The sequence below is a fragment of the Salmonella sp. 741265055_HSA genome (genome assembly GCF_046569525.1).
Taxonomy (GTDB): domain Bacteria; phylum Pseudomonadota; class Gammaproteobacteria; order Enterobacterales; family Enterobacteriaceae; genus Salmonella; species Salmonella enterica.
In genome coordinates this window covers 1-99,899 of the sequence record NZ_JBKFSQ010000016.1, presented here as the reverse complement: position 1 = coordinate 99,899, position 99,899 = coordinate 1, and the positions used below count along the sequence as shown (strand labels likewise).

Below are 99,899 nucleotides of genomic sequence, written 5' to 3'. Positions count from 1 at the left end.
TTGCCGTATACACACTTTCCAGGCGTGCTCCTTCAGCCACTCGGACACCTCACCATATTGTATTGCTGCCTGACCACTTGGGGGGCAACGGGGCGCTACTATAGGGAGTTGCGCTAAAACGGTCAAGCAGAATTTACATATTCACTGTCGTTTGCTCATGCAATAGACATAATCCCCGCCCAAACTGGCGCGGGGAGGCAAATTAGCGCTGTGAATCCAACATTTCGTTGTTTTTCACCACATCCTGCGCTTTGCTGTAGCTTTCGATCAGCAGTTGATAGGCCGGGAATACCTGAGTATAAACGTCGGCCCACGCGGCGGCGTCTTCACGGTTCCAGGTGCCTTGCAGCTCAGAGGCGACTGCGGCAGTATCCATCGGTACGACGCCAGCCTGTACGATACGCGCCAGGGTGATCTCCTGCGCCATCTTACTGTAGGTACCGGATGCGTCGATCACGGCAAATACCTTATAACCTTCCGCTACCGCGCTAATGGCCGGGAATGCCATGCACACGCTGGTAATCGTCCCGGCAATGATCAGCGTCTTACGACCCGTCGCTTTTACCGCCTTAACGAAATCTTCGTTATCCCAGGCGTTAATTTCACCTTTGCGCGCAATGTACTGCGCATGTGGCGCATTAGCGTGGATCTCCGGGATCAGCGGGCCGTTCGGACCTTGCGGTACGGATGCCGTGGTAATGACCGGCATTTTCGCTAACGTCGCCATCTTCGCCAACGCCGCGGCGCGAGCGCGTAATTCCGGCATTGGCATATCGCCTACGGTCTGGAAAAGACCGCTTTGATGATCGATTAAAAGCATCACGGAATCGTTAACATCAATTACCGGGCGCAAACCATTAAAATTAGCAGGACTTGACATCGTGTTCTCCTTCATGTTTTCAGATTTGGCCAAAACGGCCGGAGTTGAAATCGCGGACTGCTTCTGCGATCTCTTGTTTCGTGTTCATAACAAATGGGCCGTAACCCACAATCGGTTCATTCAGCGGCTCGCCTGATAACAGCAATACGCTGGCGTCGCTGCTGGCCTCAAGGTGCAGCGTTTTCCCTTGCTGGCTCAACACCGCCAGTTGCGCTTCGTTGACCGGCGTCGTGCCGTTCAACGTGATGTTGCCTTTCAGTACCACCAGCGCGGTGCTCCATCCTTCCGGCTGTGCCAATGTAAGCTGGCGATTGCGTTGCAGGCGCATATCCCAGACATTGAGCGGCGAGAAAGTGTGCGCCGGGCCTTTTGTCTCTTCATAACGCCCTGCGATGACCCGCACGATTCCGGCGTCATTCGGCAGCGTAACGGTCGGGATAACATCGTGGGTAATGCTTTGATAACCCGGGGTGGTCATTTTGTCCTTCATTGGAAGGTTAACCCACAACTGCACCATTTCCAGTTCGCCGCCCCGACGGGTAAACGCGTCGGAATGGAACTCTTCATGCAAAATGCCTGCGCCTGCGGTCATCCACTGAACGTCGCCCGGGCCGATAACGCCGCCGCGACCGGTAGAGTCCCGATGCTCGACTTCGCCACTATAAACAATCGTCACGGTCTCGAAACCGCGGTGTGGATGCTCCCCAACACCGCGTTTTTCATTACCCGGCGTAAATGTGTGCGGCCCGGCATAATCCAGCAGCAGGAAGGGACTCAACTGCTGCGCATGTGACTGATAAGAAAAGAGTGAACGAACCGGAAATCCATCGCCAACCCAGTGCGGGCGAGGTGCGGTATAGACGCCTGTAATCTGTTTCATGGTGTTCTCCTCAGTGGCGTTGTCTTGATGTGAATAAGCTTATATTCATGACAAAAGGTTCGGTAGTGGCTAAAATGGCTCATACCGTTCCATTAATAGGACAATGTAATGATAAAAACGGATCTCAATGATTTTGCGTGGTTTGTGCATGTGGTCGAAGAGGGTGGGTTTGCCGCGGCGGGGCGTGCGCTTGATGAACCAAAATCAAAACTGAGCCGGCGTATTGCGCAACTGGAGGAACGGCTGGGCGTGCGATTGATTCAGCGAACTACCCGGCAGTTTAATGTTACCGAAGTGGGACAAACATTCTATGAGCACTGTAAAGCGATGCTGGTGGAAGCTCAGGCGGCGCAGGATGCCATTGCCGCATTGCAGGTAGAGCCTCGCGGTATCGTAAAGCTGACCTGCCCGGTGACGCTGCTGCATGTACACATCGGCCCAATGCTGGCGAAATTTATGGCGCGTTATCCTGATGTTTCGCTACAGCTTGAAGCGACCAATCGTCGGGTGGACGTCGTAGGGGAGGGGGTGGATGTGGCGATTCGCGTCAGGCCGCGCCCGTTTGAAGATAGCGACCTGGTGATGCGCGTCCTGGCTGACAGAGGGCATCGCCTGTTTGCCAGCCCGGATCTTATCGCACGGATGGGAATCCCTTCCGCGCCGGCGGAGTTGAGCCATTGGCCAGGGCTAAGTCTTGCATCCGGCAAGCATATCCACCGCTGGGAACTTTACGGCCCGCAGGGCGCGCGTGCGGAAGTCCATTTTACCCCGCGTATGATTACCACCGACATGTTGGCGCTACGCGAGGCGGCGATGGCGGGCGTGGGGCTTGTGCAGCTACCTGTCTTAATGGTGAAAGAACAACTGGCCGCCGGTGAACTGGTCGCGGTGCTGGAAGAGTGGGAGCCCCGGCGGGAGGTTATTCATGCTGTGTTCCCATCCCGGCGAGGATTATTACCTTCCGTACGTGCGTTGGTCGATTTTTTGACGGAAGAGTATGCGCGAATGGTGGAAGAGTAACCTGCTCGTCATTCATCAACTTAATGGACGCAAAAAAGGCCGGTTAAACCGACCTTTTATCCAGCCGCCCTTCAGGGCGTGAGGAGACAATTAGCGACTACGGAAGACAATGCGGCCTTTGCTCAGGTCGTACGGGGTCAGCTCAACGGTCACTTTGTCGCCCGTCAGGATGCGGATGTAGTTCTTACGCATTTTACCGGAGATGTGTGCAGTAACCACGTGACCGTTTTCTAACTCTACGCGGAACATGGTATTAGGTAACGTTTCGAGAACGGTACCTTGCATTTCAATATTGTCTTCTTTGGCCATCTAATCCTCTGGGGTATCACTACCATAATTTGAACCGGCAAGATAATGCCGAACTTCTTTTGATAAGTAAAGATTTGTGCGTTTAAAACACAGCAAACCAGGTTTAGCACATGATTCCGCGACACACGACAACGCCGCGTTATACACCTTTTCCCTGATACTACCGCCTGATGTATCGGCATAAGCGCAACATATAAGGGAACGGTGAAATAAACGATGGGCGTTACCTGACAACGGGCTGCGGGATAATGAGCTAAACCAATTCTGCGGCAGCAATTATAACACCCCAATAAAAAATGTGCCGAAAACATTCACTTCCGGGGCAAAAATAATGTCCGCGGCACCCAAAAACGGGAGGCCAGCGGCTGTTGGCGTAAGGCCGCGAGGTGATCGAGGTAGTCACGACGTGGAATTTCAATGGCGCCGAGCGAGGCGGTATGACTATTAAGTACCTGACAATCAATAAGTTTACCGCCGTGACGGATAAATTCAGCGCAAAAAACCAGCAGTGCGGTTTTAGAAGCATTCTCCTGGCGGCTAAACATCGATTCGCCGCAAAACAGCGCCCCCTGCGAGACGCCATACATCCCGCCGACCAGTTCCCGATCGCGCCACACTTCAATGGAGTGCGCGTGGCCCAATTCATGTAATCGGCGATAGGCTTCCTCAATACCACGCGTTATCCAGGTGCCTTCGTCACGGTGATTGGCGCATCCATCAATGACCCGATCGAAAGCGTAATTGAGCGTCACGCGGTAAGGGGATGCGTTGTGAAAGCGCTTCATGCTGCGACTGAGGTGAAACTTTTCAGGCCACAGCACGGCGCGCGGATCGGGCGACCACCACAGAATCGGGTCGCCCGGCGAAAACCACGGGAAAATCCCGTGCTGGTAGGCCATTAACAACCGGGCAGGGCTGAGATCGCCGCCCAGCGCCAGTAAACCGTTAGGCTCGCGTAAAGCGCCTTCCGGCGAAGGGAAGGCGATAGAATGTCGGGAAAGCTGAACCAGACGCATGACGGCGAAACTCCAGTACGCAAGTCGGATCGTTCAATAATAGCTTACAGACGTTGTTTAAACTGATAATAGCGCCCTTGTCCGGCTAACAATTCTGCATGAGTGCCTCGCTCAATGATGCGCCCGTCGTCCATTACGATGATTTGATCAAAACGGGCCAGGCCGCGCAAACGGTGAGTCACCATCAGGACGGTTTTCTCGCGCATCACATCGGCAAGTAATTCCAGCATTTCGCTCTCGGTGGTCGCATCCAGCCCCTCAGTGGGCTCATCCAACAGCATTAACGGAGCATCATGCAACAGCGCGCGGGCGATGGCCAGGCGACGAAGTTCGCCGCCGGATAGCAGACGACCGCCTTCGCCGAGCCAGCTATTAAGCCCACTATCTTCGAGCAGATTTTCGAGGCCGACGCGACGCAGCATGTCGGAAAGGGCTTCGTCGCAGGCATTGGGCGCCGCCAGTAATAAATTATCACGCAGCGTGGCGCTGAACAGGTGGACACGCTGCGGCACCACGCTGATAGTCCGGCGTAAGGCGGATTCGCTCAGCGAGGATAGCGGAAGATCGTTGAGCAGAATTTCGCCTTGTTGCGGGTCCCAGGCGCGGGTGAGTAGCTGCAACAGCGTTGATTTTCCGCAGCCGGTACGCCCCAGAATAGCGACATGCTCGCCAGGATTAGCCTGTAATGAGAGGGCATTGAGCGCATTAATCGGCTGGTCGGGATAACGAAACGAAACGTCCCGCAGGGTGAGTGTGACCTTTTCCGGCGCGGGAGTTTCTGCCTGCGGAAAGGTCACCTCCGGTTTTTGCTCCGTTAATTCAGTGATACGAAGCGCAGAGGCGATAACCTGCCCCAGATGCTGGAATGCGCCGGTAACGGGCGCAAGCGCCTCGAAAGCCGCCAGCGCGCAGAAGACAAACAGCGCGATGAGCGCGCCGGGCTGCGTATTGCCGCCAACGCCGCCGGAGGCCATCCACAACATTAACATCACCGCCAGCGCGCCAATCAGCAGCATTAACGCCTGCGATAAGGCGGTCAGTTCAGACTGTCGACGTTGGGCCTCATGCCATTGTAATTCAGTGGCTTCCATTTGCGCCCGATAGCGTTTGCTGGCGCCAAAAATGGTGAGTTCCGCCTGGCCCTGTAACCATGACGTGAGTTGCTGGCGATACTGACCTCGTAGATGCGTCAGATTTTGGCCGGTATTTTTGCCGGCGCGATAAAACACCGGCGGCATAATAAACAGCGTCAACAGCATAATGCCGCCCAGCGTGATCGCCAGCGTCACGTCGAGAACGCTAAGCCCCAGGGTGACAATCATAATCACTACAAAAGCGCCGACCAGCGGGGAGATGACGCGCAAATAGAGATGGTCCAGCGTGTCGACGTCGGCAACGATGCGGTTCAGCAGTTCACCTTGCTGATAACGCGCCAGACCCGCGGGGGAGAGCGGTAGAAGTTTGCTAAAGGTATAAATACGCAGATGTTGCAGTACGCGGAACGTGGCGTCATGACTTACCAGACGTTCAAAATAACGACCAGCGGTACGGGTAATGGCCGCGCCGCGCACGCCGGCTGCCGGGAGCATATAGTTAAAACTGTAAATTCCCGCGAAGCCTGCGATAGCGGACGCGGACAGGAACCAGCCGGAAAGCGTCAGCAGCCCGATACTGGCAAGCAGGGTCAGGATTGCCAGCGCAATTCCCAGCGTTAGCATCCATTTGTGGCGTTTATAAAGCGTCAGATAAGGGAGTAGCGCGCGCATTTAAATATCCTCCTGACGGTGAGCCAATAACGTCGCAAAAGCGCCGTTGGCGGCGCTGAGTTCAGCATAACTGCCTTGTTCGACAATCGCGCCATCTTGCATAACCCAGATAGCGTCCCAGTCGGCGAGATCTTCCAACTGATGCGTCACCATTAATGTGGTCTGGCGTTTTGACGCCGCTTTTAACGCCTGCATGACGCGTTGCTCGCTGTGAGCGTCCAGGCTTGCCGCCGGTTCATCCAGCAGTAGCAGTTGGCAGGGATTAAGTAGCGCGCGGGCGACCGCTACACGCTGTGCCTGGCCGACGGAAAGTCTGCTGGCATGATTGCCGAGCGGGGTGTCTACTCCCTGCGGCAGCAGCGGTAAAAACTCGCTTACCCATGCGGCGTCAAGCGCGGCATAAAGTTCCTGCTCGCTGGCGTCCGGGCGCGCCAGTAATACATTTTCGCGTAGCGTCGCTGCAGGTAATTGCGGGTTTTGCCCAACCCAGGAGAGATGCTGGCGCCAGGATTCCGGCGAGAGATCGCGAAGTTCAACACCGTTAATACGCAAAGAGCCCTGATAGGAGAGAAAACCGGATAATACATTCAACAGAGAGCTTTTACCGGAACCGCTGCGTCCTACCAGGACGGCGCGTTCTCCTGCCGCTAATGAGAAATTCAGCGGCCCGGCAAGCGTTTTGCCTCCTGGCGAGGTGATAATAAGATTGACTGCGTCAATGGTTACAGGTTCGTTTTCCGCCAGCTCAACTTCGCCGCGCGCCGGGTGGGCGAGGGGCGTTTCCAGAAACGTCTTCAGACTATCCGCCGCGCCAACCGCCTGCGCCTTAGCATGATAAAACGTGCCGAGGTCGCGTAACGGCTGGAAAAACTCCGGCGCGAGGATCAAGGCGAGGAACCCGGCGGCGAGCGTCACACCGGTACCGTAATGGCCAAAGTTCAGCTCGCCCAGGTAAGAGAAGCCAAAATAAACGGCGACCAGCGCAATAGAAAGCGAGGTGAAAAATTCCAGCACGCCGGAAGATAAAAAGGCGAGGCGCAGTACTTCCATCGTGCGCTGACGAAAATCCTGCGATGCTGCGCGAATGCTCTCGGTTTCCGCTTCTCCACGACCGAAAATTCGCAGCGTTTCCATCCCGCGCAGACGGTCAAGAAAATGGCCGCTTAGCCGGGCAAGCGCCAGAAAATTGCGGCGGTTGGCGTCAGCCGCGCCCATTCCTACCATCGCCATAAATAGGGGAATGAGCGGGGCGGTGCCCAGCAGAATCAGCGCCGCCGCCCAATTTGACGGGAAAATCGCCGCCACGATTAAGAGCGGTACGCAAACGGCAAGCGCCATTTGCGGCAGATAGCGCGCATAATAGTCATGCATATCGTCAATCTGTTCCAACACCAGCGTCGCCCAGCTACCGGCGGGCTTGCCCTGAATCCAGGCTGGGCCGGCTTGCTGCAGACGATCCAACACCTGACGGCGGATCTCAAAGCGAATATGCTGTCCGGCATGAAAACCGACGCGCTCGCGCAACCACACCACCCAGGCGCGGAGGACAAAGACCAGTATCAGCAGGATAAAAGGGAGCAACAGCGCTTCCCGTGGAATGTTCTCCATGATCATATGTTGCAGGATACGCGCCATGATCCAGGCCTGAGCGACAATTAATACGCCACTCATGAACCCCAACAGGCGGGAAATATTCAACCACCGTTGGGAGATTACGCTTTGCTGTTTTAACCAGCGGGTCAGCTCTTTTTGACGGGTTTTATTCATTGCACGCTTAGCAGGTGAGTTATTGGAATTTCAGGCAGGGCAATGTTACAACGACGCAAAAATAAAGGCGACTTATAGTCGCCTTTTTTACTTTTGTTACTGATTTGTAAAAACTATTTGCTCGCGTCGGCCAGACCATCGAGATAGCGTTCAGCATCCAGCGCCGCCATACAGCCCGTACCTGCAGAGGTGATCGCCTGACGGTAAATATGATCCATGACGTCACCCGCCGCGAATACGCCAGGGATGCTGGTTTGTGTGGCGTTGCCATGGGTGCCGGACTGAACTTTGATATAACCATTTTCCAGCTCAAGCTGGCCTTCGAAGAGCGCCGTGTTTGGGCTATGACCGATGGCTACGAAAAGTCCGGCGATGTCCAGCGTCTCAATATTGTCGCTTTGCTGCGTGTCGCGAAGACGCAGACCAGTAACGCCCATCTGATCGCCGGTCACTTCTTCCAGCGTCCGGTTGGTGTGCAGGATGATATTGCCATTTTCGACTTTATCCATCAGGCGCTTAATGAGGATTTTTTCAGCGCGGAAACCGTCACGGCGATGGATAAGGTGCACTTCCGAAGCGATGTTGGACAGATAAAGCGCTTCTTCAACCGCGGTGTTGCCGCCGCCGATCACCGCCACTTTCTGATTGCGGTAGAAGAAACCGTCGCAGGTTGCGCAGGCGGAAACGCCGCGCCCTTTAAAGGCTTCTTCCGATGGCAGCCCCAGATAGCGCGCGGAAGCGCCGGTCGCAATGATCAACGCATCACAAGTGTACTCTGCGCTGTCACCTGTCAGACGGAACGGACGATTTTGCAGATCCACTTTGTTGATGTGATCAAAGATTATCTCGGTTTCAAATTTTGCCGCATGTTCATGCATGCGTTCCATCAGTAGCGGGCCGGTCAAATCGTTTGGATCGCCGGGCCAGTTTTCCACTTCCGTCGTGGTCGTCAGTTGACCGCCTTTTTCCATACCGGTAATAAGTACCGGCTGTAAATTTGCGCGCGCGGCATACACCGCCGCGGTATATCCCGCCGGTCCTGAGCCCAGAATAAGCAGCTTACTGTGTTTGGTCGTGCCCATGAGATCCCCATAGTTGTTGGCAGACAATGAGCAGAATTGTAGGGAATTTACAGACGTAAAAAAAGAGCATAACGATTTTGTTAACAATATGTGTAATAGCATGAACCGATGAACGACCGCGACAGCGACGTTATCATCACAAATTTTACTTAAAATTGGTAACTTATAAGATGACGAAATGACAGTTTACCGCCCTCTCTAATGAATAACTGGCATGTTGTACTAAAAATCGATGTTTTGCTTTGACAATCACCTGCTGTTTTGCGAAAACATTCGAGGAAGAAAAAAACTGTGTTATGTATGTGCTGCATAATCATGCATGTAAATACCATGTTTACCGGGCTAGTGAAATCTACGCATGGCGTGGACAGACGCCATTCGTGATGTCGATAGCTGCCGCGAGGCAACGGTCTTCTCACCATAGACCAGGCATTGCGCGCCGTTAATCCCTCTGGGTTTCGGTCTATTGTGATGGGCAGCGACTCTGAACAGTGATGTGAGTAGAGTCAGGCAGGAGTAGGGAAGGAATACAGAGAGACAATAATAATGGTAGATAGCAAGAAGCGCCCTGGGAAAGATCTCGACCGTATCGATCGTAACATTCTTAATGAACTGCAAAAGGATGGGCGTATTTCCAACGTCGAGCTTTCTAAACGAGTAGGACTTTCGCCGACACCTTGCCTTGAGCGTGTGCGTCGGCTGGAGCGACAGGGGTTTATCCAGGGCTATACGGCGCTGTTGAACCCGCATTATCTGGATGCATCACTTCTGGTATTCGTTGAGATTACCTTAAATCGCGGCGCGCCGGATGTGTTTGAACAGTTTAATGCTGCCGTGCAAAAGCTTGAAGAGATTCAGGAGTGTCATTTGGTTTCCGGCGATTTCGACTACCTGTTGAAAACCCGTGTACCGGATATGTCAGCGTATCGAAAACTATTGGGAGAGACGTTGCTGCGCTTGCCAGGTGTGAACGACACCCGAACTTACGTAGTGATGGAAGAGGTAAAACAGAGTAATCGTCTGGTTATTAAGACACGCTAACACGGAACAGGTGCAAAATCGCCGTAGTTTGATTACACTCCTGTTAATCCATACAGCAACAGTGCCGGGGCAACCCGGTGCTGTTGTCCGTTTTAGCATCGGGCGGGAAAAGCCTGGAACCTGGAGAGCCTTTTTTGAGCCAGGAATATACTGAAGACAAAGACGTCACATTGACGAAGTTAAGCAGCGGGCGCCGACTTCTGGAAGCGTTGTTGATACTTATTGCCCTTTTTGCCGTCTGGTTGATGGCGGCCTTGTTGAGCTTTAACCCTTCGGACCCCAGTTGGTCGCAAACCGCCTGGCATGAACCCATCCATAATTTAGGCGGCGCGCCGGGCGCGTGGCTGGCCGATACACTGTTCTTTATTTTTGGCGTAATGGCCTACACCATCCCTGTCATTATTGTCGGCGGGTGCTGGTTTGCGTGGCGTCATCAGTCTACGGATGATTACATCGACTATTTTGCTGTGTCGCTACGCCTTATCGGCGTGCTGGCGCTGATTCTCACTTCCTGCGGTCTGGCAGCCATTAATGCCGACGATATCTGGTATTTCGCCTCTGGCGGCGTCATTGGCAGCCTGTTAAGCACCACGCTGCAGCCGTTGTTGCATAGTAGCGGCGGAACGATAATGCTTCTCTGTATTTGGGCTGCCGGGCTGACGCTCTTTACCGGTTGGTCCTGGGTTAGTATCGCCGAAAAATTAGGCGGCTGGCTGCTTAATATACTGACCTTCGCCAGCAACCGTACCCGGCGTGATGATACGTGGGTTGACGACGAAGAGTATGATGACGAATACGATGAAGAAACCGACGGCGTGCAGCGTGAATCTCGCCGGGCGCGTATTTTGCGCGGCGCGTTGGCGCGTCGTAAGCGACTGGCTGAAAAATTCAGCAATCCACGGGGCCGTCAGACCGATGCCGCGCTCTTTTCCGGCAAACGGATGGATGATGACGAGGACATTCAGTATAGCGCGCGCGGCGTCGCTGCCGATCCCGACGACGTTCTGTTTTCGGGCAACCGTGCGACGCAGCCGGAATATGATGAATATGATCCGCTGTTAAACGGCCATTCTGTCACCGAACCGGTCGCCGCCGCTGCGGCTGCAACTGCCGTCACCCAGACGTGGGCAGCGTCCGCCGATCCCATAATGCACACGCCGCCTATGCCGGGGGCTGAGCCGGTTGTCGCGCAACCGACCGTGGAGTGGCAGCCCGTACCGGGACCGCAAACCGGCGAACCGGTTATCGCACCTGCGCCGGAGGGGTATCAGCCGCATCCGCAATATGCTCAACCGCAGGAGGCGCAAAGTGCGCCGTGGCAGCAACCTGTGCCTGTCGCTTCCGCGCCGCAATACGCCGCGACGCCAGAGACCACCGCAGAATATGAATCTCTTGCGCCGCAGGAAACACAGTCGCAATGGCAGACGCCGGATGCGGAACAACACTGGCAGTCGGAGCCGCCCCATCAGCCGGAGCCGATAGCGGCTGAACCTTCCCACATGCCGCCGCCGGTTATCGAACAGCCGGTTGCCACCGAGCCTGAACCTGGCATAGAAGAAATCAGACCCGCCCGTCCTCCGCTTTACTATTTTGAAGAGGTGGAAGAGAAACGCGCCCGTGAGCGCGAACAACTGGCGGCATGGTATCAACCGATTCCGGAGCCGGTAAAAGAGAACGTGCCGGTCAAACCTACGGTATCTGTCGCGCCGTCCATACCGCCAGTGGAAGCGGTAGCCGCCGCCGCGTCGCTTGACGCAGGTATTAAGAGTGGCGCCCTGGCAGCAGGCGCCGCGGCCGCTGCGCCTGCATTTGGTCTGGCTACCGGCGGCGCGCCGCGTCCGCAGGTGAAAGAGGGAATTGGTCCGCAGCTGCCGCGTCCGAACCGCGTTCGCGTGCCGACCCGACGGGAACTGGCGTCGTACGGTATTAAGCTGCCGTCGCAGAGGATTGCAGAAGAAAAAGCCCGCGAGGCGGGGCGCAATCAGTACGAGACGGGCGCGCAGCTAACAGATGAAGAAATAGATGCAATGCATCAGGACGAGTTAGCCCGTCAGTTTGCGCAGTCGCAGCAGCATCGTTATGGTGAGACGTATCAGCACGATACTCAACAGGCAGAAGATGACGATACCGCTGCGGAAGCTGAATTAGCCCGCCAGTTTGCCGCTTCGCAACAGCAGCGCTATTCCGGCGAGCAACCCGCTGGCGCGCAGCCGTTCTCACTGGACGATCTTGATTTCTCGCCAATGAAAGTATTGGTTGATGAAGGTCCGCACGAACCGCTGTTCACGCCGGGTGTCATGCCCGAATCAACGCCTGTTCAGCAACCGGTCGCGCCGCAGCCGCAGCCGCAGTATCAGCAGCCGGTAGCGCCTCAGTCTCAGTATCAGCAGCCGCAACAGCCGGTAGCGCCTCAGCCACAGTACCAGCAGCCGCAACAGCCGGTAGCGCCGCAGCCGCAGTATCAGCAGCCGCAACAGCCGGTAGCGCCTCAGTCGCAGTATCAGCAGCCGCAACAGCCGGTAGCGCCTCAGTCGCAGTATCAGCAGCCGCAACAGCCGGTAGCGCCTCAGTCGCAGTATCAGCAGCCGCAACAGCCGGTAGCGCCTCAGTCGCAGTATCAGCAGCCGCAACAGCCGACAGCGCCGCAAGACAGCCTGATCCACCCGCTGTTGATGCGTAACGGCGACAGTCGTCCATTGCAGCGTCCGACGACGCCGCTGCCTTCGTTAGATCTTCTGACGCCGCCGCCGAGCGAAGTTGAACCGGTAGATACCTTTGCGCTGGAGCAAATGGCGCGTCTGGTTGAAGCGCGTCTGGCGGATTTCCGCATTAAAGCTGATGTGGTGAACTATTCGCCAGGCCCGGTCATTACTCGCTTTGAACTGAATCTGGCCCCGGGCGTTAAAGCGGCGCGTATCTCCAACCTTTCCCGGGATCTGGCGCGTTCATTGTCAACGGTAGCCGTACGCGTTGTGGAAGTCATTCCAGGCAAACCTTACGTAGGGTTGGAATTGCCGAACAAGAAACGGCAAACCGTTTATCTGCGCGAAGTGTTGGATAACGCCAAATTCCGCGAGAATCCGTCGCCGCTTACCGTGGTGTTAGGTAAGGATATCGCGGGCGATCCGGTAGTGGCGGATCTGGCGAAAATGCCTCACCTGCTGGTGGCCGGTACGACCGGTTCCGGTAAGTCGGTCGGGGTTAACGCCATGATCCTCAGTATGCTGTATAAAGCGCAGCCGGAAGACGTTCGCTTTATCATGATCGACCCGAAAATGTTAGAACTCTCGGTCTATGAAGGTATACCGCATCTGCTGACAGAAGTTGTTACCGACATGAAAGACGCGGCTAACGCGTTACGCTGGAGCGTCAATGAGATGGAGCGTCGCTATAAGCTGATGTCCGCGCTCGGCGTGCGTAATCTGGCTGGGTATAACGAGAAAATCGCCGAAGCGGCCCGCATGGGACGTCCGATTCCGGACCCGTACTGGAAGCCGGGCGACAGTATGGATGTTCAGCATCCGGTTCTGGAAAAACTGCCGTATATCGTGGTACTGGTTGATGAATTTGCCGACCTGATGATGACCGTCGGTAAAAAAGTTGAGGAGCTGATCGCGCGTCTGGCGCAGAAAGCGCGCGCCGCGGGGATTCACCTGGTACTGGCGACGCAGCGTCCGTCGGTCGATGTGATTACTGGTTTAATTAAAGCCAACATTCCAACCCGTATCGCTTTTACCGTATCCAGCAAGATCGACTCCCGCACCATTCTTGATCAGGGTGGCGCTGAGTCGCTATTGGGAATGGGGGACATGCTCTATTCCGGACCAAACTCCACCATGCCGGTACGTGTCCATGGGGCGTTTGTGCGTGACCAGGAAGTCCATGCAGTGGTGCAGGACTGGAAAGCGCGCGGTCGTCCGCAATATGTGGATGGCATTACCTCCGACAGCGAAAGCGAAGGTGGCGGTGGCGGTTTTGACGGCGGCGAAGAATTAGATGCGCTATTCGATCAGGCCGTTAATTTCGTCACCCAGAAGCGTAAAGCGTCCATTTCCGGCGTTCAGCGTCAGTTCCGCATCGGCTATAACCGTGCGGCGCGTATTATCGAACAGATGGAAGCGCAGGGTATTGTCAGCGCTCAGGGGCATAACGGTAATCGTGAAGTGCTGGCTCCGCCGCCTTTTGAGTAAACCTGTAAGCCGGATGGCGCTGTGCAGGCTGCCATCCGGCAACAAAATTCAGTATTTTCTTCTTTCCTCATGCTGATTTTTGGCCTGGAATAGAAAGCAAAAGGAGCTCCTGGTCGGGAGTGTCGAAACCTGAGGAATAATGATGAAAAAAATGGCAATCGCCTGTGCATTACTTTCAAGCGTTGTAGCCAGCAGCGTATGGGCTGACGCCGCCAGCTCTCTGAAAAGCCGCCTGGATAAAGTGAGCAGCTTTCATGCCAGCTTTACTCAAAAAGTCACCGATGGCAGCGGTGCTGCGGTGCAGGAGGGACAGGGTGATTTATGGGTTAAGCGGCCAAATTTATTCAACTGGCATATGACGCAACCTGACGAGAGTATTCTGGTTTCTGACGGCAAAACGTTATGGTTCTATAACCCGTTTGTAGAACAGGCTACCGCCACGTGGTTGAAAGATGCCACCGGAAATACACCGTTTATGCTGATTGCCCGCAACCAGGCCAGCGACTGGCAGCAGTATAATATTAAGCAGGATGGCGATAATTTTGTGCTGACGCCGAAAGCCAGCAACGGCAATCTGAAACAGTTCACCATCAATGTGGGACGCGACGGGACTATCCACCAGTTTAGCGCCGTAGAACAAGACGATCAGCGTAGCGCCTATCAGCTAAAATCCCAGCAAAACGGCGCTGTTGATCCGTCAAAATTTACGTTTACTCCGCCGCAAGGGGTAACGATAGACGACCAACGTAAGTAGAGGCGATGAGTGAGCAATCTGTCGCTCGATTTTTCTGATAATACGTTTCAACCGCTGGCCGCGCGAATGCGGCCGGAAAATTTAGCGCAGTATATCGGCCAGCAGCATTTGCTGGCCGCAGGTAAGCCGTTGCCTCGCGCTATTGAGGCCGGTCATCTGCACTCCATGATTTTATGGGGGCCGCCAGGGACGGGGAAAACCACGCTCGCTGAAGTGATCGCCCGCTACGCCAGCGCCGATGTCGAGCGTATTTCCGCCGTCACTTCTGGGGTAAAAGAGATTCGCGAAGCTATCGAGCGCGCCCGCCAGAATCGTAATGCCGGTCGCCGTACCATCCTGTTTGTCGATGAAGTGCATCGCTTTAACAAAAGCCAGCAGGACGCCTTTTTACCGCATATCGAAGATGGCACTATCACCTTTATCGGCGCGACCACGGAAAATCCCTCTTTTGAGCTGAACTCGGCGCTATTGTCGCGAGCGCGGGTCTATCTACTGAAATCGTTGTCCACTGACGATATTGAGCAAGTACTGGACCAGGCGATGCAGGACAAAACGCGTGGTTACGGCGATCAGGATATCGTGTTACCGGATGAAACACGGCGAGCGATTGCTGAGCTGGTCAATGGCGACGCGCGGCGCGCCTTAAATACGCTGGAAATGATGGCCGATATGGCGGAGGCGGATGATAGCGGCAAACGCGTTTTATTGCCCGCCTTGTTGACCGAGATCGCCGGCGAACGCAGCGCGCGTTTTGATAACAAAGGCGATCGCTTCTACGATCTTATTTCCGCCTTACATAAATCAGTGCGCGGCAGCGCGCCGGATGCCGCCCTCTATTGGTATGCCCGTATCATTACCGCGGGAGGCGATCCGCTGTACGTGGCGCGTCGCTGCCTGGCGATTGCCTCGGAAGATGTGGGTAATGCCGATCCGCGCGCGATGCAGGTCGCTATTGCCGCGTGGGATTGTTTCACCCGCGTCGGTCCGGCTGAAGGCGAAAGGGCGATCGCGCAGGCTATCGTTTATCTCGCCTGCGCGCCGAAGAGCAACGCCGTCTATACCGCCTTTAAGGCTGCGCTGGCCGACGCGCGCGAACGCCCTGATTATGACGTTCCTGTCCATCTGCGTAATGCGCCAACCAAACTGATGAAAGAGATGGGCTATGGCCAGGAGTACCGCTATGCCCACGATGAGCCCAATGCCTATGCTGCGGGTGAAGTGTACTTCCCGCCGGAAATCGCGCAAACGCGCTATTATCATCCGACAAATCGTGGTCTGGAAGGCAAGATTGGCGAAAAGCTCGCCTGGCTGGCTGAACAGGATCAAAATAGCCCCACAAAACGCTACCGCTAGTGTAAACGTTGCGGTAAGGTTATCTCTAAATATGATGCTCCAGGTATCATGGCGTTGATGATGAATCTCGTTATGCCTGATAGCACGTTGCTTATGAGGTCCGCGGGTATAGCGCAATGGATGCGTTGTTGCTGTCGTCGGTCAGGTAAGGCGAAAACGTCGCTATTACGTAAACGCGGTTTACGTTCATCAATACAATCAGAGGCGATCATCAATTGATCGCGTTTCCTTTTATTATTCGATAAGCACAGGATAAGCATGCTCGATCCCAATCTGCTGCGTAATGAGCCAGACGCAGTCGCTGAAAAACTGGCACGCCGGGGCTTTAAGCTGGATGTAGATAAGCTGCGCGCTCTTGAAGAGCGTCGTAAAGTTTTGCAGGTCAACACGGAAAACCTGCAGGCGGAGCGTAATTCTCGATCGAAATCCATCGGCCAGGCGAAAGCGCGCGGGGAAGATATCGAGCCTTTACGCCTGGAAGTGAATAAACTGGGCGAAGAGCTGGATGCGGCGAAAGCCGAGCTGGATACCTTGCTGGCGGAGATCCGCGATATCGCGCTGACCATCCCAAACCTGCCTGCGGATGAAGTGCCGGTAGGTAAAGATGAAAACGACAACGTTGAAGTCAGCCGCTGGGGTACCCCGCGTGAGTTTGATTTTGAAATCCGCGATCACGTCACCTTAGGGGAAATGCACTCCGGCCTCGACTTTGCCGCTGCGGTTAAGCTGACCGGCTCCCGTTTTGTGGTGATGAAAGGACAGATTGCGCGTATGCATCGCGCATTGTCGCAGTTCATGTTGGATCTGCATACGGAACAGCACGGCTATAGCGAAAACTACGTGCCGTATCTGGTTAACCACGACACGCTGTATGGCACCGGTCAACTGCCGAAATTCGCAGGCGACTTGTTCCATACCCGTCCGCTGGAAGAAGAAGCAGACAGCAGCAACTATGCTTTGATCCCGACGGCGGAGGTTCCGCTGACCAATCTGGTACGCGATGAAATCATCGACGAAGATCAGCTGCCGATTAAAATGACGGCGCATACGCCTTGTTTCCGTTCTGAAGCAGGTTCTTATGGTCGTGATACCCGTGGCCTGATTCGTATGCATCAGTTTGACAAAGTGGAGATGGTGCAGATCGTTCGCCCGGAAGATTCTATGGCGGCGTTGGAAGAGATGACCGGCCATGCGGAAAAAGTGCTCCAGCTACTGGGACTGCCGTACCGTAAAATCATTCTGTGTACTGGCGATATGGGCTTCGGCGCCTGCAAAACCTATGACCTCGAAGTCTGGGTTCCGGCGCAGAATACCTACCGCGAGATCTCTTCCTGCTCTAACGTTTGGGACTTCCAGGCGCGTCGTATGCAGGCACGCTGTCGTAGCAAGTCCGACAAAAAGACCCGTCTGGTCCATACCCTGAATGGTTCTGGTCTGGCGGTAGGCCGTACCCTGGTGGCCGTGATGGAAAACTATCAGCAGGCTGATGGTCGCATTGAAGTGCCGGAAGTCTTACGTCCGTACATGAACGGACTGGAATATATCGGCTAATCCTCGCCTTCTCCTCTTCTAAAAAGCGCCTTCGGGCGCTTTTTTTTATGCCAGTTTGATACCGGACAATAATCCCTACCCTATTAGGGGTAATACTGATTTCGAATGAAGGTCAGTTTTTAACACTATTTTTCTACTTTTTCGATATATATCAGACTTTATAGCGAGGTTATCGCTATATAAAACTCTATACATCGTTTTATTGTTTTTTTATTGTGAGCAGCAGAGTGAGCCCTTATGAAAACTAAGATCCCTGATGCCGTGCTGGCAGCCGAGGTGAGCCGTCGTGGTTTAGTCAAAACCACCGCGATAGGCGGCCTGGCGATGGCCAGTAGCGCATTTACCCTGCCATTTACCCGCATCGCTAACGCCGCAGAGGCGATAAGCCCGGCGAAAACCGGCGAGAAAGTCGTCTGGAGCGCCTGTACGGTAAACTGTGGCAGCCGTTGTCCGCTACGTATGCATGTTGTGGATGGCGAAATCAAATATGTAGAAACGGATAATACCGGAAACGATGATTACGATGGCCTGCACCAGGTTCGCGCCTGCCTGCGCGGTCGTTCTATGCGTCGTCGCGTCTATAACCCTGATCGGCTCAAGTATCCGATGAAGCGCGTCGGCGCGCGCGGCGAAGGTAAATTTGAGCGTATTAGCTGGGACGAAGCCTACGATATCATTGCCACCAATATGCAGCGTCTTATCAAAGAGTATGGCAACGAGTCCATTTATCTGAACTATGGCACGGGAACGCTGGGCGGTACTTTGACACGTTCATGGCCGCCGGGAAAAACGCTGGTCGCTCGTCTGATGAACTGCTGCGGCGGTTATCTTAACCACTACGGTGATTACTCTTCCGCGCAAATCGCAGCGGGTCTGAACTACACCTATGGCGGCTGGGCGGATGGCAATAGTCCATCCGACATTGAAAACAGTAAGCTGGTGGTGTTGTTTGGCAATAACCCTGGCGAAACCCGCATGAGCGGGGGCGGTGTAACGTATTATCTTGAACAGGCGCGGCAGAAATCAAACGCGCGGATGATCATTATCGATCCTCGTTACACCGACACCGGCGCCGGTCGCGAAGATGAGTGGATTCCGATTCGTCCAGGTACCGATGCGGCGCTGGTCAATGGTCTGGCATATGTCTTAATCACCGAGAACATGGTCGATCAGCCGTTCCTGGATAAATATTGCGTCGGTTATGACGAAAAAACCTTGCCTGCCAGCGCGCCGAAAAACGGTCACTACAAAGCCTATATTCTGGGCCAGGGTAAAGACGGTATCGCGAAGACGCCGGAGTGGGCGGCGAAAATTACCGGTATTCCGGCAGATCGCATTATTAAACTGGCGCGAGAAATCGGCAGCGCTAAACCCGCCTATATTTGCCAGGGGTGGGGGCCACAGCGTCATGCTAATGGAGAAATCGCCACGCGCGCCATCTCGATGCTGGCGATCCTGACGGGTAATGTTGGGATTAACGGCGGTAACAGCGGCGCGCGCGAAGGGTCTTATGCTCTGCCATTTGAACGTATGCCCACGTTGGAAAACCCGGTTGAAACCAGCATCTCCATGTTTATGTGGACCGATGCCATTGAACGCGGCCCGGAAATGACGGCGCTGCGTGATGGCGTGCGGGGGAAAGATAAGCTGGACGTGCCGATCAAAATGATCTGGAACTATGCTGGCAACTGTTTGATTAACCAGCACTCTGAGATTAACCGCACCCACGAAATCCTGCAGGATGACAAGAAATGCGAAATGATCGTCGTTATCGACTGTCATATGACTTCGTCGGCAAAATACGCCGATATTCTGTTACCGGATTGCACTGCTTCTGAGCAGATGGACTTTGCGCTGGATGCCTCCTGCGGGAACATGTCTTACGTTATCTTCACTGACCAGGCGATTAAACCGCGCTTCGAGTGTAAGACGATTTATGAGATGACCAGCGAACTGGCGAAACGTCTTGGCGTGGAACAACAGTTTACCGAAGGACGGACGCAAGAAGAGTGGATGCGTCATCTGTACGAACAGTCGCGTAAATCCATTCCGAATCTGCCCACCTTTGAGGAGTTCCGTAAGCAAGGCATCTTCAAACAGCGTGACCCCGAAGGCCACCATGTCGCCTATAAAGACTTCCGCGAAGATCCGCAAGCGAATCCACTTACAACGCCATCGGGCAAGATTGAAATCTATTCACAGGCGTTGGCGGATATCGCCGCCACCTGGGAGCTGCCGGAAGGCGACGTGATCGATCCATTACCGATCTACACGCCAGGTTTTGAAAACTATAACGATCCGCTAACGGATAAATTCCCGCTGCAGTTGACGGGTTTCCACTATAAAGCGCGTGTACATTCCACTTATGGCAACGTAGACGTACTGAAAGCCGCCTGTCGCCAGGAAATGTGGATTAACCCCATGGATGCGCAGAAACGCGGTATCAACAATGGCGATAAAGTCCGCATCTTCAACGATCGCGGCGAAGTACATATCGAGGCTAAAGTGACGCCGCGCATGATGCCGGGCGTGGTCGCCCTGGGAGAAGGCGCATGGTATGACCCGGATGCAAAACGCGTGGATCAGGGCGGATGTATTAACGTACTGACGACCCAACGTCCTTCTCCGCTGGCGAAGGGGAACCCGTCACATACGAACCTCGTTCAGGTTGAAAAGGCGTAAGGAGTAACCGATGACAACCCAGTATGGATTTTTTATTGATTCCAGCCGTTGCACCGGTTGCAAAACCTGCGAACTGGCCTGCAAGGACTACAAAGATTTGACCCCGGATGTCAGCTTCCGCCGCATTTATGAGTATGCGGGCGGCGACTGGCAGGAAGATAACGGCGTCTGGCACCAGAACGTCTTTGCCTATTATCTCTCCATTTCATGCAACCACTGCGAAGACCCGGCCTGTACCAAAGTCTGCCCGAGCGGCGCGATGCACAAGCGCGATGACGGTTTTGTGGTGGTGAACGAAGAGGTCTGTATCGGCTGCCGCTACTGCCACATGGCCTGCCCGTACGGCGCGCCGCAGTACAACGCGGCCAAAGGTCATATGACCAAGTGCGACGGCTGTTATGACCGGGTGGCGGAAGGCAAGAAACCGATTTGCGTGGAATCCTGCCCGCTGCGGGCGCTGGATTTTGGCCCGATAGACGAACTGCGTAAAAAACACGGTGAGCTGGCTGCCGTCGCGCCGTTGCCGCGCGCGCATTTCACGAAGCCGAATATTGTGATTAAACCCAACGCCAACAGCCGCCCGACCGGGGACACCACCGGTTATCTGGCCAATCCGAAGGAGGTATAAGATGGGAAGTGGATGGCATGAATGGCCGTTGATGATCTTCACGGTCTTTGGTCAGTGCGTGGCCGGTGGTTTTATTGTTCTGGCTCTGGCGCTGATGAAGGGCGACCTGCGCGCGGAAACGCAGCAGCGGGTGATCGCCTGTATGTTTGGTCTGTGGGTGCTGATGGGGATTGGCTTTATCGCCTCGATGCTGCATCTGGGCTCGCCGATGCGCGCGTTTAACTCGCTTAACCGCGTGGGTGCTTCCGCACTGAGCAATGAAATTGCCAGCGGCTCGGTGTTTTTTGCGGTCGGCGGGATTGGCTGGCTGTTGGCGGTACTGAAAAAGCTGCCGCCGGCACTGCGCACACTCTGGTTGATTATCACGATGGTACTGGGCGTCGTCTTCGTCTGGATGATGGTACGCGTCTATAACAGCATCGATACAGTACCGACCTGGTATAGCTTCTGGACGCCGCTGGGCTTCTTCCTGACGCTCTTTATGGGTGGCCCGTTACTGGGTTATCTGCTGCTGCGCATCGCGGGCGTGAACGGTTGGGCGATGCGTCTGTTGCCTGCGGTTTCGGTGCTGGCGCTGGTGGTTATTGCCATTATGGTGGCCATGCAGGGCGCGGAACTGGCGACGATTCACAGTTCCATTCAGCAGGCGTCTGCTCTGGTGCCGGATTATGGCTCGCTGATGGCCTGGCGTATGGTGCTGCTTGCGGCGGCGTTGTGCTGCTGGATTGTGCCACAGTTAAAAGGGTATCAACCTGCGGTACCGTTGCTCTCTGTCGCCTTCATTCTGATGCTGGCGGGGGAATTGATTGGCCGCGGCGTATTCTATGGGCTGCATATGACCGTGGGCATGGCGGTAGCCAGCTAACATACTGCTGCTTATCCGGCAGTGGAGTAAAACCGGGGCTTTCGCCCCGGTGTTCTATTTCTGTTTCGTCAACGTATCATAGCTGGTCATCAAATTGCGATAATCCGGAATGTGATTGGAAAACAGCGTAGCCAGACCTGCGATATCGTTTCGCCAGTCCCGGTGTAATTCACACGCGATGCCAAACCACGTCATCAACTGAGCACCAGCCTGGGACATGCGATCCCACGCGGAATGGCGGGTAATTTCATTAAATGTGCCCGACGCATCGGTCACAACAAAGACCTCAAAACCTTCCTCAATGGCCGACAGCGCGGGAAATGCCACGCATACCTCGGTGACGACGCCCGCAATAATTAATTGCTTTTTACCAGTTGCTTTGACTGCATTAACGAAATCTTCATTATCCCAGGCATTGATATTCCCAGGACGTGCAATATAAGGGGCATCCGGAAACTGTGCTTTTAACTCCGGAACCAGCGGCCCGTTAGGCCCGGTTTCAAAACTGGTGGTCAGAATGGTTGGCAGGTTGAAGTATTTTGCTAAATCTCCGAGGGCGAGCACATTATTCTTAAACTTATCCGGTTCGATATCCCGAACCAGCGAAAGCAAACCGGCCTGATGATCAACCAGCAGCACGGCGGCATCATTTTTATCGAGACGAACATAAGGTCTGGCCATTATCTTCTCCATTGGAAGGGGAGTGAGGTAGCAAAAGTCTTGTGATGTAGCCTTTACCTGAAAGCATAGACCGGAAAAACGCGTCTGCAGGAACCATGAAATTTTTCGACTGAACAAAACGCCGATTTTGTGGGTTAGATCAATAAAAACAAGGGGATGAATTTTTAGCCTTTCAATATATTCACGTACAGAATCAGTAAATCAAATCGATAGTCTCAAAACTTGCGAATCGCCCATGCGGAGCCGATTGACAATGTTTCTGGCGATGGCATGATGCGCATGAAATTTGAACTTCCTCACGGTTTTTATTCATGTCCACCTATACCCGTCCCGTCATGCTTTTGCTGTGCGGGCTACTTTTGTTGACCCTGGCCATTGCGGTACTGAATACGCTTGTGCCGTTGTGGCTTGCTCAGGCAAACCTTCCTACCTGGCAGGTGGGGATGGTCAGTTCGTCTTATTTTACCGGCAATCTGGTCGGGACGTTATTTACCGGGTATTTAATTAAACGCATTGGGTTTAACCGTAGCTATTATCTTGCCTCGCTGATCTTCGCCGCGGGCTGTGTCGGGTTGGGCGTGATGGTGGGGTTCTGGAGCTGGATGAGCTGGCGTTTTATTGCCGGCATCGGCTGCGCCATGATTTGGGTTGTTGTCGAAAGCGCGTTGATGTGCAGCGGAACCTCGCATAATCGCGGGCGCCTGCTTGCTGCCTATATGATGGTCTATTACATGGGGACCTTCCTTGGACAATTATTGGTCAGTAAAGTGTCTGGTGAATTGCTGTACGTCCTTCCCTGGGTTACCGGAATGATTCTGGCGGGAATTCTGCCACTACTCTTTACCCGGATTGTAAATCAGCAAACGCAGACACGTCATTCCTCTTCTATTAGCGCCATGCTGAAGCTACGCCAGGCGCGTCTTGGCGTGAATGGTTGTATTATTTCCGGCATTGTTCTTGGTTCATTATATGGTCTGATGCCGTTATATCTGAAGCATCAGGGGATGGCTAACGCCAGCATTGGTTTCTGGATGGCGGTGCTGGTGAGCGCCGGTATTTTGGGGCAATGGCCAATGGGACGTCTGGCGGACAAATTTGGTCGCTTGCTGGTGTTACGCGTACAGGTATTCGTTGTCATACTCGGCAGTATTGCTATGTTAACCCAGGCGGCGATGGCGCCAGCTCTGTTTATTCTGGGGGCGGCGGGTTTTACGCTTTATCCCGTTGCAATGGCCTGGGCCTGTGAAAAAGTCGAACATCACCAGCTTGTGGCAATGAACCAGGCGCTGCTGTTAAGTTATACGGTAGGGAGCCTGTTGGGGCCGTCTTTTGCTGCGATGTTAATGCAGAATTATTCAGATAATCTGCTGTTTATTATGATCGCCAGCGTATCGTTTATTTATCTGCTGATGCTGTTACGTAACGCCGGCCAGACGCCCAATCCTGTCGCCCATACCTAACTGTTCTCTGAATCGTATGCAGGACGTGAGTCTTGCATACTCTTTGTTTATGTTTTACGTAAAATAATTGACCTGCATAATTTTCTTGCTTTGCTGAAAAATAAAATGTGTCGAAGGTTATAATTTTGCGTTCCTCTATTTTCTCTCTTCGTCTTTACCGCGCATAATTCCCCGCTTCATTTATAGTAATAGCATTGTGTTCACGAAGGATCGCGTTATGCCGAATGTGCAGGAAAAACAGTTGCGATGGTACAACATCGCCTTGATGTCGTTTATTACCGTTTGGGGATTCGGCAATGTTGTCAATAACTATGCTAACCAGGGGTTAGTGGTTGTCTTCTCCTGGGTGTTTATTTTTGCGCTCTATTTTATTCCTTATGCCTTAATCGTGGGGCAACTGGGCTCAACCTTCAAAGAGGGAAAAGGGGGCGTCAGTACATGGATTAAGCATACGATGGGGCCGGGGTTGGCTTACCTTGCGGCATGGACTTATTGGGTCGTGCATATTCCTTACCTGGCGCAAAAGCCGCAGGCGATACTCATTGCATTGGGATGGGCTTTAAAAGGCGATGGCTCGTTGATAAAAGAATATACCGTCGTTGCCTTGCAGGGGCTGACGCTGGCATTGTTTGTTTTCTTTATGTGGGTTGCTTCCAGGGGGATGAAATCGCTAAAGGTTGTTGGGTCTGTGGCCGGAATTGCCATGTTTATCATGTCAATTTTATATGTTGTGATGGCAGTGACCGCGCCAGCAATTACAAACGTTGAAATTGCGACCGCAAACATCACCTGGCAGTCATTTATTCCTCATATCGATTTTACCTATATCACCACCATCTCTATGTTGGTCTTTGCGGTTGGTGGGGCGGAGAAGATCTCGCCTTACGTCAACCAGACGCGGAATCCAGGAAAAGAATTCCCGAAGGGGATGCTCTTTTTAGCCGTCATGGTTGCGGTCTGTGCTATCCTCGGTTCGTTGGCGATGGGAATGATGTTTGATTCCCGGCATATACCTGACGATTTAATGACCAATGGGCAATATTACGCATTTCAGAAATTGGGTGAGTATTACCATATGGGTAATGCATTAATGGTGATTTATGCCATTGCCAATACTCTGGGGCAAATCGCCGCGCTGGTGTTTTCTATTGATGCGCCACTAAAAGTATTGCTGGGTGATGCAGACAGTAAATATATCCCGCAGCGCTTATGTCGTACTAACGCTTCAGGTACGCCAGTTAACGGTTATTTGCTGACATTGGTGTTGGTCGCTATCTTGATTATGTTGCCAACGCTTGGCATCGGCGATATGAACAACCTGTACAAATGGCTGCTTAATCTCAACTCAGTTGTTATGCCGCTGCGCTATCTGTGGGTATTTGTCGCCTTTATTGCTGTCATTCGACTGGCACAAAAGTACAAACCCGAATATGTGTTTATTCGCAACCGGGCGTTGGCGTTAACTGTGGGAATATGGTGTTTTGCCTTCACCGCGTTTGCCTGCCTTACCGGTATTTTCCCCAAAATGGAGGCGTTCACGCCGGAGTGGACATTCCAGCTGACGTTGAACATCGTGACGCCTTTTGTCCTGGTCGGGTTGGGATTAATTTTCCCACTGCTGGCGCGTAGAAACACATAACGACGCTCTTTTCCACGGCGCTCCTGCCAGGCGAGCGCCTTTTAAGGTTGCAGGTGCCTGGGTTCCAGGCGGAGACAACGGTATTAACAGGCGCCGGGGCAGCAATAGTTGTCAGACCTTCAACTCAGCAGCAGATAAGTTTAATTCCTGGTAAGCGCAATATTGTTAACCAGGCCTGTCTGACGGCAGGGTCGGGTATTTTAGCGGTAAGAGCGTTATCCAGACAGCATAACGGCTACCGTCATGGGTAGCCGTTTAAAAGCGGGTAAGATAGCAGGCGATTAATACATCACTTTATGACCATACTGCTCAAGAATACCCTTTACACGCTCCATGGTCTCTTTTTTAGGCGGCTTTACGCCGTCCAGTTTATATTCTTCGCCCATTGCCACCCATTTATGTTTGCCCAGCTCATGATAGGGCAGCAGTTCGATTTTTTCGACATTCCCCATATCGCGGGTAAACTCACCCAGGCGATGCGCGGAATCATCGTCGTCAGACCAGCCGGGAACGACAACGTAACGGATCCAGACCTTCACATTTTTCTTTGATAAATACTGCGCGAATTCCAGCGTCCGGTGATTAGAGACACCGACCAGATTCTGGTGGATCTCATCATTCATCTGCTTGAGATCGAGCATCACCAGATCGGTAACGTCCAGCAGTTCATCAATCACCGGGTCATAACGGCGCACAAAGCCATTGGTGTCGAGACAGGTGTGGATACCTTCTTTTTTACAGGCGCGAAACCAGTCGCGTACAAATTCTGCCTGCAAAATGGCCTCGCCGCCGGATGCCGTCACGCCGCCGCCAGAAGCATTCATAAAATGCCGATAGGTCACCACCTCTTTCATTAAGTCTTCAACGGTGATTTCTTTACCGCCATGCGTATCCCATGTGTCGCGATTATGGCAATACAGGCAGCGCATCAGGCAGCCCTGGAAAAAGGTAATAAAGCGGATGCCTGGGCCATCAACGGTGCCACAGGATTCAAAGGAGTGAATGCGACCAATAACCGGCTTTTTATCAGCAGTTACTGCAACACTTTCATTTGTAATACAATCGGTTAAGTTACTCATATCGCTTCGGCTAGCTCTAAATAACATGGGGTTTATGGACACATTCCGGGCATGTTGAGCACCCTGTTAAGGGGGTTGCATCCTGTAAAAAAGCGGTACTGCGAGCGTAAATTTTGGACTACAGAATGTGTGGCTGTTCCAGAATGTGCTGCAATGGAGCTATTTTACCTCTATTCAGTATAAAATATACGGCAAATCTATGCTGCATAACTTGCACCGCCAGAAATTCTGGCTCATTAATCAGCCCAGTACCTCTGTTTAACGCCCGAACCGCAATACATACTGCAAGTGTATCATCCATAGCGCCCTGGTTTTGCTGTTTATGATCCACCTCTTTTTTCGAATGGTTGGCGCCGTTTTGTTGTGGTCAGAACGAAAATAATTCTCAACATAATTCAGATGTGTCCAAAGAACGTTATGCCTGTCCAGTGCCTGGCGTTGCATTCAACGTGTTATCAGGTGTAAATCTGATGCCATTTCTAAACCCGGACTGATTCAATCTCTTAAATAGAGTGAATGAGAGCAACGGATTGGATTTTGCTTTCGCGGTAAATAATCAAGGGAGTTATTATGCCAGTTACGTTAAGTTTTGGTAATCATCATCACTATGAAATTAATCATTCACGGCTAGTCCGTTTGATGAATTCTGATAAAGAACAAGCGCTATACATGGGGGTATGGGATAGATTTAAGGACAACTTCAGAACACAAAAAAAACAAGAGGTGCTGAAGGTATTATATACACTCATCCATGGATGTGAACGTGAAAATCAAGCTGAACTTAATGTTGATATAGTCGGCATGGAGAAGATACATGCCTTTGTACAATTAAAACAATACGCTGATCCATCCCAACAAGAGCGCTTTGTTATGCGTTTTGATATGAATCAGACACAAGTTTTATTTGAGATTGATGGCAATGTTATTGATAAAATTAATTTGCATCGTCTCCTCAACGTTTCAGAACACTGTATTTTTAAAGTGATGGAAGAAGATGAAGAAGAGTTGTTTTTTAAAATATGTACTAAGTATGGAGAAAAAATTTCTCGCTATCCTGAATTATTAGAAGGCTTTGCTAATAAACTTAGAGGGGCAGTTAATGAGGATGATGAAATTAGGGATGAAGTTTATAAGCTTATGCGATCTGGAGAAAATCGAAAAATGGCATGTGTTGAATGGAATGGTACGCTTACTGAGGATGAGATGGATAAACTACGCTGTCTTCAAATGGGGTCTTTTGAGATTTCTACCCAATTTTGTAAAATAGGTTACTGGGAATTAGAGGAGGAGGAAGTCCTGTTTGATATGTTTCATCCAACACTTATCTATCTGCTACATGGATATATACCGTCATTGTTATGTGATTTTACAAAAGCTAACACCATGCTGTTTTCTGATGTATTAAATAAGGATTATGATGAGTATCAAAATAATAAAAGAGAAATTGATGCTATTCTGAGAAGAATATATAGATTACATAATAACACTTTATTTATAAGTAAAAATTCTGGTTGTCGAAATATGCTTTTATAAAAATTAAAAAGGCCCCACAGACATGGAGCCTTTTTTGTACGCTTTTTATAGCGTAATTTCAGTCAAACCCATTACATGGTCTGCGTGAAGGTGCGAGTAATAACGTCCTGCTGCTGTTCTTTCGTCAGGGAGTTAAAACGTACTGCGTAACCAGATACACGGATGGTCAGCTGCGGATATTTTTCCGGATGTTCCATCGCGTCCAGCAGCATTTCACGGTTCATGACGTTGACGTTCAGGTGCTGACCGCCTTCGATGGACGCTTCGTGGTGGAAGTAACCATCCATCAGACCTGCCAGGTTAGTCTTACGAACTTCGTCGTCTTTACCCAGTGCGTTCGGAACGATAGAGAAGGTATAAGAAATACCATCTTTCGCGTAAGCAAACGGCAGTTTAGCAACGGAGGTCAGAGAAGCGACAGCGCCTTTCTGGTCACGACCATGCATCGGGTTAGCACCAGGTCCGAACGGCGCGCCAGCGCGACGACCATCCGGGGTGTTACCGGTTTTCTTACCATACACAACGTTAGAGGTGATGGTCAGAACAGACTGCGTCGGGATAGCGCCACGGTAGGTGGTCAGTTTCTGAATTTTCTTCATGAAACGTTCTACCAGGTCAACTGCCATGTCATCTACACGAGCGTCGTTGTTACCAAACTGCGGATATTCGCCTTCGATTTCGAAGTCGATAGCCAGACCATCTTCGTCACGAATCGGTTTAACTTTCGCATATTTGATGGCAGACAGGGAGTCAGCCGCAACGGACAGACCTGCGATACCACACGCCATGGTGCGGATAACGTCACGGTCGTGCAACGCCATCAGAGAGGCTTCGTAGCTGTACTTGTCGTGCATGTAATGGATAACGTTCAGCGCGGTGACATACTGTTTAGCCAGCCAGTCCATGAAGTGATCCATGCGATCCATCACTTCGTCGAAGTTCAGAACATCGCCTTTGATCGGTTCGGATTTCGGACCAACCTGCATTTTCAGTTTTTCATCAACGCCGCCGTTGATTGCGTACAGCATGGTTTTCGCCAGGTTTGCACGCGCGCCGAAGAACTGCATTTGTTTACCAACGATCATCGGGCTTACGCAGCACGCGATAGCATAGTCATCGTTGTTGAAGTCCGGACGCATCAGGTCATCGTTCTCGTACTGCAGAGAAGAAGTGTCGATGGACACTTTTGCGGCGAATTTTTTGAAGTTCAGCGGCAGTTTTTCAGACCACAGAACGGTGATGTTCGGCTCCGGGGACGGCCCCATGGTGTACAGGGTGTTCAGGAAGCGGAAGCTGTTTTTGGTGACCAAAGTACGGCCATCAACGCCCATACCACCGATAGATTCGGTTGCCCAAATCGGGTCGCCGGAGAACAGTTCATCATATTCAGGAGTACGCAGGAAGCGAACCATACGCAGTTTCATGACCAGGTGGTCAATCATTTCCTGTGCGTCTTGCTCGGTGATTTTGCCTGCTTTCAGGTCACGTTCGATGTACGCATCCAGGAAGGTGGATACACGACCGAAGGACATTGCTGCGCCGTTCTGAGATTTAACCGCAGCCAGGTAGCCGAAGTAAGTCCACTGGATTGCTTCCTGAGCGTTAGTCGCCGGACCAGAGATATCGCAGCCGTATTTAGCCGCCATTTCTTTGATCTGACCCAGAGCGCGGTGCTGTTCAGCGATTTCTTCACGCAGACGGATAGTCGCTTCCAGATTTACGCCGTTTTCCAGATCGGATTGCAGAGACGTAAACTGCGCAAATTTGTCTTTCATCAGGTAGTCGATACCGTACAGCGCTATGCGACGGTAGTCACCGATGATACGGCCACGGCCATACGCATCCGGCAGACCGGTCAGAACGCCAGATTTACGGCAACGCAGGATGTCCGGAGTATAAACGTCGAATACACCCTGGTTGTGGGTCTTACGGTATTCGGTGAAGATTTTTTTGAGCATCGGGTCCAGCTCGCGATTGTACGCTTTGCAGGAACCTTCAACCATTTTGATGCCGCCAAACGGAATGATCGCACGCTTCAGCGGAGCTTCAGTCTGCAGACCAACAATTTTCTCAAGCGCTTTGTTGATGTAGCCAGCGTCGTGAGAAGTGATGGTGGAAGCAACGGAGGTGTCAAAGTCAACAGGCGCGTGAGTGCGGTTTTCCTGTTTAACGCCTTCCATTACGCTGTCCCACAGCTTGGTGGTCGCGTCAGTAGCGCCAGCCAGGAAGGACTCGTCACCCTCATACGGAGTGTAGTTTTTCTGAATGAAGTCACGGACGTTTACTTCATTCTGCCAGTCACCTTTGGTAAAACCTTCCCAGGCTGTGGCTAACTTTTCATTAAGCTCGGACATGTAACACCTACCTTCTTAAGTGGATTTTTTATTTACTGCGTGTAATGGGCATCAACAGATTAATGATGCTCGTTACCACGCAGGTAAATGACCCAGTATGTCAACCCGACCAACAAACCGCCGCCGATAATATTACCGATCGTGACCGGAATCAGGTTATCAGTGATGAAGCTCATCACGGTCAGGTGAGAAAAACTTTCCGGAGACGAACCAACCGCGGTCCAAAACGCCGGTGTAGCGAAATCGCGTATTACAATACCCATAGGAATCATAAACATGTTTGCGATACTGTGCTCAAAACCGCTGGCGACAAACATGGCGACGGGCAGTACCATGATGAACGCTTTGTCCATCAGGCTACGACCTGAGTAGCTCATCCACACGGCCAGACAAACCATCAGGTTCGCCAGAATACCGAGGCAGACAGCTTCAATAAAAGTGTGGTGCATTTTGTGGTCGGCGGTTTGCAGGACGTTAAGTCCCCATTGACCGTTGGCAGTCATATACTCGCCGGAAAGCCACATCAGTAACACGAAAAGCAGAGCGCCAATCAGGTTACCAAAATAGACGTTTAACCAGTTTTTAGCCAGTTGCCCCCAGGTGATGCGACCGCTAGCTTTAGCTACAACGATCAGAACAGTAGAGGTGAAAAGATCAGCGCCGCAAATAACACAGAGAATCAGTCCCAAAGAGAAACAGATACCCCCGATAAGTTTCGCCATGCCATAAGGCATCGCGCCAGTACCGGTTGTCGCAGTAATATAAAAAACAAAGGCAATTGAAATGAATACGCCGGCGGTAATCGCCAGATAGAAAGTCTTAAGCGGATGTTTCGTTGCTTTATAGACGCCTGCTTCTTCAGCCACTTTGGCCATTGCTGCAGGGAGTAAAAGGTCAAAAGGGTTGTCAGCTTTCACACTAACTCTCTCTTTATTAAGTCGGCGACGAGATACTAACAAAGCATTATAGATGAGAATTTGATATAGATCATATCTCGCCTGGCTTATAGGCCCGTAAATCGCATGGCTTTTATGCAATTACGGTGTAACTTTTTGATTATCCTAATAAAAATAAATTTTAAAAATTATAAATAGAGTTGAATTTTTTCCTGGCTCCTCCTGCTGCACGGTTAATTAATATGGAGTAATCAACAAATAAAGTAACACCACTATGTCAATTAATTTAATATCAACAACCAATATTTAACCTGGCTATTACATTTTTCGCCGTTTAGCGAAAATAAATAAAACGGGGCCGCAAAGGCACCCCGTAATATAACGCAGCCGAGAGGGTAAACCTACCCTAAGTCACTTATATGGCCTTATTTTGACCAGTATGCCGCTTTCGCGCGCTGTAATTTATCATACGCTTTTAACAAGGACTGATGCGCCGGGAACGCTTGTAGATCGCGGTCGACAGCCGGTAGTCCGTAAAAAGCCGCTTCACCGCTAAGCGCAGCGCTGGCGGCTTCTACAGCCTCTGCACCATACATTTTTATAAAAGCATTGAGATATTGCAGCGGCTGACGTGCATCTTCTTGCGACAGGAGCAGCAGCGTTTGCAGGCAACGGTAATAGTTTGCGCGTGCCGGACTAAAGACCGACGAATTGAACTCCATCGTCCATTCTGTCCAGATTAGCGCCTGCTCCAAATCGCCGCCCGCTAATGCTAGCATTGCTTTTAATTCGCCGACGCGCAGTGTATACCAACCATTGTCCGCCCCGGTCGCCAGACCCAGCAGTTCACGCACGCGGGTGAAATCGTCAAAACCTTCTTCATCCAATTGTTCAATCAGATTGAGATAGTCTTCTTTATTCCAGGCGCTACCGGGCAGCGAAAGCAGAGTCTCACGAAGATGGCTACCCATATTGTTGTTGGCCAGCCACAGATCTTCGGCAGGATAAATATCAGACATTCCCGGTACGATAATACGACAGGCGTATACGCCGAGATGCTCGTAATCGGCAATGTAAACTTCTTTATCTTCAGCAGCAAAGATGGCCATCAGCGTGGCGAATTCTTCTTCGGTAGTGCCGGAGAAACTCCAGTCCGTGAACGGGTAATCGGCGTCCTGTTTGAACAGGTCCCAGGAAATCAGGCCGCTGGAGTCGATGAAGTGGGTCTCCAGATTAGTGTGCTCCGCGACTTCTTCATCATCGAACGTTGGTGGCGTGAAGACATCAAGATCTTTCAGACCGCGTCCCTGGAGTAGCTCGGTCACTGTACGTTCCAGCGCAACGCCAAAGTCAGGATGCGCGCCAAAAGAAGCAAAGCAGGTACCGTTAGCCGGGTTGAACAGCACGACGCAGATAACCGGATACTTACCGCCCAGCGAGCCGTCATAGGCGAAAATCGGGAAACCCTCGGCTTCCAGCGTGGCGATTGACTCCATTACCGCCGGATAACGCGCCATCACCTCTGCGGGAATCTCCGGCAGACTGATACTTTCCGCAATGATGCGATTTTTCACATAACGCTCGAAGACTTCCGACAGTCCCTGAACGCGGGCTTCATTACGCGTATTGCCGGCGGACATTCCGTTAGAGACGTACAGGTTGCCAATGATATTCATCGGAATATACACGGTCTGGTTATCGGACTGACGGGTAAATGGCAGGCCGCAGACGCCGCGTGCTTCATTGCCGGACTGAAGATCAATTAACTGGCTTCCGGTGAGTTCATTTTCCGGATCGTAAAACGCGCGCAGACGGGCATCAAGCAAGCCTTCCGGTACGTCGTCATTTTCAGTCAGCGGGAACCACTTTTCGTTCGGGTAATGCACGAATGGCCCATTGGCGACCGTTTCGCCAAGCCAGAAATCAGCAAAGAAGTAGTTGGTTGACAGACGCTCGAAGTATTCGCCCAACGCCGAGGCCAGCGCCGCTTTTTGGGTCGCGCCTTTTCCGTTGGTAAAGCATAACGCGCACTCTTTATCGCGAATATGCACTGACCAGACGTTTGGCACCGGGTTCAGCCAGGAGGCCTCTTCGATGTGAAAGCCAAGGTCGAGTAACTTTTGTTGGAAGCGGGCGATGGAGTCTTCCAGCGCGGCGTCTTTGCCGGGAATAAATGTTTGCGTCATGAAAATCACTTTTATCGTACGGAAAGCGCGCAATGATACGGGTTTTATGTGACGGGCGCTATCTCAGCGGGACAACGGCGGAAATAAAAGTATTGGCTATGCTTTTACACAGGAATTCACAGGAAGAGCATAAAAAATGAAAGCATTTGATTTGCAACGAATGGCGCTGGATAACGTGCCGGTAGCGTTTTTGGGGGAAGTGGCGCTACGTAGCTTTTACACCTTTGCTCTGGTGTTTCTTTTCTTAAAGGTGACAGGACGACGCGGCGTACGGCAAATGTCGCTTTTTGAAGTGCTGATCATTTTGACATTGGGGTCGGCGGCAGGCGACGTCGCGTTTTATGATGACGTTCCGATGCTCCCTGTTCTGGTGGTATTCATCACCCTGGCGCTACTCTATCGCCTGGTCATGTGGCTGATGGCGCATAGTGAAAAGTTGGAAGATCTGCTGGAAGGCAAGTCGGTGGTCATTATTGAAGACGGCGAACTGGCGTGGGAAAAACTGCAGCGCTCGAACATGACGGAGTTTGAGTTTTTTATGGAGCTTCGCTTGAATGGCGTTGAGCAACTGGGGCAGGTCAGACTGGCCATCCTGGAGACAAACGGACAAATCAGCGTCTATTTCTTTGAAAATAAAGACGTTAAACCGGGATTAAGCATTCTTCCTGAGTACTGTACGCCACGCTTTATCGTGGCGCCGGAGGCTGGCGACTATGCCTGCGTGCGTTGCAGTGAAGTGATACGCATGAACGCCGGGGAAAAGCAATTATGTCCGCGCTGCGCAAATCCAGAATGGACGAAGGCAAGCCGGGCTAAACGCGTTGTTTAACAGCGAAAATATCGGATTTATACGGTTAATCCGGAAGATTCTGTTGTGTGACGCACGCCGCATTTTCTCCTCGCATTGTTTTACCCATTGCGGCGCGTGTCACTGAATGATAAAACCGATATTCACATGAATAACGTTTGCCTGATGTCTGTCAGGCAGGAAACAATGCAGCGTGGTGAGGGGAAATGGCTCAGGTCTTTAATTTTAGTTCAGGTCCGGCGATGCTACCGGCGGAAGTACTTAAACTGGCGCAACAGGAACTGCGTGACTGGCACGGTCTTGGTACGTCGGTAATGGAAATTAGCCATCGAGGCAAAGAGTTTATCCAGGTCGCTGAAGAGGCGGAGCAGGATTTTCGCGATCTCCTTAATATCCCCTCCAACTATAAAGTTTTATTTTGTCACGGCGGCGGTCGCGGGCAGTTTGCTGGCGTGCCGCTCAATCTGCTGGGCGATAAAACCACGGCGGATTATGTCGATGCCGGTTACTGGGCGGCGAGCGCCATCAAAGAAGCCAAAAAATACTGTGCGCCGCAGATTATCGACGCCAAAATCACCGTTGACGGCAAACGTGCCGTAAAACCGATGCGCGAGTGGCAGCTTTCCGATAACGCCGCTTATTTACACTATTGCCCGAATGAGACCATTGACGGCATCGCCATCGATGAAACGCCTGATTTTGGCCCGGAGGTGGTCGTCACGGCGGACTTTTCTTCTACCATTCTGTCTGCGCCGCTGGATGTCTCTCGCTATGGCGTAATTTATGCTGGCGCGCAGAAGAATATCGGTCCGGCAGGACTGACGCTGGTTATCGTCCGGGAGGATCTGTTAGGCAAGGCGCATGAGAGCTGCCCGTCCATCCTCGACTACACCGTCCTGAATGATAACGACTCAATGTTTAATACGCCGCCGACTTTCGCCTGGTATCTTTCCGGTCTGGTGTTCAAATGGTTGAAAGCGCAGGGCGGCGTGGCGGCGATGCACAAAATCAATCAGCAAAAAGCGGAGTTGCTGTACGGTGTGATTGATAACAGCGATTTCTACCGTAATGATGTCGCGCAGGCTAACCGTTCGCGGATGAACGTTCCGTTCCAGTTAGCGGACAATGCGCTGGACAAGGTCTTTCTGGAAGAGTCTTTCGCTGCCGGTCTGCACGCCTTAAAAGGGCACCGTGTTGTTGGCGGTATGCGCGCTTCTATCTATAACGCCATGCCGATTGAAGGGGTGAAAGCGCTGACCGATTTCATGATCGATTTTGAGCGTCGCCACGGCTAAAACGTTTCTTTTTCATCCCCACGGCCAGTCTGTGGGGTTTTTATTTCTGTTTTTTGAGAGTTGAGTTTCATGGAATCCCTGACGTTACAACCCATCGCGCGGGTCGATGGCGCCATTAATTTACCTGGCTCCAAAAGTGTTTCAAACCGTGCTTTGCTCCTGGCGGCTTTAGCTTGTGGTAAAACCGTTCTGACGAATCTGCTGGATAGCGATGACGTCCGCCATATGCTCAATGCCCTGAGCGCGTTGGGGATCAATTACACCCTTTCTGCCGATCGCACCCGCTGTGACATCACGGGTAATGGCGGCGCATTACGCGCGCCAGGCGCTCTGGAACTGTTTCTCGGTAATGCCGGAACCGCGATGCGTCCGTTAGCGGCAGCGCTATGTCTGGGGCAAAATGAGATAGTGTTAACCGGCGAACCGCGTATGAAAGAGCGTCCGATAGGCCATCTGGTTGATTCGCTGCGTCAGGGCGGGGCGAATATTGATTACCTGGAGCAGGAAAACTATCCGCCCCTGCGTTTGCGCGGCGGTTTTACCGGCGGCGACATTGAGGTTGATGGTAGCGTTTCCAGCCAGTTCCTGACCGCTCTGCTGATGACCGCGCCGCTGGCGCCTGAAGACACAACTATTCGCGTTAAAGGCGAACTGGTATCAAAACCTTACATCGATATCACGCTAAATTTAATGAAAACCTTTGGTGTGGAGATAACGAACCATCACTACCAACAATTTGTCGTAAAGGGCGGTCAACAGTATCACTCTCCGGGTCGCTATCTGGTCGAGGGCGATGCCTCGTCAGCGTCCTATTTTCTCGCCGCCGGGGCGATAAAAGGCGGCACGGTAAAAGTGACCGGGATTGGCCGCAAAAGTATGCAGGGCGATATTCGTTTTGCCGATGTGCTGGAGAAAATGGGCGCGACTATTACCTGGGGCGATGATTTTATTGCCTGCACGCGCGGCGAATTGCACGCCATAGATATGGATATGAACCATATTCCGGATGCGGCGATGACGATTGCCACCACGGCGTTGTTTGCGAAAGGAACCACGACGCTGCGCAATATTTATAACTGGCGAGTGAAAGAAACCGATCGCCTGTTCGCGATGGCGACCGAGCTACGTAAAGTGGGCGCTGAAGTCGAAGAAGGGCACGACTATATTCGTATCACGCCGCCGGCGAAGCTCCAACACGCGGATATTGGCACGTACAACGACCACCGTATGGCGATGTGTTTCTCACTGGTCGCACTGTCCGATACGCCAGTCACGATCCTGGACCCTAAATGTACCGCAAAAACGTTCCCTGATTATTTCGAACAACTGGCGCGGATGAGCACGCCTGCCTAATTTTTCTGTTGCGCCAGTCGACAGGCTGGCGCGCCGAGTCCGCATTCGCACTATTTTTACAATTATGACTAATGCTAATTTGTTGATGATTTAACACATTGATTTATGTGTTTTTTATAATAGTTATCAACGGAAGATTAGTATGAAAAATAAATCATTACTACTGGCGGTGGCGATTTCCGCTACGCTACTGGCAGGATGTAAAAATGGCGTGAATGGCAATTTAATCGCCAGTTCCGGCATGTCAGCCTACAAAGCCGCCACACTGTCCGATGCGGATGTTAAGGCATTATCTAATAATGCCTGTAAACAAATGGACAGCGAGAATCAACTGGCAGGTTCAAAAAGCAAATACACCAAACGTCTGAGCAAAATCGCCAAAGCGCTGGGTAACAACATTGACGGTACGCCGGTTAGCTATAAAGTCTATATGACCAGCGATATCAACGCATGGGCAATGGCGAACGGTTGCGTTCGCGTATACTCCGGCCTGATGGATCTGATGACCGATAATGAAATTGAAGGCGTACTGGGCCATGAACTGGGCCATGTCTCTTTAGGGCACTCCCGCAAGGCGATGCAGACCGCCTATGCCACGTTGGCGGCTCGCGATGCGATTTCCGCCACCAGCGGCGTCGCAGCGCAGCTTTCCCAGTCTCAATTGGGCGATCTGGCGGAAGACGTCATCAATTCGGCGTTTTCTCGCAGTCAGGAGTCGGATGCGGATGACTTCTCTTACGATCTGCTGAAAAAACGCGGGATTAACACCCAGGGCTTAGTCACGGCATTCGATAAATTCGCCACAATGGACGCAGGTCATGCAAAATCATTGATGGACTCCCACCCGGCCTCAGCCGATCGCGCGCAGCATATGCGCGACAGAATTGCCGAAGATAAAAAGTAAATCATTGTCATCTTTCGGGCTGGTTTCTCGCCGGCCCGCTATAATTGCGCAATTATTCCGCATCTGATTACAGACAAAACTGGTTTTTGCACGCAACGTTAACGGTCGCGAGCGTTGGCGCGTATAATGCGCGGCGTTTACGTTAACGGTACGCCTGTTTAAGGAGATAAAGATGACGGCAATTGCCCCGGTAATAACCATTGATGGCCCAAGCGGTGCAGGTAAAGGCACCTTGTGCAAAGCAATGGCGGAAGCATTGCAATGGCATCTGCTGGATTCCGGCGCGATATACCGCGTACTGGCGCTGGCGGCATTGCACCACCATGTCGATCTCGCCTCTGAAGATGCGCTGGTGCCGCTGGCGTCCCATCTGGACGTGCGTTTTGTCTCAACGGACGGCAACCTGGAAGTTATCCTGGAAGGCGAGGACGTTAGCAGCGAAATTCGTACGCAGGAAGTCGCGAACGCGGCATCCCAGGTGGCGGCATTCCCACGCGTGCGTGAAGCGCTTCTTCGCCGCCAACGTGCATTCCGCGAAGCGCCTGGTTTAATCGCCGATGGACGCGATATGGGGACCGTGGTCTTCCCGGATGCGCCGGTAAAAATTTTCCTTGACGCCTCCTCGGAGGAACGTGCGCATCGACGTATGCTACAGTTGCAGGAGAATGGCTTTAGTGTTAACTTTGAACGCCTTTTGGCCGAGATCAAGGAACGCGACGATCGCGATCGTAATCGCGCTGTAGCGCCGTTAGTTCCTGCTGCTGATGCATTAGTTTTGGATTCTACCCGATTAAGCATTGAGCAAGTGATTGAAAAAGCGTTACAATATGCGCGCCAAAAATTGGCTCTCGCTTAAATGCGACCGAATTTGTAGTACCCCCGTTGCAAAGGATTGACAGCGGGTATGTTAAACAACCCCATCCGGCACGGAGCCAGGTGGACGTTAAATATGAAACCTGAAGATTAAACATGACTGAATCTTTTGCTCAACTCTTTGAAGAATCCTTAAAAGAAATCGAAACCCGCCCGGGTTCCATTGTTCGTGGTGTTGTTGTTGCTATCGACAAAGACGTAGTACTGGTTGACGCCGGTCTGAAATCTGAGTCTGCCATTCCGGCTGAGCAGTTCAAAAACGCCCAGGGCGAACTGGAAATCCAGGTTGGTGACGAAGTTGACGTTGCTCTGGATGCAGTAGAAGACGGCTTCGGTGAAACTCTGCTCTCTCGTGAGAAAGCTAAACGTCACGAAGCATGGATCACGCTGGAAAAAGCTTACGAAGATGCTGAAACTGTTACCGGTGTTATCAACGGCAAAGTTAAGGGTGGCTTCACTGTTGAGCTGAACGGTATTCGCGCGTTCCTGCCGGGTTCTCTGGTAGACGTTCGTCCGGTGCGTGACACTCTGCACCTGGAAGGCAAAGAGCTTGAATTCAAAGTAATCAAGCTGGACCAGAAACGTAACAACGTTGTGGTTTCTCGTCGTGCCGTTATCGAATCCGAAAACAGCGCAGAACGCGATCAGCTGCTGGAAAACCTGCAGGAAGGCATGGAAGTTAAAGGTATCGTTAAGAACCTCACTGACTACGGTGCATTCGTTGATCTGGGCGGCGTTGACGGCCTGCTGCACATCACTGATATGGCCTGGAAACGCGTTAAGCATCCGAGCGAAATCGTGAACGTTGGCGACGAAATCAACGTGAAAGTGCTGAAATTCGACCGCGAGCGTACCCGTGTATCCCTGGGCCTGAAACAGCTGGGCGAAGATCCGTGGGTAGCTATCGCTAAACGTTATCCGGAAGGTACCAAACTGACCGGTCGCGTGACCAACCTGACCGACTACGGCTGCTTCGTTGAAATCGAAGAAGGCGTTGAAGGCCTGGTTCACGTTTCCGAAATGGACTGGACCAACAAAAACATCCACCCGTCCAAAGTGGTTAACGTCGGCGACGTAGTGGAAGTGATGGTTCTGGATATCGACGAAGAACGTCGTCGTATCTCCCTGGGTCTGAAGCAGTGCAAATCTAACCCGTGGCAGCAGTTCGCAGAAACCCACAACAAGGGCGACCGCGTTGAAGGTAAAATCAAGTCTATCACTGACTTCGGTATCTTCATCGGCCTGGACGGCGGCATCGACGGCCTGGTTCACCTGTCTGACATCTCCTGGAACGTTGCAGGCGAAGAAGCAGTTCGTGAATACAAAAAAGGCGACGAGATCGCTGCAGTTGTTCTGCAGGTTGACGCAGAACGTGAACGTATCTCCCTGGGCGTTAAACAGCTCGCAGAAGATCCGTTCAACAACTGGGTTGCTCTGAACAAGAAAGGCGCTATCGTAACCGGTAAAGTCACTGCCGTTGACGCTAAAGGCGCAACTGTAGAACTGGCTGACGGCGTTGAAGGTTACCTGCGTGCTTCTGAAGCATCCCGTGACCGCGTTGAAGATGCGACTCTGGTTCTGAGCGTTGGCGACGACGTTGAAGCTAAATTCACTGGCGTTGATCGTAAAAACCGCGCAATCAGCCTGTCTGTTCGCGCGAAAGACGAAGCTGACGAGAAAGATGCCATCGCAACTGTTAACAAACAGGAAGATGCAAACTTCTCTAACAACGCAATGGCTGAAGCATTCAAAGCAGCTAAAGGCGAGTAATCCTCTGAAATTTCGGGCCTTTTAGTCCGAAGTATAACGAGATTACTTGACAGATTGCAGATTTCGGCCTGTAATCAAGCACTAAGGGCGGCTACGGCCGCCCTTAATCAATCTAACGGCTGCAGCCAATTTGTCTTTAAGGAACCGGAGGAATCATGACCAAGTCAGAATTGATTGAAAGACTTGCAACCCAGCAATCTCACATTCCCGCTAAGGCGGTTGAAGACGCGGTAAAAGAGATGCTGGAGCATATGGCCTCGACTCTTGCGCAGGGCGAGCGTATTGAAATCCGCGGTTTCGGCAGTTTTTCTTTGCATTACCGCGCGCCTCGTACCGGACGTAACCCCAAGACCGGCGATAAAGTGGAACTGGAAGGAAAATACGTTCCTCACTTTAAACCGGGTAAAGAACTGCGCGATCGCGCCAATATTTACGGTTAAGTTTTAACGCAAAACTTGAACCCGAAAAAAGCACCGTCAGGGTGCTTTTTTCATTTATACGCCGTCAGGCGCAAACGCTATTCGACTGAAAACTGGAAAACGTTTCGCATTTTTTGCTGCGTCTTACATTTATCAGGTAAAAAACCTGGAATCCGCGCCGTATAGCACAAAATCCCCTCCAGACAATGGCGTCCTGAACCTGCACACTTTCCCGCACAGGGAGGTGTCTATGAAGATAACGACGGTCAGCGTATGCGTAGTATGCGGAATACTTCCGCTCATGATATTGCCAGTATTACCTGACACGTGGATTCTCGCGGTGCTGTTTTGTCTGGCATGTTTGCTTTGCCTCATACCCCATCACTATGCGCGCTACGCGGCATTAACCTTGCTCTTTTTCATGTGGGGGATATTTGCCGCCAGGCAGGCCATCTGGGCGGGAAACGTCCTGCCCGCCGCGACGCAGGAGGCGACAGTCGTCATTACTGCCACCGATCATATGACCACTCATTATGGGCGAATCACCCATTTGCGTGGAAAGCCGCTCTTTCCTGCTGTAGGGATTGTCCTGCATGGCCAGTACTTACCCACGGAAGTGTGTGCCGGGCAACAGTGGGCGATGACGCTGAAGGTCAGAGCGGTACACGGACAGCTTAACGAAGGCGGTTTTGATAGCCAACGTTACGCGCTGGCGCAGCACCAACCATTGACCGGGCGTTTTCTACAGGCTAAAGCGATTAACCCTGAGTGTAGCTTGCGTGGGCGCTATCTTGCTTCGATTCGCGCTACGCTTGCGCCTTATCCGTGGCAACAGGTTATTCTGGCGTTGGGAATGGGGGAGCGGGGAGAGGTGTCGCAGGAGGTGAAGGCCGTTATGCGCGATACGGGGACTGCCCATTTGATGGCGATTTCCGGCCTGCATATCGCTTTTGCCGCGTTATTGGCTGCCGGATTAATCCGTGGTGGACAATTCTTTTTGCCGGTCAGATGGATTCGTTGGCAGACGCCATTGCTGGGCGGCATTCTTTGCGCGATATGTTATGCCTGGCTTACCGGCTTACAACCGCCTGCGCTGCGCACGGTGGCGGCACTGAGCGTCTGGGGAGGATTAAAATTAAGCGGACGACAGTGGAGCGGCTGGCAAGTCTGGTGCTGCTGTCTGGCCGCGATTATTTTCGCCGATCCTGTGGCGGTTATATCACAAAGTCTTTGGCTGTCAGCATTTGCGGTTGCCGGCCTGTTATTCTGGTATCAGTGGTTTCCTGCGCCAAACGGAAATTTTCCACGGGGCTTACGTTGGTTGCTTAACCTGCTTCACCTACAGGCAGGCATTACACTTCTGCTTTTGCCTCTCCAGGTGGCGCTTTTTCATGGCATAAGCGTTACCGCAATGCTGGCGAATCTTTTTGCCGTACCCTGGGTCACATTTGTGACGGTTCCACTCATCCTGGCGGGAATGATTCTGCATTTAACCGGGCCGTTTTTTCTTGAAGAGTGGGTATGGTACCTGACCGATCGCGCGTTAGCCGCGCTATTTTACCTGTTGAATGCTTTACCGCAGGGCTGGGTGAATATTGATAACCGTTGGCAGTGGCTGACGTTTTTGCCCTGGCTAATGCTTATCGCGTGGCGATTAAACGTCTGGCGTACCTGGCCGGCGGTCTGTTTATGCGGGTTATTGTTGATGAGCTGGCCACTCTGGCGGCCGATAAACGCCAGCGGATGGCAGGTGCATATGCTGGATGTCGGTCAGGGGCTGGCGATAGCGATCGTCAGGGGCGATAAAGTAATACTCTACGATACCGGTCGGGCATGGCCGGAGGGCGACAGCGGGCAACAGGTTATTATTCCCTGGTTGCGCTGGCATAATCTGACGCCGGAGGGCGTTATTTTGAGTCATGAGCATCTGGATCATCGGGGCGGGCTGCGTTCGCTACAGCAGGTCTGGCCGTCAATGTGGATTCGCAGCCCGTTAGGCTGGCAGGGACATTTGCCCTGTTTTCGCGGCGAGCAGTGGCAATGGCAGGGGCTAACGTTTCAGGCGCACTGGCCGTTACGCGAAAGTGCCGATCGAGGAAATAACCGTTCTTGTGTGGTCAAAGTGGATGACGGTGTACATAGCATCCTGCTCACGGGCGATATCGAAGCGGGCGCTGAACAAAAAATGCTAAGTCGTTACTGGCGACATCTTGCGGCGACGTTTATCCAGGTGCCGCATCATGGTAGTAATACGTCGTCGTCGCTACCATTTATTCAGCGCGTACATGGTGAAGCGGCGCTGGCGTCCGCATCGCGCTATAACGCATGGCGGCTGCCGTCCCGCAAGGTAAAACAGCGCTACCGACAGCAGGCGTATCAGTGGTTTGATACACCCCACCAGGGGCAAATTTCGCTGCTGTTTTCTCCGCAGGGCTGGCGCATACAAGGCTTACGGGATCAAATTTTACCTCGCTGGTATCATCAGTGGTTTGGCGTGTCCGAGGATAACGGGTAGAATATGCGGCTATTTCAACAAATGCTGGTTTTTTGAATGCATAACGATAAAGATCTCTCTACGTGGCAGACCTTCCGCCGACTGTGGCCAACCATAGCGCCTTTTAAAGCAGGTCTGATCGTGGCGGGCATAGCGTTAATTCTCAACGCAGCCAGCGATACCTTCATGCTATCGCTCCTCAAGCCATTACTGGATGATGGTTTCGGTAAAACGGATCGCTCAGTGTTGCTGTGGATGCCGCTGGTGGTTATTGGGCTGATGATATTACGAGGCATCACTAGCTATATCTCCAGCTACTGTATTTCATGGGTGTCAGGCAAGGTGGTAATGACCATGCGCCGTCGCCTGTTTGGCCATATGATGGGAATGCCCGTCGCCTTCTTTGATAAACAGTCTACCGGTACGCTGCTGTCGCGTATTACATACGATTCAGAACAGGTTGCCTCTTCTTCATCTGGCGCGCTGATTACCGTGGTGCGTGAAGGGGCATCGATCATCGGATTGTTTATCATGATGTTCTATTACAGCTGGCAGCTGTCGATCATCCTGGTTGTTTTAGCGCCGATTGTGTCGATTGCGATTCGCGTTGTCTCAAAGCGGTTCCGCAGCATCAGTAAAAATATGCAGAACACGATGGGACAAGTGACTACCAGCGCTGAACAAATGCTGAAAGGACACAAAGAGGTACTGATTTTCGGCGGTCAGGAAGTCGAAACGAAACGCTTTGATAAAGTCAGCAATAAGATGCGACTGCAAGGCATGAAAATGGTCTCTGCCTCGTCAATTTCCGATCCTATCATTCAGCTCATTGCCTCGCTGGCGCTGGCGTTTGTCCTCTATGCTGCGAGCTTCCCAAGCGTAATGGATAGCCTGACGGCAGGGACCATCACCGTGGTGTTCTCCTCCATGATCGCGCTGATGCGTCCATTAAAATCGCTGACAAACGTTAACGCGCAGTTCCAGCGTGGGATGGCGGCTTGTCAGACGTTGTTTGCGATTCTGGACAGCGAACAGGAGAAAGATGAAGGTAAACGTGTCATTGACCGCGCGACCGGCGATCTCGAATTCCGCAATGTGACGTTTACTTACCCGGGCCGTGAAGTGCCGGCATTGCGTAACATCAATTTGAAAATTCCTGCCGGGAAAACCGTGGCGCTGGTGGGGCGTTCCGGATCGGGTAAATCAACTATCGCCAGCCTGATCACCCGTTTCTACGATATTGATGAAGGACACATCCTGATGGATGGTCACGATCTACGCGAATACACTCTGGCCTCTCTGCGTAATCAGGTGGCGCTGGTTTCGCAAAACGTGCATCTGTTTAACGACACGGTCGCCAATAACATTGCTTATGCCAGGACGGAAGAATACAGCCGCAAGCAGATTGAAGAGGCGGCGCGCATGGCCTATGCCATGGACTTTATCAACAAGATGGATAATGGCCTGGATACCATTATCGGCGAAAACGGCGTACTGCTTTCCGGCGGTCAGCGCCAGCGTATCGCGATTGCCCGCGCCTTACTGCGCGACAGCCCGATTCTGATCCTTGATGAAGCTACGTCTGCGCTGGATACCGAGTCTGAACGTGCGATTCAGGCAGCGTTGGATGAGCTGCAGAAAAACCGTACCTCTCTGGTGATTGCGCACCGTCTCTCCACCATCGAACAGGCGGATGAGATCGTTGTAGTCGAAGACGGCATTATCGTTGAGCGCGGCACTCATAGCGAGCTGCTGGCGCAACACGGCGTTTACGCCCAGCTACATAAGATGCAATTTGGCCAATGATTGCGCGTATCTGGTCGGGTGAATCCCCGCTATGGCGGTTACTGCTGCCGCTCTCCTGGCTGTATGGCCTGGTGAGCGGGGCGATTCGTCTGAGCTATAAGCTTGGTTTGAAACGCGCCTGGCGAGCGCCGGTACCGGTGGTTGTGGTAGGGAATCTTACGGCTGGCGGTAACGGTAAAACCCCCGTAGTCATTTGGCTGGTGGAAAAGCTGCAACAGCGTGGCGTGCGCGTGGGGGTCGTTTCCCGCGGCTACGGCGGGAAAGCTGCCGCTTATCCGCTACTTCTGACGCCGGAGACGACAACCGCAGAAGCGGGAGATGAACCGGTATTGATTTATCAACGGACCGGCGCGCCTGTCGCGGTAGCGCCTGAACGCGCCGCGGCGGTGAAAGCGATTCTGGCGGCGCATAATGTGCAGATTATTATCACTGACGATGGGTTGCAGCATTACCGACTCGCGCGAGATATTGAAATTGTGGTGATTGACGGCGTGCGCCGCTTTGGCAACGGCTGGTGGCTTCCTGCCGGTCCTATGCGCGAACGCGCCAGTCGCCTGAAAACCGTGGACGCCGCTATCGTGAATGGCGGCGTCGCCCGGGCAGGCGAAATACCCATGCAGCTAGCGCCTGGACTGGCGGTGAACTTACGTACGGGAGCGCGTTGCGATGTGGCGCAACTGAGCAATATTGTGGCGATGGCGGGCATCGGTCATCCGCCGCGCTTTTTCGCGACGCTGGAAGCCTGTGGCGCGCATCCGCAAAAGTGCGTCCCGCTGGCCGATCATCAAACGCTCGCCCCTGCTGACGTTCAGGCGTTGGTCGGTGAAGGGCAGACCCTGGTAATGACGGAAAAAGACGCGGTGAAATGCCGTGCTTTTGCCGAAGATAACTGGTGGTTCTTACCGGTTGATGCGCGTTTGTCCGGTGAGCAGCCTGATAAGTTGCTTGAACATATCACCTCGCTGGTTCGCTAGCGTACCCCAATGCTGCGGCAGTGATGAATTTATGGAGTCATGAATGTCATTGCCGTACCTTTCTCTTTCCCAGGCCCGTTGTCTTCACCTTGCTGCGCAGGGGCTATTGAAAAAGCCGCGCCGTAACGCGATGCCTGGCGATGTTCTTGCCGCCATCTCACGCATGGCGTTGTTGCAAATTGATACCATCAATGTTGTCGCACGTAGCCCCTATCTGGTGCTGTTTAGCCGTCTCGGCTCGTACCCGCAGGCCTGGCTGGATGAGGCGCTGCGACGCGGCGAGTTAATGGAATACTGGGCGCATGAGGCCTGTTTCTTACCACGCGACGACTTTAAACTTATCCGCCATCGTATGCTGTCGCCGGAAAAGATGGGCTGGAAATATCGCGCGGCATGGATGCATGAGCACGCGGAAGAAATAGAACAGCTGGTTCGGCATATTCAGGAGCACGGTCCGGTGCGTTCTGCCGATTTTGAACATGCGCAGAAAGGCGTCAGCGGCTGGTGGGAATGGAAACCACATAAACGCCACCTTGAGGGTTTATTTACCGCCGGAAAAGTCATGGTTGTTGAGCGGCGTAATTTTCAACGTGTATATGATTTAACGCCCCGTGTGATGCCGCACTGGGATGATGGACGCGATGGACTGTCACAGTCGCAGGCGGAAAACCTGATGCTGGATAATAGCGCGCGCAGTCTGGGGATTTTCCGTGAACAGTGGCTGGCGGATTACTACCGCCTGAAACGTCCTGACCTGAAGGGATGGCGGGAGAGCCGGGCGGAACAGCAGCAGATTATTCCGGTCGAGGTGGAAACGTTGGGGCGGATGTGGCTTCATGCCGATCTTCTTTCGCAGCTTGAACCGGCGCTGAATAACGCCTTAAAGGCGACCCATAGCGCAGTACTGTCGCCTTTCGATCCTGTGGTATGGGATCGCAAGCGGGCAGCGCAGCTTTTCGGATTTAACTATCGGCTGGAATGTTATACGCCCGCGGCGAAGCGCCAGTACGGTTATTTTGTGCTGCCGCTATTATACCAGGGCCGTTTAGTCGGGCGAATGGATGCCAAAATGCACCGTAAAACGGGGGTACTTGAGGTTATCTCGCTGTATCTGGAGGACGATATTCGTCCTGGCGTTAATCTGCAAAAAGGAATCTGGCAGGCGATTAGCGCGTTTGCTGCCTGGCAACGGGCATCGCGCGTGACGCTGGGACAATGTCCGCCAGGCCTGTTTAGCGCCATGCGTCATGGCTGGGAAATAGACCCTGCACCATAACCGATTATGTTAATATTGAAGGATTCACAATCCGGTCCATCTGGAGGAACTATGGATCATCGTCTGCTTGAAATCATCGCCTGCCCGGTATGTAACGGCAAACTCTGGTATAACCAGGAACAGCAAGAATTAATTTGCAAACTGGATAATCTCGCTTTCCCGTTACGCGACGGCATTCCTGTATTGCTGGAAAATGAAGCTCGCGCCCTGACATCTGATGAGAGTAAATCATGAGTTTCGTCGTCATCATTCCGGCCCGTTTTTCATCTACCCGACTGCCAGGCAAACCATTAGTGGATATTAATGGTAAACCCATGATTGTTCATGTCCTGGAGCGGGCGCGCGAATCTGGCGCGGAACGCATTATTGTCGCGACCGATCATGAAGACGTGGCTCGTGCGGTAGAAGCGGCTGGCGGCGAAGTGTGCATGACGCGCGCCGATCACCAGTCCGGCACCGAACGGTTGGCGGAAGTGGTAGAGAAGTGCGGATTCAGCGACGATACCGTTATTGTGAACGTTCAGGGCGATGAGCCGATGATCCCGGCGGTTATTATTCGCCAGGTCGCGGAAAATCTGGCGCAGCGCCAGGTTGGCATGGCGACGCTGGCGGTGCCGATTCACAGCGCCGAAGAAGCGTTTAACCCGAATGCGGTAAAAGTCGTGCTGGATGCTGAAGGCTATGCGCTTTACTTTTCCCGGGCGACGATTCCCTGGGATCGCGATCGCTTTGCAAAAAGTCTGGAAACGGTAGGGGATACTTGCCTTCGTCACCTGGGCATTTATGGCTATCGCGCGGGATTTATCCGCCGTTACGTGAGCTGGCAACCCAGCCCGCTGGAACATATTGAAATGCTGGAGCAACTCCGTGTGCTGTGGTACGGCGAAAAAATTCATGTCGCTGTCGCCAAAGCGGTGCCCGGCACGGGCGTAGACACCGCCGACGACCTGGAGCGCGTGCGCGCTGAAATGCGTTAACATGATCCTGTTCATGATCGTCTTAGACGGTCATGAACAGCGCGGTATGATAGCGCAAAGATGAATACTCACGTCTGCTCATCAGTGGCGGCTTTCTCGTACCGTTACGATTTTCCTCATTTTTCTTTTCTTCCCTTGATCTGATACGGGTGACATCTGTCCATACGACGCTCATTATTAAAGCAGTAGCACTAATGGGGGTAATCTGGAATGGAACAGTTGCGGGCCGAACTCAGTCATTTGTTGGGTGAAAAACTTAGCCGTATAGAGTGCGTGAATGAGAAAGCGGATTCCGCATTGTGGTCATTATATGACAGCCAGGGAAATCCGATGCCGCTGATGGCGCGAAGTTTTACCACTCCCGGCGTTGCGCAGCAACTGGCATGGAAAACCTCAATGCTGGCGCGTAGCGGTACGGTGAGGATGCCGGTAATCTATGGCGTATTGACGCATGAAGAGCATCCTGGTCCGGATGTGCTGCTACTGGAACGACTGCGCGGTGTGCCGGTCGAGGCGCCGGCGCGCACTCCGGAACGCTGGGAACAGCTAAAAGATCAGATTGTCGAAGGGCTGTTAGCCTGGCATCGGCAGGATAGCCGCGGTTGCGTTGGCGCCGTGGACCATACTCAGGAGAATATCTGGCCTTCCTGGTATCGTCAGCGGGTGGAGGTGCTGTGGACGACGCTAAATCAGTTCAGCAATACCGGCCTGACGATGCAGGACAAACGCATTCTGTTTCGTACCAGAGAATGTCTTCCTTCGTTATTTGAAGGGTTTAACGACAACTGCGTACTGGTGCATGGCAACTTCTGCCTGCGCAGTATGCTTAAAGACGCCCGTAGCGATCAGCTTCTGGCGATGGTCGGCCCCGGGCTGATGCTGTGGGCGCCGAGAGAGTTCGAACTGTTTCGCCTGATGGATAATCCATTGGCGGAGGGATTGCTTTGGCATTATCTGCAACGCGCGCCAGTGGCGGAGTCCTTCATCTGGCGGCGTTGGCTCTATGTGCTGTGGGACGAGGTTGCGCAATTGGTCAATACCGGACGTTTTAACCGTACCAATTTTGATCTGGCGGCGAAATCATTACTCCCCTGGCTTGCCTGATATGCCTTTCAGCCATTGCCAAAGTCGCCCTAATGTTTCATACCCAGCGCGATCGCTGTGCATCAGCCAGACCGGGGACGGAATTGCCCGCTCCCAGGGATTGAGCGGCGAATCGATTGCCAACTGATTCGCCGGCGCGGGAAGCGGATTCAGCCCGGCATGCTGAAAGAAAATCATCGCTCGCGGCAAATGCGAGGCGGAGGTTACCAGCAGGAAAGGCGCGTCGCCGATGGCTTGCTTAACGGCGGCGGCTTCTTCTTCCGTATCTTTTGGCTTATCCAGCGTAATAATATCGCTACGCGGTACGCCCAGCGACTGCGCCACCCGCGCACCGACTTCCGCCGTGCTTACCGTATTGGTTTTTGCTACGCCGCCGGTAAAAATCAGCTTGGCTCCCGGATTCGCGCGCCACAGCCGAATGCCTTCCGCCAGCCGCGGTAAACTGTTGTTAATTAAATTAGAGCTCGGCGCCCACTGCGGGTTCCAGGTATAACCGCCGCCGAGAACCACAATATATTCCACCTTTTGCGGACCCTGCCAGGTAGGGTAGCGGTTTTCTATCGGACGCAGCAGATGGTCAGAGACGGGTTGCAGGCTTAATAGCAATAGCGCCAGCCAACCTACGCTGATAAATACTTTTCCGGTCTTCTGAAAGCGGCTAAACCAGACCAGCGCCAGGCCGACGCCAATCATCAGCAACATCAGCGGAAGCGGCAATAACATACCGCCAATCACTTTCTTTAGCGTAAAAAGCATCCTTTTTGGTTCCTTTTTTAACCATATAGCGGCGGATTAACGATGATATTACACCAGACAGGTTCATTCTCGCCGTGGCTGTGACAAAATAGCGGTTTTATCATATCAGATAACGCCTGAGCCAGCCTGTGGAGAGTCCGATGCAGGATCGCAATTTTGATGACATTGCTGAAAAGTTTTCCCGTAACATTTACGGCACGACCAAAGGGCAACTGCGGCAAGCCATTCTGTGGCAAGACCTGGATCGCGTGCTGGAGGAGATTGGCGGGCGAAAACTGCGGGTACTGGATGCCGGCGGCGGCGAAGGGCAAACGGCGATTAAGATGGCGGAACGCGGCCATCAGGTGACGTTATGCGATCTGTCTGGCGAAATGATCGCCCGCGCGCGGCAGGCGGCCGAGGCAAAAGGTGTGAGCAAAGACATGCATTTTATACAATGCCCGGCTCAGGACGTCGCTTCGCATTTGGAAAGCCCGGTTGATCTGATATTGTTTCATGCTGTGCTGGAGTGGGTAGCCGATCCTGTCGGCGTATTAGAAACGCTCTGGTCAGTATTGCGCCCTGGCGGCGCGCTGTCGTTGATGTTCTATAACGCTAACGGTTTACTGATGCACAATATGGTGGCGGGTAATTTTGACTACGTGCAGGCGGGGATGCCTAAACGCAAGAAGCGCACGCTGTCGCCTGACTACCCGCGCGACCCCGCGCAGGTGTACCAGTGGCTGGAGGCGATTGGCTGGCAGATTACCGGTAAAACCGGCGTGCGTGTGTTTCATGATTATCTGCGTGAAAAACACCAGCAGCGTGACTGTTATGAGACCCTGGTCGAACTGGAAACGCGTTATTGCCGCCAGGAGCCGTATATTAGCCTTGGGCGCTACATTCATGTCACCGCGATTAAAAGCCCGGCGCTAGCCGCAGATGCAAGGATAACCTATGAGTGAATTTTCCCAGACAGTCCCCGAACTGGTTGCCTGGGCCAGAAAAAACGACTTTTCCATCTCGCTGCCGGTAGACAGACTTTCCTTTCTGCTGGCGGTCGCCACGTTGAACGGCGAACGCCTTGACGGCGAGATGAGTGAAGGCGAGCTGGTGGATGCATTCCGCCATGTGAGTGATGCGTTTGAGCAAACCAGCGAAACCATCGGCGTGCGCGCTAATAACGCGATTAACGATATGGTGCGTCAACGTCTGCTGAACCGCTTTACCAGCGAGCAGGCGGAAGGCAATGCGATTTACCGATTAACCCCGCTCGGGATTGGCATCACCGATTACTACATTCGTCAACGCGAATTCTCTACGCTGCGTCTTTCTATGCAGTTGTCGATTGTGGCCGGCGAATTGAAGCGCGCGGCGGATGCGGCAGCGGAGGGTGGCGATGAGTTCCACTGGCATCGCAACGTTTACGCGCCATTGAAATATTCGGTGGCGGAGATTTTCGACAGTATCGATCTGACCCAGCGCATCATGGATGAACAGCAGCAGCAGGTGAAAGACGATATCGCACAACTGCTGAATAAAGACTGGCGGGCGGCGATTTCCAGCTGTGAGCTGCTGCTTTCCGAAACGTCCGGTACGCTGCGCGAGTTGCAGGATACGCTGGAGGCGGCGGGCGATAAGCTGCAGGCTAACCTGCTGCGCATTCAGGATGCCACGATGACGCACGACGATCTGCATTTTGTCGACAGGCTGGTGTTTGACTTACAAAGTAAACTCGACCGCATTATCAGTTGGGGTCAGCAGTCTATTGATTTATGGATCGGCTACGATCGTCACGTGCATAAATTTATCCGTACCGCGATCGATATGGATAAAAACCGTGTCTTCGCCCAGCGGTTGCGCCAGTCCGTGCAGACTTATTTTGACGATCCGTGGGCGCTAACCTACGCGAATGCCGATCGTCTGTTGGATATGCGCGATGAAGAGATGGCGTTGCGTGACGATGAAGTCACCGGGGAGTTGCCGCCGGATCTGGAATATGAAGAGTTTAACGAGATCCGCGAGCAGTTAGCGGCCATCATTGAAGAACAGCTGGCTATCTACAAAACCAGACAAACGCCACTGGATCTTGGGCTGGTGGTGCGCGAGTATCTGGCGCAATACCCGCGCGCGCGTCATTTCGACGTGGCGCGTATTGTTATCGATCAAGCGGTACGTCTTGGCGTAGCGCAAGCAGATTTCACCGGACTGCCAGCCAAATGGCAGCCGATTAATGATTACGGAGCCAAGGTACAGGCGCATGTCATTGACAAATATTGAACAAGTGATGCCGGTTAAGCTGGCGCAGGCGCTGGCGAATCCGTTATTTCCGGCGCTGGATAGCGCATTACGTTCGGGCCGCCACATCGGGCTGGACGAACTGGATAATCATGCCTTTCTGATGGATTTTCAGGAATACCTGGAAGAGTTTTACGCGCGTTATAACGTGGAACTGATCCGCGCGCCGGAGGGATTCTTCTACCTGCGTCCGCGTTCTACCACGCTTATCCCGCGCTCGGTGTTATCCGAACTGGATATGATGGTCGGTAAAATTCTCTGCTACCTCTATCTTAGCCCGGAGCGTCTGGCCAACGAAGGGATCTTTACTCAGCAAGAGTTGTACGACGAGCTGCTTACCCTTGCGGACGAAGCCAAACTGCTAAAGCTGGTGAATAACCGCTCGACGGGATCTGACGTTGATCGTCAGAAACTGCAGGAAAAGGTGCGTTCTTCTTTAAACCGCCTGCGTCGTTTGGGCATGGTATGGTTTATGGGCCACGACAGCAGCAAATTCCGTATTACCGAATCGGTCTTCCGCTTTGGCGCGGATGTCCGCGCCGGCGACGATCCTCGCGAGGCGCAGCGTCGTCTCATCCGCGACGGGGAAGCGATGCCCATTGAAAACCATCTGCAACTTAATGATGAGACCGAAGAGAATCAGCCGGACAGTGGAGAGGAAGAATAATGATTGAACGCGGTAAATTTCGCTCGCTAACGCTGATTAACTGGAACGGTTTTTTTGCCCGCACTTTTGACCTGGATGAACTGGTCACGACGTTATCCGGGGGCAACGGCGCCGGGAAATCCACGACGATGGCGGCGTTCGTCACGGCGCTGATCCCGGATCTTACATTACTGCACTTTCGTAACACCACGGAAGCCGGCGCCACCAGCGGTTCGCGCGATAAAGGCCTGCACGGTAAGCTGAAGGCGGGCGTCTGTTACTCCATGCTCGACACTATTAATTCCCGCCATCAGCGGGTGGTGGTCGGCGTGCGTCTGCAGCAGGTCGCTGGGCGCGATCGCAAAGTGGACATCAAACCGTTCGCTATCCAGGGGCTGCCGATGTCGGTACAGCCGACACAACTGGTGACGGAGACATTAAACGAACGTCAGGCGCGCGTACTGTCGCTTGCTGAGTTGAAAGACAAGCTTGACGAGATGGAAGGCGTGCAGTTTAAGCAGTTTAACTCCATCACCGATTATCATTCGCTGATGTTTGACTTAGGGATTATCGCCCGTCGTCTGCGCTCCGCTTCCGATCGTAGTAAATTCTATCGTTTGATAGAGGCCTCGCTGTACGGCGGGATCTCCAGTGCCATTACCCGATCGCTACGCGATTATTTATTGCCGGAAAACAGCGGTGTGCGCAAGGCGTTCCAGGATATGGAAGCGGCGCTGCGCGAGAACCGACTCACGCTGGAAGCGATTCGTGTTACCCAATCCGATCGCGATCTGTTTAAGCATTTGATCAGCGAAGCCACCGATTATGTGGCGGCGGATTATATGCGCCACGCCAATGAGCGTCGGGTTCACCTTGATCAGGCGTTGGCGTTTCGACGCGAACTGTACACATCGCGCAAACAACTGGCGGCAGAGCAGTATAAGCACGTCGATATGGCCCGTGAATTGGGCGAACATAACGGTGCCGAAGGTTCTCTTGAAGCGGATTACCAGGCGGCGAGCGATCACCTGAATCTGGTACAAACCGCGCTGCGCCAGCAGGAAAAAATTGAACGCTACGAAGCGGATCTTGAAGAGCTGCAGATTCGACTCGAAGAGCAAAATGAAGTGGTGGCGGAAGCCGCCGAAATGCAGGACGAAAATGAAGCGCGTGCCGAAGCCGCCGAGCTGGAAGTCGATGAACTCAAAAGCCAGCTTGCGGATTACCAGCAGGCGCTGGATGTACAGCAAACGCGCGCGATTCAGTATAACCAGGCGATATCAGCGCTTGCCCGCGCTAAAGAACTTTGCCATCTGCCGGATCTAACGCCGGAAAGCGCCGCCGAATGGCTGGATACTTTCCAGGCAAAAGAGCAGGAAGCTACGGAAAAACTGCTGTCGTTGGAACAAAAAATGAGCGTGGCGCAAACCGCGCACAGCCAGTTTGAGCAGGCTTATCAGCTGGTGGCGGCGATCAACGGCCCGCTGGCGCGTAGCGAAGCCTGGGACGTGGCGCGCGAGCTGTTACGGGACGGCGTGAACCAGCGTCATCTGGCGGAACAGGTACAGCCGCTGCGGATGCGCCTGAGCGAACTGGAACAACGGCTGCGCGAGCAGCAAGAGGCGGAACGTCTGCTGGCGGAGTTCTGTAAGCGACAGGGCAAAAATTTTGATATTGACGAACTGGAAGCGCTGCATCAGGAGCTGGAAGCCCGCATCGCGTCCTTGTCTGATAGCGTATCGTCAGCCAGCGAACAGCGTATGGCCTTGCGTCAGGAACAGGAACAGCTTCAGTCGCGTATTCAACATCTGATGCAACGCGCTCCTGTCTGGCTGGCGGCGCAGAATAGCCTGAACCAGCTTAGCGAACAGTGCGGCGAGGAGTTTACGTCCAGCCAGGAAGTGACCGAATACCTGCAACAGCTACTGGAGCGTGAGCGCGAAGCCATTGTCGAACGCGACGAAGTGGGCGCGCGTAAAAATGCGGTTGATGAAGAGATCGAACGTTTAAGTCAGCCGGGCGGCGCGGAAGATCAGCGTTTGAATGCGCTGGCGGAGCGTTTTGGCGGGGTACTGCTGTCGGAAATCTACGACGATGTCAGTCTTGAAGATGCGCCGTACTTTTCCGCACTGTATGGCCCGTCGCGCCATGCGATCGTCGTACCGGATTTATCGCAAATAGCCGAACAGCTTGAAGGTCTGACCGACTGCCCGGAAGATCTGTACCTGATCGAAGGCGATCCGCAGTCTTTTGATGACAGCGTATTCAGCGTTGACGAGCTGGAAAAGGCGGTGGTCGTGAAAATTGCCGACCGTCAATGGCGTTATTCGCGTTTCCCGTCGCTGCCTATTTTTGGCCGTGCGGCGCGCGAGAACCGTATTGAAAGTCTCCATGCGGAACGGGAAGTGCTTTCCGAGCGCTTTGCCACGCTCTCGTTTGACGTGCAGAAAACCCAGCGTTTGCACCAGGCGTTCAGCCGTTTTATCGGTAGCCACCTTTCCGTTGCCTTTGAGGACGATCCGGAAGCGGAAATTCGCCGACTGAACGGGCGTCGCGTCGAGCTGGAGCGCGCGTTGGCGACGCATGAAAGCGACAACCAGCAACAGCGCCTTCAGTTTGAGCAGGCGAAAGAGGGCGTTTCCGCGCTTAACCGTTTGCTGCCGCGGCTGAATTTATTGGCCGATGAAACGCTGGCCGATCGGGTCGATGAAATTCAGGAACGGTTGGATGAGGCGCAGGAAGCGGCGCGATTTGTGCAGCAATATGGCAACCAGTTAGCCAAACTGGAGCCGGTGGTTTCCGTTCTGCAAAGCGATCCGGAACAGTTTGAGCAGTTAAAAGAAGACTATGCATGGTCGCAGCAAATGCAGCGCGACGCGCGCCAGCAGGCTTTTGCGCTGGCTGAAGTCGTCGAACGTCGGGCGCATTTCAGCTATTCCGACTCGGCGGAAATGCTGAGCGGCAACAGCGATCTCAACGAAAAGCTGCGCCAGCGGCTGGAGCAGGCGGAAGCCGAGCGTACCCGCGCCCGCGAAGCGCTGCGCAGCCATGCCGCGCAGTTAAGTCAGTACAGCCAGGTCCTGGCCTCGCTAAAAAGCTCTTACGACACGAAAAAAGAGCTGCTTAACGATTTGCAGCGCGAATTACAGGATATTGGCGTTCGCGCCGACAGCGGGGCGGAAGAACGCGCCCGCCAGCGTCGCGATGAACTGCACGCCCAGTTGAGCAATAACCGTTCGCGTCGCAATCAGCTTGAGAAAGCGCTCACCTTCTGCGAAGCGGAGATGGATAACCTGACCCGTAAGCTGCGCAAGCTGGAGCGCGATTATCATGAAATGCGCGAGCAGGTCGTAACCGCGAAAGCCGGCTGGTGCGCAGTCATGCGGATGGTGAAAGACAATGGCGTGGAACGCCGTCTGCACCGTCGTGAGCTGGCTTATCTGTCGGCGGATGAACTGCGCTCCATGTCGGATAAGGCGTTGGGCGCGCTGCGCCTGGCCGTCGCGGATAACGAACATCTGCGCGACGTATTGCGTCTGTCGGAAGATCCGAAACGCCCGGAACGTAAAATCCAGTTCTTTGTGGCCGTTTACCAGCATCTGCGCGAACGTATTCGTCAGGATATTATTCGTACCGACGATCCGGTTGAAGCCATTGAACAAATGGAGATTGAGCTGAGCCGTCTGACGGAAGAGCTAACATCGCGTGAGCAAAAGCTGGCGATCAGTTCCCGCAGCGTGGCAAACATTATCCGTAAGACTATCCAGCGTGAGCAGAACCGTATCCGTATGCTGAACCAGGGGTTGCAAAGCGTCTCGTTTGGCCAGGTGAATAGCGTGCGGTTAAACGTCAACGTGCGTGAAACGCATGCCACCTTGCTGGATGTGCTTTCAGAACAGCAGGAGCAGCACCAGGATCTGTTTAACAGCAATCGTCTGACCTTCTCCGAAGCGCTGGCGAAACTGTACCAGCGCCTGAATCCGCAGATCGATATGGGGCAACGCACGCCGCAGACCATCGGCGAGGAGCTGCTGGACTACCGTAACTATCTGGAAATGGAAGTTGAAGTTAACCGTGGGTCCGACGGCTGGCTGCGTGCGGAATCCGGCGCGCTATCAACGGGGGAAGCTATCGGGACCGGGATGTCAATTCTGGTGATGGTGGTGCAAAGCTGGGAAGACGAAGCGCGCAGACTGCGCGGGAAAGATATTTCGCCATGTCGCCTGCTGTTCCTCGATGAAGCGGCGCGTCTGGATGCGCGTTCTATCGCCACGCTGTTTGAACTATGCGAACGTTTGCAGATGCAGCTCATCATCGCGGCGCCGGAAAACATCAGTCCGGAGAAGGGCACGACCTATAAACTGGTGCGTAAAGTGTTTCAGAATACTGAGCATGTTCATGTTGTCGGGCTGCGTGGCTTTGCGCCGCAGCTTCCGGAAACGCTTCCCGGTACGCAGACGGAAGATACGCCTTCAGAAGCGAGTTAAACACGGCAGAAATAATGAAGTGCCTGATGGCGCCTCGCTTATCAGGCAAGGCCGGATAAGTCGGTTACGCCGCCATCCGGCACAACAAATTCTGCTTTATCATTAGCCTGGGGCGGCGAAAGCCGCCTTTTTCTTTATCTGAAAAATCTCTCCGGGTAGTGCATTTTCTTTAAACTTCTTTACATTAGGTTAGGCAAAAACGTAACGAACTTTATATACTGGAGTTAAGCCTGACGAGTGAGCAGGCCGACTCGTCATACTAAACAAAAGCATTGGTTGCGGTTGACCCGCGCTGCGGGTAGCACAGTCATGCGGAGTATGATAACGAAAACAGGGGGCAAGGGATGTTGCTTAACAAGATGTGTGGTCGTTGTCTGTCGGCAATCAGTTTATGCCTGGCCGTAACATTCGCTCCACTGTTCAATGCGCAGGCCGATGAGCCTGAAATGATACCTGGCGATAGCGCCGTTGCCGCGACGGGTCAGGCTGGGTCGCAGAAGCAATCAGCCGCGACGGCGATTATGGCCGGGATTCAGCCGCTGCCGGAGGGCGTTTCAGCCGAGAAAGTTCGGGCTGATTTACAGTCGCAGCTTCCTTCCGGCTATACGCCGATCTATATGAGCCAACTGACATTGCTTTATGCCGCACGCGACATGAAGCCCATGTGGGATAATCGCGATGCGGTGAAAGCCTTCCAGCAACAGTTGGCAGAGGTGGCGATTGCCGGATTCCAGCCGCAGTTTACCGCCTGGGTGGCATTGTTGACCGATCCCGCCGTAAACGGTATGGCGCGCGATGTTGTGTTGTCAGACGCCATGATGGGCTATCTCCATTTCATTGCGAATATCCCCGTCAAAGGCCAGCGCTGGTTATATAGCAACAAACCTTACGCATTGGCGACGCCGCCAGTCTCGGTGATTAACCAGTGGCAAATCGCGCTGGAAGAGGGGCAGTTGCCGATGTATATCGCCAGCCTGGCGCCGCAGCATCCACAGTATGCGCCCATGCATGACGCGCTACTGAAGCTGGTGGCGGACTCTCGCCCGTGGCCGCAGTTGGCCAATACCGCGACGCTGCGCCCGGGGCAATGGAGTAACGATGTGCCTGCGCTGCGCGAAATATTACAGCGTACGGGGATGCTGGATGGCGGTCCAAAGATAGCCTTACCCGGCGATAACACTGCTGATAGTGCCGTCGTCAGCCCCTCCGCCGCGGTAGTCGAAACATCGGTGGCGCAGCCGGTCGACGAACCAACGGCCCGCCGTAGTAAGTCGGCTCCGGCGGCACGCGCCTACGATCGTGAACTGGTCGAGGCGGTAAAGCGTTTTCAGGCATGGCAAGGGCTGGGGGCGGATGGCGTTATTGGCCCGGCGACGCGTAACTGGCTTAATATGACCCCCGCGCAACGCGCAGGCGTACTGGCACTGAATATCCAACGTTTACGCCTGCTGCCGGCGGAACTCTCTACCGGTATTATGGTGAACATTCCCGCTTATTCGCTGGTCTACTATCAGAATGGCAACCAGGTGCTGGCTTCGAGGGTGATCGTCGGGCGCCCCGATCGTAAAACGCCGATGATGAGCAGCGCGCTGAATAATGTGGTGGTGAACCCGCCGTGGAACGTTCCGCCCACGCTTGCGCGTAAAGACATTTTACCGAAGGTGTGGAATGACCCAGGCTATCTGGAGCGCCATGGCTACACCGTGATGCGTGGCTGGAACAGCAAAGAAGCGATCGATCCGTGGCAGGTTGACTGGGCCACCATTACGCCATCGAATCTTCCGTTCCGTTTCCAGCAGGCGCCAGGCGCACACAATTCGCTGGGGCGTTATAAATTTAATATGCCGAGCTCAGATGCGATCTATCTGCACGATACGCCTAACCATAATCTCTTTCAGCGTGACGCCAGGGCGTTAAGTTCCGGCTGCGTGCGGGTCAATAAGGCCTCTGAACTGGCGAATATGCTCTTGCAGGATGCGGGCTGGAACGATGCGCGGATCTCTGGCGCCCTGAAGCAAGGCGACACGCGGTATGTCAATATCCGGCAGAACATTCCAGTAAATCTTTACTATCTGACCGCGTTTGTCGGCGCAGATGGACGTATGCAATATCGTACAGATATTTACAATTACGATCTCACAGCGCGATCCAGCGCACAAATTGTGCCAAAGGTTGAACAATTAATCAGGTAAATGAAGAAGTTCTGGTAAATATGTTGTCCTAATGTTTGGCTTCAACGGGGCGTTTCGCTGTAGACCCCCGTTGTGGCTGGGGGAGGGCCATCTTGACGCGGGCTTTATCGGCAGTTAAGGTGCCTTTCGTGCGCCAGAAGTGCATATACAACAACCTTTAAGTCGACCGGGCCGTTCAGAAGTCTGTGCCAGCCGGTATCATGTCTGCTTAAAGGTAGAAGTGTATTAACGATAACATTGACCTGTAGACCTGATTATCATGGACAAATTTGACGCTAATCGCCGCAAGCTGCTGGCGCTTGGTGGTGTCGCTCTCGGCGCCGCCATCCTGCCCGTGCCAGCGTTTGCCACACTCTCGACCCCACGCCCACGCATTTTGACGTTAAACAATCTCCATACCGGAGAGTCAATCAAGGCGGAGTTTTTCGATGGAAGAGCCTACATTCAGGATGAATTAGCAAAGTTAAACCATTTTTTCCGTGACTATCGCGCGAATAAAGTCCGATCAATCGATCCCCGCCTGTTTGACCAACTTTACCGACTTCAGGGGCTGTTAGGGACGCGTAAACCTGTGCAGCTCATCTCAGGCTACCGTTCTCTTGATACCAATAATGAATTACGCGCCCGTAGCAGCGGCGTAGCGAAAAAAAGCTACCATACAAAAGGGCAGGCGATGGATTTTCATATTGAGGGCGTGGCGCTGAACAATATTCGCAAAGCGGCGTTATCTATGCGCGCAGGTGGTGTAGGATATTACCCACGTAGTAACTTTGTGCATATTGATACCGGGCCGGCGCGGCACTGGTAATCAGCGAGGCTTAATCAAAGGAGCAGTATGAACTATCGTATTATTCCGGTCACCGCGTTCTCCCAGAACTGTTCATTAATCTGGTGCGAACAAACCCGGCTGGCGGCGCTGGTCGATCCGGGCGGCGACGTGGAAAAAATTAAACAGGAAGTGGACGCCAGCGGCGTGACGTTGATGCAAATTTTACTCACGCATGGGCATCTCGATCATGTCGGCGCGGCGAGTGAACTGGCGCAGCATTACGGCGTTCCTGTTATCGGTCCGGAAAAAGAAGATGAGTTCTGGCTGCAAGGACTGCCGGCGCAAAGCCGCATGTTTGGTCTGGATGAGTGTCAGCCGCTGACGCCTGATCGCTGGCTGAACGATGGCGATCGCGTCAGCGTAGGGAATGTGACGTTACAGGTGTTACATTGTCCGGGACACACGCCGGGACACGTGGTTTTCTTTGATGAACAGTCGCAACTGCTGATCTCCGGCGATGTGATTTTCAAAGGTGGCGTTGGGCGCAGCGATTTTCCTCGCGGCGATCACACCCAGTTGATTGACGCCATTAAGCGAAAATTATTGCCGCTTGGCGATGATGTGACCTTTATTCCTGGCCACGGCCCGCTCTCTACGCTCGGGTACGAGCGTCTGCATAATCCCTTCCTGCAAGATGAGATGCCGGTCTGGTAAGCAGAATGAAAAAGCCTGCAATGTGCAGGCTTTTTTATCGGTCACGCCAGTCGGCAGCTTTTTACAGTACCGCGACAATGGCTTCGCACAGCGGTGCCATATTATCCGGGGTCATGCCCGCCACGTTCACGCGACCAGAAGCCACGGCATAAACGCCAAACTCTTCACGCAGACGCAGCACCTGATCTTTGGTCAGACCGCTGAATGAGAACATCCCGTTCTGCTTGATAATAAAGCTGAAGTCACGGTTCGCGCCTTTTTCCTGCAAGGTATTCACGAACAGTTGACGCATACGCTGAATACGCTGGCGCATGTCCGTCAGTTCCTGTTCCCAGATAGCGCGCAGGGCGTCATTACTCAGGATAGTCGCGACGATGGACGCGCCGTGCGCTGGCGGGTTGGAATAGTTAGCGCGAATGGCGGATTTCATCTGGCTAAAAGCGCGATCCACGGTTTCCGCATCGGCGGCAACGAGGGTGCAGGCGCCGACGCGTTCATTATATAAGCCGAAGTTTTTGGAGTAGGAGCTGGCGACAATGAGCTCTTTATGCAGCGCGGCAAAGGCGCGCAGACCTTCCGCATCTTCTTCCAGGCCGCGGGCAAAGCCCTGGTAAGCGAAATCGAATAGCGGCAGCCACCCTTTTTCAACGGAAAGCTCAGCCAGAACCTGCCACTGTTCCAGAGTAGGGTCAATGCCGGTTGGGTTATGACAGCAACCGTGGAACAGAACCACATCGCCGGCCTGTGCTTCGCTCAGGCTGGCTTGTAGCGCTTCAAAATCCAGCGTGTGATTTTCCGCATCGTAGTAAGCGTACTCCCGAACTTCCAGGCCGGCAGCGTTAAATACGCTTTTGTGGTTCGGCCAGCTGGGGTTGCTCACCCACACCCGTTTTACCGGAGTATTTTTTGCCAAAAAGTCGGCGGCAATGCGTAACGCGCCGGTACCGCCCGGCGTTTGCGCCGTGCGTGCGCGCTTATCGTTAATCAGCGCGCTGCCTTTGCCGAACAGCAGTTCCTGAGTGCAGCGAGCAAATTCCGGAATCCCGTCAATGCCGAGATAGTTTTTCGTCGTTTCATTTTCCAGTAAATACTGCTCGGCTTTTTTAACGCTGGTGAGCACCGGTGTTTTGCCGGTTTCATCTTTATATACGCCAATGCCAAGGTTAATTTTCCCTGGACGGTCATCGGCGCGAAACAGATCGGCCAGGCCCAAAATTGGGTCGGCAGGAGCGGCGGTTATGTTCTCAAACATGACGAGGTTCCATTATAGTTACAGAAGGGAAATCCGCTATCAGGTTAACGGCAGATTTACAAAATGCCAACCGTTAGCGCTAAAAAGCCCGCCTGTTTTTGAAAGACGCACATTTTCTCTAAGAGAGATAAAAAAACAGGACCGAAGTCCTGTTTTTGAGGCATAAAACAAAGGGGTCTGCTGATCAGAACTGGTAAGTAATACCGACAGCCGCCTGATCGTCGGTGCCAACGTAGCTGGAGCTATAGTCGTTTTCGTCCAGCAGGTTGAAACGGTAGTCAACCCATACGTTCATATTTTTGTTGAAGTAGTAAGTTGCGCCCGCCTGAATATATTTCGCCAGATCGGCCGAGCCGTCGGCGCCGTTCAACTGCTTACCTTTACTCTGCACATACGAGATTGCCGGACGCAGGCCGAAGTCAAACTGATACTGAGCGACCACTTCCAGGTTCTGCGTTTTGTTTGCCATTTCCACGGTATCGGTAACCGTATTTTCAACAATGCTCATATTGCGGGTTTCAGCATATACGGCAGCCAGGTAGACGTTGTTTGCATCATATTTCGCGCCAACGGCCCACGATTCTGCGCGATCGCCATTACCATCGCGATCCTGCTGATCGTTAGTACGCTTGCTGTTGCTGTACGCTGCGGTGACGCCAAAGCCGTCGAACTCATATGCCATGGTGTAACCTACGCCATCGCCATTCTGAGAGTTAATGCTGTGGTTGTCCTGATTTTTACCCTGATACTGGATACCGAAAGAGAGACCGTCCACCAGACCAAAGAAGTCAGAGTTACGGTAGGTCAACAAACCGCCAGCACGGCTGGTCATGTAGTTATCAGTATAGGCGCCGCCCCAGGTTTCGCCGGAGAAGTAGGGGGCCATATCGGTATAGGATTCAACATCGTAAACGATACCGTAGTTACGACCATAATCGATTGAACCCACTTCCGCGTATTTCAAACCCGCGAAAGCCAGACGGACCAGATTCGAGTTCTGCTGTTCGCCTTCAGCGCGGTCTGCTTTAGTACGGTATTCCCACTGACCGAAACCGGTCAGATCGGTGTTAATCTGCGTTTCCCCTTTAAAACCAATCTGGGCATAAGTCTGGTCGGCATTTTTGCTATCGCCGGTCGTTGTCCATACGTGACGACCCACGGCTTTACCGTACAGATCCAGCTTATTACCATCTTTATTATAAATTTCTGCTGCGTTTGCGGTTGCAGCAGCCAGCAGGGCAGGGATCACCGCTGCCAGGATTTTGCGCTTCATCATTATTTATTACCCTCATTGGTTTTTTTATATGACACCTGCCACTGCCGTCAATAAATTCCGTCAATAAAAATTTACAGAAATATTGATGAGAGTTTGGTGTCTTTATGTGTCTGACAGGCATCTTTCCATTCAAACTAACGTTTCGCTACCGTGAAAGTGCTACAAATATAAAAATTTAGTTTCAAAAAGAAAAAATATGTAAACAAATGTTATTTTTGCGGAACTTTGTGAACAACGTCAAACTTCCCCTGAGTTCTCGCTTTGATTTGATCATTTTTATTTTATCGCTATGATTTTATTGCATTTATTGGTTTGCGACACCGTTGTGCCTGAAAAAGCAGCAGACGAGCTATTTCATAAAAATAGCCATTTAGAAGTCTTGATGTCTGAAATTGTGGTGAAAAATTGTGCTATTAGAACAGAAAAATCTAATCCGCAATAAAATTAAGGATTAATTTTTATGTGTAAATATTTTCGTGAAATATACCGTAACAAGATGTGGTAATTCAGAGGGTTGTAATTAAATTTATTTACTTATTGATAATAAAGCTGACATTCAGGCGAAAAAAAGGCCAGCATAGCTGGCCTTGAGTGTGACGTAAAAATCAGAAGCTGGCGTTGCGTGGGGTCCGTGGGAACGGAATAACATCGCGCACGTTTTGCACACCAGTGACGTAAGCAATAAGGCGTTCAAAGCCCAGGCCAAAGCCGGAATGCGGTACAGTACCGTAGCGACGCAAGTCGCGATACCACCAGTAATCCTCTTTATTCAGCCCCATTTCGGCCATACGGGCATCCAGCACATCCAGACGCTCTTCACGCTGAGAACCACCGATGATTTCGCCGATTCCCGGCGCCAGCACATCCATGGCCGCCACGGTTTTGCCATCTTCGTTAAGGCGCATGTAAAACGCTTTAATTTCTTTCGGATAGTTTTTCACCACTACCGGCGCTTTGAAATGCTCTTCCGCCAGATAGCGTTCGTGTTCGGAAGAGAGGTCGACGCCCCAGAACACCGGGTTTTCAAATGTCTTACCACAGCGTTCGAGAATGGCGACCGCATCGGTGTAATCCACCTGAGCGAAGTCGGTGGAGACAAAACGCTCCAGACGAGCGATAGCGTCTTTATCCACGCGTTCGGCAAAGAACTTCATGTCATCCGCACGCTCTTCCAGAACCGCGTTGAAGACATATTTCAGCATGGCTTCCGCCAGACGGGCGTTGTCTTCCAGATCGGCGAACGCCACTTCCGGCTCCAGCATCCAGAACTCCGCCAGGTGACGGCTGGTGTTGGAATTTTCCGCGCGGAAGGTCGGCCCAAAAGTATAGATTTTGGACAGCGCACAGGCATACGTTTCACCGTTGAGCTGGCCGGAGACGGTCAGGAATGACTCTTTGCCAAAAAAGTCTTTGTCAAAATCTACTCTGCCCTGGTCGTTACGCGGCAGGTTTTCCAGATCCAACGTTGAGACGCGGAACATTTCGCCAGCGCCTTCAGTATCGGAAGCGGTAATCAGTGGGGTAGAGACCCAAAAGAAACCCTGCTCATCGAAGAAGCGATGCAGCGCCTGCGCCAGAGTATGGCGGACGCGCGCTACCGCGCCAATCAGGTTGGTGCGCGGGCGCAGATGCGCGACCTCACGCAGATACTCAATGCTATGGCGTTTTGCCGCCATCGGGTAGGTATCCGGATCTTCCACCCAGCCTGCGACCTCTACTTTCGTGGCCTGGATTTCGAAACTTTGCCCCTGTCCCGGCGACGCGGCAACCTTACCTGTTACTACCACGGAGCAGCCTGTCGTCAGGTGTAATACTTCTTCATTATAATTGGGCAGAGAATTATTAATGACAGCCTGTACAGGATCAAAGCAGGAGCCGTCATAAACGGCGAGGAAGGAGATGCCAGCTTTTGAATCTCGGCGGGTACGCACCCATCCGCGCACGGTGACTTCTTGGTCAACGGCTACGCGGCCCTGGAGTACGTCGGCTACAGGCACAACGCTCATAATATTCTCTCTGTTAATAGTCGGAAAAAATAAACACTTGTCCACCCGAAATGGGGGTATTCCTATGTTACCTGGCATCTGCAATCAGACAAGCAGAAATCGCAGCTGAAGTGAAAGATTTCGGAAATAAACCTGAAAAAGGAGCCCTGGCAGGCTCCCTGGGAAGAATTAACTGGCTTTGCGGATCTGCGGGAGATCAAAGGCTTTACGCAGCGCGCGCACAAACGCTTTATCATGACAGATCGTTTTACCGGGGCTATCGGAAAGTTTAGCCACTGGCTTTCCGTTACATTCCACGAGCTTAATCACGATATTGAGCGGTTTTATCTGAGGGATATCGCAGGTCAGGCGGGTACCGATGCCGAAGCTTAACTGCACGCGAGAGGCGAAATGGCGATAGAGCTCGACCGCCTTTTGCAGATCAAGGTTATCTGAAAAGACCAGCGTTTTTGTCAGCGGATCAATCCCCAGCTTTTCATAATGGGCAATCGCCTTTTCGCCCCATTCGACAGGGTCTCCTGAGTCGTGGCGTAACCCCTGATAACGGCTGGCGAATTCAATGCCGAAATCGCGTAAAAACGCATCCATTGTAATGCAATCTGTCAATGCGATACCAAGCTGGTCCGGATATTCGTTAAGCCAGGCGGCCAACGCGGCACGCTGGCTGGTCGCCAGGTCCGGACTGATTTGTTGATGCGCCTGGAACCATTCGTGCGCCTGAGTGCCCATCGGCGTCAGCGCCAGGCGACGCGCGAGATCATAGTTGCTGGTGCCGACGAACCATGACTCCTGCTGGAGACGTTTAACTATCGCCTGCTGCACTTCACGAGAAAAACGGCGGCGAGTGCCGAAGTCCATCAGGTGGAAGCGGGACATATCGAGATCGGCGGTTAACGTAGTGAAATCAACCAGCTTACTTTCCAGCGCGTCGAGCGCCTGATCAACACCCGCGTTTGGCGAGCGGTAGTGATGAACCAGCTCACTGATCACGGCCAGCAGCGGCACTTCCCACATAATGACTTCACGCCACGGGCCGGTTAAGCGAATATTCAGCTTGCCGTGATCGTTGGTGACACAGACTTGAGCTGGGTTATAGCGAAACTCACGTAACCAGTTCAGATAATCCGGTTTAAAAAAGGGCAGGCCGGAGAGCCACTGGAACTCGTCCTCCTGGAGGCGCAGGTGCTGCATCGCGTCCACCTGCTCGCGAATAGCATCGGCATAAATACCCAGCAGGTCGTCGCCACGGCAACGAAACTCAGCCGCTACCTGCACATCATAGTAGTGGTGAAAAACGGCTTGCTGCATATGCAACTTATAAGCATCTGTATCCAGCAACGAGTGCAGAACAGGAGAAGCGAATTGTGTCATAGGTGCGCTGTAGCGTCCTCTCACGGGAGCGTTTAGTACAATAAACAACTAAGAAAACCGCTGGAGTATACCTTGTTTAGCGATTTATTGAACCCCGATCACACCATAAGCTGTCTTTAGGGTCGAGCGCATTTCGTGCCCCATGTTATAAAAATGTAGCAAATAGGCCGTTTGTGCCTGAAAAGATGAACATTCTGCGTAGCGCGATTTGCGCAACAGGAATAGACTGGAGTCGACACTCTACACAAAGATGCGAAAGGTTTTTTATGACACAACAGCCACAAGCCAAATACCGCCATGACTATCGCGCGCCGGATTACCAGATTACTGATATTGACTTGACCTTTGACCTCGATGCCGAAAAAACCGTGGTCACCGCAATAAGCCAGGCTGTTCGTCATGGCGCGCCTGATGCGCCTCTTCGCCTTGATGGGGAAGATTTAACGCTGGTATCTATCCACGTCAACGATGCGCCGTGGACAGCATATAAGGAAGAAGAGGGCGCGCTTATCATCAGCGACCTGCCAGAGCGTTTTACGTTACGCATAGTCAACGAGGTAAGTCCGGCGGCGAATACGGCGCTGGAAGGATTGTACCAGTCCGGCGATGCGCTCTGTACCCAGTGTGAAGCGGAGGGCTTCCGCCATATTACCTGGTATCTTGACCGCCCCGACGTACTGGCGCGATTTACCACCAAAATTATTGCCGATAAAAGCAAATATCCGTTCCTGCTTTCCAATGGCAACCGTGTTGCGCAGGGTGAACTGGAGAATGGCCGTCACTGGGTTCAGTGGCAAGATCCGTTCCCGAAACCGTGTTATCTGTTTGCGCTGGTGGCCGGTGATTTTGACGTGCTGCGCGATACCTTTACCACCCGCTCCGGGCGTGACGTCGCGTTAGAACTGTACGTTGACCGTGGCAATCTGGATCGCGCGCCGTGGGCAATGACCTCGCTGAAAAATTCCATGAAATGGGATGAAACGCGTTTTGGGCTCGAATATGACCTCGACATCTATATGATTGTCGCGGTGGATTTCTTTAATATGGGCGCGATGGAGAATAAAGGTCTTAATATCTTTAACTCCAAATACGTGCTGGCGCGAACCGATACCGCGACGGATAAAGATTATCTCGATATTGAGCGCGTGATAGGTCATGAGTATTTCCACAACTGGACCGGCAACCGCGTCACCTGCCGCGACTGGTTCCAGTTGAGCCTGAAAGAGGGGCTAACCGTGTTCCGCGATCAGGAGTTTAGCTCTGATTTGGGGTCACGCGCGGTGAACCGCATCAGTAACGTGCGAACCATGCGCGGTTTACAATTCGCGGAAGACGCCAGCCCGATGGCGCATCCTATCCGCCCGGATAAAGTAATCGAAATGAATAACTTCTACACCCTCACCGTTTATGAAAAGGGTGCGGAAGTCATTCGCATGATCCACACGTTGCTGGGTGAGGAAAATTTCCAGAAGGGGATGCAGCTTTATTTTGAGCGCCATGATGGCAGCGCCGCGACGTGTGATGACTTCGTACAGGCGATGGAAGATGCTTCTAATGTCGATTTGTCCCATTTCCGCCGCTGGTACAGTCAGTCCGGCACGCCGATTGTAACGGTAAAAGATGATTATAATCCGGAAACCGAGCAGTACACGTTGACCATCAGCCAGCGTACTCCGGCGACGGCGGATCAGGCGGAGAAGCAGCCGCTGCATATTCCATTCGCCATCGAACTGTACGATAACGAAGGCAACGTCATTCCGTTGCAAAAAGGCGGTCATCCGGTCAATGCCGTGCTGAACGTCACGCAGGCGGAGCAGACATTTACCTTCGATAATGTCTACTTCCAGCCTGTTCCGGCCTTGCTGTGCGAGTTTTCAGCGCCGGTGAAACTGGAATATAAATGGAGCGATCAGCAGTTGACGTTCCTGATGCGCCATGCGCGCAATGATTTCTCCCGTTGGGATGCGGCGCAAAGCCTGCTGGCCACATACATTAAACTGAATGTGGCGCGTCATCAGCAGGGGCAACCGCTATCGCTTCCGGTGCATGTCGCTGATGCGTTCCGCGCAGTACTGTTGGATGAGAAAATCGATCCGGCGTTGGCCGCAGAAATTTTAACGCTGCCTTCGGCCAATGAAATTGCGGAGCTGTTTGAGGTCATTGACCCGATCGCCATTGCGCAAGTTCGTGAAGCGCTAACGCGTACGCTGGCGGCAGAACTGGCGGATGAGTTCCTGGCTATCTATAACGCCAATCATCTGGATGAGTATCGTGTTGATCACGGCGATATCGGTAAGCGCACGCTGCGCAATGCTTGCCTGCGCTTCCTGGCGTTCGGCGAGACGGAGCTGGCTAATACGCTGGTCAGCAAACAGTATCGCGACGCCAATAATATGACCGATGCGCTGGCGGCCCTGTCTGCTGCGGTGGCGGCGCAGTTGCCGTGCCGCGATACGCTGATGCAGGAGTATGACGATAAGTGGCATCAGGACGGCCTGGTAATGGATAAATGGTTTATCCTGCAATCCACAAGCCCGGCGGAAAATGTACTGGAAACCGTACGCGGCCTGCTCAAACACCGTTCTTTCAGTATGAGCAACCCGAACCGCATCCGTTCATTAATTGGCGCGTTTGCTGGCAGCAACCCGGCGGCGTTCCATGCGCAAGACGGTAGCGGATACCAGTTCCTGGTCGAGATGCTGACCGATCTGAATAGCCGTAACCCGCAGGTAGCATCTCGCCTCATTGAACCGCTGATTCGTCTGAAACGTTATGATGATAAGCGTCAGGAGAAAATGCGCGCGGCGCTGGAGCAGCTAAAAGGACTGGAGAATCTTTCCGGCGATCTGTACGAGAAGATAACTAAAGCGTTGGCCTGACAGTATCCGCTATAAAGAGGTAAGACATGCCCGGTAAGCGTTAGCGCTGCCGGGTATTTTTTTGCCGGACGATGACGCTCGCTGGCGAAACGTGAAGTGAGAATGAAGGAAAACGATTGCTATTTATTGCCGTAGGTCAATTCCCTTTTGCTTTGTTATCGCCCATAATACGCCCCCGGTTTGCACACCGGGAATCCAGGAGAGTTCATGTACTATCCCTTCGTTCGTAAAGCCCTTTTCCAGCTCGATCCAGAGCGCGCTCATGAATTTACATTTCAACAATTACGCCGCATTACAGGTACGCCGCTGGAAGCGCTGGTGCGCCAGAAAGTACCGACAAAACCGGTTACCTGCATGGGACTTACCTTTAAAAATCCACTGGGGCTGGCTGCCGGTCTGGATAAAGACGGGGAGTGCATCGACGCGTTAGGCGCGATGGGGTTTGGCTCCCTGGAAATCGGCACCGTGACGCCGCGCCCACAGCCGGGTAACGATAAGCCGCGTCTTTTTCGTCTGGTGGATGCTGAAGGTCTGATCAATCGGATGGGCTTTAATAATCTGGGCGTCGATAACCTGGTCGAGAATGTTAAAAAAGCCCATTTTGATGGCATTCTGGGAATTAACATCGGTAAAAATAAAGATACGCCTGTCGAAAATGGCAAAGATGACTACCTGATTTGTATGGAAAAAGTCTATGCTTATGCGGGTTATATCGCCATTAATATTTCTTCGCCGAATACGCCAGGGCTACGTACGCTCCAGTATGGCGATGCGCTGGACGATCTGTTAACTGCCATTAAAAATAAGCAAAACGATCTTCAGGCGATCCACCATAAATATGTGCCGGTGGCAGTAAAGATCGCGCCGGATCTTTGTGAAGAAGAATTGATCCAGGTTGCCGATAGCCTGCTTCGTCATAATATTGATGGGGTGATTGCGACAAATACCACCCTCGATCGTTCTCTGGTACAAGGAATGAAAAATTGCCAGCAAACGGGGGGATTAAGTGGCCGGCCATTACAATTAAAAAGCACAGAAATTATTCGCCGTTTATCCCTGGAGTTAAAAGGACAATTGCCTATTATCGGCGTCGGCGGCATTGACTCAGTTATCGCCGCGCGCGAGAAGATAGCGGCAGGAGCTACGCTGGTACAAATTTATTCCGGCTTTATTTTTAAAGGCCCGCCATTGATTAAAGAAATCGTAACGCACATCTAAACTTTACCCTTTATCAGACAACCAGGGCTTTATTTCCGGCGCTGGTTGTTTTATATTTCTCCACTGTTGCTTATTTAGACATTTTAGGCTTTTATTATTGGGGTAATAAACGAAGCGGCGAAAGGACAATGCTGTTACGAGTTGCTTAAAAGCGGGAGAGAGGTAATGCGAATTAAACCTGACGATAACTGGCGCTGGTATTATGATGAAGAGCACGATCGTATGATGCTCGATCTCGCCAATGGTATGCTTTTTCGCTCGCGCTTCTCTCGTAAAATGCTTACGCCGGACGCGTTTTGCCCGACCGGTTTTTGTGTGGATGATGCCGCGCTCTATTTTTCCTTTGAAGAAAAATGCCGGGATTTCGAATTAACCAAAGAGCAACGCGCGGAGTTGGTGTTGAATGCGCTGGTGGCGATTCGCTATCTCAAACCGCAGATGCCAAAAAGCTGGCATTTTGTGGCGCATGGCGAAATGTGGGCCCCGGGAACGGGCGATGCCGCAAGCGTCTGGTTAAGCGATACGGCGGAACAAGTTAATTTGCTGGTCGTTGAGCCGGGAGAAAATGCCGCGTTGTGTCTGCTGGCACAGCCGGGCGTGGTGATAGCAGGCCGAACCATGCAGCTTGGCGATGCGATTAAAATTATGAACGACAGGCTGAAACCGCAGGTTCACTGTCACAGTTTCAGCCTTGAACAAGCGGTTTAATTTTCCAGTCGTAACGCGGTCTTAGGCACGCAGCTACAGCTCAGAATCGTACCATCGTCACCCATAGCCGATTTTTTCAGCGGACTTACTTCGCCTTCCAGCAAACGTATCCGGCAGCAACCACAGATACCAGCCCGGCAAGAATACGGAATACGAATCCCCTGATTCTCCAACTGTTCCAGTAGTACCTGTTGATTATTCCCGCAGAAGGTTTGCCCCTGCCAGTCGATGGTTACACTCGCGTCCGGGTGTTTATCTGGCGTAACGCTGTCGTCGACCGTTGTGGCGCCATAAGCTTTTGCCGGAGCTGTCGCCAGAATCTCCACTTCATCGCCGACGCGAACGACGCCGCTATTGCGGGCAATCAGATTCTGACCGAAATCCACATCGCCATTGTCCTGGGCGGTACGAAAAGCTTGCAGTGTCGCCAGCGGTTCTCCGGAAGGATGTTTTTGCCCCTTTTCAGGGCTGACGGTCGTAAAAATACAGCGGCTACAGGGCTTCACGACGTCAAAAATCACATTGCCAATGCGAAGCACTTTCCAGCTATCTTCCTCCCAGGCCGCTACGCCGGAAACCACTAAGTTTGGGCGAAATTGTTCCATTTGTACGCCTGCCGGACAACGCTGTTGCAGATCGCGCAGCGAGGCTTCGTTGGTCAATAAATACGGGTAGCCATCGGCAAATCCCAGCGGCACCGCGTTATGCCGTTTAACCCGGCGCGTCAATTGCGGCCCAACCCAGCGCAACTGGACATCGCGGGAGAAAAAGCCGCTCAACCATTGATTAATCGCCGTCGGGGCGACGCGAGCGGTAAAATGGTTTCCCCAGACCTCGGTCGGCGCATCCTGCGGGGTGAAATCCGTAAAGCGAACCAGCGCGCTACTGCCGTCTGGCGCGGTCAAATGGAGGCCGTCGTGTAAGGGGGAGGGGGTAAAACGTACCATTTGTGGAAACTGGCGGGCGGTGATAAATGTGCCGTCAGGCTCGGTTATCATGAAGATGCGATCAAAAGCCAGGCCGCTGATATCTGCCAGCGCATGAGTCAGACCAATGCCGCGCATGGATTTGACCGGATGAATAAAGAGCCGTGATAACGTCGCCACCGTACAGTCCCTCAAATGAAAATAAGCCTTCAACTTTATGACATGGGCGTGAGATTAGCTATAATGCGCAACAATTTTCTTAGCGTAAAAGTGACAATATGAATTCTCTGTTTGCCAGTACGGCCCGCGGGCTGGAAGAGCTGTTAAAAACTGAACTGGAAAAACTGGGCGCCGTAGGGTGTCAGGTTGTTCAGGGTGGGGTCCATTTTCAGGGCGACACGCGGCTTATTTACCAGAGCCTGATGTGGAGCCGCCTGGCCTCGCGTATTATCCTGCCGATGGGTGAGTGCAAGGTCTACAGCGATCTCGATCTTTACCTCGGCGTTCAGGCGATAAACTGGACAGAGATTTTTAATCCTGGCGCGACGTTTGCGGTGCATTTCAGCGGCCTGAACGACACCATCCGTAATAGTCAGTATGGCGCGATGAAAGTTAAAGACGCGATTGTCGATGCATTTACGCGGAAAAATCTTCCGCGTCCAAATGTGGACCGCGAATCGCCGGACCTCCGTATTAACGTCTGGCTGAATAAAGAAACTGCCAGCATTGCGCTGGATCTCAGTGGTGATGGCCTGCACCTGCGCGGTTATCGCGATCGCACCGGGCTGGCGCCAATTAAAGAGACGCTGGCGGCAGCGATTGTTATGCGTTCCGGCTGGCAACCCGGTACGCCGCTACTCGACCCTATGTGTGGTTCGGGGACACTGTTGATTGAGGCCGCGATGTGGGCGACCGATCGCGCGCCGGGCCTGCACCGTGGTCACTGGGGATTTAGCGGCTGGGCGCAGCATGACGAGGCTATCTGGCAGGAAGTGAAAGCCGAAGCGCAGACCCGGGCGCGTAAGGGGCTGGCGGAGTATTCCTCTCATTTCTATGGTTCCGACAGCGATGCGCGCGTCATTGAGCGGGCGCGCAGCAACGCCCGTCGCGCCGGTATCGGGGAGCTTATCACCTTTGAAGTGAAAGATGTGGCGCAACTGAGTAATCCATTGCCAAAAGGCCCGTATGGTACGGTGATCAGTAACCCGCCTTACGGCGAACGTCTGGACAGCGAACCGGCGCTGATTGCGTTGCACAGCCTGCTGGGCCGTACCATGAAAAATCAGTTTGGCGGCTGGAACCTGTCGCTGTTCAGCGCTTCGCCCGATTTGCTGGGCAGCCTGCAATTGCGTGCCGACAAACAGTTTAAAGCCAAGAATGGCCCGCTGGACTGCGTGCAGAAAAACTATCATATTGCGGAAACCACGGCGGACAGTAAGCCGGCGACGGTGGCGGAAGATTACGCTAATCGCCTGCGTAAAAATATTAAAAAGCTGGAGAAATGGGCGCGCCAGGAAGGGATTGAATGCTATCGCTTGTATGATGCCGACCTGCCGGAATATAACGTGGCGGTAGACCGTTACGGCGACTGGGCGGTGATTCAGGAATATGCGCCACCGAAAACGGTGGATGCGCAAAAAGCGCGGCAGCGTCTGTTCGATATTATTGCGGCAACCTTGTCAGTGCTCGGTATTCCGCCGAATAAACTGGTGTTAAAAACCCGCGAACGGCAAAAAGGAAAAAACCAGTATCAGAAAATGAGCGAGAAGGGCGAGTTCCTTGAGGTCAGCGAATATAATGCGCGCTTATGGGTAAATCTGACGGATTATCTCGACACCGGTCTGTTCCTCGATCACCGTATTGCCCGCAGGATGCTGGGAGAAATGAGCAAAGGCAAAGATTTCCTGAATCTCTTTTCTTATACCGGCAGCGCCAGCGTACATGCAGGTCTGGGCGGCGCGCGCAGCACCACAACGGTAGATATGTCCCGCACCTATCTGGAGTGGGCCGAACGTAATTTGCGTCTGAACGGACTGAGCGGCCGCGCGCATCGCCTGATTCAGGCCGACTGCCTGGGCTGGCTGCGCGAGGCGAATGAACAGTTCGATTTGATCTTTATCGATCCGCCGACGTTCTCTAACTCAAAACGTATGGAAGAGTCGTTTGATGTTCAGCGCGATCATGTCGCGTTAATGAAAGATTTAAAACGCCTGCTGCGTAAAGGCGGCACCATCATGTTCTCAAATAATAAGCGCGGATTCCGTATGGATCTGGAAGGGCTGGCGGAACTGGGGCTTACCGCACAAGAAATTACGCAAAAAACGCTCTCCCCGGATTTTGCCCGTAACCGTCAGATCCATAACTGCTGGCTGATCCGCGCCGCCTGAAAGGAAAAGTAAATGTCATTAATCAGTATGCATGGCGCATGGCTGTCGTTCAGCGACGCGCCGCTTCTCGATAACGCAGAGTTGCATATCGAAGATAACGAACGCGTCTGTCTGGTGGGGCGTAACGGCGCCGGGAAATCCACCTTGATGAAGATTCTTAACCGCGAACAGGGTCTGGACGATGGGCGTATTATTTATGAGCAGGATCTGATCGTCGCGCGTCTGCAACAGGACCCGCCACGTAATATTGCGGGCAGCGTCTATGACTTTGTCGCCGAAGGTATCGAAGAACAAGCGGAATACCTCAAGCGTTATCATGAGATTTCCCGTTTGGTGATGACCGATCCCAGCGAGAAAAACCTCAATGAAATGGCGCGCGTACAGGAACAGCTCGATCATCATAATCTGTGGCAGCTGGAAAACCGTATTAATGAAGTGCTGGCGCAGCTTGGACTCGATCCTAACGCCGCGCTGTCGTCGCTCTCCGGCGGCTGGCTGCGTAAAGCCGCGCTGGGTCGGGCGCTGGTCAGCAATCCGCGCGTATTGTTACTGGATGAACCGACTAACCATCTGGATATCGAAACTATCGACTGGCTGGAAGGGTTTCTGAAAACCTTTAACGGAACGATTATTTTTATCTCTCACGATCGTTCGTTTATTCGCAATATGGCGACCCGCATTGTCGATCTCGATCGTGGCAAACTGGTCACCTATCCGGGAAATTACGATCAATACCTGCTGGAGAAAGAAGAAGCGCTGCGCGTAGAAGAATTACAAAACGCGGAATTTGATCGCAAACTGGCGCAGGAAGAAGTCTGGATTCGCCAGGGTATCAAGGCGCGCCGCACCCGTAATGAAGGGCGCGTGCGGGCGTTAAAAGCGATGCGTCGTGAACGCAGCGAGCGCCGGGAAGTGATGGGCACGGCGAAGATGCAGGTCGAAGAGGCGACGCGCTCCGGTAAAATCGTTTTTGAGATGGAAAACGTCGATTACCAGGTAGAAGGAAAACAACTGGTAAAAGATTTCTCCGCTCAGGTGCAGCGCGGCGACAAGATTGCGTTAATTGGCCCGAACGGCTGCGGTAAAACCACGCTACTGAAACTGATGCTGGGACAGCTTCAGGTTGACAGCGGGCGCATCCACGTAGGAACGAAGCTGGAAGTCGCCTACTTCGATCAGCATCGCGCCGAACTGGATCCGGAAAAAACCGTGATGGATAACCTTGCTGAAGGCAAGCAAGAGGTGATGGTAAACGGTAAGCCGCGCCATGTACTGGGCTATTTGCAGGACTTCCTGTTTCACCCCAAACGGGCGATGACACCCGTCCGCGCGCTTTCCGGCGGCGAACGTAACCGTCTGCTGCTGGCACGACTGTTCCTCAAGCCGAGCAATCTTTTAATTCTCGATGAACCAACGAACGATCTTGACGTCGAAACGCTGGAACTATTAGAAGAATTAATTGATGGCTATCAGGGCACGGTACTACTGGTCAGCCACGATCGGCAATTTGTCGATAATACCGTGACGGAATGCTGGATTTTCGAGGGCGGCGGCAAAATCGGACGTTATATCGGCGGCTACCATGATGCGCGTGCGCAGCAAGAGCAGCATCTGGCGACGAAACAGCCGATGGCGAAAAAAAATGAGGAAGTTATTGCCCCTAAAGCAGAAATTGTAAAACGTGGCAGTAGCAAACTAAGCTATAAACTGCAGCGCGAGCTGGAGCAGTTACCCGGTCAGCTTGAAGACCTGGAAGCGAAGCTGGAAGCGCTACAGGCGCAGGTTGCGGATGCGGCCTTTTTTAGCCAACCCCATGAGCAAACGCAGAAAGTTCTGGCCGATTTAAGTCAGGCGGAGCAAGAACTTGAGCAAGCCTTCGAACGTTGGGAGTATCTTGAAGGTCTGAAAAACGGGGCATAACGAAAGGAGCGCCTATGTGTGAACATCACCATGCTGCGAAGCACATATTGTGCCCGCAATGTGACATGCTGGTGGCTTTACCCCGCCTCTCGCATGGGCAAAAAGCAGCATGTCCACGATGCGGCGCAACGTTAACGACCGAGTGGGACGCGCCCCGGCAGCGTCCTACCGCCTATGCGTTAGCGGCACTATTTATGTTGCTGCTTTCTAACCTTTTTCCCTTCGTGAATATGAATGTCGCGGGCGTCACCAGCGAAGTCACGCTTCTGGAAATCCCCGGCGTCATGTTTTCTGAAGATTACGCCAGCCTCGGCACGTTCTTTTTATTATTTGTCCAACTGGTGCCGGCATTTTGCCTGGTGACCATTATATTACTTGTCAACCGCGCCAATCTGCCGTTGTCGGTAAAAAAAACGCTGGCAAGGATTTTTTTCCTCCTCAAATCGTGGGGAATGGCGGAAATATTTCTCGCCGGGGTGTTGGTCAGTTTTGTTAAGCTGATGGCCTACGGCGATATCGGCATCGGCAGCAGCTTTATTCCCTGGTGCTTATTTTGTCTCGTTCAACTGCGGGCGTTCCAGTGTGTCGATCGCCGCTGGTTGTGGGATGATATCGCCCCGCAGCCTGCACTGGCGCAGCCGTTAACGCCGGGGATTACCGGTATCCGGCAGTCTTTGCGTTCTTGCGCCTGCTGCACGGCGATCCTGCCTGCGGAGAGTCTCGTCTGTCCGCGTTGCCATACGAAAGGCTATGTCCGGCGTAAAAACAGTTTGCAGTGGACGCTGGCGTTATTATTTACTTCGATCATGCTTTATCTGCCCGCCAATATTTTGCCGATTATGATTACCGACTTACTGGGCTCGAAAATGCCGTCGACCATTCTGGCTGGCGTAATTTTGCTGTGGAGCGAGGGGTCTTATCCGGTGGCGGCGGTTATCTTTCTCGCCAGTATTATGGTGCCGACGCTAAAAATGATCGCCATTGCCTGGCTTTGTTGGGATGCGAAAGGCCACGGTAAGCGCGACAGTGAACGGATGCATTTTATTTATGAAGTAGTGGAGTTTGTGGGACGCTGGTCAATGATTGATGTCTTTGTCATTGCCGTACTCTCTGCGCTGGTGCGCATGGGAGGATTAATGAATATTTATCCTGCGATGGGTGCGTTGATGTTTGCTTTAGTCGTCATAATGACAATGTTTTCTGCGATGACCTTTGATCCGCGTCTGTCGTGGGATCGTGAATACGAACCAGGCCATGAGGAGTCCTGATAGCATGGAACCTAAAAAAGGGGAAGCCAAAGTACAAAAGGTGAAAAATTGGTCGCCTGTCTGGATATTCCCGATTGTTACTGCGCTTATCGGAGCCTGGATTCTGTTTTATCACTACAGCCACCAGGGACCGGAAGTTACCTTAATCACCACCAATGCGGAAGGCATTGAAGGCGGAAAAACGACGATCAAAAGTCGCAGCGTGGATGTCGGCGTGGTTGAAAGCGCGACGCTGACTGACGATCTGACCCATGTACAAATCAAAGCGCGGCTTCATTCCGGTATGGAAAAATTGCTGCATAAAGACTCGGTATTTTGGGTCGTAAAACCGCAGGTGGGGCGTGAAGGCATCAGCGGGCTTGGGACGCTGTTATCAGGCGCATATATTGAACTACAACCAGGGAATAAGGGCAGCCAGCCAGAAAGCTATCAGCTTCTTGACTCACCGCCGTTGGCACCGCCTGATGCCAAAGGTATTCGTGTGATTCTCGACAGCAAAAAGGCCGGTCAACTCAGTCCCGGCGATCCCGTTCTGTTCCGGGGCTATCGGGTAGGGTCCGTTGAAACCAGCTCTTTCGATCCGCAAAAACGGACAATGAGTTATCAGTTGTTCATTAAGGCGCCAAACGATCGGTTGGTCACCAGTAATGTCCGATTCTGGAAAGATAGCGGTATCGCTGTGGATCTGACATCGGCGGGAATGCGCGTGGAAATGGGATCGTTGACGACGTTGTTTGGCGGCGGCGTGAGTTTTGATGTGCCGGAAGGACTTGAGCAGGGGCAACCCGTCGCCGAAAAAACGGCGTTTAATCTCTACGACGATCAAAAAAGTATTCAGGATTCGCTGTACACCGATCATATCGATTACCTGATGTTCTTTAAAGATTCGGTGCGCGGATTACAACCCGGCGCGCCGCTGGAGTTCCGCGGTATTCGTCTGGGGACGGTAAGCAAAGTGCCTTTCTTTGCGTCTAATATGCGTCAGGTGTTTAACGACGATTACCGTATTCCTGTGCTGGTGCGCATTGAACCGGAGCGTCTGAAAGCGCAACTGGGAGAAAATGCGGATGTTGGCGCGCATTTGACGGAACTGCTTAAGCGCGGTTTACGCGCTTCGCTTAAAACCGGTAACCTGGTGACCGGGGCGCTGTATGTCGATCTGGATTTTTATCCTAAGGAGCCGCCGATTACCGGGCTACGTGAATTTGATGGTTATGAAATTATTCCCACCGTCAGCAGCGGCCTAGCGCAAATTCAACAGCGACTGGTGGAAACGCTGGATAAGATCAACAACCTGCCGCTGAATCCGATGATCGAACAAGCGACCAATACGCTGTCTGAAAGCCAGCGTACTATGCGTCGGCTGCAAACCACGCTGGATAATATGAACAAGATTACCTCCAGTCAGTCGATGCAGCAGCTTCCGGCGGATATGCAAACGACGTTACGCGAACTTAACCGCAGTATGCAAGGTTTCCAGCCTGGATCGGCGGCGTATAACAAAATGGTGGCGGATATGCAGCGTCTCGATCAGGTGCTTCGTGAGTTACAACCGGTGTTGAAAACTCTGAACGAGAAGAGCAACGCGCTGGTATTTGAAGCGAAGGATAAAAAAGATCCAGAGCCTAAGAGGGCGAAACAATGAAAAAATGGCTAGTCGTGATAATGGCGTTCTGGCTGGCGTCATGTAGCTCCGGCGGAGAGAATAAAAGCTATTATCAGCTCCCGATAGCGCAAAGCGGTGTGCAAAGCACCGCAAGCCAGGGCAACCGTCTCTTATGGGTAGAGCAGGTTTCCGTACCTGACTATCTGGCAGGTAACGGTGTGGTGTATCAAACCAGTGATGTCCAGTATGTGATTGCCAATAACAATCTGTGGGCCAGCCCGCTGGACCAGCAATTACGTAACACGCTGGTGGCGAATCTTAGCGCCCGGCTTCCTGGCTGGGTCGTCGCTTCCCAGCCGTTGGGAACCACCCAGGATACGTTAAATGTTACCGTAACCGGATTCCATGGACGTTACGATGGTAAGGTTATCGTCAGCGGGGAGTGGCTATTAAACCACAACGGACAACTGATTAAGCGGCCTTTCCATATCGAAGCCAGCCAGCAGAAAGATGGCTATGATGAGATGGTCAAAGTACTGGCAAGCGCATGGAGTCAGGAAGCAGCCGCTATCGCAGATGAGATAAAGCGACTTCCCTGAGATAAAAGTAATGTAAATTTAATCGCTTCAGGTCGTGCGCCTGAGGCGGTTTTTTTATTTTTGACGCCGGAAAAATAATTGTTCTGGCTCACATTTTTTGTACAAATGATTTACCGTATAGCTCACAAATATGACATTGGTGTGAATTTTGCGCATTGACGGGCGATCCATTTAGAGGTATTCGTGTAGTGTGATTGCACATTTTGTAATCACTGTTTTCTTTTCCACCAGATACAAATATGAGGGAAACGAGGCATGAAGAGACAAAAACGAGATCGCCTGGAACGGGCACATCAACGTGGATATCAGGCCGGCATCGCCGGACGATCAAAAGAAATGTGTCCCTATCAGACGCTGAATCAACGGTCATACTGGTTGGGAGGTTGGCGACAAGCCATGGAGGACAGGGCGGTAATGGCCTGATTCTGTCTCTTTAGAAAAAGAAACCTCCGCAGTGCGGAGGTTTCGCCTTTATTGGCTTTGCAAGCATGATACCGATAGCGCGGAATATCAATTCAACACTTAGAACGCGGAAGTATCCTGGAACAAACCGACTTTCAAATCGTGTGCGGTATAGATCAGACGACCATCCACCAGAACCTCACCGTCCGCCAGGCCCATGATCAGGCGACGGTTTACGATACGTTTGAAATGAATGCGATAGGTGACTTTCCTGGCTGTTGGCAGAACCTGGCCGGTAAATTTCACTTCGCCCACGCCCAGAGCGCGGCCTTTGCCTTCGCCGCCCAACCAGCCCAGGTAGAATCCCACCAATTGCCACATAGCATCCAGACCCAGACAACCGGGCATCACCGGATCGCCGATAAAGTGGCATCCGAAGAACCATAGATCCGGATTGATATCCAGCTCGGCTTCGACATAGCCTTTGTCGAAATTGCCGCCCATTTCGGTCATCTTAACGACGCGGTCCATCATCAGCATGTTCGGCGCAGGGAGTTGCGGCCCTTTAGCGCCAAACAGTTCACCACGACCAGAGGCAAGAAGGTCTTCTTTTGTATAGGATTCGCGTTTATCTACCATGTTTTATGTAAACCTTATTTTATTGAAGCACGCAGGATAGCTAACACGTGTACGCTGAACAAGTCCGATCAGTTCGGAATAAAAGCGTTCAGCCAACGTAATGGCCACGGGAAACGATGACGGCCTTCCTGTTGCGTCGCCTGTGCGATACGCTCCTGGATAGTCTGCATCAACGTCGTTTGACCTTCGCCATCCCACACCAGATTTAACAGTAGCGGTAAGGCGTCGGTCACGTCGTCTACCGCCCAGATAGTGAACTTCTCTTCTTTAACCGCTTGCAGCAGTTCAGATTTAAGACTGAGATGGCGGACATTGGCGGCAGGGATAATCACGCCCTGTTTACCGTTTAATTCCCGCTGCTCGCAGATGGCGAAGAAACCTTCAATTTTTTCGTTTAGCCCGCCCACCGGTTGCGCGCGACCAAACTGATCGACCGAGCCGGTAATCGCAATGTTTTGATTCACTGGCACATTGGCCAGCGCGCTGATGAGCGCACATAATTCCGCCATTGAGGCGCTATCGCCATCCACTTCGCTGTAGGACTGCTCAAAGGTTAACGAGGCAGAGAAGGGAATTTGTTGCTCCAGCTGCAACTCCGACATCAGGAAGGCCTGCATAATCATCATTCCCTTAGCGTGGATATTCCCGCCAAGTTCGGCCTTGCGCTCAATATCGTTAAATTCGCCATCGCCGATATGCACAACACAGCTAATTCGCGACGGTTCGCCAAAGGCGCGCGGATGCCCGGGAAACTCAATGACGGAAAGCGCATTGATTTGTCCAACGCGTTCGCCTTCGGTTTCAATCAGGATCTGCTCTTGCAGAATCTCATCCTGCATCCGCTCCGCCAGAAAGCCTTCTCGCCATTCGCGTCGGGCAAGCATCAGGCTGAGCGCTTCTGCGCCGCAGGTATCGCCTTCGCATAAAGGCGACGCCTCCTTAAACTGGCGGGCTATCCACAGTGGGCAAAGAGGCAGCGTATCCTGTTCGCCGGTATAGCGCACAGCCTCGCGTATCAGGACGGGCCAGGCGTCCGGCGCCGGGGCAGGCAAATTATCGCGTGAAGCGATACGCGTCACCCATTGACACCACAGGGTCATAGCTTCTGCGTCCGCTATCTGTAAATTGTCTTCAAATTCACTGTAGATAGCCTGTTCCGCGAGCTCCGGTTCCATCTCCTGAAAATCGGCCAGTGATTCACGTTCGCCAACCAGAATCACCTTCAGCTTGAGCGGCATTGATGGCACGGAGACCGGCAATGGACGCGATTCGTCAAAGGCCACCCAGTCAAAACGTTCGCGGCTAACGATGGCTTTCAGACGCATCCATAGCAACGGCTGCGCCAGAAGGGTTCGTAAGGAAATAATCAGCACGCCGCCGTTCGCCTGATGAACCAGTCCCGGCTGCAGGATAATGTCGCCGTTATACTGCCGTAGGCAACCAAAGAGCTGTTCGGCTTCGACCCAGTCCGCGCTGACGACTTGTGTGACGGTGGCAAAGTTGTCTTGCGCATTCTGCGCGGCGCGGTAATGAACAGTATGCCCGGAAACATCATAATGTCCGCCGGTTAATTGTCCGGCATCGGTTTGCAGAGCGCGGACGGCATCTGAAAGTAAAGTGAGATACTCTTGCTCTTCAGGCGCTTTAGTCAGCATAAAAGAGGATGAGCTCCACGGCTGAATAAGCTGCTCAAGCGCAAATTGCAGTCGTGGCTGAGTATCACTGAGTAAGGTGTCGTTTTCGTCAGTCGCGTGTGGCTGTGCAAATATCTCCTGATAGCTTTCGCTATCCGGAACCAGATCACGCCATGCAAGTTTCGTAATGGTCAAAGTTGAGGTTTTTTAGTCTGTTGTAAAAGGGGGGATTATAGCCTAACCCGTCACGCTGCACACGCGGAAAGCGAATGCAAAGTAATATGAAGACGTGTAACCATTCACAGGTTCGAGATTCTTTTCTTCAGATAGCTAAAAAACTGATATTCTGATAACAGTTACACGGTAACATTGGGATCACAATGAAATATCAACAACTTGAAAATCTTGAAAGCGGTTGGAAATGGAAATATCTGGTGAAAAAGCACCGCGAAGGGGAGTTGATCACCCGCTACGTGGAAGCCAGTGCTGCCCAGGAAGCCGTCAATTTGTTGTTGGCCCTCGAAAATGAACCGGTGCGGGTAAATGTCTGGATAGACAGGCATATGAATCCTGCCTTGCTTAATCGGATGAAACAAACCATTCGGGCAAGACGCAAACGACACTTCAATGCGGAACATCAGCATACGCGCAAAAAATCTATCGATTTAGAGTTTATGGTCTGGCAGCGTCTGGCGGGCCTTGCGCAGCGACGCGGTAAAACATTATCCGAAACGATAGTGCAACTGATAGAAGACGCGGAGCATAAAGAGAAATATGCCACGCAAATGACCACGTTAAAGCAGGATTTACAGGCGTTATTAGGCAAGAAGTAACGCTGAAAGGCGTTGTCATCCAGACCAGAGCAAAAAACCCCGCGGCGCGGGGTTTTTTATCAGACGGAAACTTAAGCCTGCGGCTGAGTTACCACGTCTTTAACGCCTTTAACTTCGATCTCTACGCGACGATCCGGGGCCAGGCAATCGATCAGGGCAGCGCGAGGTTTCACGTTGTCACAGGTGTTGCCGGTAACCGGGTTAGATTCGCCCATACCACGTGCGGAGATTTTGTCAGACGGAATACCTTTGGAGATCAGGTAATCAACAACAGACTGAGCACGTTTCTCGGACAGACCCTGGTTGTAAGCGTCAGAACCGATACGGTCAGTGAAGCCCAGAACGACAACGGAACCGTCTTTCGGATCCAGGTTGCTCAGCTGGCTGTACAGCTGATCCAGAGCCTGCTGGCCTTCCGGCTTCAGGGTAGATTTGTTGAAGTTGAACAGTACGTCAGACTTCAGAGTGAAGTGCTTGGTCTGTACTTCCGGAGCCGGTGCCGGTGCCGGAGCTACTACCGGAGCAGCTTCTTGCTGGCCGAAACGGTAGGAAACACCTACGCTCAGCAGGCCGTTGTCCGGACGGGTGCCGATGGTGTTGGCATCACCGATGTTGTTAGTCCACTGGTATTCCAGACGGGTTGCGATTTCAGGGGTGATGGCATACTCGATACCGCCCGCGAATACCGGGGAAACGCCGGTGTCGTGGTCTTTAGTAGACGCGCCGCCAGGGACGTTAGACTTGGTGTCTGCACGCCATACCATACCACCCAGACGGGTATAAACGTCCAGATCGTCAGTGATTGGATAACCCAGTTTAGCGGTCAACTGAACGCCCTGAGCTTTATAAGCGCCATTGATGTTGTCGCCTTTGTACGGCATACGGCCTAACCAGTCGTAGCCCATTTCAAAGCCAACGTACGGGTTAACCTGGTAACCACCAAAAGCACCTGCGCCCAGTTGGTTTTCATGAGTCGGGCCATCATTGTTAATGAAGCCGGTGTCATGGTACTGAGACCAGCCCAGTTTAGCACCAGCATACCAGGTGTTATCTTTCGGAGCGGCCTGCGCTACGGTAGCGAAACCAGCCAGTGCCACTGCAATCGCGATAGCTGTCTTTTTCATTTTTTGCGCCTCGTTATCATCCAAAATACGCCATGAATATCTCCAACGAGATAACACGGTTAAATCCTTCACCGGGGGATCTGCTCAATAGTTACTCTACCGATATCTACGGCTTATGCTGAGCACCCCTGGCGATGTAAAGTCTACAACGTAGTTGGAAACTTACAAGTGTGAACTCCGTCAGACATGTGAAAAAAACATGACGGATATACACATCATTTAACAGTTTCAGATAATAAATCGTACAGCAAAAATTGCGGAAACCGCTTCTGGCAAGCTTTCTCGCAAAAAAAACGTTACCACTCAAAGGAGATGCGCTCGCGTAAAAAAAAGTCCAGGATAAATCCTAATTTTACTTAATGATACAAATTAGAGTGAATTTTTAGCCCGGAATGCTGTCTCCTGGGTAAAGTGTGCGCACGTACAGGGCGCATGATAAACCCTACCGCATTACCTACCTTCGCTGCTTCAACCAGGCTGGCATGTTCTTCTTCTGTCAGTTCTTCAGTCAACCAACCAATTACCACGCTGTAATTTCCTGTACGCAAAGCGCGGATCATCGACTCCAGCGTATGACGAGGCGCAAGCTGGCTAATTTGCATCACTTTCGTTAATGGCAAACCTGAAGATTGTACCCATTCACGGCTGAGCTTTTGCTGCGGCGTGAGCCAGAGCTGCCAGCGTGATTGTTGGCCTAACTGACGGAGTAAAGGCAAAAGCAGGAGTTGCGCCATCATGGGCTGGTCTTCGTGGTAGACAACTTCACTGACCAGTCCTGCCGCGGCATTTTCCGTAGCGGTGCGCGCAGCGTTGTGGGTAGTGGTAGGAAATGACGAAGAACGATTTGCATAACCTGAAGTGTACATAATCAATCCAGCCCTGTGAGTTACTGTATATTCATACAGTACCCCTGTGGCGATGAAAGATCAACTCTATTTTCGGAAACTGTCTCGCAATTTTTATTCTTAGTGGCGTCAAAAATAAAAATCATCTTGCTCGCGGAGTATAAGTTGCCTATTTTCGTCATTAACGGATCCGTTACTGCAAATCATTCTTTTACTTTATGATTTAAAAGGAATTTTATGAGAGCACTCTCTTATGACAGGATCTATAAATCGCAAGAATATTTGGCCTCTTTGGGGACGATCCAGTATCGATCTTTATTCGGTAGCTATAGTCTGACCGTGGAGGATACCGTCTTTGCGATGGTGGCTAATGGCGAGCTTTATCTCCGCGCCTGTGAAGAAAGCGTACCCTACTGTGTGAAGCATCCTCCCGCCTGGCTCATGTTTATGAAATGTGGACGTCCCGTTATGCTCAACTATTACCGGGTGGATGAAAGCCTGTGGCGCGATCAGCAGCAGCTGGTACGTTTATCGAAGTATTCTCTTGACGCGGCAATGAAGGAAAAACACAGCCGTATTTTACAGCACAGACTCAAAGATCTCCCCAATATGACCTTCCATCTGGAAACATTGCTCAATGAGTCAGGGATAAAGGATGAAAATATGTTACGCATACTGGGCGCGAAAATGTGCTGGCTAAGGTTGCGACAAAGCAACCCCTTGCTGACGGTGAAAGTTTTGTATGCCCTGGAAGGCGCAATTGTCGGCGTACATGAAGCGGCGCTCCCGGCGAGTCGTCGCCAGGAGCTTGCCGACTGGGCTCATTCGCTTACGGCTGGGTAATTAATGTAGAAGTCGGCGGTGAAATTTGCCGTTGCAAGCGTCCAATCTCGGGCAGTAAGGCAATGAGCAAACCAATTTGTTGAACAACCAGAGGTTCTTTGCTGTCCGGACGTGTTTCCAGCGACTGAACTCGCTGTTTTAAACCCTCCAGCGCCTGGTGTACGCGCTGTTCGTCTTCAGGTTGATGATGAAGCGCATCATCAACGTAGCAGACCGCGTCATCCAGAAGCCCCAACACGTCCGGATTACTGAGCTTTTCGCGGTGCGCGCCGAGGGCGGAGATATAGCTGGTAAAAGTGTGATTGAGGCAAAGCAGCCTGAACGCCGCCTCCCGGGTTTCAGCCGTGACGTCGGGTTCGCTCGACATATTAGAAACCACGGATGCCAGTTCTGCATCGCGGTTGTGCGCGTCGCGTCTGGCAATGCGATAGGCCAGGCGGTTATCCCGTCCCTGGTGATATTGCTCAAGGATCGCATCAAGGTAGCGGCAATTAGCATCGGTGGCGCGCTGGAGTATCCGGGGAAGGTTGCGAAAGCGCCAGTCCGGCCAAATAAAGCTGACCGCAGCCCAGGCGATAGCGCAGCCAATTAACGTGTCGACGACGCGCGGTAACGCTACCTCGAAGCCTTCGCCCAGGAGGTTAAAGCAGAGTAATACCAGCAGGGTGATGAACATCGTCGCATGGGCATACTGCACATTACGGAATGCGAAGAAAAGCACGCCGGTAATCACCAGCAGAACTAACTGTCCTTCAAGCGAAGGGACAAACCATAAAATCGGCAGGCCGATCGCAACGCCTACCAACGTACCGATAATCCTGAGCGCAAGGCGATGGCGGGTCGCGTTATAGTTAGGCTGGCAAACAAACAGGCTGGTGAGCAATATCCAGTACCCGTGGCGCATCCCGGTAATTTGGATGAGAGCATAACCGATGCACAATACCAGCGACATGCGTACCGCATGGCGAAAGAGAGCGGACTCCGGGGTAAAATTACGGCTCAGACGCAGCCAGATGTCGCTAAACCCGTGCAGGCTATCATCAGCCAACTGGTTTTCTGACTCATTGCGCGGCATTGCCTGGGCCTGCTCCGACTCGATCGTCGCCAGTTGCGCATCAATGGCGCGTAGGTTGGTTAATAAGAAACCAAGCGTATTCAGCAGTTCCAAAGAAGCGCCGCTGGCGCGCATACGTTCAAGCGCGGCGTCAATGTGGGTAAAGACGCGTTCGAAACGCGGATCATGCTGGTACGGCGTACGCAGTAAGATACAGCGCGCCAGCTGTGTACAGGCCTGCGCCTGCATCGACATCAGACGTTGGAAGCGGAACATGACGTCGCTATGGCGAAAATAATCGCGCAGCGTCTGGTATTGAATATGCGAAGAACTGGCGCGTTCATGAATATCCTGCGCCACAAAATAGTAATGGAGGGTGCGGCGCGTACCGCGTTGACCGCGATCGCCGCGCAGGCGAGTCAACAACGACACTTTCGTTTGGTTCAGCGTCGCCATTAACTGCCCGTTCGCTAACGCTAAATCATAGAGCGGTGCCTGGCTTTCATCTTCAATATCAGGATCAAACAGACGTGATTTCAGTTCCAGATAGTGCGCCAACTGTTCGTAACTGCGTGCCAGATTATCCTGCAACGGACGGATCGGAAATAGCAGATGCCCGGTTAACGTCAGTAGGTTATACCATACTGCGCCTGCCAGCAGGAGTAGAGGTTGCTGATACCAGTGCGCATATAAAGAGGTACCCAGCATTGTGTAGATGGCAATGAGTAACGCGCCGAACGCGATGGTGGCATAGCGTTGCCCTAATCCTCCCAACAGAATAAATCCGCTGGTGGATAACGTTAAGCCCAACGCAAATAGCCACGGCCAGGGAAAGAGCAGCTCCACAGAAGCCGACGCGATAAAAAAGCAAATTAAGGTAATGATTAAATTACGCAAGCGTCCGGCAAGGCGGTCGTCGAGATCGGTTAGCGCCGCGGCAACCATACCGAGCGTGAGCGGGATGGTAAGTTTGACGTCGCCCAGCCACCAGGGCAGGGCAGTGGTGCCGCACAGAGCGATAAAAATGCGGATGTAATACAGCCAGGTACTGTTCCAGGTATAACGGCGAATCAACGGACTTAACATAAAGGCTATTTGTCCCGATCATTCAAAACGGCGGCGCGCGTTAGCTTCTCGCGCGGCGCGAGCGGTTTCTACAGAGACGACGCGGCGACCGACAGGCCAAAGCGCAATCGCGGCAATTTTAAAGTTCGCAATACCGACAGGTATCCCGATGATAGTGACACACTGCGCGATACCGGAGGCAATGTGCATCAGGCATAGCCACCAGCCGAAAAAAAGTAACCAGAAAATATTCAGCAAGGTACCGCCAGTATTCATTAATACGCTTTTCGCCGCCGGATTAAGTTCGTCAACGTGAATGGCTTCATTACCGTAAGGGAACAGGGACAGTTTGGTTATCTCCCAGCAGGAGCGGGTCAACGGCAGGGTAAAAATAAGCACAATACTGACCAGCGTCGCCAGCAGCCAGGCCAGCGTAGTGGCAAAGCCGCCCAGTACAAAATTTAAAATATTCAGAACGGTACGCATAAACCCTCAGTTCATTCCGGTTTTCTATCACTGCGGGCAATTGTAACGTTTTTTTAGACTGGAGCACGTTTTCTCTGGCGGTTACACTGATAAGCACATCTTTACGTCTGGATTCGCTGAGTCATGGAACTGAAAGCAACTTCTCTTGGAAAACGTCTGGCGCAACACCCGTATGATCGTGCCGTGATCCTCAACGCTGGGGTGAAAGTGTCTGGCGACAGGCATGAATATCTTATTCCATTCAATCAGTTATTGGCGATTCACTGTAAGCGTGGGCTGGTATGGGGCGAGCTGGAGTTTGTCCTCCCGGAGGATAAAGTCGTGCGTTTGCACGGTACCGAGTGGTCGGAAACCCAGCAATTCCATCGCTATCTGGACGCGCACTGGCGTCGCTGGAGCCAGGAGATGAGTGATGTCGCCGCGCAGGCATTACAAGAGCAATGGGCGCGTATTAGTGAGCGAACGGGCGAAAACCAATGGCTTACCCGTGAACGCGTTCGGGGGCTGGAACACGAAATTCGCCAGACGTTTGCCGCCTTGCCGCTACCGGTCTCACGTCTGGAGGAGTTTGCTCACTGTCGCGAGATATGGCGTAAGTGTCTGGCATGGTTACAGGATAGCGAGGGAAGTCGGCAGCAGCATAATCAGGCGTATGCTGATGCCATGCTGGAAGCGCATGCCGACTTTTTTACGCAGATAGAATCCTCTCCGCTTAATCCTTCCCAGGCCAGGGCGGTGGTTAACGGCGAATCATCGTTACTGGTACTGGCGGGCGCGGGAAGCGGCAAGACCTCGGTGCTGGTGGCGCGCGCGGGTTGGTTGTTGGCGCTCGGACAAGCCGATGCGGGGCAAATTCTTTTACTGGCGTTTGGTCGCAAGGCGGCAGAAGAGATGGATGAGCGTATCCGCGAGCGCTTACATACGGAAGAGATTACTGCCCGTACGTTCCATTCGCTGGCGCTGTATATTATTCAGCAAGGCAGTAAAAAAGCGCCGGTTGTCAGTAAGTTGGAAGGTGACGCCACCGCGCGGTATCAGCTATTTCTGCGCACCTGGCGTCAGCAGTGTAGCGAGAAAAAAGCGCAGGCCAAAGGCTGGCGTCAGTGGCTGGAAGAGGAGATGCAGTGGGTAGTGCCGGAAGGTAATTTCTGGGACGATGAGACATTACAGCGGCGTCTGGCCCCTCGCCTGGATCGTTGGGTCAGTTTGATGCGTATGCACGGCGGCGCGCAGGCAGAAATGATCGCTGGCGCACCAGAGGAGTGCCGCGAGCTGTTTGGCAAACGCATTAAGCTGATGGCGCCGCTGCTGAAGGCCTGGAAAAGCGCGTTGAAAGCGGAAAATGCCGTTGATTTCTCCGGGCTGATCCATCAGGCAATGGTGATCCTCGAAAAAGGGCGTTTTATCAGCCCGTGGAAGCATATTCTGGTCGATGAATTTCAGGATATTTCCCCGCAACGGGCGGCGCTGTTAGAGGCGCTGCGCAAGCAGAATAGCCAGACTACGCTGTTTGCCGTTGGCGATGACTGGCAGGCAATTTACCGTTTTAGCGGGGCGCAGCTCTCCTTAACGACGGCGTTTCATCAGACGTTCGGCGAGGGCGAGCATTGCCACCTGGACACCACGTACCGCTTTAACAGTCGGATTGGCGATATTGCCAATCGCTTTGTACAGCAGAATCCGCACCAGCTTAAAAAACCGTTAAATAGTCTGACCCCAGGCGATAAAAAAGCGGTGACGTTATTGGATGAAAGCCAGTTGGACGCATTACTGGATAAATTATCCGGCTATGCGAAGGAAGATGAACGTATCCTGGTGCTGGCGCGCTATCACCATCTGAAACCCGCGAGTCTACAAAAAGCGGCGACTCGCTGGCCGAAGTTACAGATAGACTTCATGACTATCCATGCCAGCAAAGGCCAACAGGCCGATTACGTGATTCTTGTCGGATTGCAGGAGGGTAACGACGGTTTCCCCGCCCCGGCGCGCGAATCCATTATGGAAAGTGCGCTTCTTCCTCAGGTTGAGGATTTTCCGGACGCTGAAGAGCGGCGGTTGTTATATGTGGCGTTGACGCGCGCGCGTGCGCGGGTCTGGCTGCTTTTTAATAAAGATAATCCCTCGCGCTTTGTGGAGGCGCTTAAACAGCTGGATGTGCCGGTGGCGAGGAAGCCCTAAAGCGCGGGCGGTACAGCATCCCGCCCGCGTAGCGGTTATTTCAGGCGCTCGGCCAGATAACGCGCATAATCCGGAATAAGAATATCTACAGCGTCATTAAAATGCGGGGACTGGATGATAAAGTCCGCCGTTGAGACGTTAGTGGCGACAGGGATATTCCATACGGTGGCCAGACGCAGTAGCGCTTTGACATCGGGGTCGTGCGGTACCGCGTTAAGCGGGTCCCAGAAGAATATCAACACGTCGATTTTCCCTTCTGAAATGAGCGCGCCAACCTGCTGGTCGCCGCCCATCGGGCCGCTCAGCATCGCATTAACGTCCATACCGGTTGCGCGCTGGATCAGATTCCCCGTGGTGCCGGTTGCATAAAGAACGTGTTTTTCCAGCAACGGCTGATGGCGTTCCACCCAGTTCATTAACATCTGTTTGCAGTGGTCGTGAGCAACCAACGCGATATGTTTGCGCGTCGGCAAGGTGCGAGTCGTCAGTTCCATAATTCGATTCCGTAGTTAACCTGTCTACAGATTACTGGAAGCGCTTGATGCTGCAAGAGAAAGACAAAAAAATTGCGCGCTGGGACAACTCATATCAAGAGGGCGGCTGTTTTTCCGCCCATTGCAGAAAATGATGGCGTGTCTGCGGGTCGGCCAGTCGGAACCAATATTTCAGCCGTTGTTCTGTCAGAGTTTGTGATTGCGGCGGTACGGTATCAAGCTCTGAGACGTCGGAAAGTAATGTGCTGTCGTCTGCCATCATCGTGGCGAACTGAGGAAGCGAGGCGCGTTTCGCCGATTTATTATAACGCTCGGTCTCTATTTCATAATCGACCACTTTAGCCGTAGAAGTAATGGCCAGAATATCGAGTTTTACCGGAATGGGCATGGCGTCGCCGTCCAAAAGCGCCAGACGCGGCGCCGCGTTAAAATGCGAGGCTTCGCGCTCGTTTTCCAGCCGCGGGAGCTGGAAATTGACCTGACTTATCAACTGGGTATCGAAACTTATCACCAGCGGCGGAGAAATATAAAGCCGCTCTTCATTACCGGACAGGCGGATGGTTTTTTCCACCCGGAAAACGAGTTGATGCGGCCCGTTTTCCAGTTCGATGCTCTCTGCGCCGCGTAATAAAGAGCTGGATACCTTTTTGCCGTCCAGCACCAGCAGATCAACCTCATTCGACAAACGGAGCGTTGTGGCAAAAACAGTCACCGGCAAACAGAGAGCAAGGAAGGTGGTTAGCGCGCCGGTTTTCATAAGGTTCTCCTGTCCAAAGGCCGTCTGGCTAATAATGTATCGAAATTTTTCTTAGATCATGTTTACTAACATATAGACATATTTTGGCGTTTTGCTCTCATACATCGGTATGGGATGAATGGTTGCTATGTCAGGTTTGTCGTACACTTTGCAAAACAGCCAGGAGAAAGATGATGAAAGAGACCGATATTGCTGATGTATTGACGTCCACTCGCACTATCGCGCTGGTAGGTGCGAGCGATAAACCCGATCGTCCAAGTTATCGGGTAATGAAATACCTGCTTGAACAGGGCTACCATGTGATTCCGGTTGCGCCAAAAGTCGCGGGTAAGACATTGCTGGGGCAACAGGGGTATGCCACGCTGGCGGACATTCCCGAAAAAGTCGATATGGTGGATGTTTTTCGCAACTCTGAAGCTGCATGGGGCGTCGCACAGGAAGCTATCGCCATCGGCGCAAAAACGCTGTGGCTACAGCTTGGCGTGATCAACGAGCAGGCGGCGGTACTGGCGCGGGATGCAGGCATGACCGTGGTGATGGATCGCTGCCCGGCGATTGAGATCCCTCGCCTGGGGCTGGCGAAATAAAAGTTTAAAAGGCCGGATATCGCTCTCCGGCCTTTTAAATACAATCAGTTACGTAGTCGCGGCGCCTGAAGCTGCTTGCGAATGGTACGCGCCAGTTCATCCATCGATGGCTGTTCTGGATGCTCGTCCCGCATTTCGCTTCGCAACTGGGCCTCGGCCAGATAAGTATGCACTGGCTGACCATCATCATCTTCCATTACCACGTGGTACCACGGAGCGGCGCGAAGTTCGTCGTTAACCGCCAGTTCATCAGGCGACGGTTCATCAAGCGAATATTCCGGGTCGATATCGACGACCACTCCGAGGTAACCTAACAGGGAATGGCGGACCTGTTGGCCGATACCGAATTTGCTGGCTATCATAGTCACCTCCCGGGAAATAGATACCCTTTATATGAGGATACTATTCCACTTTTCAAGTTACATGACGCGACAGGCAAACCCTTTCAGATACAGCCCTTCCGGGTAGGTGGCGATCACCGGGTGATCGGCGGCCTGACGGAACTGCTCTATAAATTGTACATCACGACCGGCATCTATTGCGGCATCGGCAATGATTTTCTGAAATAAATCGCTGGTCATCAGTCCGGAGCAAGAGAATGTCAGCAGTATGCCGCCCGGATTGAGCAGTTGAATCGCTAACATGTTAATGTCTTTATAGCCCCGGCAGGCACCCATTAACTGGCTTTTATTTTCGACGAATTTGGGCGGGTCCATGATGATGACGTCGAATTTTTCGCCGTGTTCACGGTAAGCGCGCAGCAACTTAAACACGTCGTCGCGCACGAATTCGGCTTTGCTCAAGTCCAGTTGGTTCAGTTCAACGTTTTGCCTGGCGATATCCAGCGCATCCTGTGAGGTATCCACGCTGACAACCTGGCGACAACCGCCCATTAATGCCGACACGGCAAAACCGCCGGTATAAGAGAAGCAGTTCAGTACCCGCTGATTTTCCACGTAGCGGCGCGTCGCCAGACGACTGTCGCGCTGATCAAGATAATAACCGGTTTTGTGGCCGCCCTGGATATCGACCAGCAATTTCATACCGTGTTCTTCAATTGGCAGAAGCGCAGGCGGCAGTTCGCCAGTGACCGGGCCTTGTGTCAGCGCCATCCCTTCTTTTTTCCGCACGGCGACGTCGCTGCGATCGTAAATAGCGCAATCCGGATAGCATGTTTGCAGAGCGCTAATTAATGCGGCGCGTTGATATTCGGCCCCGGCGCTGAGCAGTTGCAGCACCAAAAAATGACCAAAACGATCGATAGTGACGCCAGGCAGGCCATCGGACTCACCGGCGATCAGACGATAGCTATCCAGGCCGTCTTTTTTTGCCAGCCAGTCGCGCCACTGCTGCGCCTGACGCAGGCGGCGGGTGAAAAACGCAATATCAATGGATTCTGCTTTATCAAATGTCCAGACGCGCGCGCGGATCTGAGATGCTGGCGACCAGGCGCCGCGTGCTAACCATTTTCCCTGATGGTCGACGATATCGATAGTTTCACCGAGGTTGGCTTTGCCTTCCAGACGGGAGACGGCGCCGGAAAAGACCCATGGGTGGCGGCGGAGTAAAGATTTTTCTCGCCCTTTGCTGAGGACTAAACGGGGATATTGCGGAAATGTAGATTCAGTCATGCGGAGTAACCTCTCACAAACAGTAACGCGAGCCGGATGATAGCTCCAGCCAGGGACCGTGAAAACGAAATGGCGCGTAGGGTAGCACAGATAAGAGGGGCAATCACCAGCGTATGGCGGTGAGCGTTTCTGCACAAAATAGAATCGTAAAGGCACAGTTTCTTCAGCGGGCGCTTTTTATAGTGTTATTTCTTTACATGAAGAAGGAAATACAATGAAAACAGTCTTCTCTTTGACCGCAGCCGCAATGATGGCATTGAGTGGCGGCGTATCTGCCGCGTCGGCGTTTAGCCTCAGTAGCGCGGATATTCCGGCGGATTTTCGTTTAACGCAACAGCACGTCTTTAAAGGATTTGGTTGTAGCGGAGAAAATATTTCGCCGCAGCTGAGCTGGCGCAATCCGCCTGCCGGAACCAAAAGCTACGCTATTACCGTCTTCGATCCTGATGCGCCCACCGGAAGCGGTTGGTGGCACTGGACGATGGTGAATATTCCTGCGCAGATTCACGACCTGCCGACGGGGGCTGATAAAAAAACGTTACCTGCTGGAGTGGTGCAGGGACGGAATGATTTCGGTTATGCTGGCTTTGGCGGCGCCTGTCCGCCGCCGGGCGATAAGCCTCATCGCTATCAGTTTACTGTGTGGGCGCTGAATACGGCAACACTGCCGCTCGACAGTGAGTCGAGTGGCGCGTTGGTAGGGTTTATGCTTAACGCGCATGTGATTGCGAAAGCACAATTCACGGCCACATACGGAAGATAAAACAGAGGACGGCACGGTGCAGGAGATGCATATTCGACATCAGGATCTTACGACGGCAGAGGTGCGTTCCAGTCATCTGCACCGTTTGCATCGTGTTACACTTTTTTCCGCCGCTATCTGCCATATTACGCAGGGCAGTAAAGTCATCATTCAGGATGATAGCCGCCTTGTCGCCGGGCCGGGCGAGTTGATTATTATCCCGGCGAACACGCCGCTGGAGATTATTAATCAGCCTGCGCAGAACGGTTTTCGCTCCGACCTGTTGTTACTTTCACCGGAGATTATTGCTCGCTTTAAAACGATGTACGTTCAGGATTATCCACCGGCAAACCTGACATCGCTGTGTACCCCGATGAGCCGTAGCCTGACATTTATGTGGGAGAACGTGTTGGATGCTGTGCGCCAGGGTTTACCCGTTGGGCTACAGGAACATCAGGCGATGGGGTTACTGTTAGCGCTTTTGCATGATGGCGCGGCAGGACCGCTGCTTATTGAACGGCGTTACACCCTCACCGAGCAGGTGCGGCAACTGATTATGCTCTCGCCTGCTAAGCTATGGACAGCCCAGGAGATAGCCCGCCGTCTTGCTATGGGAACATCGACGCTGCGTCGGCGCTTGCAGCGCGAATCGCAGAGTTATCGACAAATTGTTGAAGAGGTGCGCATGTCCTGCGCGCTTTCTCAACTGCAATCGACGACGCTGCCGATCGGCGAAATAGCGCTACGGTGCGGTTACCTGTCGGGGTCGCGATTTACGGCCAGATTCCGCCAACATTATGGGTGTTTGCCCAGTCAGGTACGTTAAGTATGTCCTGTATGAGCCTCCACCACTGATTATGAAAGGAGAACCATCATGTCGAACGTCTGCATTATCGCCTGGGTTTATGGTCGCGTTCAGGGAGTCGGGTTTCGCTATACCACGCAGCATGAGGCGCAGCGGCTGGGGTTAACCGGCTATGCGAAGAATATGGATGACGGAAGCGTAGAAGTGGTGGCCTGTGGCGACGCGGCGCAGGTGGAAAAGCTCATCAAGTGGCTGAAAGAGGGCGGGCCGCGCTCTGCTCGTGTGGACAAAATCCTCACTGAACCGCACAGCCCTCGCGAGACGTTAACAGGCTTCAGTATTCGGTATTAAATACACTTTACCGGTTTGGGCAGACCGGCGATTTTGGTCGCTTGCTTTGCCGGGCCTTTCGGGAACAGACGATACAGATAGCGGCTGTTGCCTTTTTCTTCGCCGAACTTATTCGCCATCGCTTTTACCAGCATTCGGATGGCGGGAGAGGTATTAAACTCCAGGTAAAATTCGCGCACGAAGCGCACGACTTCCCAGTGTTCCGCAGAGAGCTCAATGCCTTCATTGGCGGCGATAGCGACTGCCAGCGCTTCACTCCACTGCGTCGTCTCTTTCAGATAGCCTTCGCTATCAGTACTGATTTCTTTACCTTCAAAGATCAACATAACGTTTCACTGCGTAATCAACACGGACGGCAGTGTAGCAAAAAATAAAGCCCTGCATAAGCAGGGCTGGAAGAGGGGAATGTCGATTAGTCGCGGCTGGCGAAGCCCAGGATGCTGAGCAGGCTGACAAAGATGTTGTACAGCGAAACGTACAGACTGACGGTCGCACGAATATAGTTGGTTTCACCGCCGTGAATGATGTTACTGGTTTCATACAGGATAGCGCTCGAGGAAATCAGGATAAACACCGCGCTAATCGCCAGGTGCAATGCAGGCAGTTGCAGGAAAATATTCGCCACCATACCAATCAGCACGACGACGATCCCGGCCATTAACATACCGCCCAGGAAAGACATATCCTTACGGGTGGTCAGAACGTAAGCGGAGCAGCAAAAAAATACTAACGCGGTACCACCCAGCGCCAGGCCAATAACATCGCCCATGCCTGCTGACAGATAGGCGTTAAGAATCGGGCCCAGGATATAGCCGAGGAAGCCGGTAAACGCAAAAGCAGACAGGATACCGACCGGCTTATTGGCGGTTTTATAGGTCAGGAACATCAGCCCATACATACCGACCAGCGTCAGAATCAGGCCGGGGGAGGGCAGCATCAGTACCGTACTGGCTGTCGCGGTAATTGCGGAGAAAGCCAGCGTCAGGCTCAACAGAAAATAGGTGTTGCGCAGTACTTTGTGCGTACTCAGTAGCGAGCTACGATCACGCGATGATGTAATGATACGATCCATTAGTCACTCTCTTATGACAGATGTAATTAATAAAGGAGAATAATAAAAACAGTCACTGTCACCCAGTGGTTTTACCCATCTTTACGCATTCGTTTACGTTTAGTTTCCTTAAGAGATTTCAGGTGATTACCGTCGTTAAAACGGTCTGCTCATGTCTGGCGCTACGCCATAAAACAGGCGGCAGCGCCAACCACGCGCTACCGATAAAAAATTGATAATCACAGCGATAAAACAGTGGGGACGATCAACACGTATTAAGCCAGTTTTTGTGTTGAAGAAATGGTCAATGTGCCGCTATTTCAGGCAATTAACGAAATTTTGCCTGTTTTTCACGCAAACGAACACATTCGGTCTTTACATGACGCACCGGGATGTTTATAGTGCGCCTCATTCCGGAAGTGTGGCCGAGCGGTTGAAGGCACCGGTCTTGAAAACCGGCGACCCGAAAGGGTTCCAGAGTTCGAATCTCTGCGCTTCCGCCAGATTAAACAAGGGGTTACCGAAAGGTAACCCCTTTGTTTTTTTTGCGCTTAGAATATAGTTAGAAAATACTGCTAGAATATTTCCCAAAAAAAAGACTGTTTTTTCATGAGTTGACTGACAAAAGCGGTATGTCCAGCGTCGGTGTAACCTTTGTCAACTGGTTATCTGCGGCTGGACATAATTTTATCTGATATTCAGGCTGTACCAGCGCAAAGGTTCCGTGAGTCCGACTGTCTTTTTTGCTTCCAAATATTCAGTTTTAATTATCTGAGTATGGCAAGGTGATCATCTGTATCAAACACCGGGCAACTGGTTTTACTTTACCCAACGATTACGTCCCTGTTGTTTAGCCCGATAAAGGGCCTCATCCGCTCTGGCAATAATGCCGGTAACAGTGTCACCGGCTGTGGAAAGGGTGATGCCCATGCTGACAGTGACCGTTTCACTAACCGCAGATGCTACATGCGCCAGTGCGATTTCACGCAGGTTTGTCTGAATACGTTCAGCAACCAGCGCAGCTTCATTCAGCGACGACGAAGGCAGCACAACGACAAATTCTTCGCCCCCGTAACGTGCCACCAGGTCTGCCGGAGTACGAACCGATCTCTTCATCACATCAGCCACCTTTGCCAGACAGGCATCGCCAGCCTGGTGACCATAATGGTCGTTATAGTTTTTGAAATAGTCCACATCGAGCATGATCAGTGCAAACGACTCCGCCTGGCGGAGAGCATCCCCAAGAAAACTTTCCATTGAACGTCGATTAGCGGTCCCGGTCAGTGCATCCTGGTGAGCCATAACGTCGAGACGCGCGATAAGCATCCGGTTTTCCTGGTAACGCAACCAGGCTTCATCAAACCAGCGCTGCAGGATAAAGCGACCATAAATGAGTATGGCGGTAAGCGTACAGCGCGAACCGTCTGGTCATAATCTGATGTATCCGACAAAGTGG

General features: G+C 52.6%; 79 protein-coding genes, 1 tRNA gene and 2 pseudogenes. 50 read left to right on the top strand and 32 right to left on the bottom strand.

Going from position 1 to position 99,899, the window contains the following annotated elements; translation table 11 throughout:
- Positions 1–202: 202 nt before the first annotated feature.
- A complete protein-coding gene (locus ACLD4K_RS11200; RefSeq protein ID WP_000097893.1) occupies positions 203–880 on the bottom strand; it encodes a hydrolase in 678 nt (225 codons plus the stop codon).
- A gap of 19 nt (positions 881–899) precedes the next feature.
- Entirely contained in the window at positions 900–1,760 is an 861-nt protein-coding gene (locus ACLD4K_RS11195; RefSeq protein ID WP_411011869.1) for a pirin family protein, read from the bottom strand.
- A 108-nt stretch (positions 1,761–1,868) separates the two neighbouring features.
- Between ACLD4K_RS11195 and ACLD4K_RS11190 the strand changes: the two genes are divergently transcribed.
- A complete protein-coding gene (locus ACLD4K_RS11190) occupies positions 1,869–2,780 on the top strand; it encodes a LysR family transcriptional regulator (protein ID WP_000597928.1) in 912 nt (303 codons plus the stop codon).
- Positions 2,781–2,870: 90 nt separating this feature from the next.
- On the opposite strand, the gene infA is transcribed toward ACLD4K_RS11190, so the two are convergent.
- The 5 genes from infA to trxB form a co-directional block, all read right to left on the bottom strand.
- The gene (infA, locus tag ACLD4K_RS11185; protein ID WP_001040187.1) at positions 2,871–3,089 is read right to left on the bottom strand and encodes a translation initiation factor IF-1; all 219 of its coding nucleotides are present in this window, start codon (positions 3,087–3,089) and stop codon (positions 2,871–2,873) included.
- Between the two features lie 311 nt (positions 3,090–3,400).
- On the bottom strand, positions 3,401–4,105 hold the full coding sequence (gene aat / locus ACLD4K_RS11180; RefSeq protein WP_001241649.1) for a leucyl/phenylalanyl-tRNA--protein transferase: 705 nt from the start codon (positions 4,103–4,105) through the stop codon (positions 3,401–3,403).
- Positions 4,106–4,149: 44 nt separating this feature from the next.
- Positions 4,150–5,871 (bottom strand): heme ABC transporter ATP-binding protein/permease CydC, encoded by a 1,722-nt coding sequence (gene cydC / locus ACLD4K_RS11175; RefSeq protein ID WP_183060097.1) that lies wholly within the window; start codon positions 5,869–5,871, stop codon positions 4,150–4,152.
- Positions 5,872–7,638: a heme ABC transporter permease/ATP-binding protein CydD gene (gene cydD, locus ACLD4K_RS11170; RefSeq protein ID WP_411011868.1), complete on the bottom strand. Its 1,767-nt coding sequence runs from the start codon at positions 7,636–7,638 to the stop codon at positions 5,872–5,874. It abuts the gene before it with no gap.
- Positions 7,639–7,751: 113 nt separating this feature from the next.
- Positions 7,752–8,720, bottom strand: coding sequence for a thioredoxin-disulfide reductase (gene trxB, locus ACLD4K_RS11165; RefSeq protein WP_000537406.1), 969 nt, complete (start codon positions 8,718–8,720; stop codon positions 7,752–7,754).
- A gap of 546 nt (positions 8,721–9,266) precedes the next feature.
- Here trxB and lrp point away from each other — a divergent pair.
- The 8 genes from lrp to ACLD4K_RS11125 all read left to right on the top strand — a co-directional run bounded on the left by lrp (position 9,267) and on the right by ACLD4K_RS11125 (position 21,784).
- Positions 9,267–9,761: a leucine-responsive transcriptional regulator Lrp gene (gene lrp, locus ACLD4K_RS11160; protein WP_000228469.1), complete on the top strand. Its 495-nt coding sequence runs from the start codon at positions 9,267–9,269 to the stop codon at positions 9,759–9,761.
- Between the two features lie 134 nt (positions 9,762–9,895).
- Entirely contained in the window at positions 9,896–13,951 is a 4,056-nt protein-coding gene (ftsK, locus tag ACLD4K_RS11155; protein WP_411011867.1) for a DNA translocase FtsK, read from the top strand.
- A gap of 142 nt (positions 13,952–14,093) precedes the next feature.
- Positions 14,094–14,705 carry an outer membrane lipoprotein chaperone LolA gene (lolA, locus tag ACLD4K_RS11150; protein ID WP_001663765.1) on the top strand — a complete coding sequence of 204 codons (612 nt, stop codon included), beginning with the start codon at positions 14,094–14,096 and terminating at the stop codon, positions 14,703–14,705.
- Between the two features lie 9 nt (positions 14,706–14,714).
- Positions 14,715–16,058, top strand: a complete 1,344-nt coding sequence (gene rarA, locus ACLD4K_RS11145; RefSeq protein ID WP_183059711.1) for a replication-associated recombination protein RarA — start codon at positions 14,715–14,717, stop codon at positions 16,056–16,058.
- Positions 16,059–16,316: 258 nt separating this feature from the next.
- Positions 16,317–17,609, top strand: coding sequence for a serine--tRNA ligase (serS, locus tag ACLD4K_RS11140; RefSeq protein ID WP_000886697.1), 1,293 nt, complete (start codon positions 16,317–16,319; stop codon positions 17,607–17,609).
- A 237-nt stretch (positions 17,610–17,846) separates the two neighbouring features.
- Entirely contained in the window at positions 17,847–20,291 is a 2,445-nt protein-coding gene (dmsA, locus tag ACLD4K_RS11135) for a dimethylsulfoxide reductase subunit A (protein WP_411011866.1), read from the top strand.
- A gap of 10 nt (positions 20,292–20,301) precedes the next feature.
- Positions 20,302–20,919, top strand: coding sequence for a dimethylsulfoxide reductase iron-sulfur subunit DmsB (dmsB, locus tag ACLD4K_RS11130; protein ID WP_000213069.1), 618 nt, complete (start codon positions 20,302–20,304; stop codon positions 20,917–20,919).
- 1 nt (position 20,920) lies between these two features.
- The gene (locus ACLD4K_RS11125; protein ID WP_138010068.1) at positions 20,921–21,784 is read left to right on the top strand and encodes a dimethyl sulfoxide reductase anchor subunit family protein; all 864 of its coding nucleotides are present in this window, start codon (positions 20,921–20,923) and stop codon (positions 21,782–21,784) included.
- Between the two features lie 54 nt (positions 21,785–21,838).
- On the opposite strand, the gene ycaC is transcribed toward ACLD4K_RS11125, so the two are convergent.
- On the bottom strand, positions 21,839–22,465 hold the full coding sequence (gene ycaC / locus ACLD4K_RS11120) for an isochorismate family cysteine hydrolase YcaC (protein WP_000113739.1): 627 nt from the start codon (positions 22,463–22,465) through the stop codon (positions 21,839–21,841).
- 311 nt (positions 22,466–22,776) lie between these two features.
- Between ycaC and ACLD4K_RS11115 the strand changes: the two genes are divergently transcribed.
- A complete protein-coding gene (locus tag ACLD4K_RS11115) occupies positions 22,777–23,925 on the top strand; it encodes an MFS transporter (RefSeq protein ID WP_183059713.1) in 1,149 nt (382 codons plus the stop codon).
- A 217-nt stretch (positions 23,926–24,142) separates the two neighbouring features.
- On the top strand, positions 24,143–25,564 hold the full coding sequence (locus tag ACLD4K_RS11110; protein WP_411011865.1) for an APC family permease: 1,422 nt from the start codon (positions 24,143–24,145) through the stop codon (positions 25,562–25,564).
- Positions 25,565–25,845: 281 nt separating this feature from the next.
- Here the strand turns inward: ACLD4K_RS11110 and pflA are convergent, their stop codons facing one another.
- A complete protein-coding gene (gene pflA, locus ACLD4K_RS11105) occupies positions 25,846–26,643 on the bottom strand; it encodes a pyruvate formate lyase 1-activating protein (protein WP_000067928.1) in 798 nt (265 codons plus the stop codon).
- Between the two features lie 118 nt (positions 26,644–26,761).
- Positions 26,762–27,092 (bottom strand): annotated as a pseudogene (locus tag ACLD4K_RS11100) (cytoplasmic protein); the annotation flags it as partial.
- A gap of 121 nt (positions 27,093–27,213) precedes the next feature.
- On the opposite strand from ACLD4K_RS11100, the gene sopD2 reads away from it, so the two are divergent.
- Positions 27,214–28,176: a type III secretion system effector SopD2 gene (gene sopD2 / locus ACLD4K_RS11095; RefSeq protein ID WP_411011864.1), complete on the top strand. Its 963-nt coding sequence runs from the start codon at positions 27,214–27,216 to the stop codon at positions 28,174–28,176.
- A gap of 71 nt (positions 28,177–28,247) precedes the next feature.
- Here sopD2 and pflB read toward each other — a convergent pair whose 3' ends face one another.
- The 3 genes from pflB to ycaO form a co-directional block, all read right to left on the bottom strand.
- Positions 28,248–30,530: a formate C-acetyltransferase gene (gene pflB, locus ACLD4K_RS11090; RefSeq protein ID WP_183059716.1), complete on the bottom strand. Its 2,283-nt coding sequence runs from the start codon at positions 30,528–30,530 to the stop codon at positions 28,248–28,250.
- Positions 30,531–30,589: 59 nt separating this feature from the next.
- Entirely contained in the window at positions 30,590–31,447 is an 858-nt protein-coding gene (focA, locus tag ACLD4K_RS11085; RefSeq protein ID WP_183059717.1) for a formate transporter FocA, read from the bottom strand.
- A gap of 404 nt (positions 31,448–31,851) precedes the next feature.
- Positions 31,852–33,612 (bottom strand): 30S ribosomal protein S12 methylthiotransferase accessory factor YcaO, encoded by a 1,761-nt coding sequence (gene ycaO, locus ACLD4K_RS11080; RefSeq protein ID WP_411011863.1) that lies wholly within the window; start codon positions 33,610–33,612, stop codon positions 31,852–31,854.
- A 136-nt stretch (positions 33,613–33,748) separates the two neighbouring features.
- Here ycaO and ACLD4K_RS11075 point away from each other — a divergent pair, with 136 nt between their 5' ends.
- From ACLD4K_RS11075 to ACLD4K_RS11010, 14 genes are all read left to right on the top strand, one after another.
- Positions 33,749–34,441 (top strand): DUF421 domain-containing protein, encoded by a 693-nt coding sequence (locus ACLD4K_RS11075; RefSeq protein ID WP_411011862.1) that lies wholly within the window; start codon positions 33,749–33,751, stop codon positions 34,439–34,441.
- 185 nt (positions 34,442–34,626) lie between these two features.
- Positions 34,627–35,715, top strand: coding sequence for a 3-phosphoserine/phosphohydroxythreonine transaminase (serC, locus tag ACLD4K_RS11070; protein WP_000079590.1), 1,089 nt, complete (start codon positions 34,627–34,629; stop codon positions 35,713–35,715).
- 69 nt (positions 35,716–35,784) lie between these two features.
- Positions 35,785–37,068, top strand: coding sequence for a 3-phosphoshikimate 1-carboxyvinyltransferase (gene aroA / locus ACLD4K_RS11065; RefSeq protein WP_000445190.1), 1,284 nt, complete (start codon positions 35,785–35,787; stop codon positions 37,066–37,068).
- Positions 37,069–37,210: 142 nt separating this feature from the next.
- On the top strand, positions 37,211–37,972 hold the full coding sequence (locus ACLD4K_RS11060; protein ID WP_080160292.1) for a M48 family metallopeptidase: 762 nt from the start codon (positions 37,211–37,213) through the stop codon (positions 37,970–37,972).
- 172 nt (positions 37,973–38,144) lie between these two features.
- Positions 38,145–38,828 carry a (d)CMP kinase gene (gene cmk / locus ACLD4K_RS11055; RefSeq protein ID WP_411011861.1) on the top strand — a complete coding sequence of 228 codons (684 nt, stop codon included), beginning with the start codon at positions 38,145–38,147 and terminating at the stop codon, positions 38,826–38,828.
- 113 nt (positions 38,829–38,941) lie between these two features.
- Complete coding sequence (gene rpsA, locus ACLD4K_RS11050) at positions 38,942–40,615, top strand: 30S ribosomal protein S1 (RefSeq protein WP_000140324.1); 1,674 nt, start codon at positions 38,942–38,944, stop codon at positions 40,613–40,615.
- Positions 40,616–40,770: 155 nt separating this feature from the next.
- A complete protein-coding gene (ihfB, locus tag ACLD4K_RS11045) occupies positions 40,771–41,055 on the top strand; it encodes an integration host factor subunit beta (protein ID WP_000167332.1) in 285 nt (94 codons plus the stop codon).
- Positions 41,056–41,284: 229 nt separating this feature from the next.
- On the top strand, positions 41,285–43,549 hold the full coding sequence (locus tag ACLD4K_RS11040; protein WP_156010150.1) for a ComEC family protein: 2,265 nt from the start codon (positions 41,285–41,287) through the stop codon (positions 43,547–43,549).
- Positions 43,550–43,585: 36 nt separating this feature from the next.
- The gene (gene msbA, locus ACLD4K_RS11035) at positions 43,586–45,334 is read left to right on the top strand and encodes a lipid A ABC transporter ATP-binding protein/permease MsbA (RefSeq protein ID WP_183059723.1); all 1,749 of its coding nucleotides are present in this window, start codon (positions 43,586–43,588) and stop codon (positions 45,332–45,334) included.
- A complete protein-coding gene (lpxK, locus tag ACLD4K_RS11030; RefSeq protein ID WP_000561698.1) occupies positions 45,331–46,308 on the top strand; it encodes a tetraacyldisaccharide 4'-kinase in 978 nt (325 codons plus the stop codon). Before msbA ends, lpxK begins: the two co-directional genes overlap by 4 nt.
- A gap of 43 nt (positions 46,309–46,351) precedes the next feature.
- On the top strand, positions 46,352–47,584 hold the full coding sequence (locus ACLD4K_RS11025; protein WP_411011860.1) for a winged helix-turn-helix domain-containing protein: 1,233 nt from the start codon (positions 46,352–46,354) through the stop codon (positions 47,582–47,584).
- A gap of 51 nt (positions 47,585–47,635) precedes the next feature.
- Complete coding sequence (gene ycaR, locus ACLD4K_RS11020; RefSeq protein ID WP_000350061.1) at positions 47,636–47,818, top strand: protein YcaR; 183 nt, start codon at positions 47,636–47,638, stop codon at positions 47,816–47,818.
- The gene (gene kdsB / locus ACLD4K_RS11015) at positions 47,815–48,561 is read left to right on the top strand and encodes a 3-deoxy-manno-octulosonate cytidylyltransferase (protein ID WP_000011576.1); all 747 of its coding nucleotides are present in this window, start codon (positions 47,815–47,817) and stop codon (positions 48,559–48,561) included. The genes ycaR and kdsB overlap by 4 nt, the downstream gene beginning before the upstream one ends.
- A gap of 210 nt (positions 48,562–48,771) precedes the next feature.
- Entirely contained in the window at positions 48,772–49,665 is an 894-nt protein-coding gene (locus ACLD4K_RS11010; RefSeq protein WP_000436893.1) for a YcbJ family phosphotransferase, read from the top strand.
- Here ACLD4K_RS11010 and elyC read toward each other — a convergent pair.
- Positions 49,645–50,421 carry an envelope biogenesis factor ElyC gene (elyC, locus tag ACLD4K_RS11005; protein WP_000899568.1) on the bottom strand — a complete coding sequence of 259 codons (777 nt, stop codon included), beginning with the start codon at positions 50,419–50,421 and terminating at the stop codon, positions 49,645–49,647. The two genes, ACLD4K_RS11010 and elyC, sit on opposite strands and share 21 nt — an antisense overlap.
- Before the next feature lie 140 nt (positions 50,422–50,561).
- On the opposite strand from elyC, the gene cmoM reads away from it, so the two are divergent.
- From cmoM to ACLD4K_RS10970, 7 genes are all read left to right on the top strand, one after another.
- Positions 50,562–51,365 carry a tRNA uridine 5-oxyacetic acid(34) methyltransferase CmoM gene (gene cmoM, locus ACLD4K_RS11000; RefSeq protein ID WP_001154025.1) on the top strand — a complete coding sequence of 268 codons (804 nt, stop codon included), beginning with the start codon at positions 50,562–50,564 and terminating at the stop codon, positions 51,363–51,365.
- Positions 51,358–52,680 carry a chromosome partition protein MukF gene (gene mukF, locus ACLD4K_RS10995; RefSeq protein WP_001288828.1) on the top strand — a complete coding sequence of 441 codons (1,323 nt, stop codon included), beginning with the start codon at positions 51,358–51,360 and terminating at the stop codon, positions 52,678–52,680. Before cmoM ends, mukF begins: the two co-directional genes overlap by 8 nt.
- Positions 52,661–53,365, top strand: a complete 705-nt coding sequence (gene mukE / locus ACLD4K_RS10990; protein WP_000060024.1) for a chromosome partition protein MukE — start codon at positions 52,661–52,663, stop codon at positions 53,363–53,365. Before mukF ends, mukE begins: the two co-directional genes overlap by 20 nt.
- Entirely contained in the window at positions 53,365–57,831 is a 4,467-nt protein-coding gene (gene mukB, locus ACLD4K_RS10985; protein ID WP_079962729.1) for a chromosome partition protein MukB, read from the top strand. The genes mukE and mukB overlap by 1 nt, the downstream gene beginning before the upstream one ends.
- A gap of 344 nt (positions 57,832–58,175) precedes the next feature.
- The gene (gene ldtD / locus ACLD4K_RS10980; protein ID WP_411011859.1) at positions 58,176–60,023 is read left to right on the top strand and encodes a L,D-transpeptidase; all 1,848 of its coding nucleotides are present in this window, start codon (positions 58,176–58,178) and stop codon (positions 60,021–60,023) included.
- Between the two features lie 259 nt (positions 60,024–60,282).
- Positions 60,283–60,831 carry a DUF882 domain-containing protein gene (locus ACLD4K_RS10975; RefSeq protein WP_411011858.1) on the top strand — a complete coding sequence of 183 codons (549 nt, stop codon included), beginning with the start codon at positions 60,283–60,285 and terminating at the stop codon, positions 60,829–60,831.
- Between the two features lie 27 nt (positions 60,832–60,858).
- Complete coding sequence (locus ACLD4K_RS10970) at positions 60,859–61,506, top strand: MBL fold metallo-hydrolase (protein ID WP_411011857.1); 648 nt, start codon at positions 60,859–60,861, stop codon at positions 61,504–61,506.
- Between the two features lie 61 nt (positions 61,507–61,567).
- On the opposite strand, the gene aspC is transcribed toward ACLD4K_RS10970, so the two are convergent.
- The 4 genes from aspC to pncB form a co-directional block, all read right to left on the bottom strand.
- Positions 61,568–62,758, bottom strand: coding sequence for an aspartate transaminase (gene aspC, locus ACLD4K_RS10965; RefSeq protein WP_000462653.1), 1,191 nt, complete (start codon positions 62,756–62,758; stop codon positions 61,568–61,570).
- A gap of 184 nt (positions 62,759–62,942) precedes the next feature.
- On the bottom strand, positions 62,943–64,034 hold the full coding sequence (gene ompF, locus ACLD4K_RS10960; RefSeq protein ID WP_000977709.1) for a porin OmpF: 1,092 nt from the start codon (positions 64,032–64,034) through the stop codon (positions 62,943–62,945).
- A gap of 605 nt (positions 64,035–64,639) precedes the next feature.
- Complete coding sequence (gene asnS / locus ACLD4K_RS10955) at positions 64,640–66,040, bottom strand: asparagine--tRNA ligase (RefSeq protein WP_411011856.1); 1,401 nt, start codon at positions 66,038–66,040, stop codon at positions 64,640–64,642.
- 168 nt (positions 66,041–66,208) lie between these two features.
- Positions 66,209–67,411 (bottom strand): nicotinate phosphoribosyltransferase, encoded by a 1,203-nt coding sequence (gene pncB, locus ACLD4K_RS10950; protein WP_411011855.1) that lies wholly within the window; start codon positions 67,409–67,411, stop codon positions 66,209–66,211.
- Positions 67,412–67,677: 266 nt separating this feature from the next.
- Between pncB and pepN the strand changes: the two genes are divergently transcribed.
- The 3 genes from pepN (at position 67,678) to zapC (ending at position 72,216) form a co-directional block, all read left to right on the top strand.
- Positions 67,678–70,290, top strand: coding sequence for an aminopeptidase N (gene pepN, locus ACLD4K_RS10945; protein ID WP_064044316.1), 2,613 nt, complete (start codon positions 67,678–67,680; stop codon positions 70,288–70,290).
- 207 nt (positions 70,291–70,497) lie between these two features.
- Positions 70,498–71,508, top strand: a complete 1,011-nt coding sequence (pyrD, locus tag ACLD4K_RS10940) for a quinone-dependent dihydroorotate dehydrogenase (protein ID WP_064000557.1) — start codon at positions 70,498–70,500, stop codon at positions 71,506–71,508.
- 165 nt (positions 71,509–71,673) lie between these two features.
- Positions 71,674–72,216 carry a cell division protein ZapC gene (gene zapC, locus ACLD4K_RS10935; protein WP_042949561.1) on the top strand — a complete coding sequence of 181 codons (543 nt, stop codon included), beginning with the start codon at positions 71,674–71,676 and terminating at the stop codon, positions 72,214–72,216.
- On the opposite strand, the gene ACLD4K_RS10930 is transcribed toward zapC, so the two are convergent.
- Positions 72,213–73,322, bottom strand: coding sequence for a YcbX family protein (locus ACLD4K_RS10930; RefSeq protein ID WP_411011854.1), 1,110 nt, complete (start codon positions 73,320–73,322; stop codon positions 72,213–72,215). The genes zapC and ACLD4K_RS10930 overlap by 4 nt on opposite strands.
- A gap of 98 nt (positions 73,323–73,420) precedes the next feature.
- Between ACLD4K_RS10930 and rlmKL the strand changes: the two genes are divergently transcribed.
- From rlmKL to rmf, 6 genes are all read left to right on the top strand, one after another.
- Complete coding sequence (gene rlmKL / locus ACLD4K_RS10925) at positions 73,421–75,529, top strand: bifunctional 23S rRNA (guanine(2069)-N(7))-methyltransferase RlmK/23S rRNA (guanine(2445)-N(2))-methyltransferase RlmL (protein ID WP_411011853.1); 2,109 nt, start codon at positions 73,421–73,423, stop codon at positions 75,527–75,529.
- A gap of 12 nt (positions 75,530–75,541) precedes the next feature.
- A complete protein-coding gene (locus tag ACLD4K_RS10920) occupies positions 75,542–77,449 on the top strand; it encodes an ABC transporter ATP-binding protein (protein ID WP_411011852.1) in 1,908 nt (635 codons plus the stop codon).
- Between the two features lie 14 nt (positions 77,450–77,463).
- Positions 77,464–78,717, top strand: coding sequence for a membrane integrity-associated transporter subunit PqiA (gene pqiA / locus ACLD4K_RS10915; protein WP_411011851.1), 1,254 nt, complete (start codon positions 77,464–77,466; stop codon positions 78,715–78,717).
- Between the two features lie 4 nt (positions 78,718–78,721).
- Positions 78,722–80,362: an intermembrane transport protein PqiB gene (gene pqiB / locus ACLD4K_RS10910; RefSeq protein WP_150362072.1), complete on the top strand. Its 1,641-nt coding sequence runs from the start codon at positions 78,722–78,724 to the stop codon at positions 80,360–80,362.
- Complete coding sequence (gene pqiC / locus ACLD4K_RS10905) at positions 80,359–80,922, top strand: membrane integrity-associated transporter subunit PqiC (protein WP_000759136.1); 564 nt, start codon at positions 80,359–80,361, stop codon at positions 80,920–80,922. Before pqiB ends, pqiC begins: the two co-directional genes overlap by 4 nt.
- 255 nt (positions 80,923–81,177) lie before the next feature.
- Positions 81,178–81,345, top strand: coding sequence for a ribosome modulation factor (rmf, locus tag ACLD4K_RS10900; protein WP_001537784.1), 168 nt, complete (start codon positions 81,178–81,180; stop codon positions 81,343–81,345).
- Positions 81,346–81,444: 99 nt separating this feature from the next.
- Here the strand turns inward: rmf and fabA are convergent, their stop codons facing one another.
- Positions 81,445–81,963 carry a bifunctional 3-hydroxydecanoyl-ACP dehydratase/trans-2-decenoyl-ACP isomerase gene (fabA, locus tag ACLD4K_RS10895; protein WP_411011850.1) on the bottom strand — a complete coding sequence of 173 codons (519 nt, stop codon included), beginning with the start codon at positions 81,961–81,963 and terminating at the stop codon, positions 81,445–81,447.
- Positions 81,964–82,031: 68 nt separating this feature from the next.
- The gene (locus tag ACLD4K_RS10890; protein ID WP_411011849.1) at positions 82,032–83,792 is read right to left on the bottom strand and encodes an AAA family ATPase; all 1,761 of its coding nucleotides are present in this window, start codon (positions 83,790–83,792) and stop codon (positions 82,032–82,034) included.
- Between the two features lie 185 nt (positions 83,793–83,977).
- On the opposite strand from ACLD4K_RS10890, the gene matP reads away from it, so the two are divergent.
- On the top strand, positions 83,978–84,430 hold the full coding sequence (gene matP, locus ACLD4K_RS10885; protein WP_000877172.1) for a macrodomain Ter protein MatP: 453 nt from the start codon (positions 83,978–83,980) through the stop codon (positions 84,428–84,430).
- 71 nt (positions 84,431–84,501) lie between these two features.
- On the opposite strand, the gene ompA is transcribed toward matP, so the two are convergent.
- Both ompA and sulA read right to left on the bottom strand, forming a co-directional pair.
- On the bottom strand, positions 84,502–85,554 hold the full coding sequence (gene ompA / locus ACLD4K_RS10880) for a porin OmpA (RefSeq protein WP_023193195.1): 1,053 nt from the start codon (positions 85,552–85,554) through the stop codon (positions 84,502–84,504).
- A gap of 356 nt (positions 85,555–85,910) precedes the next feature.
- Positions 85,911–86,420 (bottom strand): SOS-induced cell division inhibitor SulA, encoded by a 510-nt coding sequence (sulA, locus tag ACLD4K_RS10875; protein WP_080108354.1) that lies wholly within the window; start codon positions 86,418–86,420, stop codon positions 85,911–85,913.
- Between the two features lie 216 nt (positions 86,421–86,636).
- On the opposite strand from sulA, the gene ACLD4K_RS10870 reads away from it, so the two are divergent.
- On the top strand, positions 86,637–87,242 hold the full coding sequence (locus ACLD4K_RS10870; protein ID WP_001202375.1) for a TfoX/Sxy family DNA transformation protein: 606 nt from the start codon (positions 86,637–86,639) through the stop codon (positions 87,240–87,242).
- On the opposite strand, the gene yccS is transcribed toward ACLD4K_RS10870, so the two are convergent.
- Together yccS and ACLD4K_RS10860 are read right to left on the bottom strand one after the other, a co-directional pair.
- The gene (gene yccS, locus ACLD4K_RS10865; RefSeq protein WP_411011848.1) at positions 87,229–89,382 is read right to left on the bottom strand and encodes a YccS family putative transporter; all 2,154 of its coding nucleotides are present in this window, start codon (positions 89,380–89,382) and stop codon (positions 87,229–87,231) included. The genes ACLD4K_RS10870 and yccS overlap by 14 nt on opposite strands.
- 18 nt (positions 89,383–89,400) lie before the next feature.
- Positions 89,401–89,847 carry a YccF domain-containing protein gene (locus ACLD4K_RS10860; protein WP_001261222.1) on the bottom strand — a complete coding sequence of 149 codons (447 nt, stop codon included), beginning with the start codon at positions 89,845–89,847 and terminating at the stop codon, positions 89,401–89,403.
- 123 nt (positions 89,848–89,970) lie between these two features.
- Between ACLD4K_RS10860 and helD the strand changes: the two genes are divergently transcribed.
- Positions 89,971–92,025: a DNA helicase IV gene (gene helD, locus ACLD4K_RS10855; RefSeq protein WP_411011847.1), complete on the top strand. Its 2,055-nt coding sequence runs from the start codon at positions 89,971–89,973 to the stop codon at positions 92,023–92,025.
- 35 nt (positions 92,026–92,060) lie between these two features.
- Here helD and mgsA read toward each other — a convergent pair whose 3' ends face one another.
- Together mgsA and ACLD4K_RS10845 are read right to left on the bottom strand one after the other, a co-directional pair.
- The gene (gene mgsA / locus ACLD4K_RS10850) at positions 92,061–92,519 is read right to left on the bottom strand and encodes a methylglyoxal synthase (RefSeq protein ID WP_000424187.1); all 459 of its coding nucleotides are present in this window, start codon (positions 92,517–92,519) and stop codon (positions 92,061–92,063) included.
- A 94-nt stretch (positions 92,520–92,613) separates the two neighbouring features.
- Complete coding sequence (locus tag ACLD4K_RS10845) at positions 92,614–93,276, bottom strand: DUF2057 family protein (RefSeq protein ID WP_000847736.1); 663 nt, start codon at positions 93,274–93,276, stop codon at positions 92,614–92,616.
- Positions 93,277–93,449: 173 nt separating this feature from the next.
- Here ACLD4K_RS10845 and ACLD4K_RS10840 point away from each other — a divergent pair, with 173 nt between their 5' ends.
- Positions 93,450–93,863 (top strand): CoA-binding protein, encoded by a 414-nt coding sequence (locus tag ACLD4K_RS10840; RefSeq protein WP_001537782.1) that lies wholly within the window; start codon positions 93,450–93,452, stop codon positions 93,861–93,863.
- 44 nt (positions 93,864–93,907) lie between these two features.
- Here ACLD4K_RS10840 and hspQ read toward each other — a convergent pair whose 3' ends face one another.
- Both hspQ and rlmI read right to left on the bottom strand, forming a co-directional pair.
- Positions 93,908–94,225: a heat shock protein HspQ gene (hspQ, locus tag ACLD4K_RS10835; protein WP_000561983.1), complete on the bottom strand. Its 318-nt coding sequence runs from the start codon at positions 94,223–94,225 to the stop codon at positions 93,908–93,910.
- Between the two features lie 57 nt (positions 94,226–94,282).
- Positions 94,283–95,494 (bottom strand): 23S rRNA (cytosine(1962)-C(5))-methyltransferase RlmI, encoded by a 1,212-nt coding sequence (gene rlmI, locus ACLD4K_RS10830; protein ID WP_000140480.1) that lies wholly within the window; start codon positions 95,492–95,494, stop codon positions 94,283–94,285.
- 214 nt (positions 95,495–95,708) lie between these two features.
- Between rlmI and ACLD4K_RS10825 the strand changes: the two genes are divergently transcribed.
- From ACLD4K_RS10825 to yccX, 3 genes are read left to right on the top strand one after another with little or no spacing between them, the layout of a single operon-like run.
- Positions 95,709–96,257: a YbhB/YbcL family Raf kinase inhibitor-like protein gene (locus tag ACLD4K_RS10825; RefSeq protein ID WP_000859417.1), complete on the top strand. Its 549-nt coding sequence runs from the start codon at positions 95,709–95,711 to the stop codon at positions 96,255–96,257.
- A gap of 25 nt (positions 96,258–96,282) precedes the next feature.
- The gene (locus tag ACLD4K_RS10820; RefSeq protein ID WP_000548082.1) at positions 96,283–97,062 is read left to right on the top strand and encodes a helix-turn-helix transcriptional regulator; all 780 of its coding nucleotides are present in this window, start codon (positions 96,283–96,285) and stop codon (positions 97,060–97,062) included.
- 48 nt (positions 97,063–97,110) lie between these two features.
- On the top strand, positions 97,111–97,392 hold the full coding sequence (gene yccX / locus ACLD4K_RS10815; protein ID WP_000072884.1) for an acylphosphatase: 282 nt from the start codon (positions 97,111–97,113) through the stop codon (positions 97,390–97,392).
- Here the strand turns inward: yccX and tusE are convergent.
- Together tusE and yccA are read right to left on the bottom strand one after the other, a co-directional pair.
- On the bottom strand, positions 97,389–97,718 hold the full coding sequence (gene tusE, locus ACLD4K_RS10810) for a sulfurtransferase TusE (protein ID WP_000904446.1): 330 nt from the start codon (positions 97,716–97,718) through the stop codon (positions 97,389–97,391). The two genes, yccX and tusE, sit on opposite strands and share 4 nt — an antisense overlap.
- Before the next feature lie 86 nt (positions 97,719–97,804).
- On the bottom strand, positions 97,805–98,464 hold the full coding sequence (yccA, locus tag ACLD4K_RS10805) for an FtsH protease modulator YccA (protein ID WP_411011846.1): 660 nt from the start codon (positions 98,462–98,464) through the stop codon (positions 97,805–97,807).
- Between the two features lie 394 nt (positions 98,465–98,858).
- On the opposite strand from yccA, the gene ACLD4K_RS10800 reads away from it, so the two are divergent.
- A tRNA-Ser gene (locus ACLD4K_RS10800) sits at positions 98,859–98,946 on the top strand.
- A 316-nt stretch (positions 98,947–99,262) separates the two neighbouring features.
- On the opposite strand, the pseudogene ACLD4K_RS10795 reads toward ACLD4K_RS10800, so the two are convergent.
- Positions 99,263–99,853: pseudogene (locus tag ACLD4K_RS10795) on the bottom strand (membrane-associated sensor domain-containing protein); the annotation flags it as partial.
- Between the last annotated feature and the right edge of the window lie 46 nt (positions 99,854–99,899).

Bases quoted from the DNA above. Each gene is read 5' to 3' on its own strand.
- ACLD4K_RS11200 (WP_000097893.1), bottom strand. From the start codon at position 880: ATGTCAAGTCCTGCTAATTTTAATGGTTTGCGCCCGGTAATTGATGTT.
- ACLD4K_RS11195 (WP_411011869.1), bottom strand. From the start codon at position 1,760: ATGAAACAGATTACAGGCGTCTATACCGCACCTCGCCCGCACTGGGTT.
- ACLD4K_RS11190 (WP_000597928.1), top strand. From the start codon at position 1,869: ATGATAAAAACGGATCTCAATGATTTTGCGTGGTTTGTGCATGTGGTC.
- infA (WP_001040187.1), bottom strand. From the start codon at position 3,089: ATGGCCAAAGAAGACAATATTGAAATGCAAGGTACCGTTCTCGAAACG.
- aat (WP_001241649.1), bottom strand. From the start codon at position 4,105: ATGCGTCTGGTTCAGCTTTCCCGACATTCTATCGCCTTCCCTTCGCCG.
- cydC (WP_183060097.1), bottom strand. From the start codon at position 5,871: ATGCGCGCGCTACTCCCTTATCTGACGCTTTATAAACGCCACAAATGG.
- cydD (WP_411011868.1), bottom strand. From the start codon at position 7,638: ATGAATAAAACCCGTCAAAAAGAGCTGACCCGCTGGTTAAAACAGCAA.
- trxB (WP_000537406.1), bottom strand. From the start codon at position 8,720: ATGGGCACGACCAAACACAGTAAGCTGCTTATTCTGGGCTCAGGACCG.
- lrp (WP_000228469.1), top strand. From the start codon at position 9,267: ATGGTAGATAGCAAGAAGCGCCCTGGGAAAGATCTCGACCGTATCGAT.
- lolA (WP_001663765.1), top strand. From the start codon at position 14,094: ATGAAAAAAATGGCAATCGCCTGTGCATTACTTTCAAGCGTTGTAGCC.
- serS (WP_000886697.1), top strand. From the start codon at position 16,317: ATGCTCGATCCCAATCTGCTGCGTAATGAGCCAGACGCAGTCGCTGAA.
- dmsA (WP_411011866.1), top strand. From the start codon at position 17,847: ATGAAAACTAAGATCCCTGATGCCGTGCTGGCAGCCGAGGTGAGCCGT.
- dmsB (WP_000213069.1), top strand. From the start codon at position 20,302: ATGACAACCCAGTATGGATTTTTTATTGATTCCAGCCGTTGCACCGGT.
- ACLD4K_RS11125 (WP_138010068.1), top strand. From the start codon at position 20,921: ATGGGAAGTGGATGGCATGAATGGCCGTTGATGATCTTCACGGTCTTT.
- ycaC (WP_000113739.1), bottom strand. From the start codon at position 22,465: ATGGCCAGACCTTATGTTCGTCTCGATAAAAATGATGCCGCCGTGCTG.
- ACLD4K_RS11115 (WP_183059713.1), top strand. From the start codon at position 22,777: ATGTCCACCTATACCCGTCCCGTCATGCTTTTGCTGTGCGGGCTACTT.
- ACLD4K_RS11110 (WP_411011865.1), top strand. From the start codon at position 24,143: ATGCCGAATGTGCAGGAAAAACAGTTGCGATGGTACAACATCGCCTTG.
- pflA (WP_000067928.1), bottom strand. From the start codon at position 26,643: ATGAGTAACTTAACCGATTGTATTACAAATGAAAGTGTTGCAGTAACT.
- sopD2 (WP_411011864.1), top strand. From the start codon at position 27,214: ATGCCAGTTACGTTAAGTTTTGGTAATCATCATCACTATGAAATTAAT.
- pflB (WP_183059716.1), bottom strand. From the start codon at position 30,530: ATGTCCGAGCTTAATGAAAAGTTAGCCACAGCCTGGGAAGGTTTTACC.
- ycaO (WP_411011863.1), bottom strand. From the start codon at position 33,612: ATGACGCAAACATTTATTCCCGGCAAAGACGCCGCGCTGGAAGACTCC.
- ACLD4K_RS11075 (WP_411011862.1), top strand. From the start codon at position 33,749: ATGAAAGCATTTGATTTGCAACGAATGGCGCTGGATAACGTGCCGGTA.
- serC (WP_000079590.1), top strand. From the start codon at position 34,627: ATGGCTCAGGTCTTTAATTTTAGTTCAGGTCCGGCGATGCTACCGGCG.
- aroA (WP_000445190.1), top strand. From the start codon at position 35,785: ATGGAATCCCTGACGTTACAACCCATCGCGCGGGTCGATGGCGCCATT.
- ACLD4K_RS11060 (WP_080160292.1), top strand. From the start codon at position 37,211: ATGAAAAATAAATCATTACTACTGGCGGTGGCGATTTCCGCTACGCTA.
- cmk (WP_411011861.1), top strand. From the start codon at position 38,145: ATGACGGCAATTGCCCCGGTAATAACCATTGATGGCCCAAGCGGTGCA.
- rpsA (WP_000140324.1), top strand. From the start codon at position 38,942: ATGACTGAATCTTTTGCTCAACTCTTTGAAGAATCCTTAAAAGAAATC.
- ihfB (WP_000167332.1), top strand. From the start codon at position 40,771: ATGACCAAGTCAGAATTGATTGAAAGACTTGCAACCCAGCAATCTCAC.
- ACLD4K_RS11040 (WP_156010150.1), top strand. From the start codon at position 41,285: ATGAAGATAACGACGGTCAGCGTATGCGTAGTATGCGGAATACTTCCG.
- msbA (WP_183059723.1), top strand. From the start codon at position 43,586: ATGCATAACGATAAAGATCTCTCTACGTGGCAGACCTTCCGCCGACTG.
- lpxK (WP_000561698.1), top strand. From the start codon at position 45,331: ATGATTGCGCGTATCTGGTCGGGTGAATCCCCGCTATGGCGGTTACTG.
- ACLD4K_RS11025 (WP_411011860.1), top strand. From the start codon at position 46,352: ATGTCATTGCCGTACCTTTCTCTTTCCCAGGCCCGTTGTCTTCACCTT.
- ycaR (WP_000350061.1), top strand. From the start codon at position 47,636: ATGGATCATCGTCTGCTTGAAATCATCGCCTGCCCGGTATGTAACGGC.
- kdsB (WP_000011576.1), top strand. From the start codon at position 47,815: ATGAGTTTCGTCGTCATCATTCCGGCCCGTTTTTCATCTACCCGACTG.
- ACLD4K_RS11010 (WP_000436893.1), top strand. From the start codon at position 48,772: ATGGAACAGTTGCGGGCCGAACTCAGTCATTTGTTGGGTGAAAAACTT.
- elyC (WP_000899568.1), bottom strand. From the start codon at position 50,421: ATGCTTTTTACGCTAAAGAAAGTGATTGGCGGTATGTTATTGCCGCTT.
- cmoM (WP_001154025.1), top strand. From the start codon at position 50,562: ATGCAGGATCGCAATTTTGATGACATTGCTGAAAAGTTTTCCCGTAAC.
- mukF (WP_001288828.1), top strand. From the start codon at position 51,358: ATGAGTGAATTTTCCCAGACAGTCCCCGAACTGGTTGCCTGGGCCAGA.
- mukE (WP_000060024.1), top strand. From the start codon at position 52,661: ATGTCATTGACAAATATTGAACAAGTGATGCCGGTTAAGCTGGCGCAG.
- mukB (WP_079962729.1), top strand. From the start codon at position 53,365: ATGATTGAACGCGGTAAATTTCGCTCGCTAACGCTGATTAACTGGAAC.
- ldtD (WP_411011859.1), top strand. From the start codon at position 58,176: ATGTTGCTTAACAAGATGTGTGGTCGTTGTCTGTCGGCAATCAGTTTA.
- ACLD4K_RS10975 (WP_411011858.1), top strand. From the start codon at position 60,283: ATGGACAAATTTGACGCTAATCGCCGCAAGCTGCTGGCGCTTGGTGGT.
- ACLD4K_RS10970 (WP_411011857.1), top strand. From the start codon at position 60,859: ATGAACTATCGTATTATTCCGGTCACCGCGTTCTCCCAGAACTGTTCA.
- aspC (WP_000462653.1), bottom strand. From the start codon at position 62,758: ATGTTTGAGAACATAACCGCCGCTCCTGCCGACCCAATTTTGGGCCTG.
- ompF (WP_000977709.1), bottom strand. From the start codon at position 64,034: ATGATGAAGCGCAAAATCCTGGCAGCGGTGATCCCTGCCCTGCTGGCT.
- asnS (WP_411011856.1), bottom strand. From the start codon at position 66,040: ATGAGCGTTGTGCCTGTAGCCGACGTACTCCAGGGCCGCGTAGCCGTT.
- pncB (WP_411011855.1), bottom strand. From the start codon at position 67,411: ATGACACAATTCGCTTCTCCTGTTCTGCACTCGTTGCTGGATACAGAT.
- pepN (WP_064044316.1), top strand. From the start codon at position 67,678: ATGACACAACAGCCACAAGCCAAATACCGCCATGACTATCGCGCGCCG.
- pyrD (WP_064000557.1), top strand. From the start codon at position 70,498: ATGTACTATCCCTTCGTTCGTAAAGCCCTTTTCCAGCTCGATCCAGAG.
- zapC (WP_042949561.1), top strand. From the start codon at position 71,674: ATGCGAATTAAACCTGACGATAACTGGCGCTGGTATTATGATGAAGAG.
- rlmKL (WP_411011853.1), top strand. From the start codon at position 73,421: ATGAATTCTCTGTTTGCCAGTACGGCCCGCGGGCTGGAAGAGCTGTTA.
- ACLD4K_RS10920 (WP_411011852.1), top strand. From the start codon at position 75,542: ATGTCATTAATCAGTATGCATGGCGCATGGCTGTCGTTCAGCGACGCG.
- pqiA (WP_411011851.1), top strand. From the start codon at position 77,464: ATGTGTGAACATCACCATGCTGCGAAGCACATATTGTGCCCGCAATGT.
- pqiB (WP_150362072.1), top strand. From the start codon at position 78,722: ATGGAACCTAAAAAAGGGGAAGCCAAAGTACAAAAGGTGAAAAATTGG.
- pqiC (WP_000759136.1), top strand. From the start codon at position 80,359: ATGAAAAAATGGCTAGTCGTGATAATGGCGTTCTGGCTGGCGTCATGT.
- rmf (WP_001537784.1), top strand. From the start codon at position 81,178: ATGAAGAGACAAAAACGAGATCGCCTGGAACGGGCACATCAACGTGGA.
- fabA (WP_411011850.1), bottom strand. From the start codon at position 81,963: ATGGTAGATAAACGCGAATCCTATACAAAAGAAGACCTTCTTGCCTCT.
- matP (WP_000877172.1), top strand. From the start codon at position 83,978: ATGAAATATCAACAACTTGAAAATCTTGAAAGCGGTTGGAAATGGAAA.
- ompA (WP_023193195.1), bottom strand. From the start codon at position 85,554: ATGAAAAAGACAGCTATCGCGATTGCAGTGGCACTGGCTGGTTTCGCT.
- sulA (WP_080108354.1), bottom strand. From the start codon at position 86,420: ATGTACACTTCAGGTTATGCAAATCGTTCTTCGTCATTTCCTACCACT.
- ACLD4K_RS10870 (WP_001202375.1), top strand. From the start codon at position 86,637: ATGAGAGCACTCTCTTATGACAGGATCTATAAATCGCAAGAATATTTG.
- yccS (WP_411011848.1), bottom strand. From the start codon at position 89,382: ATGTTAAGTCCGTTGATTCGCCGTTATACCTGGAACAGTACCTGGCTG.
- ACLD4K_RS10860 (WP_001261222.1), bottom strand. From the start codon at position 89,847: ATGCGTACCGTTCTGAATATTTTAAATTTTGTACTGGGCGGCTTTGCC.
- helD (WP_411011847.1), top strand. From the start codon at position 89,971: ATGGAACTGAAAGCAACTTCTCTTGGAAAACGTCTGGCGCAACACCCG.
- mgsA (WP_000424187.1), bottom strand. From the start codon at position 92,519: ATGGAACTGACGACTCGCACCTTGCCGACGCGCAAACATATCGCGTTG.
- ACLD4K_RS10845 (WP_000847736.1), bottom strand. From the start codon at position 93,276: ATGAAAACCGGCGCGCTAACCACCTTCCTTGCTCTCTGTTTGCCGGTG.
- ACLD4K_RS10840 (WP_001537782.1), top strand. From the start codon at position 93,450: ATGAAAGAGACCGATATTGCTGATGTATTGACGTCCACTCGCACTATC.
- hspQ (WP_000561983.1), bottom strand. From the start codon at position 94,225: ATGATAGCCAGCAAATTCGGTATCGGCCAACAGGTCCGCCATTCCCTG.
- rlmI (WP_000140480.1), bottom strand. From the start codon at position 95,494: ATGACTGAATCTACATTTCCGCAATATCCCCGTTTAGTCCTCAGCAAA.
- ACLD4K_RS10825 (WP_000859417.1), top strand. From the start codon at position 95,709: ATGAAAACAGTCTTCTCTTTGACCGCAGCCGCAATGATGGCATTGAGT.
- ACLD4K_RS10820 (WP_000548082.1), top strand. From the start codon at position 96,283: ATGCATATTCGACATCAGGATCTTACGACGGCAGAGGTGCGTTCCAGT.
- yccX (WP_000072884.1), top strand. From the start codon at position 97,111: ATGTCGAACGTCTGCATTATCGCCTGGGTTTATGGTCGCGTTCAGGGA.
- tusE (WP_000904446.1), bottom strand. From the start codon at position 97,718: ATGTTGATCTTTGAAGGTAAAGAAATCAGTACTGATAGCGAAGGCTAT.
- yccA (WP_411011846.1), bottom strand. From the start codon at position 98,464: ATGGATCGTATCATTACATCATCGCGTGATCGTAGCTCGCTACTGAGT.